This window comes from uncultured Sulfitobacter sp., from assembly GCF_947502895.1.
Lineage (GTDB): Bacteria > Pseudomonadota > Alphaproteobacteria > Rhodobacterales > Rhodobacteraceae > Sulfitobacter.
This window is the reverse complement of the sequence record NZ_CANNBM010000002.1, coordinates 56,050-168,295: the sequence shown is the minus strand read 5'-3', so window position 1 is coordinate 168,295 and position 112,246 is coordinate 56,050. Positions and strand designations below refer to the sequence as shown.

Annotated in this window: 121 protein-coding genes (2 of these 121 running past the window's edge); 65 read left to right on the top strand and 56 right to left on the bottom strand. The window is 57.4% G+C overall.

Annotated elements, in window-relative coordinates; all coding sequences use genetic code 11:
• The 3 genes from Q0903_RS08935 to Q0903_RS08925 form a co-directional block, all read left to right on the top strand.
• A protein-coding gene (locus tag Q0903_RS08935; protein ID WP_299414698.1) for a hypothetical protein crosses the window boundary here: on the top strand, positions 1-127 show its 3' portion. Its footprint begins 176 nt before the window's first position; only the last 127 of its 303 coding nucleotides appear in the window; its start codon lies off the left edge, out of view; the stop codon is at positions 125-127.
• On the top strand, positions 127-2,841 hold the full coding sequence (locus tag Q0903_RS08930; protein WP_299030682.1) for an ATP-binding protein: 2,715 nt from the start codon (positions 127-129) through the stop codon (positions 2,839-2,841). Before Q0903_RS08935 ends, Q0903_RS08930 begins: the two co-directional genes overlap by 1 nt.
• 128 nt (positions 2,842-2,969) lie before the next feature.
• Positions 2,970-4,151 carry a flagellar motor switch protein FliM gene (locus Q0903_RS08925; RefSeq protein WP_299414696.1) on the top strand — a complete coding sequence of 394 codons (1,182 nt, stop codon included), beginning with the start codon at positions 2,970-2,972 and terminating at the stop codon, positions 4,149-4,151.
• 12 nt (positions 4,152-4,163) lie between these two features.
• On the opposite strand, the gene Q0903_RS08920 is transcribed toward Q0903_RS08925, so the two are convergent.
• Together Q0903_RS08920 and Q0903_RS08915 are read right to left on the bottom strand one after the other, a co-directional pair.
• Positions 4,164-4,586: a TIGR01244 family sulfur transferase gene (locus tag Q0903_RS08920; RefSeq protein WP_299030684.1), complete on the bottom strand. Its 423-nt coding sequence runs from the start codon at positions 4,584-4,586 to the stop codon at positions 4,164-4,166.
• A gap of 83 nt (positions 4,587-4,669) precedes the next feature.
• On the bottom strand, positions 4,670-4,909 hold the full coding sequence (locus Q0903_RS08915; protein WP_299030685.1) for a hypothetical protein: 240 nt from the start codon (positions 4,907-4,909) through the stop codon (positions 4,670-4,672).
• Positions 4,910-5,026: 117 nt separating this feature from the next.
• On the opposite strand from Q0903_RS08915, the gene Q0903_RS08910 reads away from it, so the two are divergent.
• Positions 5,027-5,311, top strand: coding sequence for a DUF2312 domain-containing protein (locus tag Q0903_RS08910; protein ID WP_299030686.1), 285 nt, complete (start codon positions 5,027-5,029; stop codon positions 5,309-5,311).
• Positions 5,312-5,431: 120 nt separating this feature from the next.
• The gene (gene tig / locus Q0903_RS08905; RefSeq protein WP_299414693.1) at positions 5,432-6,763 is read left to right on the top strand and encodes a trigger factor; all 1,332 of its coding nucleotides are present in this window, start codon (positions 5,432-5,434) and stop codon (positions 6,761-6,763) included.
• 74 nt (positions 6,764-6,837) lie between these two features.
• Here the strand turns inward: tig and Q0903_RS08900 are convergent, their stop codons facing one another.
• From Q0903_RS08900 to rpsF, 6 genes are all read right to left on the bottom strand, one after another.
• A complete protein-coding gene (locus Q0903_RS08900; protein ID WP_299030688.1) occupies positions 6,838-7,473 on the bottom strand; it encodes an alternative oxidase in 636 nt (211 codons plus the stop codon).
• Between the two features lie 87 nt (positions 7,474-7,560).
• Complete coding sequence (locus tag Q0903_RS08895; protein ID WP_299414691.1) at positions 7,561-8,037, bottom strand: lytic transglycosylase domain-containing protein; 477 nt, start codon at positions 8,035-8,037, stop codon at positions 7,561-7,563.
• A 105-nt stretch (positions 8,038-8,142) separates the two neighbouring features.
• Positions 8,143-8,376, bottom strand: a complete 234-nt coding sequence (locus Q0903_RS08890) for a zf-TFIIB domain-containing protein (RefSeq protein ID WP_299030690.1) — start codon at positions 8,374-8,376, stop codon at positions 8,143-8,145.
• A 190-nt stretch (positions 8,377-8,566) separates the two neighbouring features.
• Entirely contained in the window at positions 8,567-9,196 is a 630-nt protein-coding gene (gene rplI, locus Q0903_RS08885) for a 50S ribosomal protein L9 (RefSeq protein WP_299414690.1), read from the bottom strand.
• Positions 9,197-9,208: 12 nt separating this feature from the next.
• Positions 9,209-9,436, bottom strand: coding sequence for a 30S ribosomal protein S18 (gene rpsR / locus Q0903_RS08880; protein ID WP_005852865.1), 228 nt, complete (start codon positions 9,434-9,436; stop codon positions 9,209-9,211).
• Between the two features lie 28 nt (positions 9,437-9,464).
• On the bottom strand, positions 9,465-9,818 hold the full coding sequence (rpsF, locus tag Q0903_RS08875) for a 30S ribosomal protein S6 (RefSeq protein WP_299030692.1): 354 nt from the start codon (positions 9,816-9,818) through the stop codon (positions 9,465-9,467).
• 266 nt (positions 9,819-10,084) lie between these two features.
• Between rpsF and Q0903_RS08870 the strand changes: the two genes are divergently transcribed.
• A complete protein-coding gene (locus tag Q0903_RS08870; RefSeq protein ID WP_299414688.1) occupies positions 10,085-10,579 on the top strand; it encodes a hypothetical protein in 495 nt (164 codons plus the stop codon).
• Positions 10,580-10,705: 126 nt separating this feature from the next.
• Positions 10,706-11,275, top strand: coding sequence for a YceI family protein (locus Q0903_RS08865; RefSeq protein WP_299030694.1), 570 nt, complete (start codon positions 10,706-10,708; stop codon positions 11,273-11,275).
• 65 nt (positions 11,276-11,340) lie between these two features.
• Here Q0903_RS08865 and Q0903_RS08860 read toward each other — a convergent pair whose 3' ends face one another.
• Positions 11,341-12,546: a cytochrome b/b6 domain-containing protein gene (locus tag Q0903_RS08860; protein WP_299414686.1), complete on the bottom strand. Its 1,206-nt coding sequence runs from the start codon at positions 12,544-12,546 to the stop codon at positions 11,341-11,343.
• A gap of 160 nt (positions 12,547-12,706) precedes the next feature.
• Between Q0903_RS08860 and fabD the strand changes: the two genes are divergently transcribed.
• The 25 genes from fabD to cysE all read left to right on the top strand — a co-directional run bounded on the left by fabD (position 12,707) and on the right by cysE (position 34,063).
• The gene (gene fabD, locus Q0903_RS08855; RefSeq protein WP_299414684.1) at positions 12,707-13,639 is read left to right on the top strand and encodes an ACP S-malonyltransferase; all 933 of its coding nucleotides are present in this window, start codon (positions 12,707-12,709) and stop codon (positions 13,637-13,639) included.
• Positions 13,596-14,180 (top strand): hypothetical protein, encoded by a 585-nt coding sequence (locus Q0903_RS08850; RefSeq protein ID WP_299416091.1) that lies wholly within the window; start codon positions 13,596-13,598, stop codon positions 14,178-14,180. The genes fabD and Q0903_RS08850 overlap by 44 nt, the downstream gene beginning before the upstream one ends.
• Positions 14,181-14,193: 13 nt before the next feature.
• Positions 14,194-14,931: a 3-oxoacyl-[acyl-carrier-protein] reductase gene (gene fabG / locus Q0903_RS08845; protein WP_299414682.1), complete on the top strand. Its 738-nt coding sequence runs from the start codon at positions 14,194-14,196 to the stop codon at positions 14,929-14,931.
• Positions 14,932-15,134: 203 nt separating this feature from the next.
• Positions 15,135-15,368 (top strand): acyl carrier protein, encoded by a 234-nt coding sequence (locus tag Q0903_RS08840; protein WP_005852881.1) that lies wholly within the window; start codon positions 15,135-15,137, stop codon positions 15,366-15,368.
• A 165-nt stretch (positions 15,369-15,533) separates the two neighbouring features.
• A complete protein-coding gene (locus tag Q0903_RS08835; RefSeq protein WP_299030699.1) occupies positions 15,534-16,067 on the top strand; it encodes a GNAT family N-acetyltransferase in 534 nt (177 codons plus the stop codon).
• Positions 16,068-16,204: 137 nt separating this feature from the next.
• Positions 16,205-17,464, top strand: a complete 1,260-nt coding sequence (gene fabF, locus Q0903_RS08830) for a beta-ketoacyl-ACP synthase II (RefSeq protein ID WP_299414680.1) — start codon at positions 16,205-16,207, stop codon at positions 17,462-17,464.
• Entirely contained in the window at positions 17,465-18,652 is a 1,188-nt protein-coding gene (gene mltG / locus Q0903_RS08825; RefSeq protein WP_299414678.1) for an endolytic transglycosylase MltG, read from the top strand. It abuts the gene before it with no gap.
• 558 nt (positions 18,653-19,210) lie between these two features.
• Entirely contained in the window at positions 19,211-20,437 is a 1,227-nt protein-coding gene (locus Q0903_RS08820; RefSeq protein ID WP_299416018.1) for a terminase family protein, read from the top strand.
• A gap of 178 nt (positions 20,438-20,615) precedes the next feature.
• The gene (locus Q0903_RS08815; RefSeq protein WP_299030702.1) at positions 20,616-21,785 is read left to right on the top strand and encodes a phage portal protein; all 1,170 of its coding nucleotides are present in this window, start codon (positions 20,616-20,618) and stop codon (positions 21,783-21,785) included.
• Positions 21,778-22,005, top strand: a complete 228-nt coding sequence (locus tag Q0903_RS08810; protein WP_299030703.1) for a hypothetical protein — start codon at positions 21,778-21,780, stop codon at positions 22,003-22,005. Before Q0903_RS08815 ends, Q0903_RS08810 begins: the two co-directional genes overlap by 8 nt.
• Before the next feature lie 21 nt (positions 22,006-22,026).
• Complete coding sequence (locus Q0903_RS08805; RefSeq protein WP_299414676.1) at positions 22,027-22,656, top strand: HK97 family phage prohead protease; 630 nt, start codon at positions 22,027-22,029, stop codon at positions 22,654-22,656.
• Positions 22,653-23,822, top strand: a complete 1,170-nt coding sequence (locus Q0903_RS08800) for a phage major capsid protein (RefSeq protein WP_299414674.1) — start codon at positions 22,653-22,655, stop codon at positions 23,820-23,822. Before Q0903_RS08805 ends, Q0903_RS08800 begins: the two co-directional genes overlap by 4 nt.
• Positions 23,823-24,001: 179 nt before the next feature.
• Positions 24,002-24,601 (top strand): head-tail connector protein, encoded by a 600-nt coding sequence (locus tag Q0903_RS08795; RefSeq protein WP_299414672.1) that lies wholly within the window; start codon positions 24,002-24,004, stop codon positions 24,599-24,601.
• Positions 24,598-24,936 carry a phage head closure protein gene (locus Q0903_RS08790; RefSeq protein ID WP_299030707.1) on the top strand — a complete coding sequence of 113 codons (339 nt, stop codon included), beginning with the start codon at positions 24,598-24,600 and terminating at the stop codon, positions 24,934-24,936. The genes Q0903_RS08795 and Q0903_RS08790 overlap by 4 nt, the downstream gene beginning before the upstream one ends.
• Positions 24,933-25,373, top strand: a complete 441-nt coding sequence (locus tag Q0903_RS08785) for a DUF3168 domain-containing protein (RefSeq protein WP_299414670.1) — start codon at positions 24,933-24,935, stop codon at positions 25,371-25,373. The genes Q0903_RS08790 and Q0903_RS08785 overlap by 4 nt, the downstream gene beginning before the upstream one ends.
• A 6-nt stretch (positions 25,374-25,379) precedes the next feature.
• A complete protein-coding gene (locus Q0903_RS08780) occupies positions 25,380-25,808 on the top strand; it encodes a phage major tail protein, TP901-1 family (RefSeq protein ID WP_299030709.1) in 429 nt (142 codons plus the stop codon).
• Positions 25,809-25,810: 2 nt separating this feature from the next.
• The gene (locus tag Q0903_RS08775) at positions 25,811-26,125 is read left to right on the top strand and encodes a gene transfer agent family protein (protein WP_299030710.1); all 315 of its coding nucleotides are present in this window, start codon (positions 25,811-25,813) and stop codon (positions 26,123-26,125) included.
• Entirely contained in the window at positions 26,122-26,331 is a 210-nt protein-coding gene (locus tag Q0903_RS08770; RefSeq protein WP_299030711.1) for a rcc01693 family protein, read from the top strand. Before Q0903_RS08775 ends, Q0903_RS08770 begins: the two co-directional genes overlap by 4 nt.
• Positions 26,321-26,986, top strand: a complete 666-nt coding sequence (locus Q0903_RS08765) for a phage tail tape measure protein (RefSeq protein ID WP_299414668.1) — start codon at positions 26,321-26,323, stop codon at positions 26,984-26,986. The genes Q0903_RS08770 and Q0903_RS08765 overlap by 11 nt, the downstream gene beginning before the upstream one ends.
• A 16-nt stretch (positions 26,987-27,002) precedes the next feature.
• Positions 27,003-27,635 carry a DUF2460 domain-containing protein gene (locus Q0903_RS08760; RefSeq protein ID WP_299030713.1) on the top strand — a complete coding sequence of 211 codons (633 nt, stop codon included), beginning with the start codon at positions 27,003-27,005 and terminating at the stop codon, positions 27,633-27,635.
• Positions 27,635-28,522 carry a DUF2163 domain-containing protein gene (locus Q0903_RS08755; RefSeq protein ID WP_299414666.1) on the top strand — a complete coding sequence of 296 codons (888 nt, stop codon included), beginning with the start codon at positions 27,635-27,637 and terminating at the stop codon, positions 28,520-28,522. The genes Q0903_RS08760 and Q0903_RS08755 overlap by 1 nt, the downstream gene beginning before the upstream one ends.
• Positions 28,519-28,959: an NlpC/P60 family protein gene (locus tag Q0903_RS08750; RefSeq protein ID WP_299030715.1), complete on the top strand. Its 441-nt coding sequence runs from the start codon at positions 28,519-28,521 to the stop codon at positions 28,957-28,959. The genes Q0903_RS08755 and Q0903_RS08750 overlap by 4 nt, the downstream gene beginning before the upstream one ends.
• On the top strand, positions 28,959-32,894 hold the full coding sequence (locus Q0903_RS08745; RefSeq protein ID WP_299414664.1) for a glycoside hydrolase/phage tail family protein: 3,936 nt from the start codon (positions 28,959-28,961) through the stop codon (positions 32,892-32,894). The genes Q0903_RS08750 and Q0903_RS08745 overlap by 1 nt, the downstream gene beginning before the upstream one ends.
• Positions 32,891-33,178, top strand: coding sequence for a hypothetical protein (locus Q0903_RS08740; RefSeq protein ID WP_299414663.1), 288 nt, complete (start codon positions 32,891-32,893; stop codon positions 33,176-33,178). The genes Q0903_RS08745 and Q0903_RS08740 overlap by 4 nt, the downstream gene beginning before the upstream one ends.
• 72 nt (positions 33,179-33,250) lie before the next feature.
• Positions 33,251-34,063: a serine O-acetyltransferase gene (gene cysE / locus Q0903_RS08735; protein ID WP_299414661.1), complete on the top strand. Its 813-nt coding sequence runs from the start codon at positions 33,251-33,253 to the stop codon at positions 34,061-34,063.
• Positions 34,064-34,203: 140 nt separating this feature from the next.
• On the opposite strand, the gene Q0903_RS08730 is transcribed toward cysE, so the two are convergent.
• The 6 genes from Q0903_RS08730 to Q0903_RS08705 form a co-directional block, all read right to left on the bottom strand.
• Entirely contained in the window at positions 34,204-35,505 is a 1,302-nt protein-coding gene (locus Q0903_RS08730) for a pyruvate dehydrogenase complex dihydrolipoamide acetyltransferase (RefSeq protein ID WP_299414659.1), read from the bottom strand.
• Between the two features lie 12 nt (positions 35,506-35,517).
• Complete coding sequence (locus tag Q0903_RS08725; protein WP_299414657.1) at positions 35,518-36,897, bottom strand: pyruvate dehydrogenase complex E1 component subunit beta; 1,380 nt, start codon at positions 36,895-36,897, stop codon at positions 35,518-35,520.
• Between the two features lie 3 nt (positions 36,898-36,900).
• Positions 36,901-37,923, bottom strand: a complete 1,023-nt coding sequence (gene pdhA / locus Q0903_RS08720; protein WP_299030721.1) for a pyruvate dehydrogenase (acetyl-transferring) E1 component subunit alpha — start codon at positions 37,921-37,923, stop codon at positions 36,901-36,903.
• A 108-nt stretch (positions 37,924-38,031) separates the two neighbouring features.
• The gene (locus Q0903_RS08715) at positions 38,032-39,714 is read right to left on the bottom strand and encodes a calcium-binding protein (RefSeq protein ID WP_299414655.1); all 1,683 of its coding nucleotides are present in this window, start codon (positions 39,712-39,714) and stop codon (positions 38,032-38,034) included.
• An 87-nt stretch (positions 39,715-39,801) separates the two neighbouring features.
• Positions 39,802-40,092: a septum formation initiator family protein gene (locus Q0903_RS08710; protein WP_299414653.1), complete on the bottom strand. Its 291-nt coding sequence runs from the start codon at positions 40,090-40,092 to the stop codon at positions 39,802-39,804.
• Between the two features lie 157 nt (positions 40,093-40,249).
• Positions 40,250-41,443, bottom strand: a complete 1,194-nt coding sequence (locus tag Q0903_RS08705; protein ID WP_299414651.1) for a phosphoglycerate kinase — start codon at positions 41,441-41,443, stop codon at positions 40,250-40,252.
• Positions 41,444-41,579: 136 nt separating this feature from the next.
• Here Q0903_RS08705 and Q0903_RS08700 point away from each other — a divergent pair, with 136 nt between their 5' ends.
• From Q0903_RS08700 to Q0903_RS08690, 3 genes are all read left to right on the top strand, one after another.
• Positions 41,580-42,086: a peptidylprolyl isomerase gene (locus tag Q0903_RS08700; RefSeq protein ID WP_299030725.1), complete on the top strand. Its 507-nt coding sequence runs from the start codon at positions 41,580-41,582 to the stop codon at positions 42,084-42,086.
• Positions 42,079-42,633 (top strand): peptidylprolyl isomerase, encoded by a 555-nt coding sequence (locus tag Q0903_RS08695; RefSeq protein ID WP_299414649.1) that lies wholly within the window; start codon positions 42,079-42,081, stop codon positions 42,631-42,633. The genes Q0903_RS08700 and Q0903_RS08695 overlap by 8 nt, the downstream gene beginning before the upstream one ends.
• Before the next feature lie 84 nt (positions 42,634-42,717).
• Complete coding sequence (locus Q0903_RS08690) at positions 42,718-43,188, top strand: GNAT family N-acetyltransferase (RefSeq protein ID WP_299414647.1); 471 nt, start codon at positions 42,718-42,720, stop codon at positions 43,186-43,188.
• On the opposite strand, the gene Q0903_RS08685 is transcribed toward Q0903_RS08690, so the two are convergent.
• From Q0903_RS08685 to Q0903_RS08665, 5 genes are all read right to left on the bottom strand, one after another.
• Entirely contained in the window at positions 43,177-43,650 is a 474-nt protein-coding gene (locus Q0903_RS08685) for a hypothetical protein (RefSeq protein WP_299414645.1), read from the bottom strand. The two genes, Q0903_RS08690 and Q0903_RS08685, sit on opposite strands and share 12 nt — an antisense overlap.
• A 172-nt stretch (positions 43,651-43,822) precedes the next feature.
• Positions 43,823-44,329, bottom strand: coding sequence for a polymer-forming cytoskeletal protein (locus tag Q0903_RS08680; protein ID WP_299414643.1), 507 nt, complete (start codon positions 44,327-44,329; stop codon positions 43,823-43,825).
• Positions 44,319-45,635 carry a M23 family metallopeptidase gene (locus Q0903_RS08675; protein WP_299030730.1) on the bottom strand — a complete coding sequence of 439 codons (1,317 nt, stop codon included), beginning with the start codon at positions 45,633-45,635 and terminating at the stop codon, positions 44,319-44,321. Before Q0903_RS08675 ends, Q0903_RS08680 begins: the two co-directional genes overlap by 11 nt.
• Positions 45,636-45,818: 183 nt before the next feature.
• A complete protein-coding gene (locus Q0903_RS08670) occupies positions 45,819-46,628 on the bottom strand; it encodes a ferritin-like domain-containing protein (protein ID WP_299030731.1) in 810 nt (269 codons plus the stop codon).
• On the bottom strand, positions 46,625-47,086 hold the full coding sequence (locus Q0903_RS08665; protein WP_299414641.1) for a peroxiredoxin: 462 nt from the start codon (positions 47,084-47,086) through the stop codon (positions 46,625-46,627). Before Q0903_RS08665 ends, Q0903_RS08670 begins: the two co-directional genes overlap by 4 nt.
• A 130-nt stretch (positions 47,087-47,216) precedes the next feature.
• On the opposite strand from Q0903_RS08665, the gene Q0903_RS08660 reads away from it, so the two are divergent.
• The 9 genes from Q0903_RS08660 to Q0903_RS08620 all read left to right on the top strand — a co-directional run bounded on the left by Q0903_RS08660 (position 47,217) and on the right by Q0903_RS08620 (position 60,501).
• Complete coding sequence (locus tag Q0903_RS08660) at positions 47,217-50,633, top strand: DUF3971 domain-containing protein (protein WP_299414640.1); 3,417 nt, start codon at positions 47,217-47,219, stop codon at positions 50,631-50,633.
• Positions 50,634-50,643: 10 nt separating this feature from the next.
• Positions 50,644-51,708, top strand: a complete 1,065-nt coding sequence (queA, locus tag Q0903_RS08655; RefSeq protein WP_299414638.1) for a tRNA preQ1(34) S-adenosylmethionine ribosyltransferase-isomerase QueA — start codon at positions 50,644-50,646, stop codon at positions 51,706-51,708.
• Between the two features lie 76 nt (positions 51,709-51,784).
• Entirely contained in the window at positions 51,785-53,065 is a 1,281-nt protein-coding gene (locus Q0903_RS08650) for an MFS transporter (RefSeq protein ID WP_299030735.1), read from the top strand.
• A gap of 156 nt (positions 53,066-53,221) precedes the next feature.
• Complete coding sequence (locus Q0903_RS08645; protein ID WP_299414636.1) at positions 53,222-53,806, top strand: DUF924 family protein; 585 nt, start codon at positions 53,222-53,224, stop codon at positions 53,804-53,806.
• 198 nt (positions 53,807-54,004) lie between these two features.
• Entirely contained in the window at positions 54,005-55,399 is a 1,395-nt protein-coding gene (gene lpdA / locus Q0903_RS08640; RefSeq protein WP_299414634.1) for a dihydrolipoyl dehydrogenase, read from the top strand.
• 117 nt (positions 55,400-55,516) lie between these two features.
• Positions 55,517-56,023 carry a class I SAM-dependent methyltransferase gene (locus tag Q0903_RS08635; protein ID WP_366141485.1) on the top strand — a complete coding sequence of 169 codons (507 nt, stop codon included), beginning with the start codon at positions 55,517-55,519 and terminating at the stop codon, positions 56,021-56,023.
• Positions 56,024-56,033: 10 nt separating this feature from the next.
• The gene (locus Q0903_RS08630) at positions 56,034-57,188 is read left to right on the top strand and encodes an MFS transporter (RefSeq protein ID WP_299414632.1); all 1,155 of its coding nucleotides are present in this window, start codon (positions 56,034-56,036) and stop codon (positions 57,186-57,188) included.
• A gap of 81 nt (positions 57,189-57,269) precedes the next feature.
• Positions 57,270-60,152 carry an excinuclease ABC subunit UvrA gene (gene uvrA, locus Q0903_RS08625; RefSeq protein ID WP_299414630.1) on the top strand — a complete coding sequence of 961 codons (2,883 nt, stop codon included), beginning with the start codon at positions 57,270-57,272 and terminating at the stop codon, positions 60,150-60,152.
• A 106-nt stretch (positions 60,153-60,258) separates the two neighbouring features.
• Entirely contained in the window at positions 60,259-60,501 is a 243-nt protein-coding gene (locus Q0903_RS08620) for a hypothetical protein (protein ID WP_299414628.1), read from the top strand.
• A gap of 22 nt (positions 60,502-60,523) precedes the next feature.
• On the opposite strand, the gene Q0903_RS08615 is transcribed toward Q0903_RS08620, so the two are convergent.
• The 5 genes from Q0903_RS08615 to Q0903_RS08595 all read right to left on the bottom strand — a co-directional run bounded on the left by Q0903_RS08615 (position 60,524) and on the right by Q0903_RS08595 (position 66,684).
• Entirely contained in the window at positions 60,524-61,861 is a 1,338-nt protein-coding gene (locus tag Q0903_RS08615) for an MmgE/PrpD family protein (protein ID WP_299414626.1), read from the bottom strand.
• Positions 61,862-61,929: 68 nt separating this feature from the next.
• Positions 61,930-62,805 carry a 3-hydroxyisobutyrate dehydrogenase gene (gene mmsB / locus Q0903_RS08610; protein ID WP_299030850.1) on the bottom strand — a complete coding sequence of 292 codons (876 nt, stop codon included), beginning with the start codon at positions 62,803-62,805 and terminating at the stop codon, positions 61,930-61,932.
• Positions 62,806-62,823: 18 nt separating this feature from the next.
• A complete protein-coding gene (locus Q0903_RS08605; RefSeq protein WP_299414624.1) occupies positions 62,824-63,855 on the bottom strand; it encodes an enoyl-CoA hydratase/isomerase family protein in 1,032 nt (343 codons plus the stop codon).
• Complete coding sequence (locus Q0903_RS08600) at positions 63,852-64,994, bottom strand: acyl-CoA dehydrogenase family protein (protein ID WP_299414623.1); 1,143 nt, start codon at positions 64,992-64,994, stop codon at positions 63,852-63,854. The genes Q0903_RS08605 and Q0903_RS08600 overlap by 4 nt, the downstream gene beginning before the upstream one ends.
• A 190-nt stretch (positions 64,995-65,184) precedes the next feature.
• Positions 65,185-66,684 (bottom strand): CoA-acylating methylmalonate-semialdehyde dehydrogenase, encoded by a 1,500-nt coding sequence (locus tag Q0903_RS08595; RefSeq protein ID WP_299030745.1) that lies wholly within the window; start codon positions 66,682-66,684, stop codon positions 65,185-65,187.
• Positions 66,685-66,834: 150 nt separating this feature from the next.
• Between Q0903_RS08595 and Q0903_RS08590 the strand changes: the two genes are divergently transcribed.
• From Q0903_RS08590 to coaD, 3 genes are all read left to right on the top strand, one after another.
• Positions 66,835-67,746 carry a LysR family transcriptional regulator gene (locus Q0903_RS08590; protein ID WP_299414621.1) on the top strand — a complete coding sequence of 304 codons (912 nt, stop codon included), beginning with the start codon at positions 66,835-66,837 and terminating at the stop codon, positions 67,744-67,746.
• Between the two features lie 63 nt (positions 67,747-67,809).
• Positions 67,810-68,244, top strand: coding sequence for a CBS domain-containing protein (locus Q0903_RS08585; protein ID WP_299030747.1), 435 nt, complete (start codon positions 67,810-67,812; stop codon positions 68,242-68,244).
• Between the two features lie 73 nt (positions 68,245-68,317).
• Positions 68,318-68,809 (top strand): pantetheine-phosphate adenylyltransferase, encoded by a 492-nt coding sequence (coaD, locus tag Q0903_RS08580; RefSeq protein WP_299030748.1) that lies wholly within the window; start codon positions 68,318-68,320, stop codon positions 68,807-68,809.
• A gap of 88 nt (positions 68,810-68,897) precedes the next feature.
• Here coaD and Q0903_RS08575 read toward each other — a convergent pair whose 3' ends face one another.
• Positions 68,898-69,041 (bottom strand): hypothetical protein, encoded by a 144-nt coding sequence (locus Q0903_RS08575; protein WP_299030749.1) that lies wholly within the window; start codon positions 69,039-69,041, stop codon positions 68,898-68,900.
• A gap of 60 nt (positions 69,042-69,101) precedes the next feature.
• Positions 69,102-70,103 carry a type I glyceraldehyde-3-phosphate dehydrogenase gene (gene gap, locus Q0903_RS08570; protein WP_299030750.1) on the bottom strand — a complete coding sequence of 334 codons (1,002 nt, stop codon included), beginning with the start codon at positions 70,101-70,103 and terminating at the stop codon, positions 69,102-69,104.
• 191 nt (positions 70,104-70,294) lie between these two features.
• On the opposite strand from gap, the gene Q0903_RS08565 reads away from it, so the two are divergent.
• Complete coding sequence (locus Q0903_RS08565) at positions 70,295-71,266, top strand: DUF808 domain-containing protein (protein WP_299414618.1); 972 nt, start codon at positions 70,295-70,297, stop codon at positions 71,264-71,266.
• A 66-nt stretch (positions 71,267-71,332) separates the two neighbouring features.
• On the opposite strand, the gene Q0903_RS08560 is transcribed toward Q0903_RS08565, so the two are convergent.
• Together Q0903_RS08560 and tkt are read right to left on the bottom strand one after the other, a co-directional pair.
• Positions 71,333-71,527, bottom strand: a complete 195-nt coding sequence (locus Q0903_RS08560; protein ID WP_299414616.1) for a hypothetical protein — start codon at positions 71,525-71,527, stop codon at positions 71,333-71,335.
• Between the two features lie 262 nt (positions 71,528-71,789).
• Complete coding sequence (tkt, locus tag Q0903_RS08555) at positions 71,790-73,805, bottom strand: transketolase (RefSeq protein WP_299414615.1); 2,016 nt, start codon at positions 73,803-73,805, stop codon at positions 71,790-71,792.
• Positions 73,806-74,045: 240 nt separating this feature from the next.
• On the opposite strand from tkt, the gene Q0903_RS08550 reads away from it, so the two are divergent.
• The 3 genes from Q0903_RS08550 to Q0903_RS08540 all read left to right on the top strand — a co-directional run bounded on the left by Q0903_RS08550 (position 74,046) and on the right by Q0903_RS08540 (position 76,966).
• Positions 74,046-74,537: a hypothetical protein gene (locus Q0903_RS08550; RefSeq protein WP_299414613.1), complete on the top strand. Its 492-nt coding sequence runs from the start codon at positions 74,046-74,048 to the stop codon at positions 74,535-74,537.
• Entirely contained in the window at positions 74,537-74,929 is a 393-nt protein-coding gene (locus tag Q0903_RS08545; protein ID WP_299030755.1) for a cell division protein ZapA, read from the top strand. The genes Q0903_RS08550 and Q0903_RS08545 overlap by 1 nt, the downstream gene beginning before the upstream one ends.
• A gap of 267 nt (positions 74,930-75,196) precedes the next feature.
• Complete coding sequence (locus tag Q0903_RS08540) at positions 75,197-76,966, top strand: Hint domain-containing protein (RefSeq protein WP_299414611.1); 1,770 nt, start codon at positions 75,197-75,199, stop codon at positions 76,964-76,966.
• A 150-nt stretch (positions 76,967-77,116) separates the two neighbouring features.
• Here Q0903_RS08540 and grxD read toward each other — a convergent pair whose 3' ends face one another.
• From grxD to Q0903_RS08525, 3 genes are read right to left on the bottom strand one after another with little or no spacing between them, the layout of a single operon-like run.
• Positions 77,117-77,479 (bottom strand): Grx4 family monothiol glutaredoxin, encoded by a 363-nt coding sequence (gene grxD, locus Q0903_RS08535; protein ID WP_299030757.1) that lies wholly within the window; start codon positions 77,477-77,479, stop codon positions 77,117-77,119.
• Positions 77,480-77,483: 4 nt separating this feature from the next.
• Positions 77,484-77,816 carry a hypothetical protein gene (locus tag Q0903_RS08530; protein WP_299030758.1) on the bottom strand — a complete coding sequence of 111 codons (333 nt, stop codon included), beginning with the start codon at positions 77,814-77,816 and terminating at the stop codon, positions 77,484-77,486.
• A gap of 1 nt (position 77,817) precedes the next feature.
• Entirely contained in the window at positions 77,818-78,054 is a 237-nt protein-coding gene (locus tag Q0903_RS08525) for a BolA/IbaG family iron-sulfur metabolism protein (RefSeq protein ID WP_299414609.1), read from the bottom strand.
• A 138-nt stretch (positions 78,055-78,192) separates the two neighbouring features.
• Here Q0903_RS08525 and Q0903_RS08520 point away from each other — a divergent pair, with 138 nt between their 5' ends.
• The 5 genes from Q0903_RS08520 to Q0903_RS08500 all read left to right on the top strand — a co-directional run bounded on the left by Q0903_RS08520 (position 78,193) and on the right by Q0903_RS08500 (position 84,148).
• Entirely contained in the window at positions 78,193-79,161 is a 969-nt protein-coding gene (locus Q0903_RS08520) for an XdhC family protein (RefSeq protein WP_299414607.1), read from the top strand.
• Positions 79,158-80,147 (top strand): molybdopterin-binding protein, encoded by a 990-nt coding sequence (locus Q0903_RS08515; RefSeq protein ID WP_299414605.1) that lies wholly within the window; start codon positions 79,158-79,160, stop codon positions 80,145-80,147. The genes Q0903_RS08520 and Q0903_RS08515 overlap by 4 nt, the downstream gene beginning before the upstream one ends.
• Before the next feature lie 103 nt (positions 80,148-80,250).
• A complete protein-coding gene (locus tag Q0903_RS08510; RefSeq protein ID WP_299030762.1) occupies positions 80,251-80,736 on the top strand; it encodes a (2Fe-2S)-binding protein in 486 nt (161 codons plus the stop codon).
• Positions 80,737-80,839: 103 nt separating this feature from the next.
• A complete protein-coding gene (locus Q0903_RS08505) occupies positions 80,840-83,203 on the top strand; it encodes a xanthine dehydrogenase family protein molybdopterin-binding subunit (RefSeq protein ID WP_299030763.1) in 2,364 nt (787 codons plus the stop codon).
• 150 nt (positions 83,204-83,353) lie between these two features.
• A complete protein-coding gene (locus tag Q0903_RS08500) occupies positions 83,354-84,148 on the top strand; it encodes a xanthine dehydrogenase family protein subunit M (protein ID WP_299030764.1) in 795 nt (264 codons plus the stop codon).
• Between the two features lie 148 nt (positions 84,149-84,296).
• On the opposite strand, the gene infC is transcribed toward Q0903_RS08500, so the two are convergent.
• A complete protein-coding gene (gene infC, locus Q0903_RS08495) occupies positions 84,297-84,845 on the bottom strand; it encodes a translation initiation factor IF-3 (protein ID WP_299030851.1) in 549 nt (182 codons plus the stop codon).
• Between the two features lie 201 nt (positions 84,846-85,046).
• Here infC and Q0903_RS08490 point away from each other — a divergent pair, with 201 nt between their 5' ends.
• A complete protein-coding gene (locus tag Q0903_RS08490) occupies positions 85,047-86,066 on the top strand; it encodes a translation initiation factor 3 (RefSeq protein WP_299414603.1) in 1,020 nt (339 codons plus the stop codon).
• Between the two features lie 51 nt (positions 86,067-86,117).
• Here Q0903_RS08490 and Q0903_RS08485 read toward each other — a convergent pair whose 3' ends face one another.
• The 7 genes from Q0903_RS08485 to cysG all read right to left on the bottom strand — a co-directional run bounded on the left by Q0903_RS08485 (position 86,118) and on the right by cysG (position 92,317).
• The gene (locus tag Q0903_RS08485) at positions 86,118-86,798 is read right to left on the bottom strand and encodes a M50 family metallopeptidase (protein WP_299414601.1); all 681 of its coding nucleotides are present in this window, start codon (positions 86,796-86,798) and stop codon (positions 86,118-86,120) included.
• 89 nt (positions 86,799-86,887) lie between these two features.
• Positions 86,888-87,736, bottom strand: coding sequence for a ferredoxin--NADP reductase (locus tag Q0903_RS08480; RefSeq protein WP_299030767.1), 849 nt, complete (start codon positions 87,734-87,736; stop codon positions 86,888-86,890).
• 95 nt (positions 87,737-87,831) lie between these two features.
• The gene (locus Q0903_RS08475; RefSeq protein WP_299030768.1) at positions 87,832-88,236 is read right to left on the bottom strand and encodes a DUF934 domain-containing protein; all 405 of its coding nucleotides are present in this window, start codon (positions 88,234-88,236) and stop codon (positions 87,832-87,834) included.
• Entirely contained in the window at positions 88,233-88,952 is a 720-nt protein-coding gene (locus tag Q0903_RS08470; protein ID WP_299414599.1) for a phosphoadenylyl-sulfate reductase, read from the bottom strand. Before Q0903_RS08470 ends, Q0903_RS08475 begins: the two co-directional genes overlap by 4 nt.
• Positions 88,942-90,606 carry a nitrite/sulfite reductase gene (locus tag Q0903_RS08465; RefSeq protein WP_299414597.1) on the bottom strand — a complete coding sequence of 555 codons (1,665 nt, stop codon included), beginning with the start codon at positions 90,604-90,606 and terminating at the stop codon, positions 88,942-88,944. The genes Q0903_RS08470 and Q0903_RS08465 overlap by 11 nt, the downstream gene beginning before the upstream one ends.
• On the bottom strand, positions 90,606-90,920 hold the full coding sequence (locus Q0903_RS08460) for a DUF2849 domain-containing protein (RefSeq protein ID WP_299414596.1): 315 nt from the start codon (positions 90,918-90,920) through the stop codon (positions 90,606-90,608). Before Q0903_RS08460 ends, Q0903_RS08465 begins: the two co-directional genes overlap by 1 nt.
• Complete coding sequence (gene cysG, locus Q0903_RS08455) at positions 90,920-92,317, bottom strand: siroheme synthase CysG (RefSeq protein ID WP_299030772.1); 1,398 nt, start codon at positions 92,315-92,317, stop codon at positions 90,920-90,922. Before cysG ends, Q0903_RS08460 begins: the two co-directional genes overlap by 1 nt.
• 140 nt (positions 92,318-92,457) lie before the next feature.
• On the opposite strand from cysG, the gene Q0903_RS08450 reads away from it, so the two are divergent.
• The 6 genes from Q0903_RS08450 (at position 92,458) to Q0903_RS08425 (ending at position 99,436) form a co-directional block, all read left to right on the top strand.
• The gene (locus tag Q0903_RS08450) at positions 92,458-92,919 is read left to right on the top strand and encodes an Lrp/AsnC family transcriptional regulator (protein ID WP_299030773.1); all 462 of its coding nucleotides are present in this window, start codon (positions 92,458-92,460) and stop codon (positions 92,917-92,919) included.
• 140 nt (positions 92,920-93,059) lie between these two features.
• Positions 93,060-94,805 (top strand): ATP-binding protein, encoded by a 1,746-nt coding sequence (locus Q0903_RS08445; protein WP_299414594.1) that lies wholly within the window; start codon positions 93,060-93,062, stop codon positions 94,803-94,805.
• Positions 94,802-96,031, top strand: a complete 1,230-nt coding sequence (locus Q0903_RS08440; protein WP_299414593.1) for a sigma-54 dependent transcriptional regulator — start codon at positions 94,802-94,804, stop codon at positions 96,029-96,031. Before Q0903_RS08445 ends, Q0903_RS08440 begins: the two co-directional genes overlap by 4 nt.
• Before the next feature lie 245 nt (positions 96,032-96,276).
• Positions 96,277-97,272: a DctP family TRAP transporter solute-binding subunit gene (locus Q0903_RS08435; protein WP_299030776.1), complete on the top strand. Its 996-nt coding sequence runs from the start codon at positions 96,277-96,279 to the stop codon at positions 97,270-97,272.
• 102 nt (positions 97,273-97,374) lie between these two features.
• Positions 97,375-98,055, top strand: coding sequence for a TRAP transporter small permease (locus Q0903_RS08430; protein WP_299030777.1), 681 nt, complete (start codon positions 97,375-97,377; stop codon positions 98,053-98,055).
• Between the two features lie 4 nt (positions 98,056-98,059).
• Positions 98,060-99,436 (top strand): TRAP transporter large permease, encoded by a 1,377-nt coding sequence (locus Q0903_RS08425; RefSeq protein ID WP_299030778.1) that lies wholly within the window; start codon positions 98,060-98,062, stop codon positions 99,434-99,436.
• A 144-nt stretch (positions 99,437-99,580) separates the two neighbouring features.
• Here the strand turns inward: Q0903_RS08425 and tpiA are convergent, their stop codons facing one another.
• Positions 99,581-100,330, bottom strand: coding sequence for a triose-phosphate isomerase (tpiA, locus tag Q0903_RS08420; protein ID WP_299414590.1), 750 nt, complete (start codon positions 100,328-100,330; stop codon positions 99,581-99,583).
• 120 nt (positions 100,331-100,450) lie between these two features.
• Here tpiA and Q0903_RS08415 point away from each other — a divergent pair, with 120 nt between their 5' ends.
• The gene (locus tag Q0903_RS08415) at positions 100,451-101,359 is read left to right on the top strand and encodes a 2-oxoglutarate and iron-dependent oxygenase domain-containing protein (protein WP_299414588.1); all 909 of its coding nucleotides are present in this window, start codon (positions 100,451-100,453) and stop codon (positions 101,357-101,359) included.
• Between the two features lie 7 nt (positions 101,360-101,366).
• On the opposite strand, the gene Q0903_RS08410 is transcribed toward Q0903_RS08415, so the two are convergent.
• The 7 genes from Q0903_RS08410 to Q0903_RS08380 form a co-directional block, all read right to left on the bottom strand.
• Positions 101,367-101,696 carry a TfoX/Sxy family protein gene (locus Q0903_RS08410; RefSeq protein WP_299414587.1) on the bottom strand — a complete coding sequence of 110 codons (330 nt, stop codon included), beginning with the start codon at positions 101,694-101,696 and terminating at the stop codon, positions 101,367-101,369.
• 9 nt (positions 101,697-101,705) lie between these two features.
• On the bottom strand, positions 101,706-102,068 hold the full coding sequence (locus Q0903_RS08405; RefSeq protein ID WP_299030782.1) for an iron-sulfur cluster assembly accessory protein: 363 nt from the start codon (positions 102,066-102,068) through the stop codon (positions 101,706-101,708).
• Between the two features lie 54 nt (positions 102,069-102,122).
• Complete coding sequence (locus Q0903_RS08400; RefSeq protein WP_299414585.1) at positions 102,123-102,845, bottom strand: DUF3307 domain-containing protein; 723 nt, start codon at positions 102,843-102,845, stop codon at positions 102,123-102,125.
• 63 nt (positions 102,846-102,908) lie between these two features.
• Positions 102,909-103,535: a hypothetical protein gene (locus Q0903_RS08395; protein ID WP_299414583.1), complete on the bottom strand. Its 627-nt coding sequence runs from the start codon at positions 103,533-103,535 to the stop codon at positions 102,909-102,911.
• A 153-nt stretch (positions 103,536-103,688) separates the two neighbouring features.
• Positions 103,689-104,051: an SUF system Fe-S cluster assembly protein gene (locus Q0903_RS08390; RefSeq protein ID WP_299030785.1), complete on the bottom strand. Its 363-nt coding sequence runs from the start codon at positions 104,049-104,051 to the stop codon at positions 103,689-103,691.
• A gap of 83 nt (positions 104,052-104,134) precedes the next feature.
• On the bottom strand, positions 104,135-104,407 hold the full coding sequence (locus Q0903_RS08385) for a hypothetical protein (protein ID WP_299030786.1): 273 nt from the start codon (positions 104,405-104,407) through the stop codon (positions 104,135-104,137).
• Positions 104,407-105,300 carry an SPFH domain-containing protein gene (locus Q0903_RS08380; protein ID WP_299030787.1) on the bottom strand — a complete coding sequence of 298 codons (894 nt, stop codon included), beginning with the start codon at positions 105,298-105,300 and terminating at the stop codon, positions 104,407-104,409. Before Q0903_RS08380 ends, Q0903_RS08385 begins: the two co-directional genes overlap by 1 nt.
• Positions 105,301-105,413: 113 nt before the next feature.
• Between Q0903_RS08380 and tgt the strand changes: the two genes are divergently transcribed.
• Positions 105,414-106,541 carry a tRNA guanosine(34) transglycosylase Tgt gene (gene tgt, locus Q0903_RS08375; RefSeq protein WP_299030788.1) on the top strand — a complete coding sequence of 376 codons (1,128 nt, stop codon included), beginning with the start codon at positions 105,414-105,416 and terminating at the stop codon, positions 106,539-106,541.
• Between the two features lie 12 nt (positions 106,542-106,553).
• Here tgt and Q0903_RS08370 read toward each other — a convergent pair whose 3' ends face one another.
• The 8 genes from Q0903_RS08370 to paaA form a co-directional block, all read right to left on the bottom strand.
• On the bottom strand, positions 106,554-106,868 hold the full coding sequence (locus tag Q0903_RS08370) for a hypothetical protein (protein ID WP_299414582.1): 315 nt from the start codon (positions 106,866-106,868) through the stop codon (positions 106,554-106,556).
• A 93-nt stretch (positions 106,869-106,961) separates the two neighbouring features.
• Complete coding sequence (gene paaZ / locus Q0903_RS08365; protein WP_299414580.1) at positions 106,962-108,995, bottom strand: phenylacetic acid degradation bifunctional protein PaaZ; 2,034 nt, start codon at positions 108,993-108,995, stop codon at positions 106,962-106,964.
• Positions 108,996-109,034: 39 nt separating this feature from the next.
• Positions 109,035-110,102, bottom strand: a complete 1,068-nt coding sequence (gene paaE, locus Q0903_RS08360; RefSeq protein ID WP_299414578.1) for a 1,2-phenylacetyl-CoA epoxidase subunit PaaE — start codon at positions 110,100-110,102, stop codon at positions 109,035-109,037.
• Between the two features lie 7 nt (positions 110,103-110,109).
• Entirely contained in the window at positions 110,110-110,571 is a 462-nt protein-coding gene (gene paaD, locus Q0903_RS08355; RefSeq protein ID WP_299030792.1) for a 1,2-phenylacetyl-CoA epoxidase subunit PaaD, read from the bottom strand.
• Positions 110,565-111,335: a 1,2-phenylacetyl-CoA epoxidase subunit PaaC gene (paaC, locus tag Q0903_RS08350; RefSeq protein WP_299414576.1), complete on the bottom strand. Its 771-nt coding sequence runs from the start codon at positions 111,333-111,335 to the stop codon at positions 110,565-110,567. Before paaC ends, paaD begins: the two co-directional genes overlap by 7 nt.
• Positions 111,335-111,634: a 1,2-phenylacetyl-CoA epoxidase subunit PaaB gene (gene paaB, locus Q0903_RS08345; RefSeq protein WP_299030794.1), complete on the bottom strand. Its 300-nt coding sequence runs from the start codon at positions 111,632-111,634 to the stop codon at positions 111,335-111,337. Before paaB ends, paaC begins: the two co-directional genes overlap by 1 nt.
• 4 nt (positions 111,635-111,638) lie before the next feature.
• Positions 111,639-112,115: a DUF3291 domain-containing protein gene (locus Q0903_RS08340; protein WP_299030795.1), complete on the bottom strand. Its 477-nt coding sequence runs from the start codon at positions 112,113-112,115 to the stop codon at positions 111,639-111,641.
• Positions 112,115-112,246: the end of a 1,2-phenylacetyl-CoA epoxidase subunit PaaA gene (paaA, locus tag Q0903_RS08335; protein WP_299030796.1), read on the bottom strand. It continues 861 nt past the right edge of the window; the window shows 132 of its 993 coding nt (coding positions 862-993); its start codon lies beyond the right edge, outside the window; its stop codon occupies positions 112,115-112,117. Before paaA ends, Q0903_RS08340 begins: the two co-directional genes overlap by 1 nt.

Genomic DNA, 112,246 nt, shown 5'->3' with positions numbered 1-112,246 from the left:
TTTTGCGATCTGGATATTGGCAATTACCGCTTGTTTTGCGCTTTGGTTCCGCATCCGCAACCATGACGAGGCCGGGGTACTGCATCAATCCCCCCCCACCAAGCCTGCGCATGGGCCGAACGACTGATGGTGTCTCTCAATCAACTGGTGGCTGTTTGTCTGGTTTATGTGACGGGCTTGTTTTTTGTCGCCTTTGTGGCCGAACGGGCTGCGGCGCGGGGGCGGGGTGGCTGGCTGCTGCGCTCGCCTTTGGTCTATACGCTGTCCTTGTCGATCTACTGCACCGCCTGGACGTTTTATGGGGCCGTGGGCTACGCGGCGCGTTCGGGGCTGGAGTATATCACCATCTATCTCGGCCCTTCGCTGGTGATGCTGGGCTGGTGGTGGGTACTGCGCAGGTTGGTGCGCATCGGGCGGGCCCAGCGGGTTACTTCTGTAGCCGATCTTATTTCGTCACGCTTTGGTAAGTCTAACCTGCTGGCAGTCATGGTGACCATTATGGCCGTGGTGGGAGTGACCCCGTACATCGCGTTGCAGCTACAATCTGTTACTCTCTCCGTTTCGATTTTTGCGACACCTGATATCGACAGCGCGCAGGCGATCCGGATCAATGAAAACGCGGCCTTTTGGGTCGCGGCAGGGCTGGCACTGTTCACTGTGCTTTTTGGCACCCGCAACCTCAACGCAAACGAACGGCACCACGGCGTGGTCATTGCTGTCGCGGTTGAGGCGGTGGTAAAACTGGTGGCGTTGCTTGCTGTGGGGGCCTTTGTGGTTTGGGGAGTTGCAGGCGGCGTGGCCGATACAATTGCGCGCATTGATGCGTCGCCCATCGGGGCATGGCACACCAGCAGCAGCAGATGGAGCGCGCTGATCGTGCTGTCAGCCGCCGCCTTTGTGTGCTTGCCGCGCATGTTTCAGGTGATGGTTGTCGAGAACGAGAACGAGCGGCATTTGCAGATCGCGAGTTGGGCTTTCCCGCTGTATCTGCTGGCCATAAGCCTGTTTGTCGTGCCTATCGCGGTCATCGGGCTGGAACTGATGCCGCAGGGTGCCAACCCTGATTTATACGTTCTTACCGTTCCACTGCACGAAGGGCAAAACGGCCTCGCAATGCTTGCTTTTCTTGGCGGGTTTTCCTCTGCGACTTCAATGGTAATCGTGGCGACGCTGGCGCTTAGTACAATGATGTCCAACCATATCGTCATGCCGCTGTGGCTCAAGCTGAGCAAGGCAGGGCCGCAGCAATCAGGCGATGTGCGCAGCGTTGTGATCCGTGCACGGCGCTTGTCGATCATCGCCGTGATCTCGTTGGGGTACTTTTATTATCGCGGCTCTGGCGGGTCAGGTGCCTTGGCGGCGATTGGTCTGATTTCCTTTGGTGGTGTCGCGCAGTTTTTGCCTGCACTTCTGGGGGGGATATTCTGGCGCGGTGCGACGCGTATGGGGGCTGTCGCGGGCCTGAGCATCGGGTTTGTCGTGTGGATGTACACAATGCTTTTGCCCAGCTATGGCCCGGATGGCGCATTGCCTGCTGCGGTGTTCGAACAGGGCCTTTTTGGCCTCGGCATCCTGCGGCCAGAGGCGTTGTTCGGCATCACCGGCCTTGACCCTACGGTGCATGCGGTCTGGTGGAGCCTTTCGCTCAATGCGCTGCTGTTCTTTGTGGTCTCGATCTTTACTTTCCCTGCACCGCTGGAGCGTTTGCAGGGGGCGCAATTTGTTAATGTGTTCGATCATTCCTCGGGCCATGCACGCGGCTGGTCGGCGACAGAGGGCGGGGCAGAGGACTTGATGATCATGGCCCAGCGGATTTTGGGCGCGCGCGAAGCGCAGATGTTTTTCAGACAACACGCCTTGGAACAAGGTCGCGTCGATGCACCGCCTGCGCCAACGCCGCAATTCGTTCAGGCGTTAGAGCGGGAGCTTGCGGCTTCGGTGGGGGCCGCGACGGCCAATGCGATGATAGGCCAGATCATAGGCGGGCAGGCAATATCGGTACAAGAGTTGCTGGCGGTCGCAGACGAATCTGCTCAAATCCTCGAATATTCCAGCCAGCTTGAGGCGAAATCGCGCCAGTTGACGGAAACTGCGCGGGAACTGAGCCATGCGAATGAAAAGCTGACGCAACTATCACATCAAAAAGACAGTTTTCTCAGCCAGATCAGCCATGAGTTGCGCACTCCCATGACCTCTATCCGCTCGTTCTCGGAGATCTTGCGCGATACGGCGGGGCTCAGCGCGGCAGAGAAAACACGCTATGCCTCGATCATCCATTCAGAAACGATCCGCCTGACACGGTTACTGGATGATCTGCTGGATCTGTCGGTGCTGGAAAACGGGCAGGTGTCTTTGAACGAAAAGAACACAGTGCTGCATGATGTGATCGAGCAAGCTGTGACAACCGCATGCGCCAGTTCGGCGCGTGTGATTGAAATTCGCCGCAAGCAGCGCAACGAAGATGTGACATTGCATACCGATAGTGATCGGTTGGCGCAGGTATTCATTAATCTTGTTACAAATGCGATCAAATATTGTGACGCCTCCGCTCCTGTCTTGACTATTGCTGTCAGGCGTCAGGACGATCAGGTAATTGTTGCTTTTGCCGACAATGGCAGCGGTATCCCCGATGATGCACAGACCCTAATCTTTGAGAAATTCGCCCGTTTGCGCAGTGGCGCACAGGATGGGGCAGGGCTTGGACTTGCCATCTGCCGCGAGATCGTAACACGGCTGGGTGGTGACATCCGGTATGTGCCGCATAGCGTGGGGGGTAGTTTCGAAGTACGCCTTGACTGCGTGCCGATCCGCAGCACAAGCCAACGATTATTGCCGGTATAAATGCGCTGGTAACCATTTCCGCGATACCACGTCATCAGGACGGTTTCGAGTAATGCGCGCCTGCCGTGACAATGCGGTTTGGCAAATGGCGGCTTGGGCGGGGTATCGGGCGAAGGAATGACAGCAACATGAGCGCGGAGCAAACGACATCGCTGATGCAGCGCAAGGCCCGCACAGGGCGTGAGGCTTATGCTGCGCGGGCAATGTCGCTGGGCCGCGCATTGCGTCTGACGGCTGCCAAACAGGCCGAACAGATGATGGCGCTGGCGCTGGGTGTTCTGGGCGTCACCCGCCGCAAATTAACCGCAGAAGAAGTGCCAGCGTGTCTTGAGACACCTTGGCTGACCATGTTGATGGACGGACCCGCAGATCAGGTTGCTGCCGTTATGATCGACCCTGCCTTGGTGACAGGGCTGATCCAGCAGCAGACTATGGGCAAGGTGACACCGGTTCCCGATGCAGGTGAAGTGCGTGCACACACAGCGACCGACGCTGCATTATGTGCCCCCTTTATTGAAGCAGTTTTGGCGCGCGCTGCGCTGCTGCCGGAAGAAGAAGGCGACCGCGCGTTATTGCAAGGCTACCGTTTTGGCGTTTTGGCAAAAGAACCGCGGCATGCGCAACTGGCCCTCGATGCATCGTCTTACGAGATGGTTGAGATGACGCTTGATCTGGCTGCCGGTGTCCGAACGGGCCAATTACGCCTGATCCTGCCTGAGCCGGCGGCGCAGCAAAGCGAAGCAGATGGTTCGCCCGATGATCTGGATGGTCATGTTGAGGGGCAGAACCTGACTGATAACGTCATGGGTTTGAACGCAGAGCTTACAATCGCGTTGACACGGTTGAGTTTGCCTTTGCAACAGGTGAGCGGGTTGAAAGCCGGCGATGTAATTCCGCTTAACCTGTCAACACTTGCCCAGGCCCTGGTTCTGGATGCCAATGGCAAAGCGTTAAGCCGTGGTACGCTGGGCCAGATTGATGGTGTCCGCGCCTTGCAGGTTGAACAGCAGCGCAGTCGTCAACATAGCGAGCCGCGCCGCCGCGCCGCAGACCGTGCCGATCTGGATCTGCCCGATGTTTCAGCAACCTTTGGATTGGAGCCTGCACCATCGGGACTGGATGAAGATGGAATGGACCCCGTACTGCCCACGCTGTCTGACGTTGATATCTTTGGTGATCTGGATGATTTGCCCGAAATGCCCGACATGGATGAAGCGGCGCAGGCCGCCGACGACCATATGGCGCAGTGGGACGCTCCCAAAGAGGGGAGCGAAGAAGACCTTTTGGGTGAAAAGCAAGCAGGCTGGTAGTGGCGTGCGCTGTTAGGGCGCGTGTTGTTCGAGATAGGGGCGCATGTTGTCCAGATCATACCCTGCCGCACGGGCTGCGGCCAAAATGTCGTCGGCAGATTGCAGACCTGCCTGACCCAATGCCCAAGCGATGCATGAACGTGTGCCTGACGCGCAATAGGCGAGGGTTACGCCGTCGCAATCCGCGCCGATGCTGCGGTTATGTGCAATCACTTCTTCGTTCATTGTGGCGTGGGTGAGCGGTTGCAGTGCAAATTCCAGCCCCGCCGTCTCGGCTGCGGCCTGCATCTGTCCCGCGCCGTAGGCTGGCGGCACCTCATCGTCGGGGCGGTTGCACAGAATACGTGTGATTCCCGCCTCTTTAAGCGCCGTCATCTGGTCGGGCGAGATTTGCGGGGCGACGTAATAGCGGGGGGTAAGCTGTCTGATATCCATAGGATCAGTTTATGCGGCTGGCGTGGTGCTGTCCATAAGACGAAACACCGGCATCGTCATTTACAAGCCACACAAGTGGCAGTTCAGGCGAGGAAAATACCAATAATGACCATCATCAGCCCGATGACGGATAGAAATAGTGCACCAAGGTTAAGTGGCACAACTTTTTTCAACTCGGCACGCATGGCCTCGTCATCCAGCTGCGCACGTTTGGCGCGGCTTACACGGATGATGCAATAGATCAGCCCCAGCAAGCCCAAGAGGGATAGTGCGGTCCCGCCCCAGATGATTGCGTCGAAAATCGGTGATGTCGTTTGTTCCATGTCTCGCAGATAGGATAATCGGCACCGTACGGCAAGAGCACCTTGCGGCACATCAATGCGCACGGTAGCAAGGCGCCTCAGAACACACATCCCCCGCACAGCGCACAGGAGCCCGCCATGAGCGAATTCAGCACCAACCCAGCCCCCGCCGAGGACGCAGGCGATGCAAACTACCGCGTCACCGCAAACGAGCTGCGCCAGTTCGTTGAGCGGATCGAGCGTTTGGACTCCGAGAAAAAGGACCTTGCAGAGCAGCAAAAGGAAGTCATGGCAGAGGCGAAATCACGCGGCTATGACACCAAGATTCTGCGCAAGGTGATTGCCCTGCGCAAGCGCGAGCCCGACGACATTGCCGAAGAAGAGGCTGTGTTGGACATGTATAAAGAAGCACTTGGCATGTAGCCTCGGGCTTTTGCTGGAAGGGAGGGTGAAACGGTGCTTGCACACATGCCCGCCCGCCAATAGAAGAACACAAATTTTCTGCCCGCGCGACCATGCGCGGCCAAACGCTATGGAGCACACATGCAGGTCAAAGAGACGCTGAACGAAGGTCTGAAACGCGGCTATCACATCACCCTTACAGCGGCCGAACTGGACGCCAAGGTGAACGAAAAGCTGAAAGAAGCGCAGCCAGACGTTGAAATGAAGGGCTTTCGCAAGGGCAAGGTCCCTATGGCACTGCTGAAAAAGCAGTTTGGCCAGCGCGTGATGGGCGAAGCGATGCAGGAAAGCATCGATGGCGCAATGAACGAACATTTCGAGAAGTCCGGCGACCGCCCTGCAATGCAGCCAGACGTAAAAATGACAAACGAAGACTGGAAAGAAGGCGATGATGTCGAGGTCGAAATGACCTACGAAGCACTGCCCGAAATTCCCGAGCTGGACATGTCTGGCATCAAGCTGGAAAAAATGATTGTCAAAGCCGACGATGCGTCCATTGACGAGGCGTTGGCGTCATTGGCCGAGACGGCTCAGGACTTCAAAGCGCGCAAGAAAGGCTCCAAAGCCAAAGACGGCGATCAGGTTGTCATGGATTTTGTTGGCAAGGTTGATGGCGAAGCGTTTGAAGGTGGCTCTGCCGAGGATTATCCTCTGGTACTGGGCTCCAACTCCTTCATCCCGGGTTTTGAAGAGCAGCTGGTCGGCGTGAAGACCGAGGAAGAAAAGGACGTTACTGTCAACTTCCCCGATGATTATCAGGCCGAACATCTGAAGGGCAAAGAGGCTGTGTTCTCTTGCACAATCAAAGAAGTGAAAGAGCCTGTTGCAGCCGAGATCAACGACGAGATGGCGACAAAATTTGGTGCCGAAGACCTTGCTGCGCTGAAAGTGCAGATTGGTGAGCGTCTGGAAGCCGAATACGTTGGTGCATCGCGCGCGGTGATGAAGCGCGGCCTGCTGGACGCATTGGACGGCATGGTTGATTTCGATCTGCCCCCGTCCTTGTTGGACGCAGAAGCGGGTCAGATTGCACACCAGTTGTGGCATGAGGACAACCCCGAGGTTGAGGGCCACGATCACCCCGAAATCGAAACCACCGACGAGCACCGCAAGCTGGCCACCCGCCGCGTGCGTCTGGGCCTGTTGTTGGCCGAGTTGGGGCAGAAAGCAGAAGTTGAAGTGACTGATGCAGAGATGACCCAAGCGATCATGAATCAGGCGCGTCAGTACCCTGGTCAGGAACGCCAGTTCTTTGAATTCGTTCAGCAGAACCAGCAGATGCAGCAACAGATGCGCGCACCGATTTTTGAAGATAAAGTCGTTGACCATATCGTTGCGCAGGCCGACGTGACCGAAAAGGAAGTGTCGAAAGACGATCTTCAAAAGGCCGTTGAAGCGCTGGAAGAAGAGTAAACTTTACAGCTCTTTCGGAAATATTGAGGGCCACCCGATCGGGTGGCCCTTTTTCCGTGTAACGTAGGTTTCGCTCACATTGCAGCTATTTCATCTGCCAATTCATGGTTGCGGTCACGGTGACCTGCTTCATCGGCGCGCACGGCAATTACGACTTCGCGCAAACGTGCATCGGGTTTCAGCTCCCAGTAGTCAATTGCGATCTGTGGGGCCGGTACGTTCTCGACCTTGCCCGCGTCAATTTCTTGCAAATACTGGGTGTAGCTGATGACAGCCTCTTCCTCCAGATAGGCAACAACGCGGTGTGCGATACGTGGCGCGAAGAGATAGAGGAAGAAATAGAGGTTATAGAAAACCATCTGGCCGAGCATGATGAGTAACCGCTCAAACCGCGAGGGTTCGGCAATTTTGATAAATGTCATCAGGTGCATACGCTCGTTCTCCGCTTCATCCAGCAACTCGCGAATCCAACCTTGATCGTCGCGGATGTGCCGCACGGATTTCAGGTGCTGTAGCAGTCCTCCCACCATTCCGGGAACGGCCGCTACGGTTTCGAGAACGACTGCGCGGTGACCATACCGTTTGGCAAAAAAGCTGTCGGCGAAGATCCGCATTGTTTTAACTGTCCGCAAAGCAATGCGGTCTTTTAGATCTTTTGGCGGCGTGTGCTTTTCCAGATCGCCGTCGTGGCGGTGGGTCAGGTCGAACATCTTTGGCTCCCATTTTAATTCTAACTGATAAATGGGGTTGGGATGCTGCAGTGCAATATCATGCGTCAATTTGCGCAAAGACCCTTATTACGCGGGTTTTAGCCCTGTTTCGACCAGCATGCCGCGCCGCTTTGCCTCGTAATAATAGCCGCGCGAATACCATTTTATTGCCGTCGCTTCATCCCCGTCCGAGAGTAGCCATGCACCGCGCAGGTACTTGCCGCCAAATTCAAGATTGGTGTCCGCATTCAACAGGTCATTGGGACGCCCGCGAAAGCCCATAGTGCGGGCCGTTTGGGGCAGGATCTGGAGCAGCCCGTAGTAAGGCCCATTGCGCGCTGCAGGATTGTGGGTGCTTTCGCGGATGGCGAGGCGGTGCACAAGGCTGCGGGGCAGCTGGTAATGGTCGGCCCAACGATTGATGCTTTGACGAAGTGCGGGGGTTTCATTGGGATAAAGGGGAAGATCATCGGAGCGCGTTGTGCCTCGCCCGTCTGTACGCCCGCAAGCAGAAAGGCCGAGGGCGCACAGGGCGATAAAATGTCTACGGTCAATAAGGCGCATCGCGGCTCCTCCAAACTAGGCTGATCCCGTTGTGCGACTAGACCGGAGATGCTTCAAGCGGGGCTGCTGATTTCAGCCTGTTTCCGCCGAGAAAGGCGTTGCGCGTTAGAAATCGAATATGTCGCTGAGAAAGCTGTCGCGCTTTTTCTTTTTGTACTGGCGCTCGTCGTATCGTGGCTGTGCTTGTGGGGCAGGGGCCGCAGGGACAACACTGCGTTCAATGATTTTGTCCAACTCACCACGGTCCAGCCAGACGCCGCGACACTGCGGACAATAGTCTATCTCGACCCCGCTGCGGTCGGACATTACAAGCTGTGTTCCGTCTAACGGGCATTGCATGGCGGTCATCCTTATTTGGGTTTCTATCCCAGAACAGATGGGGGTGCCGCGTAGCGATACAAGTGAGCTGCGTCAGGAGTTTCCGAGAATTCGAGTTATTCGGAAGCGAGCCGGGCAATAAACGGGGCAGTGCAACAAAAAACGCCGCGCAATCAATGCGCGGCGTCTCAAATCATCCGATCGGGATGAATTATTTGTCGTCTTCGTCGGCCGCTGGTGCATCGTCAGATGAAACAGCATCAGCCAGATCATCATCGTCGGACGCGGCGGAGCCGATATCGTCAAACAGCTCAGAAATCTCGAATTCTGCTGCTGCTTCTTCTTCGGCGGCCAGTTCCTGAATGGATTTGCCAGCTGCCTGAAGCTCGGCCTCTTCGGGCGAACGTGCGACGTTCAGCTCGATTATGGCTTCGACTTCGGGGTGAAGAACGACGGATACGTCATGTACGCCCAGATACTTGATCGGTGCGATCAGAACGACCTGCTTGCGGTCTACTGTGAAACCTTCGGCGGTTGCTGCTTCGGCGGCGTCACGTGTGGTGACGGAGCCGTAAAGCGCGCCTGCGTCGGACGCAGAGCGAATCACAACAAACTGCTGACCGTTCAGACGGGCCGCCATTGCATCGGCTTCTTTCTTGGTCTCGAGGTTTTGGGCCTCAAGCTGGGCTTTCTGGCCCTCGAAAGCTGCGATGTTTGCTTTGGACGCGGACAGCGCCTTTTGCTGTGGCAGCAGATAGTTGCGCGCGTAACCTGGTTTGACGTCTACGACGTCGCCCATCTGGCCCAGTTTTGCGACACGTTGGAGAAGGATAACTTGCATGTATTCTACTCCTTATTTCACAGCATAGGGCAGCAGGGCGAGGAAGCGGGCGCGTTTAATGGCACGGGCCAATTCACGCTGCTTTTTCGCGGAGACTGCGGTGATACGGGAAGGCACGATCTTGCCACGCTCGGAGATGTAGCGCTGAAGCAGGCGTGTGTCTTTATAGTCGATTGCCGGTGCGTTGTCGCCCGAGAAGGGGCAGACTTTGCGGCGGCGGAAAAATGGTTTTGCGGCCATGGTTTAGAGTCCTTTCAACAACCTAAAATCAGCGACGTTCACGGCGCTCTGGGCGCTCGTCACGTTTTTGCATCTGAACGGAAGGCAGCTCTTTGTGCTCGTCCATCTTGATGGTCAGAACGCGCATGACATCGTCATGCAGGCGCATCAGGCGTTCCATCTCATGCACGGCAGTTGCCGGTGCATCAGAGCGCAGGAAGGCATAGTGGCCCTTGCGGTTCTTGTTGATTTTATAGGCCATCGTTTTGACGCCCCAATACTCGCTGTCCACGAGTTTCCCGCCGTTGTCGGACAGGACGGTACCGAAATGTTCGATCAGGCCTTCGGCTTGTGTGTTGGACAAGTCTTGGCGTGCGATCATTACATGCTCATATAGCGGCATGTGTGCTCCACTTATTTCAAGGCGCATTTCATAGGCAGGGCGATGATCCTTTGCTGCCCCACCACGAGAGTCTGCGCGGTTAAATCGTATCTGCAAAGGAGTGGCCTACATACACCCTTTGGGGCGCGGCGCAAGCACACATCTGCCTGTCTACAAGGCCTGCTTCGGGAATTTCCACATATTGCCGTGACCGCGCCCAAGCCTTGCCGTTTTATCGCCTTTTTCACGGTGCAGAGCTTTTTAGACAAGTTGAAAAGGACAAGGCCATGACCATTGCCGCCGAGCAAACATTTGCACATGTTCCCGCTTACGGGGTCGCCCATAAACTGAATGGAAGCCGGTTGGTGATGCGCATAGCGCAGCGAATGGCGTCTGTGTCGATGGCACTGGTTGCATTGTTTGTCTGGGTCGCACCCGGCGCAGGTTGGGAGAGCGAAGTGATGCTCTTCAAGCTGATGGTCTCGCTGGCTTCTGGTCTGGCCGCGGTGTGGTTCTGGCAGGCAAGTCTGCCACCTGTGCCGCCGACGGTAGAAGTAGACGTGGCACAAGCCGAGGTGCGTCTGGTCCGTGATGGCGCGCTGCCAGAGGATCGTGTGATTGAGCGATGCGCCTTTCGCGATTTGCACGTTGTTGAACTGTCTGGCCGTAACATCACCTTTTGGGGCCGTGGTAACCGCCTGTTGGCCGAGATCACGCTAAGCAATGCCCGCGCCCATGCCACACTGCTGGGCGCTCTGCGCGCAGAGGGTAAGCTGGCCTAAACCTGACACAGATGCACAGCATAAAGGCCGAGTGTTCGTATACGCGCACAATGTGTTGAACGGCGCGGGATTGCGTTTTCGGCGCACAGCACCATCTTTGCTCCATGTTCAACAAGGAGTATAATCATGAAATCTCTCGTTCTCGCAGCATTGCTGTCCGCAACCGCGTCAATGGCTGTTGCCGCTGAAAAATACGTGCTGGACGCCAGCCACAGCCAGGTTGTCTTTTCTTACAACCACCTTGGCTTTTCCACGACCTACGGAATGTTCTCGGGTTTTGAGGGCGAGATCATGTTTGATCAGGAAAACCCTGCAAACTCTTCTGTGTCAGTTTCCATGCCTACAAAATCCATGTTCACCGGCTGGGAGCAGCGGGATGGCCACTTTATGTCCGATGACTTTTTCGGCGCGACAGATGACGACGTTATCTCGTTCACGTCCACCGGTATTGAAGTGACGGGTGATGATACAGCATTGATCACAGGCGATCTGACCATGAATGATGTGACCAAATCGGTTGTGTTGGATGCCAAACTGAATCTGGTGGGAACGAACCCGCTGGCGGGCAAGCCATGGGCGGGTTTTGACGCAACCACCACATTGCTGCGCTCTGACTTCAACGTGGGCAAGTTCGCGCCAAACGTGAGTGACGAAGTCGCCGTGACAATCTCGCTTGAGGCGGCAAAAGCCGAGTAAGCGGTTTTTTTGATGTGATTAAGGCCGCACAAGCACTGGTTTGCGCGGCCTTTTTTGTATCTGTTCTAGTCTGCTGTGCTGCGCGTTGCGGTCAACGCCACTGACACATCCACCGAAAACCCGAGCGAGCTTTCGTCGCTCATGTTGTTGCCCACGTCAAAGTCGCGGCGGTCCAGCGTGAGATTGGCCTGCATGTTTGCCTCATCCCCATTGACCGACAAGCGGAAGGGCATTGTCAGCGGGACGGTCTGATCCCTGATCGTCAGCGTGCCGACCGCCTCGTACCCGTCAACACCCGCAACCAGATCAGCCTGATAGGTGGCAGTAGGAAAGGTGCCTGCGTCAAAGAAGTCAGGGCCCATCGCCTGATCTGTCACAGATCCGATGGTGAGCGAACCGATGGCGATTACGACTTCTACACTGCCCGCAATCCCGCCCGGTTTTGCCGGATCAAATGCGATGTCAGCCGTCCAGTCACCAAAGCTACCTTCGACTGTTGAGCCGAACTGCATCACCGCGATGGAAATAGTACCATCCTGCACCTGCCAGTCGGATGCGACCTCTTCCAGGGCGGCGGCATCGACGCTGGCGGTATGAGGCGCATAGAGACCGAACGCAGCCCCGGCCCCCAGCGTGACAGCCCAAATCGCGAGGGCACCGGCCAGCGGCATCATGCTATGGCGTACAGCCGCTGCGTTCAGAGGAGCAGTGGCACCGCGCCACATACGTGCTAATGTGGCGTCGCGGTCGATGATCTGGTGTTTTACCGCGCCTGCGATATGCAAAAGGATACTTGCCGCCATGACTTTGCCAAAGACCCAGTGCGCCCCGCCAAACAGCGCGGCCGCACTGTCTGATTTCGGCACCATTGGCAGGTCTTGGCCGAAAGGCCACCAGATCGGCGCAAAGCCAGCTGTCGCAGCGTGGTGCAGCCAACCCGACAAGGGCGCCAATACCAAGGAGCCATAAAGCAGCCAGTGCGCTGTTTCGGCCATAAATGTCTCTGTCTTGCGCTCGGGGTGGAGGGGAACAGGCTTGGGCTGGCTAATTGCGCATATGATCCGGACAAGCGCCACAAAAAACACCGATACGCCGAGCGTTTTATGCAACGAGAAAAGCCAAGCCTTGCGGGCCAGTTGTTCGCTGGTGTCATAGGGCAGCTGGTTTGCGATCACGGCAACAGGGATCAGGGTGACGACGAGAAGGGCTGTCAGCCAATGCAGCATACGGGTAATGCTGCCATAGGAAGATAGGGTGTTGGTTAGGGCCATCAGTCACGCTCCGAGGGGGGTAAATTCCGATTTGATTTATAGACACATCTAAAGTGTATCCAGCGCGGGGCAATCGCTGTTTGCGCAGGTCTGTTGTGCGCTCTTGTGAGGCGGCGGCGGCGGCGCTACACCTGCGGGCACAATTGTGAGGAGAGTTTTAATGAGCACCGCATTCGTATTTCCCGGACAGGGGGCGCAGACCATCGGTATGGGGCAGGATCTGGCACAGGCCTATCCCGCCGCGCGAGCGGTGTTTGAAGAGGTGGATGACGCGTTGGGTGAGAAGCTGAGCGCGCTGATCTGGGACGGCGATATCGCCGAGTTGACGCTGACCCAAAATGCGCAGCCTGCGCTGATGGCGACTTCGATTGCTGCCATGCGCGCACTTGAGGCCGAAGGGATAGACGTGACCCGCGCCGCCTTTGTTGCGGGGCATAGTCTGGGCGAGTATTCCGCATTGTGCGCGGCGGGGGTCTTTACGCTGGCGGATACAGCGCGACTGCTGCGCACGCGCGGTCAGGCAATGCAGACGGCTGTGCCTGTGGGGCAGGGTGCGATGGCGGCAATTTTGGGTTTGGGAGCCGAAGATGTAACTGCTCTGGCTGCCGAGGCTGCGGGTGATGATATCTGCGAACTGGCAAACGAAAACGATCCGACACAGAATGTAATTTCAGGCAGCAAGGCCGCGGTCGAGCGGGCAATCGACATGGCAAAGGCAAAAGGAGCCAAGCGCGCTTTACCCTTGCCAGTGTCCGCACCCTTCCATTGCGCATTGATGCAGCCCGCTGCCGATGCGATGGCCCGCGCCCTGGCTGATGTTCAGATTAATGCGCCCGCCGTTCCACTGGTCGCCAATGTCACAGCCGAGGCGGTCAGCGCTGCTGATCCGATTGCGCAATTGCTGGTCGATCAGGTGACGGGCCGCGTGCGCTGGCGCTCGTCTGTTGAGTGGATGGTGGGACAGGGCGTGACCGAGTTTTGGGAAATCGGTGCTGGTAAGGCACTGTCAGGTATGATCCGCCGTATCCACAAAGAGTCTGTGTTGCGCAATGTTGGCGTGGAAGCAGACGTCAAAGCCGCTGTTGAGGGCTAAGCCAACACGTCGTGCGCTGATATGTGGCGCGATTGCCGCGCTATCAGGGTGTGGCGGCGGCTTGCACGGAATGCGCCGCAGGGTCGGGTTTGCAGTGGTGAACACGCGGTTGTTGATGCATGGCCGCATTGCCACGCGCACGCCTGCAGAGTTCGCCGATGTGATGGTTGAAAACCCGCAGATCAAGACGCTTGTGTTGCAAGACATGCCAGACGTGCGCGATGCGGAAGCTGCGATGGTGCTGGGGCGGATGGTGCGGGCGCGCGGTCTGGCGACAGCGTTGCAGAGCGACAGTGATATTTCAGGCGGAGCTGTTGCCTTGTTCTTGGCTGGGCAACAGCGGAGCATGGTGGATGGCGCGCGTATTACAGTTGGCAATTGGGACGGCATCACAGCGGCTTATGTACGCGAGATGCTGGGCGCGCCGGTGTTTTATCAGTTTGCCTTGCGGGTCGGCGCGGCAAATCCGATACATACCATAACTGCACAAGAGATATCAGATTACGGGCTGCTGACAGAGCCGGTGAAGGTTTGGAATTGAGAAGGAGCGAGACATGTTTGATCTAACAGGTAAAAATGCATTGGTAACAGGTGCTTCGGGCGGCATTGGTGCAGATATTGCACGCGCATTGCATGCGCAGGGGGCCACTGTCGGGCTGTCTGGCACGCGGGTTGAACCGCTGGAGGCCTTGGCGTCGGAGCTGGGCGAACGCGCCCATGTGTTGCCGTGTAATCTGAGCGATATAGAAGCGGTCGCGGCGTTGCCGAAACAGGCGGCGGATGCGATGGGGTCGGTGGACATTCTGGTCAATAACGCAGGCATCACGCGCGACAACCTGTTTATGCGCATGTCGGATGATGAATGGCAGTCGGTGCTTGACGTGAACCTGACCGCGACTTTCAAACTGTGTAAAGGGGTGATGCGTGGCATGATGAAGGCCCGTTGGGGCCGAATTGTAAATATCTCCAGCATAGTGGGGGCCACAGGAAATCCGGGGCAAGCGAATTATGCGGCCTCCAAGGCGGGGATGATCGGCATGTCCAAAAGTCTTGCTTATGAGGTGGCAAGCCGTGGGATCACTGTGAATGCGGTGGCACCCGGTTTTATCGCCACTGCCATGACAGACAAGCTGACCGATGACCAAAAGACAGGTATCATGGGGCAAATCCCTGCAGGCCGCATGGGCACGCCAGACGAGATTGCCAGCGCAGTGGTCTATCTGGCAAGCGCCGAGGCTGCCTATATTACAGGGGCGACCTTGCATGTGAATGGCGGGATGGCCATGTTGTAGGGGCGCTTGGATAAGCGTTTGCGTACCCCGCATCATATGCTAAAGGGGGCGCAGAAATAACCAGACGGGCGCTTGCAAGTGACCCGCGCCTTGTGCAAGCAAGGAAAACGAGCCGCCCCCAAGGGGGCACCTTCTGACCTCTTCACACCCGAGGTGGCAGATACCAAAAGGGGCCCTTTGGCCCGATGAGTGAGGACTATAGTATGAGCGACGTCGCAGACCGCGTTAAAAAGATCGTTGTTGAGCACCTTGGTGTTGAAGAAGATAAAGTTGTTGAAAATGCATCCTTTATCGACGATCTGGGTGCAGACAGCCTCGACACCGTCGAGCTGGTGATGGCATTTGAAGAAGAGTTCGGCATCGAAATCCCCGATGACGCCGCCGAAAACATCCAGACCTTCGGTGACGCGGTCAAGTTCATCAAAGAAGCCTCCTGATCAGGCTTTGCGTCGGGTCCGCTCGGCGATAAAATTCTCAAACGGCGTCTCTCTTTGCGGATTGGCGCCGTTTTTGATTCTTGCGCAGTTTTGGGCTTGTCGTGCGCGGCGCTGCACGGCACATCTGACGGTCTGATTTCCCCAAAATCATAAGGCCACAGCAGAATGTCCCGCACAGTTCCAACGATCAATACCCCCCGCGTTACGCTACGCGGTATGCGCACCGAAGATTTCGCGCGGTTCGCGGATATCTGGGCCAAGCCTGAAGTAGTGAGCCACATTGGTGGTAAGCCATGGCCGAAGGCGCGCAGCTGGGACGCATTTTTGCGCAACGCAGGGCACTGGCAGATTGTCGGATTCGGCCAGTGGGCCGTACAAGTACATGGCACAGCCGAAATGGCGGGGCAGACAGGTTTCTTTTACGGCTCGCGCGGTCTGGGGGAGGATTTTGACCCTTTTCCCGAAGCGGGTTGGGTCATGGACCCTGCATTTCAAGGTCAAGGTTTTGGTATTGATGCGGTGACAGCTGCGCATGATTGGTTTGATCGCGTGGTCGCGGGGCGCAGTGTTTGCATGATTACACCAGACAACGAAGGCTCATTGCGGATTGCAACGACCCTTGGGTACGTGCCCCTGCGCGATGCGCAGATAGAGGGCGATCCCGTTTTGCTGATGACGCGCAAAGGGCCACCTGTTTAGGGGCTTTCGGTGGTTTTGGCGGTCTCTTGCGCATCTTGGCGCAGTATTGGTGGCCAGCCCGCACCCAGAGACTTGAACAATGTTATGCCTGCAAGGTATAGCCGACCCAAGCAATATTACACCAAAGGGCAGAGCATATGCGCAGAGTGGTCGTTACTGGATTGGGTTTGGTTACGCCGTTGGCAGACGGGGTCGAGGAAAGCTGGAAGCGGATTTTGGATTGTCAGTCTGGCGCTGGTCCAATCACAACTTTTGATGCGAGCCGCTGTGTGACGCAATATGCCTGCGAGGTGCCATTGGGTGACGGCACGGGCGGGACCTTCAACGCAGACAAATACATGGCGCCCAAAGAACAGCGCAAAGTCGATACTTTCATCATGTTCGGTCTGGCCGCAGCACAGCAAGCCGTGGAAGACGCGGGATGGATGCCTGAGGACCGCGAGAGCCTTGAGCGGACGGGTGTTCTAATCGGCTCTGGTATCGGGGGTCTGAACTCAATCGCGAATACTGCCGTGATGATGGCAGAGAAGGGCCCCAAGCGGGTCAGCCCGTTTTTTGTGCCAGGGGCGCTGATCAATCTGATCTCGGGTCAGGTTTCGATCAAATATGGTTTCAAAGGGCCGAACCATTCCGTTGTAACGGCGTGTTCTACGGGTGCCCATGCTATCGGGGATGCAAGCCGTCTGATTATGTTTGGTGACGCTGATGTTATGGTTGCAGGCGGTGCGGAAGCGGCGATTTGCGAGATCGGCATTGCGGGTTTCAACGCCTGTAAGGCGCTGAGCACCAAGCGCAGTGAAGAGCCGCACAAAGCAAGCCGACCTTACGACACGGACCGTGACGGTTTTGTCATGGGTGAGGGAGCGGGCATCGTGGTGCTGGAAGAATACGAGCACGCCAAGGCGCGTGGCGCGAAGATTTATGCCGAAGTCATCGGCTATGGTCTGTCCGGCGATGCCTATCATATCACGGCCCCGTCCGAGGACGGTGAAGGCGGAGAGCGATCCATGCGGGCGGCGCTGCGACACGCGGGGCTAGAGCCTAAAGATATCGACTATATCAACGCGCATGGTACATCGACCATGGCCGACACGATCGAGTTGGGCGCGGTTGAGCGGATGATGGGGGAGCATGCGGGCAAAGTGACTATGTCCTCGACCAAATCCGCAACGGGGCACCTGCTGGGCGCTGCGGGCGCTATTGAGGGTATTTTCTCGATCCTTGCGATCCGCGACCAAGTGGCACCGCCAACAATTAATTTGGACAACCCCGCCGTTGAGACAAAGATTGATCTGGCTGCAAACGCGCCAGTCAAGCGGGAGATCAAGGTTGCGCTTAGCAATTCGTTCGGTTTTGGCGGCACAAACGCGAGCGTATTGTTCGGAAAGGTTGAATAAATGTGGCGCCATGTTGCGGCCAACGCGATTACGTTCCTAATGGTCGGGCTGTTCCTGTTGGGCGGCCTGATCATGTGGGGCAAATCGGAATACGATGCACCTGGCCCGCTGACCGAAGCGGTCTGTGTGCAGGTCAAAAGCGGCAGCAACATGCGACGGGTAAGCCAGAACCTTGCTGAGCAGGGGGCTGTAAGCTCTGCCGCGATTTTCCGCATTGGTGCGGATTATGAGGAAAAGACAACACAGCTGAAAGCGGGCAGTTTCCTTGTGGAGCCTGAGTCTTCGATGCAGGAGATCGTGGATGTGATCACACGTGGCGGGGCAAGCACCTGCGGCACCGAGATCGTTTACCGCATCGGTGTGAACCGTGTAAGCGTGCAGGTGCGTGAGCTTGACCCGTCTACAAACCGTTTCGCGACACTGGCACAATTCACACCGGGGACTGATGAGGTTCCAGTGGAATATGCCCAGACACGCGATCAGGGCGATGTACGCTTTCGCGTAGCGATGGCCGAAGGGGTCACAAGCTGGCAGGTAGTCAACGCGATATCCAGCATGGATATCATGGAAGGCACTGTGGCTGAGACGCCGCCTGAAGGGTCGCTGGCACCCGACAGCTATGAGGTGCGGCGCGGCGATGACCGCGGGGCGTTGATTTCGCGGATGCAAAGCGCGCAAGAGACCATTCTGGCGGCGGCATGGGAGTCACGTGCAGAGGACTTGCCGATCGAGAGCCCCGAAGACTTGTTAATCCTTGCGTCGATCATCGAAAAGGAAACGGGCGTTTCGGACGAGCGGCGACAGGTATCGAGTGTATTTGTGAACCGCATCAATCAAGGCATGCGTTTGCAGACGGACCCCACGGTGATTTACGGCATTACGCGGGGTGAAGGTGTGTTGGGCCGTGGTTTGCGCCGCAGCGAGTTGCGCCGCGAGACGCCATGGAACACCTACGTAATCCCTGGTCTTCCGCCGACACCCATTGCAAACCCCGGACGTGCAAGCCTGATGGCGGCAGCCCAGCCAGACGAGACGCCTTACATTTTCTTTGTGGCTGATGGTACGGGCGGGCACGCCTTTGCCGTTACGCTGGAAGAGCACAACCGTAATGTTGCCGTCTGGCGCCAGATCGAGGCAGAGCGTGGCGCGGCGGCGGCTGGCAACGCCTCGACAGGGGGCAGTGACTAGCTGTTGCGCCATGCGTGCGGTGGTCCAAGCACCAGTTAACCCAGTTTGAATATACCAGTCTCATGCTAGGAGATTTGGGGAGCGGCCCTGAGATATCGGGGCCGCTTTTTCATGTCTTTCGATTGGAGAAATCCGAGCGAAAGGACCGATTACTGATGACTATCCAACCGGTGCCCCAGCTTGACGAGCTTGCGGAAGCGGAGGCCATGTTTGCCTCCGTACAGCGTACGCTTGCCGAGCTAAGAGAAGCGTTAGAGAGCCTGAAAGAACAGGCCATATCCGGAGAGGAAATCGATGCAACTTCAACGTCCAAGACGTTCGTTCAGTTAACGGACGCGGTAGGGCGTTGTCAAAAAGCGGGAATGATCTTGAATGACTGCCGAAATAAACAAGCCGGAATTGCGCGTGGAGGATACGCCCTCGACATGGAAAAAGCGCGGGCTGACATCGGGTGCAAGCTGGATCGGCTCCGCTGTTCCGTCGATTCAGGACGGGTTCCTGAATGAGTTGGATGAGGGAGAGCTTCGCGCTCTCCCTTACTTATTTGAGTTTTGGGCGATGCCGCATCAGTTGCCGCCAGAGGGGGCGTGGCGGTCATGGGTCGTGATGGGGGGACGCGGTGCGGGCAAGACACGTGCGGGTGCAGAATGGGTGCGCAGCGTCGTCGAAGGTGCGCGTCCGTTGGATGCAGGGCGGTGCCGTCGTGTGGCGCTGGTGGGCGAGACCATCGAGCAGGTGCGCGAAGTCATGATCTTTGGCGACAGCGGAATATTGGCTTGTTCGCCTGCGGACCGCCGCCCCGATTGGGAGGCCACGCGCAAGCGGCTGGTCTGGCCTAACGGTGCTGTAGCGACTGTCCATTCCGCGCATGATCCTGAAGGGCTGCGCGGGCCGCAGTTTGATGCGGCTTGGGTAGATGAAATTGCCAAATGGAAAAAAGCACGCGAAACATGGGATATGCTGCAATTCGCCTTGCGTCTTGGTGAGCAGCCGCAGGTTTGTGTGACGACGACACCGCGCAATGTAGGTGTGCTCAAGGATTTGTTGGCGTCACCGTCGACGGTTTTGACGCACGCGCCAACCGAGGCGAACCGCGCGCATTTGGCGGCGTCGTTTCTGGAAGAGGTGCGCGCGCGCTACCGCGGGACGCGATTGGGGCGTCAGGAGCTGGATGGTGTTTTGCTGACCGATGCGGAGGGGGCGCTGTGGACTGGTGCGATGCTGGAAGGCTGCACGGTGCGTGATGTGCCTGCGTTGGACCGTATCGTTGTTGCGGTGGATCCTGCCACCACGTCCGGAGAGCGGGCAGATGAATGCGGGATTGTTGTAGCGGGTGTTGTGTGCAGCGGACCACCGCAGGATTGGCGGGCCTACGTCCTTGCGGATTGTACGGTGACGGGGCAAAGCCCGAGCGGTTGGGCACAGGCTGCGATCCGCGCGATGGAGCAATTCGGTGCTGACCGTCTGGTGGCGGAGGTCAATCAGGGAGGTCAGATGGTACAAGAGGTGATCCGGCAGGTCGATCCGCTGGTGCCCTATAAGGGCGTTCATGCCAGCCGTGGCAAGAGCGCACGGGCCGAGCCTGTGGCGGCCCTGTACGAACAGGGACGCGTACATCATGTAAGCGGGATGGCTGCGCTGGAGGATCAGATGTGCCGCATGACACAGCGGGGCTACGAAGGCGGGGGATCGCCCGACCGCGTGGATGCGCTGGTGTGGGCGCTGCATGAGTTGATGATCGAGCCTGCGGCCAAATGGCGACAACCGGGTGTGCGATCTTTGTAAGTGCAAATTTGAACATTGGGGAAAGGGGGGCATTGGGCCTCCCTTTTTTGTTTGTGTCTGTGTGTTGCGTGCGTTGCGCACGCTCTGGTCCGGCAGGATTAACACTTTGATGAGAGATTGTTTTTCAGAGACGACACGGCAGCAGGTCTGCCACGGGACATCGGATAGGAGAGCTTGAGTGTTTGATTTTCTAAAGCGTGAAGCGGCACGGCCCACTGAGGCAAAAGCATCGGCAACGGGCCGTGTGGTGGCCATGCAAAGCGCAGGCCGCGTCGCGTGGAGCCCGCGGGATACGGTATCGCTGACGCGCACGGGTTTTGCGGGCAACCCTGTCGGGTTTCGCTCGGTCAAGCTGATCGCAGAGGCGGCGGCAGCCTTGCCGCTGGTCTGTCAGGATGCCGAGCAGCGGTATGACACCCACCCTGTACTAGACCTGATTGCGCGGCCCAATGGCGCGCAGGGACGGGCGGAGCTGTTGGAAGCGCTTTATGCGCAGCTATTGCTGTCGGGCGACGGGTATCTGGAGGCTGTGGGCGGTGATCTGGGATTGCCTTTGGAAGTGCATGTGCTGCGCTCTGACCGGATGAGTGTTGTGCCGGGTGCAGACGGGTGGCCTGTCGCGTATGAATACGCGGTATCGGGGCGCAAGCACCGGTTTGATGCGACGCAAGGCACACCGATTTGCCATGTGCGCAATTTTCACCCGCAAGACGATCACTACGGATTTAGCCCGATGCAGGCAGCTGCCACGGCGGTGGATGTGCACAATTCTGCCTCGCGTTGGAGCAAAGCGCTGTTGGACAATGCAGCGCGTCCTTCGGGCGCTATCATCTACAAGGGTGCGGACGGTCAGGGCGCGATGACCAATGATCAATACGAGCGTCTGGTGAGCGAGATGGAGAGCCACCACCAAGGCGCGCGCAATGCTGGGCGTCCCATGTTGCTGGAGGGTGGTCTGGACTGGAAGCCTATGGGGTTTTCGCCCTCGGACATGGAGTTCCAGAAAACCAAGGAAGCGGCTGCGCGCGAGATAGCATTGGCCTTTGGTGTGCCGCCCATGTTGATCGGTATTCAGGGCGACGCAACCTACGCCAACTACCAAGAAGCGCACCGTGCATTCTATCGTTTGACCGTATTGCCTTTGGCGACACGGGTAACGGCGATCTTGGCGCATTGGCTGTCGGGGTTTGCCGGCGATGTGGTCGCTTTGCGTCCTGATCTGGATCAGGTCCCTGCGCTGAGTGCAGAGCGTGATGCGCAATGGGCGCGTGTTGCTGGTGCGGATTTTCTGACTCAGGCCGAGAAACGCAGCCTCTTGGGGCTGCCTGCGGTGGCTGCCGATGAATGAGCATCCGATAGAGCGGTTTCAGTGCGCGCCTGGCATGCGGCTGCAGGCCCATGAGCGGGTGAGTGCGATCCATTTCGATAATCTTGCCAAGCGGTTGGACCGGATCGAGTTGATGATGGAGCGGTTGGAAAAGCGCCTTTGGCTCACGGTTTATGGGGTCGCAGCGGTGATCATCGCACAAGCGGTGCAATCGTTTCTGGTGGTGGCGCCCTCGGGCTGAACGACAACACAGGAGAATACCATGGATATGAGTGGAAATGGCTTCGCACTGAGTGCGGAGAATGGCGAAGGCATGCCTGCGCTTGAACGCAAGTTTATGCAGTTGGACGAGGTGGCAAAGGTTGAGGGCGGTGTCGAAATCAAGGGCTACGCCAGCTTTTTCGGGGATGTCGATCAGGGCAATGACGTGGTTCAGAAGGGCGCATATGCGGCCAGCCTCAAAGCGCTAAAGGCAGCCAAGCGTGGTGTCAAAATGCTGTGGCAGCATGATCCGGCACAGCCCATCGGGGTGTGGGACGAGGTGCGTGAGGATGCGCGCGGTCTGTTCGTCAAGGGGCGCATTTTGCAGTCGGTCGAAAAGGGGCGTGAGGCGATTGCGCTGATCGATGCAGGTGCGATTGACGGGCTGAGCATCGGCTACCGTACGGTGAAAGCCAGCAAGAATACCAAGGGCCAGCGGCTCTTGCAGGAACTGGAGCTTTGGGAGGTGTCACTGGTGACCTTCCCGATGCTTCCCAGTGCGCGGGTGGGGGCGAAGGCGGACAGTTTTGTACGTATCGGAGACGTCCTGCGTGAGATGGCGGGGGTGTTTGATGCAGCGACTATGCAGATCGCGCCCCGTTCAAGCAACCAAAAGGGGAACGCGAGATGAGCGATACCAACAACGATGCCGCGGGTCTTTCCCCGGCTGAGGATGTGCGGCGGGCTGTTACCGGCTTTGTCACACAGTTCAAAGGCTTCCAAGCCGACATTGAGACTAAACTTCAACAAACAGAAGAGCGAATGACCATGCTGGATCGTAAAACACTGACTGCTGCCCGTACTCCTTTGGCGGGGGCCACCGACGCGGGTGCGCCGCATAAGAAAGCCTTTAACGCCTATGTGCGTTCCGGCGATGATGACGGGCTGCGCGGGCTTGAGCTGGAGGGCAAGGCGCTGTCCACGGCTGTAAACTCTGACGGTGGCTATCTGGTTGATCCGCAGACCTCCGATATCGTGAAATCCGTGCTGAACACCACGGCGTCGATCCGCGCGATTGCTAGTGTCGTGAACGTGGAGGCCACATCTTATGACGTGCTGGTAGACCATTCGGATGTGGGTGCTGGTTGGGCCACTGAGGCGTCGACGATCGGTGAGAGCGATACACCGCAGATCGACCGTATCACCGTGCAGCTGCACGAGTTGAGCGCGCTGCCCAAAGCGTCCCAGCGTCTGCTGGATGATGCAGCGTTTGACATCGAGGGTTGGCTGGCGGGCCGCATTGCGGACAAATTCGCCCGTGCCGAAGCGGGTGCGTTCATTAACGGGGATGGTGTCGACAAGCCCAAGGGTATTCTGGCCCACGCGACTGTCGACAATGATGTCTGGACCTGGGGCAATCTGGGATATGTGCCATCGGGCATTTCCGGTGAAGTGACGCCAGATGCGATTGTGGATGTCGTCTATGCGCTAGGCGCGCAGTACCGTGCCAATGCGTCCTTTGTGATGAACTCCAAGACAGCAGGCATTGTGCGCAAGCTGAAAGACATGGATGGCCGTTTCTTGTGGTCTGACGGTCTGGCAGCGGGAGAGCCTGCGCGCCTGATGGGGTATCCTGTGTTGATCGCCGAGGACATGCCTGATGCAGGTGCCGACGAGATGGCTATGGCGTTTGGCGATTTCGCCGCTGGTTACACCATCGCCGAGCGACCAGATCTGCGCATCCTGCGTGATCCGTTCAGCGCCAAGCCACATGTCCTGTTCTATGCGACCAAGCGTGTTGGTGGTGACGTGAGCGACTTTGCCGCGATCAAGCTTCTGAAATTCGGCGCTTCGTAAACCGGAGTGCTGAAGCCCGAGCGGGTTACCCGCTCGGGTCCGGGCGCGCGCCCTGAATATTCCTCCGCATTGTCTAGCTGCTCCCCTCCAACCGAGCAATGCGGGGGTGGGGGCGCGTCCGGGAGGGGAAGTTGCCTGTCGGTGCGGGCATGTAAGGCAAGTTTAAGAGAGGCTTTGGGATGTTGATCGAAGAGACGAATATACCGGATGCGGCCCTGCCGGTGGCAGCGTTCAAGGCGCATGTGCGTATGGGAACGGGATTTAGCGAAGACGCGTTGCAGGACGCTGTCATCATGGGCTTTTTACGCGCGGCCATTGCAGCGGTCGAAGCCCGCACTGGCAAGGTATTGATTGAGCGTGAGTTTAGCCAGATAGCGGCGGTGCTTTCCAAATCCGACGTTGTGGCGCTGACGGTGGCACCGGTGACGGTAGTTGTAGACATGCAGCTGGTGTCGCGAAGCGGCGATGCGCAGATTGTCAACTCGGCCGTGTATTGGTTGGAGCGTGACGCACAAACACCACGCGTGCGTGCAGCGGCGGCCTGTTTGCCCAGCCCCGAAGCGGGTGGGGAGCTGCGGGTGCGTTTCCTTGCAGGCTATGGTCCTGAATGGGACGATGTACCCCCAGACTTGCAGCAGGCGGTTCTGATGCTGGCCGCGCATTACTATGAGTACCGCGATGACACGGCACTGAGCGACGGCTGTATGCCATTCGGTGTCACTTCGTTGATCGAGCGTTACCGCATGCTGCGTCTTGGCCGCTCGGGGGCGCGGGCATGAGTGCGCCGCACCTGAATCGCCGGCTGGTGCTGGAGGCACCTGATATGGTGAGCGATGGCGCTGGTGGATTTGCCAAAGGCTGGGTGCCCCTAGGGATCCTGTGGGGCAGTGTCGCTCAGCGCAGTGGCCGCGAAACTGCGCTGAGTGGTGCGCCCGTCACGCGCATGCGGTTTCGCATCACCGTTCGTGCGGCCCCGATGGGCAGCGACCAGCGGCCCGCTGCACAGCAACGGTTTCGCGAAGGCGGCCGGATTTTCACCATTGAAGCGGTGGCGGAGGCGGATGCGACGGGCCGTTACCTGACTTGCTTTGCCCAAGAGGAGCAGGTGGTATGAGCTATGCAGTTTCAGGCGCGCTTCAGGCTGCGATCTATGAGGCCTTGCTGGCAGATGCCGCTTTGGTCGCGCTGGTCGGGAACAGCATTTATGATGCAGTTCCTGCAGGCAATGTGCCAGAGCTATACGTCCGCCTTGGCACGGAAACGGTACGCGGGGCGTCCGACATCAGTGGCGCGGGTGCAGCGCATTTTCTGACGGTCTCTGTAATCACAACAAACCCCGGATTTGCCTCGGCGAAAGCCGCAGCAACGGCTGTCAGCGACGCGCTGCATGATGCGCCGCTGGAGCTTGCGCGTGGCAGGCTTGTCTCGCTGAGGTTCGAGCGTGCAGCGGCCAAGCGGGTGGATGCAGGCAGCGGGCGGCAGATTGATCTGCGGTTCCGTGCGCGGGTGCAGGACGACCTTTCAACACAAAACGGTTCACTAGAGGAGTAATCGACGATGGCTGTTCAAGCAGGCAAGGACCTTTTGGTCAAAGTAGATATGAGCACTGATGGTAATTTCGAGACCATCGCAGGCTTGCGCGCAACGCGCATCAGTTTCAATGCAGAAGCCGTTGATGTGACGGCGCTGGACAGCGAGGGTGGCTGGCGCGAATTGCTTGCGGGTGCGGGTGTGCGCTCGGCTGCGATCAGCGGCTCGGGGGTGTTTCGTGACGCCGCCACAGACGAGCGTGCGCGCCAGCTGTTGTTTGATGGTCTGACCCCGAACTTTCAGGTGGTGATCCCTGAATTCGGTATTGTGGAGGGCCCCTTTCAGGTGACTTCGCTGGAATATGCGGGGCAACTGAATGGGGAGGCTACGTACGAGCTGTCGCTGGCATCGGCGGGTCAGTTGGAGTTCATCCCCTATGTAGATCCGGTTGAATAGCGATGGAAAACCGGTGGAGGGGAGAGGTGGTGCTGATCGTCGAGGGGCAGCACCACCGAATGAAGCTAACGCTGGGCGCATTGGCTGAGTTGGAAGAGGAGCTGGACGAGCCATCGTTGATGGCGCTCGTCCAGCGGTTTGAGCAAGGCGGGTTTAGCAGCCGCGATGTCCTGGCGTTGCTAAGTGCAGGGATGCGAGGTGGTGGGATCGCAATGGACCCAGACACACTGGCGCAGGCCGAAATCGAAGGGGGCCCGATGCGCGCGGCCCAAGCTGCTGCAGAGCTGCTTGCACGGGCGTTTGTGGTGACCTCGTGAGTGAGGGTTTTGACTGGCCGTCGTTGATGCGTGCGGGCCTGCATGGACTGGCCCTGACACCAGATGCCTTCTGGGCGCTGACGCCTGCGGAATTACAGCTGATGCTGGGTAGCGATGCGAGCAAGGCACCGATGCTGAGCGCGGGGCTGGCAGCCCTGATGGCTGCTTACCCCGACAAGACAAAGGATCAAGTTGATGAGAGATGATGAGGGTTTTGACGATCTGGCGACAGACGCTTCGGAGCTGAACCAGACCCTGGGCCAGACGGCTATTCTGGTTTCAGGATTCGATAGCGAGTTGCGGCGGATGAGTACCTCGCTGGCGGCGACAGGCAAGGATGTGGCGACCCTTGAGAAAGGTCTAAGCCGCGGATTGCGCAAGGCATTCGACGGCGTTGTGTTTGATGGCATGAAGCTGTCGGATGCGCTGAGTACTGTTGCGCAGTCCTTGTCCAATAGCGCCTATAACGCTGCGATCAAACCTGTGACAGATCACTTTGGTGGGCTGCTGACCCAAGGGGTCACAGGATTGGTGCAGGGCATTTTGCCCTTTGCCAATGGCGCGCCGTTCAGTTCGGGGCGGGTGATGCCTTTTGCGGACGGTGGTGTTGTCTCTCAGGCGATGCATTTTGGCATGCGCGGTGGCATGGGCGTTATGGGTGAAGCTGGACCAGAGGCAATTATGCCGCTGGCGCGCGGGCCTGACGGGAAGCTGGGTGTGCGGGCAGGCAATGGGGGCGGCGGCGCACCGACCGTCGTGATGAACATCTCGACCCCCGATGTCGCGGGTTTTCAACGCTCACGCGGGCAGATTGCCGCACAGATGAGCCGCGCGCTGAGCGCGGGTCAGAAAAACCGATAATCAAAGGGGAACCGCGATGAATTTTCACGAGGTACAATTTCCGGCTGACCTTAGCTTTGGCGCGCTAGGCGGGCCGCAACGACGGGTCGATGTGGTGACGCTTGCCAATGGGTATGAGGAGCGCAACACGCCTTGGGCTCATTCGCGTAGGGTTTATGATGCAGGACTGGGCCTGCGCTCGCTGGATGATGTAGAAGCGGTGATTGCGTTTTATGAAGCGCGTTATGGCCAGATGTTCGGTTTTCGCTGGAAAGACTGGTCGGATTACAAATCCTCCATTCCCTCGCAGGATATTACGCGCGGTGATCAGCAGATCGCGTTGGGAGATGGTGTCACAACTGCTTTCCAGATCATCAAGACTTACAGATCAGGTGGGCATACCTATGCGCGCCCTATTACAAAGCCTGTGAAAGGGACTGTGATTGTCGCGGTTGAGCAAGACGACAAAAAGGAGAGCATTGATTATTCGGTTGATGATACCACCGGCATGATCAATTTTGTTCACCCACCTGATCCTGATACGCGCGTATTTGCGGGCTATCAGTTTGATGTGCCTGTGCGGTTTGACAGCGACAGCCTTCTTACCAACATTGCCAGCTTTCACGCAGGACAGGTACCGGACATTCCAGTGCGCGAGGTGCGTGTGTGATGGCTGATTTCAACGAAGGGCTTGAGCTGCACTTGCGTACAGGACTGACTACAGTCTGCCATGCTTGGGCCATTACCCGCAAAGACGGAATAGTTTTTGCCTTTACCGATCACGACATGCCGCTGCGGTTTGCCGGCTATGAATTTCGCGCAGACACTGGCCTGAGTGCATTGGCGCTGGCGCAGTCTACCGGCCTTTCGGTAGACAACAGTGAGGCACTGGGCGCACTGTCGGATGCTTCCTTGCGTGAGGACGAGATCGAGCAGGGTCGGTTTGACGGAGCAGAAGTGCGTGCTTGGTTGGTGAACTGGGCAGACACCGATCAGCATTGGCTGAATTTTCGCGGGCATCTCGGCGAGCTTACCCGTGCAGATGGTGGATTTCGGGCAGAATTGCGTGGCCTGACGGAAGGTCTAAACCGGCCTTTGGGGAGGGTGTATCAAAAGCCATGTTCGGCAGTGCTGGGCGATGGAAACTGCCGGTTTAACCTCGCGCAGGAAAGCTATTCCCAGCAGATTGATGTGCAGAAGGTCGAAGGCGCGCGGCGGTTTGTCTGGGATGACTTTTTGGCGTTTGACACTGATTGGTTCACGCGTGGCAGGCTGGAAATTATTGATGGCCCCGCGGCAGGGCTGTGGGGAACGATAAAATCCGACCGGAGCGACGGTGGGCAACGAATAGTTGAGCTGTGGGAGCCGATCCGCGGGACTGTTACTGCCGGAACACAAGTGCGGCTTGTTGCGGGCTGTGACAAGCGGGTCGAGACGTGCCGTTTGAAGTTCAACAACTTTGACAATTATCAGGGGTTTCCCGATTTGCCTGGTGAGGATTGGGTTGTTTCCGTGCCGAGCAGCAATAACGCCAACAGCGGCGGTTCGCTGCGATGAGCCGCGCACAGATTGTCATGGCTGCAAAGGGCTGGATCGGGACCCCCTATGTGCATCAGTCAGCTACGCGTGGTGCAGGCAGTGATTGTCTGGGCCTGATCCGGGGCGTCTGGCGCGAGCTATATGGCCAGGAGCCCGAGGCGATCCCTGCTTATTCTATGGACTGGTCCGAACCTCAGGGGGAAGAGAGACTGTGGGCGGCAGCATTACGCCATTTGCAGCCCAAGCCGGTAGCGCGAGCGCTGGGTGGTGATGTGTTGTTGTTTCGAATGCGGCACGGCGCAGTGGCCAAGCATTTGGGTATCCTGTCCCAGACAGGCCCTACGGCGCGTTTCGTTCATGCATACACCCGTCACGGTGTGGTGGAGAGCGGGCTGACGGCGCCGTGGCGGCGCCGCGTGGTCGCGTGTTTTGAATTTCCCAAGGAGGTCACCTGATGGCGACGATATTATTTTCAGCAGCCGGAGCCGCCGTTGGGGGCTCTATCGGAGGCACACTAGCGGGGCTTTCATCCGTGGCTGTAGGGCGTGCCGTTGGCGCGACGTTGGGCCGTGTGGTGGATCAAAAGATTCTAGGATCAGGCGCACAGGCCGTGGAGACAGGCAAGGTGGACCGGTTTCGTCTGACAAGTGCGGGCGAGGGTGATCCAGTCGCGCAGTTGTACGGGCGCTTGCGTTTGGGCGGTCAGGTGATCTGGGCCTCGGATTTCGAGGAAGTCAGCAGCACGACAGGTGGTGGCAAAGGGGGCGGGTCACAGGCCCAATCCACAGAATACAGCTATTCGGTCAATGTGGCGATCGCGCTTTGTGAGGGTGAGATCACCCGCGTTGGCCGTGTTTGGGCTGACGGTGAGGAAATTTCGCCTGATGATCTGAATATGACAGTCTATTCAGGGGCTCCCGACCAGCAGCCCGATCCGCTGATGGAAGCGATTGAAGGTGTCGGCAAAGTACCTGCATATCGTGGTACAGCCTATGTCGTAATGGAGGCACTTGCGCTGCAGCGTTTTGGCAACCGTGTGCCGCAGTTCAGCTTTGAGGTCATTCGCCCCGAACAGCGCGGTGCGCCTGCTGCAAGCCATGCGTTGAGCTATGGTGTGGAAGGGGTCGCGCTGATCCCAGGAACGGGGGAATACTCGCTTGCTACGACGCCAGTGAATTACGGCGGGGAAAACGAAGCAAAGTGGAGTGCGAATATTAACTCTCCCACAGGCAAAACGGATTTTGCGAACTCATTGGAAACGCTCGACGCGGAGTTGCCTGAGCTGAAAGCAGCCTCGTTGGTTGTGTCGTGGTTCGGTTCGGATTTGCGTGTCGGGGAGTGCCTTGTTCAGCCAAAGGTAGAAGACCCCGATGTCGAGGGCGAAGAGATGCCTTGGCAGGTAGCGGGAGTGAACCGCAATAGCGCCGAAGTGATTGCGCGCGGTGCCGACGGGCGTCCGATTTATGGTGGGACGCCTGCGGATGCAGCCGTGATTGAGGCCATTCAGGCAATGAATGCTGCGGGCAAAGCGGTGATGTTCTATCCGTTCATCCTAATGGACCAACAAGAGGGCAACACATTGCCCGATCCCTATAGTGGCGAGACGGGCCAAGCTGCGTTGCCATGGCGGGGACGGATCACATTGGGCAATGCACCGGGTCGTCCTGGTTCAACGGACCAGACTGCTGCCGCCTCGGAGGAAGTTGCAGCGATCTTTGGAACAGCACAAGCATCGGATTTCACGATCGAAGACGGAGCTGTGGTCTATTCCGGTCCGCAGGAATGGACGCTGTCGCGTTTCATTTTGCATTATGCGGCGCTGTCTGTTGCGGCGGGCGGGGTGGATGCGTTCTGCATCGGCTCCGAGATGCGTGGCCTGACACAAATTCGATCAGCGCGGAACGTGTTCCCGGCGGTTCAGGCATTCAAAGTGCTGGCTGCACAGGTGCGCAGTATTGTTGGACCAGATACAAAAATAAGCTATGCAGCTGATTGGAGCGAATATTTTGGCTATCAGCCACAGGATGGCACAGGCGACCGCTTGTTTCACCTTGATCCGCTCTGGGCTGACCCGAATATCGATTTTATCGGTATCGACAATTATATGCCGCTGTCTGACTGGCGCGACGGAGTGGATCATCTGGATGCCCAGGAATGGGATGACATCTATAATCTGCGCTATCTTCAATCAAATATCGAAGGGGGTGAGGGGTACGATTGGTACTACGGCTCGCCGGAAGAGCGAGAAGCGCAGATTCGCACGCCGATCACGGACGGTGGATATGACGAGCCTTGGATATATCGCAACAAGGACATCCGGAACTGGTGGGGCAACCTGCACCACAACCGTATCGACGGTGAGCGGGCAAATGATCCTACCGAATGGCTGCCAGGCCAAAAACCTGTCTGGTTCACTGAGTATGGATGCGCTGCCATCGACAAGGCGACGAACCAGCCAAACAAGTTTCTGGATCTCAAATCGTCCGAAAGCAGCTTGCCACGCCACTCTGACGGAGGCCGCGATGATCTGATTCAGATGCAATATCTGCGTGCGATGATCGACTATTGGGCACAGCCCGAGAACAATCCCGATGGCATCGAATATGATGGCCCGATGATTAATATGCAGCGTGCGTTTGTCTGGGCTTGGGACGTGCGTCCTTATCCGTATTTTCCCAACAACCGAGAGCTGTGGAGCGACGGGGTGAGTTATGCGCGGGGGCATTGGCTTAACGGGCGTACGTCGTCGCGCAGCTTGGCTTCTGTTGTAGGAGAGATTTGCCTTCGTTCAGGTGTGACGGCCTATGACACAGACGGGCTTTATGGCTTGGTGCGTGGATATGGTGTGTCGGATGTAGCGGATGCGCGCGCGTCCTTGCAGCCTCTCATGATCCGTTATGGCTTTGACGCGATTGAACGGGACGGGGTACTAAAGTTCCGCATGAGGGACGGCTTGCGCGCTGCGGAACTGGATGATGCCTACTTTGCGGTCAGCCCTGATCTTGACGGTACAAAAGTGCAAGTTCGCGAGGCCGAGGTAGCATTGTCAGGTCGTGTCCGGCTGCGCTTTGTTCAAGCGGACGCAAGTTATGATGTAATCTCGGAAGAAGCGGTTTTACCTGATGAGCAAACTCATGCAGTTGCAACAACAGAGTTTTCCATGCTTCTTACCCGCGCCGAAGGCCGTCAGGTAGCCGAGCGATGGCTGAATGAAGCGCGCATTGCCCGTGAAACAGTGCAATTTGCGTTGCCACCTTCGAAAACGGCAGTTCGGGCGGGGGATGTTGTGACAATTCCGGCAGATCAGGGGGAAGGTGCATCATTGTACCGGATTGACCGTGTGGATCAGGCAGAGTTTCAGCAAGTGGAAGCAGTGCGGATCGACCCTGAGGTTTATCAGCCCGCGCCATTGGCAGACGAGCTGGTGAGTTTGCGCCGTTTTGTAGCGCCTGTTCCAGTCTATCCGCTCTTCCTTGATCTGCCGCTTTTGACAGGTGACGAAGTGCCATATGCGCCCTACGTGGCGGCCAGCGCCAATCCCTGGCCAGGCAGCGTCGCATTGTACTCGAGCCTGACGGATCAGAACTATGCCTTGAATTCCGTCTTGCCGATACGCGCCACTATTGGTGTGACGCGCTCTTTGATGGGGCGGGCCTGTGCAGGGGTGATCGACCGCGGCAACGCACTGGAGGTAAAACTGATCAGTGGCCGCCTCGAAAGTGTGGATACCGATGCGCTTTTGAGCGGGGCCAATATGGCCGCGATCGGGGATGGCAGCAGCGATGGCTGGGAAGTGTTCCAGTTTGCCAATGCTGAATTGATCGCGCCGCAAACCTATCTGCTCAGCCACAGATTGCGCGGGCAGGCTGGGTCTGACGGGGTGATGCCTGATGTCTGGCCTGCAGGATCGCAGTTCGTATTGTTAAACTCTGTGCCGCAGCAAATTGATCTGGGCAGAAACATGCGGACCGTATCGCAGCATTTCCGTATCGGCCCTGCGCTGCGACCTGTGGATGATCCGTCTTATCGCCAGTTTGAGAGGTCTTTCCAAGGCAATGGGTTACGCCCGTTTTCACCAGCGCATCTGCGCGCGGTAGCGGGTGCAGACGGTGGGCTATCGCTCTCTTGGGTGCGTCGTACCCGTATTGATGGCGATGCCTGGGAGAACGTGGAAGTGCCACTGGGCGAAGAGACAGAGAGCTATGTCGTTCGGATTGTCAAAGAAGGGACGGTTCTGCGTGAAGATACCGCAGCGACACCCATATATGATTATTCAGCAGCCCGGCAGCAAGCCGACGGTGTGACACGACCATTCGAGGTTGCAGTTGCCCAAACCTCTGCAACTTTCGGGGCGGGGCCGTTCAAGCAGATAACAGTATCCGCGCCGTGAGGCAGATCGGGCTTTGTGATTTGCACCATGCCGCGCGTGTGGTGCAAGCCGCAGCGCCGTCTGCACGCGCGCAGCTGTGCCATGATCTGATCTGGCGGGCACATTTTGCGGACAAATATGTAAAAAGACTGCGCAAAATCCACCCGCTCTGGGGCGATGGCAGCTTGCGTCATGCAGCTATTTCTTATGAAGAAAGCCAATGCATTGTGGAAGATACCAACGAGTATCTCTTGGCAATCGCGCGGGTTGCGGATGTATTGGCGCAGCGACGTCGCGAATTGTGATAGGCTGCGGGTTTGCACAACGCGCCATAAAGGTTAGATGTATCGGGTAGCTGTACAAAAGGAACCGGTGTTATGGCCAACCCGCAAAGCCGAATCGCATCTGTTGATCCTGTCTGGGACCAGATTAATCGCGACGCGCAAAAAGCTGTGTCTGACGAGCCTTTGATCGGCGGATTTGTGCATGCCACTATTTTGCACCACTCCTCTATCGAAAAAGCGTTGTCTTATCGCATCGCAGCCAAACTGGCGTCTAACGAGATGTCCATGATGGTGGTGCGTGAAGTCGTCGAGCAAGCCTATGCCGATGATTCTAATCTTGTGGATGCGGCACGCGCTGATCTGGTCGCGATTTTTGAGCGGGACCCCGCGTGCCATAGACTGTTGCAGCCGATCCTCTATTTTAAGGGGTATCAGGCGGTGCAGGCCTACCGTGTAGGTCATTACCTCTGGACGCATGGGCAGCATGATTTGGCTTATTTCTTCCAGATGCGGATTTCCGAGATTTTTGGTGTGGATATTCATCCCGGTGCGCGCATTGGCAAAGGCATCATGATTGATCATGCCCATTCCATCGTTATTGGTGAAACTGCTGTTGTGGGCGACAATGTATCAATGCTGCATTCCGTCACGCTGGGCGGGACAGGCAAAGAGGAAGAGGACCGTCATCCCAAAATTGGTGACGGAGTTCTTATCGGAGCAGGGGCCAAAGTACTGGGTAATATCCGTGTAGGTCATTGCAGCCGAATTGCTGCGGGTTCTGTTGTGCTGGAAGAGGTCCCACCGTGCAAAACTGTCGCCGGTATCCCCGCGCGTATTGTAGGCGAGGCAGGGTGTGATCAACCTGCAGTCTCTATGAACCATATGCTGGGACCTTGGGAAGACTAACCCTTTCAGTAGAATAAATGAAAAAAAGCCGGAGCATTTCTCCGGCTTTTTATTTGTGTTTTGTCGCCTCCCTGATTGCAGCGATGAGAGGCTACGCCACTCAAACTTTCCACTAGATATCAGGCCAAGCAGGGTTTGCGTCAGGCGAGCATAGTCATAGGAGCTTCCAGATTGTCTTTGATCGCGCCGAGCAAAGCAGCGCCCAAGGCACCGTCGATAACACGGTGATCGACGGATAGTGTGACAGACATAACGGTCGCAATGCCAAGCTCACCATCTGCGCCGACGACCGGTTTCTTCGTACCTGCACCGACCGCGAGGATGGCACCATGGGGCGGGTTAATCACGGCGTCAAAATTGTCGATCCCGAACATGCCCAGATTGGAAATCGCAAAGCTGCCGCCCTGATATTCATGCGGTGCAAGTTTGCGGTCGCGAGCGCGGGTGGCGAGGTCTTTCATCTCGGCACTTAGTGCAGAGAGTGATTTCATCTCCGCGTCTTGCAGAACCGGTGTGAAGAGACCACCTTCGATTGCCACAGCGACGGCGACGTCGGATGGTTTGAGTTTGAATACACGGTCGCCAGCCCAGACCGCGTTCGCATCGGGCACCTGTTGTAGCGCCAGCGCGCACGCCTTGATGATAAAGTCGTTGACTGACAGCTTGATCCCGCGCGGCTCAAGCTGCTTGTTCAGTTGTGCGCGGAACGCCATCAGCGCATCCAAATGAATGTCGCGGCGCAGATAGAAATGCGGGACGGTTTGCTTGGCTTCTGTCAGGCGGGCAGCAATCGTTTTGCGCATGCCGTTGAGGGTGATCTCTTCGTATTCGCGTCCCTCATACACTTTGGCAATCGCATCACTAGAGGGGCCCGTCGCCATAACAGCTGAAGGTGTCGCGGGCTTGGATGGTGCGCTGGCGGCAACAGAGCTTTCGGGCGCTGCGCTTTGTTCATCCATATTTTCCACATCGGACTTTACGATTCTGCCATGTGGGCCTGACCCTTTGATCTGCGCAAGATCGAGGCCCTTTTGCCCTGCAATGCGGCGTGCAAGAGGGGAGGCAAAAATGCGGGTACCGTCAGGTTTTGCACCAACGGAGGGTGCCGTTGCCGCGGGTTCAGCGGCTGCGGGCTGTGATGGCGTGGGCGCTTGGGGAGGTGCGGCTGCCGGCGCAGCACTCATGTCGTCCGCGCTTTCACCATCCTCTAGTAGAACGGCAATAGCGGCGTTCACTTTCACGCCTTCGGTGCCTTCGGCAATAAGGATTTTGCCGATCACCCCTTCGTCCACAGCTTCGAACTCCATCGTGGCCTTGTCGGTCTCGATCTCGCACATCACATCGCCAGAGGCGACACTGTCACCTTCTTTGACCAGCCATTTGGCTAATGTGCCTTCTTCCATCGTTGGGCTTAGGGCGGGCATTAGGATTTCTATGGGCATTTTGACCGCTCCTTATTTGTAGGTGACACGTTTTACGGCATCGATGACTTCGGCAGTTGTCACCAGTGCGTGTTTTTCGAGGTTGGCAGCATATGGCATTGGCACATCCTTGCCAGTGCAATTGATCACGGGCGCATCAAGATAATCAAACGCTTCCTGCATCACAACGCTGGAGATATAGCTGCCAACGCTGCCTTGTGGCCAGCCTTCTTCAACAGTCACAAGCCGGTTTGTTTTCATGACCGATGTGATTATTGCCGGTGTATCCATCGGACGCAATGTACGCAGGTCGATCACTTCGGCACTGATGCCTTCTTCTGCAAGTTTGTCGGCGGCCTCCAATGCGTAGGTCATCCCGATGCCAAAGCTGACGATTGTGACATCCTCGCCTGTCCGCCAGATACGCGCCTTACCAAACGGGACCGTATAGTCGTCGATCTCGGGCACATCAAAAGAGCGACCATAGAGTATCTCGTTTTCAAGGAAGATTACGGGGTTTGGATCGCGGATCGCCGTCTTCATCAAACCCTTATAGTCCGACGCAGAGTAGGGCATTGCAACCTTGAGACCAGGCACCTGCATGTACCATGCAGCATAGTCTTGCGAGTGTTGCGCCCCCACGCGTGCAGCGGCACCATTGGGGCCACGGAACACAATCGGCGCGCCCATCTGACCACCCGACATATATAGCGTCTTGGCGGCCGAGTTGATGATGTGGTCAATCGCTTGCATGGCAAAGTTGAACGTCATGAACTCAAGGATAGGTTTTAGCCCACCAAAGGACGCGCCTACAGCGATACCCGCAAACCCGTGTTCGGTGATCGGCGTATCGATCACCCGCTTGGAGCCGAACTCGTCCAGCATTCCTTGGGTGATCTTGTAAGCGCCCTGATATTCGGCGACTTCCTCGCCCATGATAAAGACATCACCGTCTTTACGCATTTCTTCGGCCATGCCATCGCGCAATGCTTCGCGCACTGTCTGCTGTTTCAGGCTCGTGCCTTCGGGCCAATCGGGCGAAGTGTCAGCTTGAGGGGCAGGGTGTGTCTTGCTGTCTGCGGGGGCGGTTTCGGAGGATTGCGCCTTATCCGCGGGAACGGGCGCCGTTGCGGGCTGCGCCTTGGCATCATCCATAGCCGAAGCATCTTCGCCTTCCTCTAGTAAAATCGCGATCGCCTCGTTTACTTTTACACCCTCTGTGCCTTCAGCGACCAGAATTTTGCCTATAACGCCTTCGTCAACGGCTTCGAACTCCATCGTGGCCTTGTCGGTCTCGATCTCGGCCATGATGTCACCGGAGGAGACGGTATCGCCCTCCTTGACCAGCCATTTAGCCAGCGTGCCTTCTTCCATTGTCGGGCTCAGGGCGGGCATGAGTATTTCAGTGGCCATGGTTTATGCCTCCTGCGGGATTGTATCGGCGTAAATATCGGTCCAGAGCTCGTCCAGATGCGGCTCGGGGCTTTCTTTTGCGAATTCGGCACTGTCGTTGACGACGCCTTTGATCTCTTTGTCGATGGCTTTCAGGTCATCCTCGGTCGCGTGTTTACCTGTCAGCAACAAAGTGCGGACCGCCTCGATGGGATCGCGCTCGTCGCGCATTTTCTGCACTTCCTCACGGGTGCGGTATTTGGCCGGGTCAGACATGGAGTGGCCGCGATAGCGGTATGTCTTGATCTCCAGAATATAGGGGCCTTTGCCGGAACGGCAGTGCTTTACAGCAGTCTCGCCTGCGGATTTCACAGCCAGTACGTCCATGCCATCTACGGCCTCTCCAGGAATGCCAAAGGCATTGCCGCGCTCGTAAATCTCGGCGGAGGAGGTGGAGCGTTGCTGCGATGTACCCATCGCGTATTGGTTGTTCTCAATTACAAAGATACAAGGCAGCTTCCATAGGGCGGCCATATTGAATGCCTCGTAGACCTGACCCTGGTTCGCGGCACCATCCCCGAAATAGGTAAACGTGACGCGCCCATTCTCTTTGTACTTGTCCGCAAATGCCAGACCTGCACCCAATGGTACCTGCGCTGCAACGATGCCGTGGCCACCATAGAAATGCTTCTCCTTCGAGAACATGTGCATGGAGCCGCCTTTGCCTTTGGAATAGCCGCCTTCGCGGCCCGTCAGCTCGGCCATGACGCCGTTGGGATCCATCCCGCAGGCCAGCATATGACCGTGATCGCGGTAAGAGGTGATGCGCTTGTCGCCTTCCTCGGCTGCGGCTTCCAGTCCGACAACAACGGCCTCTTGCCCGATATACAGGTGGCAGAAACCGCCGATCAGACCCATGCCATAAAGCTGGCCTGCCTTTTCCTCGAACCTGCGGATAAGCAACATATCGCGGTAATACGCCTTTAACTCCTCTGCGGAGACGTTGCTGCCCTTGTCGGGACCTTTGGTTGCTTTCTTTGCGGCCATGCGGTCGACCTCCCTATTCTGAATGGGTATTCAAATGTAGTTTAACGTTAAACTACATCATATAGCATTCATTCGGGAAATCGAGCGCCTTTTTAGTTCGACCTGTAATCAGAGTATGAAATCGGTCTCTGACAGGCTGGTGACATCTTGAACCAGCAAGGTTCGGTCGGTTGTTCTGTCGCCATCGAGGTCAAATCTGAGCACCAAGCCATCTGGCCGCTCGAATATCCGGATTTCACCTGCTGTACCGGTGTAGGTATCAGTGCCGCGGAAAGTGAACGCATCGTCAATACCACCGGCAACGGCATCTATTGCCGATAAATCAATAATATCGCTGCCACTTACAAAGGATTCGATTGTTTCCATTGCACCAGTAGGGCCCGTGAGGTGGCTAACATAAGTGAATTCGAAAACATCATTTCCTGCACCGCCATTCAACGTATCAGCCCCAAGCCCGCCGTTCAGCGTGTCATTACCGTTTGCACCCCTTAGCTTGTCCGCGCCATTTCCGCCGATCATCTGATCATGACCGAAGCCACCGTACAGCATGTCGTCACCATTGTGCCCGTACAAGCTGTCTGAACCCTCGTTCCCGTAAATGCTATCATTCCCCGCATTTCCGCTAAGACTGTCTGAGCCGGTTTCACCAACGATCAGGTCATCGCCTTCACCGCCAATGATGGTGTCGCGTCCGGTGCCGCCGTTTATTGTATCGTCGCCATTGTTGGCGCGGATACTGTCATAACCAGAGCGGCCGAATATAACGTCATCCCCGTCGCCACCCGAGATAGTGTCATCACCTGAAAGACCATCAATCGTGTCGTTTCCGCTGCCACCGAAGAAATCATCATCTTGTCGCGCACCGGTCAGCACATCGTCGCCCGTGCCAGCAAAAACTGACCCAGCATAGGTCGCATCCCCGATCGCGTGGAAGATATCGTTGTCGTTGCCCAGCGTGATATCGCCAACAACGTGACCTCCCTCCAGACGAACTTCGGACTGATGATCGCGAATTTCCGTACGGCTGTAGCGCAGTTCAATGTCACCCAGAATTTGTCCACGGTTGATCAGCAAAAACGGATCAGCGTCGGATGCGCCAAGGCTAAACGCCGGAGAAGTTCCGGTACCAATGAACGCATTTTCGTGATTGATAAATGTACCTTCGGAGCGACGGACTACTGCTTCGACAGTGGTGTGGTTTTCAAAGAACGATTGATCTGACAGGTAGATGCTGCTTGTTATCACTGTGCCAAGGTTGTTGAAGTAGCTGTCGTTATAAAAGAACAGTCCACTCGTTGCTTCTACGATACCGTTGTTCTGGAACTCGATGTTGTTGCTGAGTGCGAATTGTCTGACGTCGGTTGTGCCGGTGAATTGTACTGTCGAGGCGGTCCCATTGCCAACAGCGCCACGAAAGCCCAAGGCATTGTTGGTTGAATTCATCGCAGTAAAGCTGTTTTCAACAAAGAAGGTGATAGCCGGTCCATCTCTGTCGCCAATCTGGAAATAGACCACGTCATATGAGCTGTCATTATCCAGCTCAATCGCCCCACCCATAAAGCGGTAACCGTCTGTCTGGATGTATAGGTTTCTTTCCGGCGTCCACCCGTCACCAATCATAACATCTCCGGACAGGCCGGTGAAATAGAGGGTGTCATCCTCGACAGGGGTCAGGGCCGCATCACCCAATGTGTTGGTCCAATATGTCTCGGCATTAGATGCAAAGCCGCTGCCACCAGAGATGATGCCATCTACACGCGTTCCCGATGGATCCCAGTAAAGATTAGCCATAAAAATTATCCCGCCTTTATATACATTTGGCCTCTGAGGCTAAACGCACTAGGTGTGCAGTCAAGCACAAAAGGCAGTTGCGATTTATCAGCGGATTACAATTTCATCCGCGCGCACCATGCCAAGGACAGAGCGCGCTTGTTCGTCCAGCAAATCCAGATCGAGATAGTCGTCAGACAGCCTGCGGGTAAGGTTTTCCATTTGCGCCACTTCCGCGCGGACCTGTGTCAGCTGGTCACGCAAATCATTCGCCTCTGCCATAATTTCGGCGCGACGAAACAGGCCAAAATCACCCTGAATAGCAGCAAACATAAAATACAGGCTCAGCGCAAAAGCGATTGCAAAGAACAAAATGGGGCCGAATGCGGGTTTGCTCATGATAGGGGCCTGCGGGGTTTGATGCGTCGAAAACTGCTGTTATGCCGCCTCTTTTTGGGCGATGTAGCGACTATGCCATAGACGATTCGCAAAGGGAATCCCCCACGAATCGCAAAGTTGGTTTTCGACGTGACTGTGTGCGCACAAAAGCGCAGGTTTACCCGCCGAGGGCGGCAACACCGGGCAATGTCTTGCCTTCCATCCATTCCAGAAACGCGCCACCCGCCGTAGAGATGTAGGTGAAATCGTCGGCAGCGCGGGCTTGGTTCAGCGCAGCAACCGTATCACCACCACCCGCAACCGAAATCAGCGCACCGTCGCGTGTGCGCGCGGCGGCCACGCGGGCAGCAGCAACAGTAGCAGTGTCAAAGGGAGCAATCTCGAACGCGCCCAACGGTCCGTTCCAGATCAGCGTCTTTAGGCCCCCAAATGCAATCTCGACTTGTTTCACCGTCTCTGGCCCTGCATCCAGCACCATCTGATCGGCCTCCAGTACAGTACTTGGGTCCAGCAGGCTAATGGTATGATCTGCCCCCGCCTTGAATTCCCGTGCAACCAGCCCGTCGACGGGCAGCATGACACGACAGCCCGATTGCGCTGCCTGGGTCATGATATCGCGGGCCGTATCCAGATAATCAGGCTCGTGCAGCGATGCCCCCAGCTGAGCGCCCTGCGCCACAAGAAACGTATTCGCCATACCGCCGCCGATCACCAACAGGTCCAGACGGTTCACAAGGTTTTCCAACAGCGCGATTTTGGTCGATACCTTCGCTCCGCCCACAACGGCGCCCACAGGGCGTTCCGGCTTGGACAGTGCCGCCTCTAGTGCTGACAATTCGGCCTGCATGAGGCGACCCGCGCAAGAGGGCAACAAATGTGCCAGCCTTTCCGTAGAGGCATGTGCGCGGTGGGCCGCAGAAAAGGCATCATTGCAATAAACATCGCCTAATGTGGCCAAGCGGGCAGCAAAGGCAGGATCATTCGCCTCTTCTCCGGGGTGGAAGCGGATATTTTCAATGAGCACTACATCCGCCGCCGCCGCCTCTGCGGTCATCTTCTCGGCGGCTTCCAGCGTTTCGACCAGTGCGACACTGCGCATCAAGGCGCGGCGCAGGGCAGGGAGGACCTGCCGCAGGCTCATTTCCAGATTGACCTTGCCTTTGGGACGGCCGAAATGGGCCAATAGTATCGGCGTACCGCCTTTGGACAGAATGTCATGCACGGTTGGTACAATCCGTTCGATCCGTGTGGCATCCGTGACCACACCACCATCTACCGGTACATTGATGTCCACACGCACCAAAACACGTTTGCCGTGCAGATCCATCTCGTCGAGTGATTTCCAGCCCATGGGATGCAGTCCTTCAGAATTGTGATCAATCTATACCGTGCTGTTTTGCCGTTATCTGGCCGAGGGTCAATGCACCGCCTTGGCAATTGTGGTGCAGCGCCTTAGGTACTGATGCAGATTTATAAAGGAGAACGGCATGGCCGAGATCAAAGACCCCGAAAACACGATCCTGATGGAACTCAAAGACGGAACCGTCACAATCCAGCTGTTGCCCGATGTGGCGCCCCAGCATGTCGAGCGTATGAAAACGCTGGCCCGTGCAGGTGCCTATGACAACGTGGCCTTCCACCGCGTGATCGACGGCTTCATGGCCCAGACAGGCGACGTGCAGCATGCCAACATGGAAAAAGACTATAACCCCCGCGCCGCTGGCACAGGCGGGTCCGAGCATCCCGATGTTCCTGCCGAATTCTCCAAAGTGCCCCATGCGCGCGGCAGCTTGGGTGCTGCGCGTTCAGCTAACCCCAACTCGGCCAACAGCCAGTTCTTCATCAACTTCAAAGATAACGATTTTCTGAACGGCCAATACACTGTCTACGGTCAGGTCATTTCGGGGATGGAGCATGTGGATGCAATCGCCAAAGGCGAGCCACCCGCCAATCCCGACCGTATGATCAGCGTGAAAGTGGCCGCCGATGCGTAATTTTCTGACAGGCGCGCTGTTTGCGTCGCTGATTGCGGGGTCTGCGGCGGCGACTGGTTTGCAGATCGAAGTGGCGGGTGAGGCCAATGGCACCGTCACCATCGACTTGCTTGAGGATATCGCCCCACAACACGTTGAGCGGATCACCACACTGGCCGCCAACGGTGCCTATGATGGCGTGGTATTCCACCGCGTGATTGACGGCTTCATGGCCCAGACGGGCGATGTTGAGCACGGCAAAAAAGGCAGTGATATGCGCCGTGCGGGCACAGGCGGCTCCGATATGCCCAACCTGCCAGCTGAATTCTCGGATGTAGCTTACGAGAAAGGTGTCGTTGGCATGGCCCGCGCGCAGAGCCCGGACTCGGCTAACAGCCAATTCTTTATCATGTTCGATGAAGCACCATTTCTGAATGGTCAGTACACGGTCGTTGGCCGTGTTACAGACGGGCAAGACGTGGTCGATGCGATCAAGCGCGGCACAGGTGGCAACGGTGCCGTTGTGGGCGAGCCTGATATGATGAAAACCGTCACCGTCATTGAGTGATAAATTGGTCGAAAACATTTTGAGGGGCGCTTCGAAACAGGCGCCCCTTTTGCAATCTTCGACACCAAATGGACCGCAGTGCTGATGGCGTCACGCATTCACTATGCGATGTATCTGCGCAGGGCGGTGCCGGATGACATGCACGAAATTGCCAGCATCCACAGAACGGCGCGAGCAGTTGCAGTGCCATGGCTTCCGGTTGTTCATACAGCGCAAGACGGTTTGTGGTTCTTCACCAAGCGTGTTCTTCCCGTGCAGCAAGTGTATGTAGTTCGCATTGCAGAGAAAATCGTCGGCTTTGCTGCGCATCACGAGGGTTGGTTGAACCATCTATATATTGATGCAGGGTACTGGCGGCAGGGTTTGGGTGGTCTTTTGCTCGTCAAAGCGCAGTCGGTCAACGACACCCTACAGCTCTGGACGTTTGCACGAAACCTCGCAGCGCAAGCGTTTTACGCGCGGGCGGGTTTTCAAATCGTTGAGCACACGGATGGACGTGATAACGAAGAGAGAACGCCAGATGTCCGGATGCGTTGGGCCAAATCAGACCATTGATTTGGCCGCTCTGCGCCGCATAACAGCCTGCCAGATTGTATAGATCAGACCAAGGAACAAACCGATTAACCCACCCAGATAGCTAAAGTTGTGCATGGTTCCTGCGCGTGCGAAAGCTACGGGATCGCTTACTTGTCGTCCTCTCATCCAAGGAGGAAGGGTATCTGGCCCCACTGTCACAAAACTTACCACGAGCGCTGCGATACCAACCAGCAGTGTCGTCGCGACGACGAGAAGAGCCGCTCCCACAAAGCTTTTGACGAAGGGCTTTGTGCCTTTGACAAAGAGTGCCGCAATGTAGATTGGCACGCCAATTACTAGCCCCATCCACCAACTTGCCATGAAACCTACAAGGCTGGCACCGATCCTGTTGTGCAGACCCGTATCAATACCAAATTGGCGAAATTTGAATTCGTGAAAATATGCGGGCGACACCGTGTAAGATATCTGGTTATGGGCCATGCCATATACTCCTGCCAAAAGACAGGCAAAGGCGAGCATGACTGGAAGCAAGGCTAGTTTCACCATTGGAGACCTTCAGAGTGTAGCTTTGGAACAAAACTGCAAGAGGGGGGCAAAAAAAACGCCGCAAGCAGTGCTCGCGGCGTTTGGTATGCTCGGCATTGCAATCCGTTTAGGACGCAGGGTTCGCTTTCGCAGCAGGTGCGGATTTGGCACCCGGGTTCAGTGGATCGTCCTGACGCTGGACGGAACCCTCGAAATGCGCACCACTTTCGATTGCGATGGTCTTGTGGATGATATCGCCCTCGACGCGCGCTGTGGAGGTCAGGCGGACCTTGAGACCACGAACGCGGCCCACGATGCGGCCGTTGATCACAACATCGTCGGCGATCACTTCGCCTTTGATTGTCGCTGTCTCACCGATGGTCAGCAGATGCGCGCGGATGTCGCCCTCTACCGTGCCTTCAACCTGAATATCACCGGTTGTCTTCATGTTGCCTGTGACGTGCAGGTCAGCAGAGAGCACCGAGGCGGGCGGCTTTGCCTTGGGCGCACTTGCCTTGAACTCACTCGGCTTGGATGCCGGAGCCGCAGAGGAGGGCGGTGCAGATGATGGAACTGCGGACTTGTTTGCATCGCCACCAGGGGCTGGATCGTTGATTTTGCTCTTAGAAAACATCGTTTGCTGCCTTGATATAGATCATTGGATTGACGGCCTTGCCACCGACACGCACTTCGTAATGCAGGTGCACGCCGGTTACCCGTCCTGAAGCACCCATATCACCAATACGGTCGCCGCGCGACACTCTTTGACCGACCTTGACGCGCATTTTTGACATATGTGCATAGCGCGTTTCGATGCCAAATTCGTGTTGGATTTTCACCAAACGTCCATATCCTGAGCCCCAACCCGCATGAGTCACAACACCGTCCGCTGTCGCATAGAGTGGTGTGCCAAGACCGGCGGCAAAATCAACACCGCTGTGCATGCGACGGCCGCCAGTTTTGGGGTCACGGCGGAAGCCGAACTTGGATGTAAAGCGGAACGAATCTTTCACAGGATTCGCAAAGGGTGCTTTGGACGCAGCCAAACGGTACAGGTTGAGGCGGTCCATCTGGTTAAGCAGGCGGTTCGCGCGCAGCGTATCTGTCGTCGGCTGCTCGCCACGGGTGGTAAAGCTGAGGGGGGTCAACGGGCCGCCCTGGCCAGAGTACCCACGGCGCACTGTTTCAAGCATCTGGTTGGTAGGCATGCCAGCGGCGCGGAACATACGGTCCAGCGGGGCCACGGAAACGGTCATCGCTTCTTCTAACTGGCGGAAAATTGCGTCGTTCTGCTCTTGCATCAGCGCGATCTTTTGGTTCAGCTCGTCTGCCACCAACAGCGCATCTTGGGAGTCCAGAATGACCTGATCACGCTCTTTGGCAGTGCGCGCCAGCGCATCGGCCAGAAAATCCATCGGCGCGGTGTTCGCAGCGATCTGCACAGCACCACCGTCTTCCGATTGAAGCTGGGCTACTTGGCTGCGGGCAATTTCACGGTCTTTCATTGTGTCCCGCAGCGTAGACTGGATCACTTCAATCCCAGTTTCCAATTCGCGGCGGTGTGTTTCCGAGTTGAGCAACTCTGACTGCATTACCGAAATCTGGGCGAGGGCGGCATTGAAGCGCTCTTGGGCGGCCAGTGCTTCCTCGGCGCGGGTGTCGCGCTGGTAGCTCAGATCGTTAAGACGTGCTTGATACGTGCGCTGGTCCCGTTTGGCTTGCTCGCGGAAGTTGCCTGACCCGATGCTGTCCATCAATATCACGGCTGTTGCGATGATCGCCCACGCCACCAGCAGCGATGACCCTGCGAGGGCAACCACTTGGGTTCCCGGACGCAGACGGATGAACCGTGTGTCATTGTCTGACTTCAAAAATACACGACGCTCCGGAAAATAGTTTTCCAGAAACGCATTGGTTTTAATCGCGAGCTGTGTACGCACGTCTATATTATCCCTTAGGTCCCGTTACCGGATCGGCGTGTCCCTCACAGATCCGTTAACAGTATCGCAATATCTCTCAGGCACACTTCGGGCAACCCTTCTGGCTGATCGCGCCCGATGCCCGCCGTTTTCTGTGGCAAATTGGCAAAAATCCGCCTATTTCAGCTTGTTGAGATGCGGCGTTTATCTGGTTTGCGCAAGCGGCCAGTAAAAATCAGGTGGAATACCCGCCTCTGCGCGCTTTTCCTCGTTGAACGGTGGTTTAAGTTGTCCGTGGAAATACTGGCGCACAAGGGCATGAAATTTTTGCGTTGGGTCCAGTTCATGACGCCCGCACAGAAAATGGAACCACTTGGACCCATAGGCCACGTGGTGAACTTCTTCGGCATAGATCGTCTCAAGCGCTTCAACCGCACCAAGCGCTTTGGCTTGCTTGAAAATCTTGATCATGCCCGGCGTTACATCCAGCCCGCGCGCTTCCAGCACCATGGGCACGACAGCAAGGCGGCCCATAAAATCATCGGCTGTATCTTCGGCCGCGCGCCACATGCCCGCATGGGCGGGCAAGGCACCATAGTGGCTGCCTTCGGCCTCAAGACAATCACACATCAGATTGAAATGCTTTGATTCTTCATCAGCTGCTTTCACCCAGTCATCATAATAGCCAATCGGCATCTTGATGTGAGAAAACCGTGCAATAATGTCCCAGTGCAGATCAACTGCGTTTAACTCGATATGGGCAACAGCATGCATCATGGCGATCCGCCCCTCTGGTGTGCCGGGTTTGCGGTTCGGCACGTCGCGCGGGCTCAGCAATTCTGGATGGGTGGGGCGCGCAGGGTGCAAAGGTGGCTGGGCAGTTCCGATTTCAGGCTCTGTCCCATCCGCACGCGCTGCGCGCCATTGCGCGGCATATTTATGCGAAAGGGCCGTCTTTTCGCGCCCGTCTGCCGTGCGCAGTACCGCCTCGGCCATCTGTGCCAATGGCATCATAGCGTGAGCACCGCATCCAGCACCTCTTCGACATGCCCTGGCACTTTCACCTTGCGCCAGATTTGGGCAATGTTTCCTGCCGCATCAATGAGGTATGTCGCACGTTCGATCCCCATGGACTTTTTACCGTACATATTCTTTTCGACCCAGACGCCGTAGTCTTCAGTGACTTTGCCTTCTTCGTCACTCAGCAAGGGCACCGTCAGATTGTGTTTCGCGGCGAATTTGTCGTGCTTGGCCATGGTGTCACGCGAGATGCCGTAGACAGCTGCACCCGCTGCTTTGAACGCATCCAGATGCTCGGAAAAACCGATGCTTTCTTTGGTACACCCCGGTGTGTCGTCACGCGGATAGAAAAACAGCACGACAGGGGTGCCTTGCAATGCCGACAGGGTCACAGTCTGACCGCCTGTGACGGGCAGGGTGAAATCGGGTGCGGGCGCGGAAATCTCTGGCATATCAAATCTCTCATGTATCTGGGGCGCGGCCTTGGACGGCGCGCGGACCTCTGTCATAGTAGGGCTGCGGTAGAAAAATCAAACCCTTGCCGTGTGTGATGTAACATCTCTTGCGTATGACCGGAACCTGATGGCCGAGACCAGTTCGCCTGAACCACAACCGCGCCCGCCGCGCCGCCGAAAACGCGGGTGGTTTCTGCTGCTGTTGGGGCTGTTCAATGCCCTGTGGTCGCTGCTGGTGCTTGTGGCTGTCATTGCCGTGGGCGCTGTTTATTTTTTCTATGATCGCCCCGTTGTTATGCCCAATTGGGTCGAGGCACGGATCGAACAGCGGCTTGAGGTTGAATTTCCCAATGCGCGGATAACCTTTGGCGAACTGCGTTTGCTGATGGAGGAGGGTTGGCGGCCAAGGGTCCGGTTAAGGGATGTGGCAGTTGCCGATCTGGAAGGTCGCGAGCTGATCCGCTTTTCCGAAGCGCGTGTCCGTCTTTCAATGGCGGCACTGCGTGGAGGGCAGGTGCAGCCTTCGCAAATCGCGCTGCGCGGGGTGTTTGCAACGATTATACGCGCACAGGATGGCACCATTGCGCTGCAAACGGGAATGGGGACGGCCAATGCAGCCGGAACCGGACGCATGACGAACCTTGGTACATTGGTGTCGCGGATTGATGATACCTTGCAGCAGCCGGGCCTTGCAGCATTGCAAAGCGCCGAGCTGCGCGGCCTTACGCTGCAATTTATCGACAGAAGGGCAAAGCGCGCTTTTACCCTCGATGGGGGGCGCCTGATCGCTCAGCGCAAGGACGGTGCCTTGGTCGTCAATGCTGATCTTGCGCTTTTGGCGGATGGCGCGGGGGTGACAACCCTGTCTGCCAATTACAATAGTGTTATCGGTACGCCCGAGGCGCAATTCGGTGTGCGGCTTGTCGATGCTTCTGCCACCGATATCGCCACGCAAAGCCCCGCTTTCGCGTGGTTGGGGTCCTTGCGTGCGCCGATCTCTGGCGCGGTGCGTTCCGGCGTGCGCGCGGACGGCACACTTGCCCCGCTGAGTGCGACATTGCAGATCGGCGCAGGGGTGCTGCAACCCAACGCAGGCACGCGGCCTATCCCGTTTCAATCTGCGCGCAGCTATTTCTCGTATGACGCTGCAGAGGGTTTGTTGCAATTTGACGAATTGTCGGTCGCCAGCAAGTGGGTGACTGCCAGTGCCACAGGTACAGCTACGTTGACGGGCCTGCGTACTGGCACGCTGGAGGCGCTGGTCGGTCAGTTCGCTGTCACACAATTGCGCGCAAATCCCTTGGCGCTGTATCCGGCACCGATCGAACTTGAGCGCGCCGAGTTGGATTTCCGCCTGCAAACAGCGCCTTTCAAGCTGGAAATCGGGCGGCTTGATGTGTTTGATCAGGGCAAGGCACGCCATGCTTTCGGTACCTTGACAGCCGAGCCCGAAGGGTGGCGGCTGGCGCTGGATGCACGCGCAGATACGTTGACGCCAAAACGGATACTGGAGCTTTGGCCCGAAGGGGTGAAAACCCGCACCCGCAACTGGCTGGAGCAAAACCTGATTGCTGCCGACATCAGCAATGGTGACTTTGCACTGCGCATCTCGCCAGGTGAGGCCCCGCGCACCTTTGTGGCCTTCGACTACCGCGCGGCGGAGGTCAAGTTCCTGCGCGGTCTTCCTCCTATCAGCCAGGGGCGCGGCCATGCCAGCCTTGATGGCAAACGCTTTGTTGTCTCGCTGGATGACGGGGTGCTGAAGGCGGAACAGGGCGGTGAACTCAGGGTTGAGAGGTCTGCCTTCATATTGCCGGATCTTGGGGTCAAAGGCGGAACTCCTGCGATTGTACGACTGAATGCCAGCGGGCCGTTAACGGCTGCCTTGTGGACACTGGACCAGCCACCTATCGGCGTGATGCGCCGTGCGGGCCTTCCCGTGGCGTTGGGTGACGGGCAGGTGGACGCGTCGGGCACACTGGCTTTTCCGCTCAGGCGTGGGGGCAGCCCTGCGGATGTTGTGTTCGACGTCACGGGGGACGTTAGTGCGCTGACCAGCACCACATTGCTAAAGGGGCGCACATTGCGCTCGGACAGAATGGGGCTGGTGGCCAGCAACACTGGAGTTCAAATCTCTGGCAAGGGCACATTGGACGGGGTTGCATTTGAGGGGCGCTGGCAGCAACCGATTGGCGCAGGCAGTAATACCAGCACCCTGCGCGGCACTGCACAGATCACGCCACAGGCCTTAAGTGCGTTTAGCGTGGCCTTACCAAAGGGCATGCTGCAAGGGGCTGCACGCGCTGACATCGGTATTGATTTTGCGCGTGGACAGTCCCCGCGCATGACAATCCGTTCCGATCTGCGGGGGGCTACCTTGCAGGTCCCACAAATCGGTTGGCGCAAACCCGGCAGCACCCGCGCAGCCCTCGATATGCAACTACGGCTTGGGGCTCAGCCAGAAGTGACACGAATAACGCTCAACGGGGCAGGGCTCGATGCGCGCGGCTCGATCACTCTGGCACAGGGCGGTGGCTTGGGCGTGATGGAGATGGAACGCTTGCGGCTGAACGATTGGCTGGACGTGCGCGCCGCACTTGAAGGGAAGGGCAGTAACCGCGCGCCGCAAGTCGTCGTGCGCGGTGGCAGGCTTGATCTGCGCACTGCGACCTTTGGCAGTAGTGGAAGCGAAAGCAGCGCTGATGGTGCAAATCGAGGGCCACCGCCGGCGCCTATGCGCATCAGGCTGGACCGTTTGCAGATTACGGACACGATCTGGTTGCAGGGGTTCGCTGGAACATTCCAAACGAACGGCGGGCTGGATGGCCCGTTTGAAGCGCGGGTGAACGGCGGCACGGGGGTGTCGGGGCGTGTTGTGCCGCAGCGCGGGCGCACGGCAGTGCGCGTCACCTCGGCCGATGCGGGGGGCATCCTGCGCTCGGCGGGGGTGTTACTACAGGCGGTTGGTGGCACCATGGAGCTGGCTTTGTTGCCCGTCGGTTCGGGAGGCGCTTTTGACGGCCAGCTTAAAGTGGAGGGAGTATCGATCAAGGATGCGCCTTCGATGGCAGCGCTGGTCAATTCGCTGTCGGTTGTAGGGCTGGTAAACGAGATGAACGGTGACGGCATCTATTTTGACGAAGTAGAGGCAGAGTTTCGCCTGACGCCAGGGCGCATGACCCTGCGCCGTGGCAGTGCGGTGGGCGCGTCACTTGGCCTGTCGATGGACGGCGTTTTTGCGACAGATACAGGCCAGATCGCGATGCAAGGGGTGATCACACCTGTCTATCTTCTCAACGGAATCGGATCGCTGCTGACCCGCAAGGGCGAGGGACTGTTGGGCTTTAACTATCGCCTCAGCGGTGCGGCAAAATCACCCAAGGTATCCATCAACCCGTTATCTGTTCTGGCACCAGGTGGCTTGCGCAATGTGCTGCGTGGCCCGCAGACCGAACTGCCCCCAGTCGAAGGGGAGGTGGCACCTTTGCCCCAAACCGACGCACCGGCAAAAAGGCCCGTTGAACCTGCTTACGAAGGCCGTTAGGGGCTGCGCCATGAAGCTAAGTGATTTTGATTTTGACCTGCCTGATGAACTGATTGCGGTGCGCCCTGCGCAGCCGCGATCCTCGGCGCGTTTGCTGGTAGCGGACGGGGACTGCATCCATGATGCGCGCGTGACTGACCTGCTCGGTTGGTTGCGGGCGGGCGACAGGCTGGTTCTCAATGACACCCGCGTGATCCCTGCGCGCTTGTCAGGGTTGCGCCACCGCAACAGCACCCAAGGCCCCGTTGCGGCCAAGATCGAAGCGACCCTGCTGGAACCGCAAGCGGATGCGGGCCTTTGGTCAGCGCTGGTCAAACCGCTCAAAAAGCTGCGCGTGGGCGAGCAGGTTGTTTTTTCGGATGAATTGACTGCAACCCTCGAAGGGATCGAGCAAGGCCTTGCCTATCTGCGGTTCAATCTGACTGGTGATAGTTTCGATGCAGCACTGAACGCCGCAGGGGCCATGCCACTGCCACCCTATATTGCGGCCAAACGTGCGGCAGATGCGCAAGACAACACCGACTACCAGACGGTATGGGCAAAGAACACTGGTGCTGTGGCAGCACCGACAGCCTCGTTGCACTTTGATGCGCCGTTATTGGAAGCGCTGCGCGGGATGGGCGTAACCTTTAGCTATGTCACCCTGCATGTGGGGGCAGGTACGTTTTTGCCCGTTAAAGTGGATGATATTTCTGATCATAAGATGCATGCCGAATGGGGGCAGGTCAGCGCGCAAGCAGCCGCCGAGATTAACGCCACCAAAGCGGCAGGCGGCCGCATCATCCCTGTAGGCACTACCGCGCTGCGCCTGATCGAGACCGCAGGGCAGGGCGGTGCGATTGAAGCGTGGGAAGGCGACACGGATATTTTCATCACACCGGGTTTTAACTTTAACGTGGCCGATGCGCTGATGACGAATTTTCATTTGCCGCGCTCAACCCTGATGATGCTGGTTTCGGCCCTGATGGGCGTGCAGCCCATTCGCGACATTTACGCCCATGCCGTAACAGAAAAATATCGCTTTTTCTCGTATGGTGATGCATCGCTTTTGATCCCGCCGCGCAAAAGCGACTGATAGGCGTCGCATGTAGGCCCGACACCCCCAATCTCGAGGGCATAGGGGTAGCCTTAACAAGACAAGGAGATGCACGATGCTACAGGTTCTTGGCAGCGCATGGGCGCTGTTGTTCGGTATGTTCCTGCTGATGCTTGGCAACGGCATGCAAGGCACTTTGCTGGGCATTCGTGGCGAGATTGAAGGGTTTGATACCTTCATGATGTCGATCGTGATGTCAGCGTATTTCGTGGGATTCCTTGGCGGCTCGCGGCTTGCACCCGGTATGATCAAACGCGTCGGCCATGTGCGGGTATTCGCAGCCCTTGCCTCGCTCATCTCTGCAGTGATGATCTTGTACCCGACTTTTCCTTATATCTGGGTCTGGGCGCTGGGCCGCGTTCTGATCGGGTTCTGCTTTTCTGCTGTATATGTGACTGCCGAAAGCTGGCTGAACAATGCGGCAGACAACTCCAACCGTGGTCAGGCGCTTTCCTTGTATATGATCGTGCAGACGCTGGGTATCGTGGCGGCGCAGGCGCTGCTGCTGACTGCGGACCCGGGTGGTTTTATCCTGTTTGTGATCCCCTCCGTACTGGTAAGTATCGCAATCACGCCGATTCTGCTCTCCATCAGCCCGACGCCGGCCTTCGACACCACCAAACCGATGAGCCTGAAAGAACTGATGAGCTTTTCTCCACTGGGTTGTGTGGGCATGTTCATTCTCGGGGGCATCTTCTCGGCGCAATTCGGCATGTCCTCGGTCTATGGCGCCGAAGCGGGTCTCAGCGTGGCGCAAATTTCGACGTTTGTCGCGACCTTCTTTATCGGCGCTGTGGTGCTGCAATATCCCATTGGCTGGATATCTGACCGGATGGACCGTCGTTACCTGATTATTATCGTCTCTGTGATCGGGGGGGCGGGCTCTGTCATGGGGATGTTGCTCGGCGATGTTTTCTTTCTGCTGCTTGTGTCGGCCTTTGTGATCGGGGGCATGGCCAATCCGCTCTATTCACTGCTGATCGCGCACACCAATGACTTTCTTGAGCATGACGATATGGCCGCGGCCTCTGGCGGGCTGATCTTTATCAACGGTTTGGGGGCCATTCTGGGGCCGATGATTACCGGTTGGATGATGGGAACATCCCTCGGCCCGGCTGGGTTTTATTTGTTCACGACAGTTCTGTTTGGCGCGATGATCCTCTATGCTGGCTACCGCTCCACCGTGCGTGCGACCCTGCCAACAGACGAGACCGGATCGTTTGTTCCTATGGCGCCAACAGCGACCTCCGTTGCGATGGAGATTGCACAGGAATACGTCATCGAAAACGAGATCGAGGAAGAAGAGCAGGCCGAGCAGTCGCAGACCGTGTCGTGAATGGGCGGTATTTTGCTCCCTAAAGGAAACTTATTGCATCAAGAAGGATATGGTTGCGCTATCTGTGACGCTTTTGTTGCAAATCGTGTGTATCAAATTCGCTCAAACTGTCCTTAAGTCAATGTATTGGCGCACAGGCGCGTGGAGGAGTTGGCGATGGTAAGTTCCAAGGAAGTGCTGGATTTCTGGCTGGACCGTGTAGGTCCGTCTGGATGGTACGCTGCTGATGATGCGGTGGACGCCGAAATAACCGAACGGTTTATGCCCGCATGGCAAGCTGCCCGCGATGGCGGTCTGAGCATGTGGTTGACCTATCCTTCGGGCGCACTTGCCTACCTCATCGTTACCGACCAGTTTTCGCGCAACATGTTCCGCGCCAGCGGTAAAGCGTTTACGCTTGATCCTATTGCGCTGGCGGTGGCCAAACGCGCTATTTGCAAGGGTTGGGATCTCAAGATCGACGCGCCCGCACGCCAGTTTTTCTATTTGCCGCTTATGCATTCTGAAAATCTCTGCGACCAAGACCGCTGTATACGCCTGATGGTTGAACGGATGCCAAATGGTGCCAAAGACAATCTGATCCATGCACAAGCCCACCGCGAAGTGATCCGCCAGTTCGGTCGCTTTCCCTACCGGAATACGGCGCTGGGTCGCACAGATACACGCGGCGAGCAGGCCTATGCAGCTGCAGGCGGGTATGGGTTTACGCTGCGCCAGCTGCAGGTCGATCTGGCGGCTTGAAATTAATGGCGGGTAGGGGGCAAACCCGCCCGCCTTTCTGAACTTGGTGCTGCATCCGCCAACCGGTTTGCTGGCTGGTTTCCTGAACAAAAGCGGTCGCGTTCAAGCATAGCTGCTCTGCGCCTCTCGCCATTGCCGCTGATGGTGGTATAGTTTAACGGTAAACTATATTTATTGTTGACCAATGCGAGGTGCACCATGGCCGAGACATCCTATGATCTGATTGTAATTGGCGCGGGGCCCGGTGGCTATGTGGCCGCGATACGTGGCGCGCAACTGGGCATGAAGGTCTGCATTATCGAACGGGAAAACCTTGGTGGTATCTGTCTGAACTGGGGCTGTATTCCCACCAAAGCCATGCTGCGCTCCTCCGAGGTGTTCCACCTGATGCACCGCGCAAAAGAATTTGGCCTTAAGGCCGAGGGGATAGACTATGATCTGGATGCTGTCGTAAAGCGCAGCCGCAAAGTTGCAGGACAGCTTTCTGGCGGCATTGGCCATTTGATGAAGAAAAACAAGATTGCCGTGGTGATGGGGGATGCGATAATCCCTGCACAGGGCAAGGTGAGCGTGAAGACTGCCAAGGGAACCGAAAACCTGACAGCACCTAACATTGTCCTGGCGACAGGGGCGCGCGCGCGTGAGTTGCCCGGTCTCGAGGCGGATGGCAAGCTGGTCTGGACCTACCGCCACGCGTTGCAGCCCGTTCATATGCCCAAAAAGCTGCTGGTGATCGGATCGGGCGCGATTGGCATCGAATTTGCCAGTTTCTACAACACGCTCGGTGCTGACACGACTGTCGTTGAGGTTATGGACCGTGTGCTGCCGGTAGAAGACGAAGAAATCTCGGCATTCGCCAAGAAATCGTTCGAGAAGCAGGGCATGAAGATCATGCAAAAAGCGATGGTCAAAAAGCTGGATCGTGCCGGCGACAAAGTGACTGCCCATATCGAAGTGGGCGGCGCTGTGGAAAAGCATGAATTTGACACAGTCATCAGTGCTGTAGGCATCGTAGGTAATGTGGAGAACCTCGGCCTTGAAGAACTGGGCGTCAAGATTGACCGCACCCACGTTGTGACGGATGAGTACTGCCGCACGGGGGTAGAGGGGCTGTACGCGATTGGTGACATCGCGGGTGCACCGTGGCTTGCCCACAAGGCCAGCCATGAAGGCGTTATGGTGGCAGAGCTGATCGCAGGCAAACATGCACATCCCGTCAAACCAGAAAGCATCGCAGGCTGCACCTATTGCCACCCGCAGGTAGCCTCGGTCGGTTATACGGAAGCCAAGGCAAAAGAGCTGGGCTATGATATCAAAGTCGGGCGTTTTCCCTTTATCGGCAATGGCAAAGCCATCGCATTGGGTGAGGAAAACGGCATGATCAAAACGATCTTTGACGCCAAAACGGGCGAACTGCTGGGCGCACATATGATTGGCGCCGAAGTGACAGAGCTGATTCAGGGGTATGTGGTAGGTCGCCAGCTTGAGACCACCGAAGAAGACCTGATGAACACCGTATTCCCGCACCCGACCCTGTCTGAGATGATGCACGAATCTGTGCTGGATGCTTACGACAAAGTCATTCACATGTAAGCGTAACTGCGCCCGCAGACGCTGCTTTACGGCGGGGGCGGGCGCTGACATACTCAACCCATGGTAAGCCTCAATCGCGTTGTGATGGGTCCCGCTTCGCGCCGGATGATCCAGGAATTGAAACCGCACCGCCTCAAGGTGGCGGAGATATCGGGCCATTACGGGCAACAGTTCGATTTCAAAAGCTATGACCAGTTTCGTTATCCGGAATATGATATTTGCGCAGGCCCCTATATCGACCCCGAGACAGGCAAGCCGCGCAAATTCGATCTGATCCTTGCCAATCAGGTGTGGGAGCATCTGGACCGCCCCTACATTGCCACTAAACATGTGCGCCAGATGTTGAAGAAGGGTGGCAAGTTCTGGGTCGCCGTGCCGTTCTATGTGCCGTTTCACGCTGCCCCGATGGATAATTCACGCTGGTCTGCGCGCGGGCTCAAGAATTTTCTGATCGAATGCGGGTTTGAGGAGCATTTGATACAGTCGTTCCAATGGGGCAACCGCCATGTAGCACAGCGCAACCTCGAAGAGGTCTGGCCCCCCGAGTATGTAGAGGGCGAAGACGACATCGAAGACGATCCCATGATGCCCATCTGCGCATGGGCCATGGCTGAACGCAGTTGAACGCTACCCGATGACCGGTTCATGGAGATTGATCCTTGCACTTTGGGGTGCGGGGCTCGGCGCTGCGATGCAATATGCCAAAATCTCGGTGATTTATGATCTGTTGGGGGGCGTTTATCCTGACGGTGGCGTGGCACTGGGGTGGCTGGTCTCGGTTGTAGGCGGGGTTGGTATTGTTCTGGGCGTGATTGCGGGGTTGCTTGTGGCGCGCATCCGATACCGCCGCGCGCTTTTGGGCGCGCTGTGGTTGGGGGCTGCGGTCTCTGTGGGGCAGGCGCTGTTGCCGCCTTTGCCCGCCATGCTGGCCCTGCGCGTGATCGAAGGTGTGTCCCATCTGGCCATCGTGGTGGCCGCCCCTACGCTGATCGCCCAAATCGCGACAGATCAGCAGCGCGGCGTGGCACTTACCCTGTGGGGGACGTTTTTTGGCGTGGCTTTCGCAGTGATGGCCTGGGTCGGGCGGCCCTTTGCGATCTGGGCGGGGTTGCCCGCGCTATTTGCTTTGCATGGCGCATATATGGCTGGCTTTGCATTGTTTCTCAGCGCGCGGCTGCGCAGCCTGCCGCAAGAGGGAGAGGCGCCTGTGCTGCGATGGCGCGCAGTACTGGCAAGTCATGCTAGCATCTACCGCTCGCCCCACATTGCGGCGCCTGCCTTTGGCTGGCTGTTCTATACGTTTTGCTTTGTCTCTATCCTGACGGTCTTGCCACCGTTTCTTGACCCCTCGGTGCGGACGTTGGTGATGGGGGCGATGCCCCTGACCAGCATTATTGTCTCGATGACGCTGGGGGTGGTGATGCTGCGCTATACCTCGGCTGTAAATGTGGTGGTCTGGGGCTTTGTGCTGTCGGTTTTGTGTATGATCTGGCTGTGGATCATGCCCGCAGGCGCGCTGGCCTGTCTGGCGCTTGCAGGGGCAATGGGGCTGATACAGGGGGCCAGCTTTGCCGCAGTGCCGCAACTGAACTCCTCTGCCTCAACACAGGCGCAGGCCAACGGTGCTATGGCGCAGATGGGCAATCTGGGCAACACGCTCGGCACGCCGGTTATGGCGCTGGCTCTGGCAGGATGGGGCTATGTCAGCTTGCCGCTGCTGGCGGGGCTGGCCTTTGCCTGTGGCCTGTTCTTGCATCTCTTCCTTGCCCGTCGGCGCGGAAAGATGTGATGTTTACTCTTTGTTCGTCTTTTCGCATTGGAGAATCCCGCGGCCCCGCCTATATCGCAAGGTAGACCTAGGGGTGTTTTGATGGCTGAGTTAAAGAATATCGAAGTGCGCGGCGCGCGCGAACACAATCTCAAGAGTATTGACGTGGATATCCCGCGCGACCAGTTGGTCGTCATTACGGGGTTGTCCGGATCGGGCAAATCCAGCCTCGCGTTCGATACGATCTATGCCGAAGGCCAGCGCCGCTATGTTGAAAGCCTCAGCGCCTATGCACGCCAATTCCTTGATATGATGCAAAAACCCGATGTGGATCACATATCGGGCCTGTCGCCTGCCATCTCGATAGAGCAAAAGACCACATCAAAAAACCCGCGCTCTACCGTGGGCACCGTGACCGAGATTTACGACTACATGCGCCTGTTGTTTGCGCGCGTCGGCACCCCTTATTCACCCGCCACGGGCAAGCCTATCGAGGCCCAGCAGGTGCAGGATATGGTCGACCGTATCATGACGATGGAGGAGGGTATGCGCGCCTATCTGCTGGCGCCCATCATCCGTGATCGCAAGGGTGAGTACCGCAAAGAGTTTCTGGAGCTGCGCAAAAGCGGTTTTCAGCGGGTGAAAGTGAATGGCGAGTTCTACGAGCTGGATGAGCCGCCCACTTTAGATAAGAAATTCCGCCATGATATTGATGTGGTTGTGGACAGGATCGTTGTGCGTGAAGGGCTGGAGACCAGACTGGCCGATAGCATCCGCACCGCACTGGATCTGGCAGACGGCATTGCGATCCTCGAGACAGCACCAAACGAAGGGGAGCCAGAGCGGTTTACCTTCTCCGAGAAATTTGCCTGCCCCGAAAGCGGCTTCACCATCCCCGAGATCGAACCGCGCCTGTTCTCGTTCAACGCACCGTTCGGCGCGTGCCCGTCTTGTGACGGCTTGGGCAAGGAACTGTTCTTTGACGAGCGCCTAGTGGTGCCCGACCAGAACCTGAAAATCTATGACGGGGCGCTGGCCCCGTGGCGTAAGGGAAAAAGCCCCTATTTCAAACAAACCATTGAGGCGATTGCCAAGCATTACGGCTTTAGCCAATCGGCCAAATGGAAAGACATAGACCCGAAAATCCAGCAGGTATTTCTGTATGGCTCGGGCAAGGAAGAGATCAAGTTTCGCTATGACGAGGGCGGGCGTGTCTATGAGGTAAGCCGTGTGTTCGAGGGGGTAATCCCCAATATGGAGCGGCGCTACCGCGAGACGGATAGCAACTGGATTCGTGAAGAGTTCGAGCGGTATCAAAACAACCGTTCTTGCGGTACCTGTGAAGGCTACCGCCTGCGGCCCGAAGCATTGGCCGTCAAAATTGGTCCGGCGGATGGTAAACCCGAAGAACGGCTGCACGCAGGGCAGGTCGTGCAGATGTCTATCCGTGAGGCGTTTGAATGGTGCAACAAGGTTCCAGACCAGCTGACGGTGCAGAAAAACGAGATTGCAAAGGCCATTCTCAAAGAGATTCGAGAGCGCCTTGGATTCCTGAATAATGTTGGTTTAGAGTATCTTACACTTGCGCGTTCAAGTGGTACATTAAGTGGAGGCGAAAGCCAGCGCATTCGCTTGGCCTCCCAGATTGGCTCTGGCCTTACGGGGGTTCTGTATGTGCTCGACGAGCCATCTATCGGCCTTCACCAGCGCGATAACGACCGCCTTCTGCTAACGCTCAAAAACCTGCGGGATCAGGGGAATACCGTAATCGTGGTAGAGCACGACGAGGAGGCCATTCGCGAGGCTGACTATGTCTTTGACATTGGCCCGGGGGCAGGTGTGCACGGCGGCCGTGTGGTGAGCCATGGCACCCCCGAACAAGTTGCCGCCGACCCCAATTCGGTTACGGGGCAATACCTTACTGGTGTGCGCGAAATCTCTGTGCCAGCCAAGCGGCGCAAAGGGAACAAAAAGAAAATCCAGGTTGTAAAAGCCACCGGCAACAACTTGCAAAACGTGACCGTTGATTTCCCGCTCGCCAAATTCGTGTGTGTGACGGGTGTGTCGGGTGGCGGGAAATCGACGCTGACGATCGAGACGCTTTTCAAAACAGCCTCCATGAATCTTAACGGGGCGCGTCAGACGCCCGCACCCTGCGAGACGATCAAAGGTCTAGAGCATTTGGACAAAGTCATCGACATTGACCAGCGCCCCATCGGCCGCACGCCGCGCTCGAACCCTGCGACGTATACGGGTGCGTTTACTCCGATCCGCGACTGGTTTGCGGGGCTGCCAGAGGCCAAGGCGCGCGGCTACAAACCGGGCCGGTTCAGCTTTAACGTCAAGGGCGGGCGGTGCGAGGCCTGTCAGGGCGATGGCGTGATCAAGATCGAAATGCACTTTTTGCCTGATGTCTATGTCGAGTGTGAGACCTGCAAAGGCGCGCGCTATAACCGTGAGACACTGGAGATCAAGTTCAAAGGCAAAAGCATCGCCGACGTACTGGATATGACCGTAGAGGATGCGCAAACGTTCTTTACTGCTGTACCGTCTATCCGCGAAAAGATGGACGCACTGATGCGCGTAGGCCTTGGCTATATCAAGGTGGGCCAGCAGGCGACGACCTTGTCAGGGGGCGAGGCGCAGCGCGTAAAGCTCTCCAAAGAGCTCAGCAAGCGTTCTACGGGCCGCACGCTCTATATTCTGGACGAGCCGACAACAGGTCTGCATTTCGAGGACGTGCGCAAGCTATTGGAAGTGCTGCATGAGCTGGTAGATCAGGGCAACTCTGTCGTCGTGATCGAACATAATCTGGATGTGGTAAAAACCGCCGATTACATCATCGATATCGGCCCCGAAGGTGGCGATGGCGGCGGTCAAGTGGTTGCAAAAGGCACGCCCGAGCAGGTGGCAGAGGTGGAGGGCAGCTATACAGGCAAGTACCTCAAACCTATGCTCAGCCCGCGCAAGGTAGCGGCAGAGTAGGACGCAGCGTCAATTACCTTAAATCTGACGCTTTTGGTCAGAATGTCACATCCCGCTTTTGGTCAAAGCGATTATTTCTTCCGTAACAAACGGGAGAGATATCGTAATGTCAGCTGATACTACAAATATATTGCCGCAGCCCAAAATCACGCGGCTCGAGAAATTGAAGGAACGTGTCAAGGTCCAGACCGGCACGATCGAATTTCGCGTTATGACGGTTGTCTTGACGGCACTTATGCTTTGGGGGGCTGCTATTGCTACTTTTGGCTACCCTGCGTTGATCATCGTCGCACTGACACTCGTCCCTGTGATCTTTTTCCTGTTGATGATGATCACGGTCGGAAAATAGCCGTTTGGCAGAGCTCAAACCTTCACGGTGCTGTGTGACACAGGTCAAGCAGGTGGTGAAACTCGTTTGCATCGAGTTGATCGAAGCGTCCTGAGAGATCTTCAAGCTCCGCCGCACGCGAAACCCCCAAAACGGGATCCGCAAAGGTATGAAATTTTTGCGATATCTCGGCATCGCTCATCGGGTCGTCGCGGTCACCGCGCGGGCTGCGCGGGGTGGACGTAAAGCTGCGCCCGTCGCGGCACCGCAGCGTGACCTCTGCCCAGCGTTTGCCGACAGATATTTTGGTGTAATGAGGATCGTCAATAAGCTGGGTTGATGTGCTGATGCGCAATATTTCTGGATCACTCAGGGTTTCTGGCTGCAACTCGGCCATGCCGATCTGGCCACGGACGATCATGCAGGCGACTGGAAAGGCGATGGAATAGCTAAATTCATCCAATGTCTGTGGCTGATGCCCCGCCAACCGTGTTGCAAGATGGAAGGTTCTGATCTCGACCCCTGCGATGTCACCCGAGGTCAGCTTATGCGCCGACATCAGGTCAGCGGCGGCGTCGATGGAGGGATGCGCCCATCGGCAGCACGGATAGGGCTTGTAACTGGTATCTTCTAATGTGCGCCACGCTGTGCCGAGGTCTGTCCAGAATTCTGGCGCGTCTTCGCATGTCAGGGCAGGCGCACCGGTAAATCCCTCGGAAGCGAGATAGGCGGCAGTCAGCCCAGATGGCGCGCCCCAACCGACACCATCGCGCAGCATGGTGGGATGGTCGATGCAGCGCATCATCTGGCTGCGTGGTCCGTGAAACTCACCTATCCCAGCCGCATGGCGTATTTGCGTGCGGTCCAACCTCATTGCCCGCGCAACGGCGACAGCTACGCCCGTGGCTGTCCACGAACCAGATGTATGATAATCAGGGCAGGTCGCATGCTGGGCAAGCCCCGCCCGATAACTCACTTCGTACCCAATCGCCAGCCAAACCGCAAATTCGGCGCCTGTGATCTGGCGCTTTTGGGCGTCGGCATAAGCCAGAAGCGCAGGAAAAACAGCAGACCCTGCATGCCCTTTGGCAGGCGAGGTTGAATCGTGTGCATCCACGGCATCAATCGTAAACGCACCCGCCATTGCAGCGCCTGCTGGGCTAACCTGCTGTCCATTCAGCAAGATGCGCGACGCGCCAACGCTCCCAGCGCCAAACAGCGCCAGAGCACCCCTGCGCGCGACATCGGCCATATGGGTGGTCGACGCGACGGCGGCTGTACCCATTATATCCGTAAATGAACGCCTGAGCGTCGCAAGGACATCATCTGGCAAATCACTGTATTCCAGAGTTGCTGCAAATTCGTCAAAAGCGCGCGGCATAGCGTATTCCTTCGGCTGTTTTCTCTAGCCTAAGGTCCGCATCCTTGTGAAAATGCCCAATTGCGACACTAACTGTCCCGTCCGCGCGCCTCAAAACGGGGCAACATTGCAGAAAAATCCTTGCCACGGCCATCTTCGTTTTCAACAAACTGCGCATAAAGCGCACGGGCCAGTGCCCCCATCGGGGTATCAGCATCCACGGCTTCGGCCGCTTGCTGGCTCAGACCAAGATCTTTGAGCATCAGCTCGGCCGCGAAACCGGGCGCGTAACCGTTGTCGGAAGGTGAGGTTGGGCCAACGCCGGGGGCAGGGCAATAGGCGTTCATCGACCAACTGTAACCCGATGACGTACTGACCACATCAAACATCTTTTGCCGCTCAAGCCCTAATTTGTCGGCCAAAGCGAATGCTTCGCAGGTGGCCACCATTGTAGCGCCAAGGATCATGTTATTACAGATTTTCGCAGCCTGACCGGCGCCAGCTTCGCCGCAATGCACTGCCTTTTGTCCCATGATCTCAAAGAGAGGTGCGGCAGCGGTAAACGCGCTTTCGGTGCCGCCCGCCATGAAGGTCAGCGTGCCACCAGCAGCACCACCCACACCACCCGATACGGGCGCGTCCACAAATCCAACGCCTGTTTCAGCGGCCTTCGCGGCCACATCCCGCGCGCTTTGTACATCAACGGTCGAGCAATCAATCAACACTGCGCCTGACTTCATAGCCGGCAAGATTTGCTCTGCGACGCTTTGCAAGATCGCGCCATTGGGCAGCATGGTAATCACAAAATCAGCCTGCTCGCATGCCGCTTGGGCCGTGTTTGCGGCCGCGACGCCTTCTGCCGAAGTACCAGCAGTGTCAAAACCTGTGACATGGTGGCCGGCCTTTGCCAGATTATGCGCCATGGGTGCGCCCATGTTTCCGAGGCCGATAAACCCGATCTTCATGCTCATTGTCGTCTCCATTCAGAATGTGAGGGCGTTTTTACCCAGCGGCATCAACATTTTGGAGACAGCAACGGCTGGCACGTCTCCCTGTGCGTACTGCCATTTCGGCTGGCGGTCCTTATCAATGATAGCTGCGCGGATACCTTCCAGAAAATCGCCGTGCTCCATCGCGCGCGCGGTAAAGCGGTACTCGAGGTCCAGTGCCTTTTCCATTGTGATGGTTGGGCCCCGCAAACGGTGGATGGTTTCAACTGCACAGGCCATAGACAAAGGCGCATTGCGTCCGATCAGCTTGAGGGCCTGCTCTGCAAATGGACATGCCTCAACAGCCAGTGTTCGCATGATATCCCCCAGAGATTCCCCGCCGAACAGCCGATCAATCTTATCCTGGTTGGCACGTAAGATTCCTTCGGGGGCTGACGCGGCGTGTGTATCCAAGCAGCTTACATCGCCCGAAGTCTCAAGCTGAGCAATCAAATCTATCCACATTGACTGTGGGATATAACTATCTGCAAAACCGGCATATATTGCGTCATCAGCATTCATGCGAGCAGCAGTTATCCCCAGATATTCCCCAAGCCGACCAGGCGCGAGAGCCAGCATCAGCGATCCACCTACATCAGGCACTAATCCGATGCCGACTTCTGGCATGGCGATCTGGCTGCTCTCTCCGACTATACGGTGGGAGCCATGGCACCCAATACCCACACCGCCACCCATTGTGAAACCCTGCAAGAAGGATACGACAGGCTTGGGATAGCCGAATATCTTGTTGTTTAGTCGGTATTCATCGGCCCAGAACTTTTGGCCATAGGCGTAATCGCCCTTCATACCTGTTGCATAAAGCTCCGCGATATCCCCGCCCGAGCAAAAGGCGCGTTCGCCCTGCGCGTCAAAGACAACAAGATCAACAAGAGCATCTTCACGCCATGTGTCCAGTGCAGCTTCTATTGCGAGACACATCTCATACGTCATTGCATTCAATGCGTTAGGGCGTGTCAGCGTAATGCGTCCAGCACGTCCAACAATGCGAATATCGATATCACTCATCGGTTTTTCAGCATGTCACGGGAAACGATAACGCGCATGATCTCGTTCGTGCCCTCAAGAATTTGATGCACACGCAAATCCCGCACAAGCTTTTCGATGCCGTAATCGGCCAGATAGCCATAACCGCCGTGCAATTGCAGGCATTGGTCTACAACGCGGCTGCCTGTTTCGGTGACCAGCTTTTTTGCCATTGCACAGAATTTGGTCGCGTCGGGCGCACCTGTGTCCAGTTTCCATGCGGCGTGCCGAAGGAACGTCCGTGCAGCCTGAAGCTCAATCTCCATATCTGCGATGCGAAATTGCAGGCCCTGAAACTGGTCAATCGGTTTCCCAAAGGCCTTGCGCTCGCCCATATAGTCCAGCGTTTTGGTCAAAGCGATCTGTGCAGCTCCCAGTGAACAGGCGGCGATGTTTAAACGGCCGCCATCCAGCCCGGACATTGCATATTTGAAACCTTTTCCTTCTTCTCCGACCAGATTTTTCGCAGAAATGTTGCAATCGTCAAACTGAACCTGCGCTGTTGGTTGGCTGCGCCAGCCCATTTTGTCTTCCAGTCCGCCAAAGCTCAGGCCATCTGTGCCCGCTTCGACATAGACAGTAGAAATGCCAGCAGCCCCGTCATCGGCGGTGCGTACCATGCAGACATAGGCATCGGAATAGCCACCGCCCGAGATGAACGCTTTTGTCCCATTCAGCGTATACCCCTCGTTGGTGCGCTCGGCGCGTGTCTTGAGGGCTGCCGCGTCGGAGCCTGACCCCGGTTCGGTCAGGCAATAGCTCAACACAGTCTTCATGCTCAGCACGTCTTCCATAACCCGCGCTTTCATCTCGTCCGACGCGAATGTGTCCAGCATTTTGGCGCACATATTGTGGATCGACAAAAACGCCGCCACAGAAGGACAGGCCATGGACAGGGCCTCGAATACAAGCGTTGCATCAAGGCGCGACAATCCCGATCCGCCACCCTCTTCCGAAACATAGAGCCCGCCAAATCCAAGCTCGGCGATCTGCGGCCATAACTCCTTTGGGATCGTTTCCGCCTTCTCCCAGGCTTGCGCATGGGGGGCGATATGTTCTTGCCCGAACGCGTAAGCCATGTCGAAAATGGCGGTTTGTTCCTCACTCAGTGCGAAATCCATCGTATCCTCCCTCGGTGTCCCACGTGGCGTAATGCCCAATTCTTACAAGAGTTTGTCAAACCCTGTCCGGACATCCAGCCAATGCGGGGGGCGATCCAATTCCGCGCCGCCCCACCGCTTCTTTATTTTTCGTTTAAACTCAATCCTGTCCGCGCCACCAGCGCTGACGTAACCTGGTTTGTGGGAAGCATCATTCCATTACCGGAATAGAGAACTCGCCACCCTCCTTGATGCCCGAAGGCCAGCGTGCTGTCACAGTCTTGGTGCGTGTGTAGAACTTGAACGCATCAGGCCCATGCTGGTTTAGATCGCCAAAGACGGATTTCTTCCAGCCGCCAAACGTGTGGTAGGCCAGCGGCACGGGGATTGGCACGTTGATGCCTACCATGCCGACATTGATCCGGTTGGCAAAGTCACGCGCAGCATCGCCGTCGCGGGTAAAGATCGCGGTGCCGTTGCCGTATTCATGGTCCATAGCCAGCCCGATTGCTTCCTCATAAGACTGTGCGCGTACGCAGGTCAGGACGGGGCCAAAGATCTCTTGTGTATAGATGTCCATGTCTTTGGTGGCGTGGTCAAAGAGGTGTGGCCCGATGAAAAAGCCGTCTTCATACCCCTGCAATTTGAAATCACGCCCGTCGACGACCAGTTTGGCACCCTGGTCGATACCCGTTTGGACCAGACGCTCGATGTTGGCTTTGGCAGCAGCGGTCACAACAGGGCCGTAATCCACGTCATTCCCCGCAGTATAGGGACCTACCTTGAGCTTTTCGATGCGCGGGACCAGTTCAGCGATGAGCTTGTCTGCTGTCTCGTCGCCCACAGGGACAGCGACAGAGATCGCCATGCACCGCTCGCCCGCTGCGCCGTAGCCTGCACCGATAAGGGCATCGGCGGCTTGCGCCATGTCTGCATCGGGCATGATGATCATATGGTTCTTCGCACCACCAAAACACTGAACGCGTTTGCCCTGTGCGCAGCCTGTGCCGTAGATATATTCGGCGATTGGTGTGGATCCGACGAAACCGACCGATTGGATCACATCGTTGTAGAGGATCGCATCCACAGCTTCTTTGTCGCCGTTCACAACCTGCAAGATGCCTTTGGGCAGACCGGCCTCTTCAGCCAGTTCCGCCAGCATCAGGGGTACGGAGGGGTCACGCTCGGACGGTTTGAGAATAAACGCATTGCCGCAGGCGATGGCGGGGGCGAACATCCACATGGGGATCATCGCAGGAAAGTTGAAAGGTGTAATGCCTGCTGTGACGCCCAAAGCCTGGCGCATGGAGTACATGTCGATCCCGGGGCCTGCGCTGTCCGTAAACTCCCCTTTGAGCAGTTGTGGCGCACCGATGCAGTATTCGACCACTTCAAGCCCACGCTGTACGTCGCCTGCGGCGTCTGGCAGGGTTTTGCCATGCTCTCGGCTGAGTGCCTCGGCCAGTTTGTCCATGTCGCGGTTTAGCAGATCAACCAGCTTCATAAGCACCCGGGCACGGCGCTGCGGGTTGGTCGCAGCCCATTTGGGCTGGGCGGCTGCGGCAAAGGCCACGGCCTGTTCCAGCTCTTCTTTGCTGGCAAGGGGGCATTTGGCCTGCACTTCGCCTGTTGCGGGGTTCATTACATCTGCAAAACGGCCGGACGTGCCTTTGACATGTGCACCGTTAATGTAGTGGGTAAGCTCTTGCATGGGGATCTCCTGTTGGGTTTGCGGTAGTTTAGTCTTGCAAAAAGGCGGGGGGTAGGGGCATTTTCTCAAAACTGCCCTGCTTTTTTGTCTGTATGAGCGCGTGGTGGGGGCGGGATTGAGTTTAAAGGGAAAAATAAAGAAGGGACGGGCGTGCGCAATTGGGATGATCTGCGGCTGTTTCTGGCCGTTGCGCGTGAGCAGAGCCTTTCTGGCGCGGGCAAAGTGCTGCGGCTTGATCCGGCAACGGTAGGGCGGCGCATTGCGCGGCTTGAAAAAGAAATGCAGGCCGCCTTGTTTGCGAAATCCCCGCAGGGTTATGCGTTGACCCCTGCAGGCGCGGAGATGCTGGAGCGTGCGACTTTGGTAGAGCAGGCAATGCGGCGTGTAGAGGTAGGGGATAGTACGCAAAATAAGGGGCTGAGCGGACAAATCAGGCTTGGAGCGCCGGATGGCTGTGCGAATTTTCTCCTGCCACAGGTTTGTGCCGCAATCGGGCGCGAAAATCCTGCGTTGGATATACAAATCGTCGCGTTGCCGCGCGTATTTAATCTGACGCGGCGGGAAGCGGACATGGCCATCGGGGTCAGTGCACCGACTGCGGGACGGCTGATGGTACGCCAAGTGACCGAGTACCGTTTGCATGTAGCAGCTTCCAGCAAGTATCTGTCCCAACAAGGCCCGGTTGACAGCGTGCAAGCGCTGCGCGCGCACCCGCTGGTTGGTTATATCCCCGACATGATCTTTGACCGCGAGTTGGATTATCTGGCGGACTTGGGGGCAGGGCGTGTGGCTTTGGCGTCCAACTCCGTGTCTGTTCAATTGAACATGTTGCGTCAGGGTGCCGGAGTGGGGGTGGTGCATGACTTTAGCCTTCCTTTTGCACCCGGCGTAGAGCGTATCCTGACCGATGAGATCAGTCTGACCCGCGCTTTTTATCTGATCCGCCATGTGGATGATGTGAAAAACCAGCGACTTGCGCGCTTTGCTGACGCGCTGGCTGCGGGGGTGAAGGCCGAGGTTGCGCGACTGGAGGCGATGTGTGCGCAGGGCCTGCACACTTGACACGAGCAGCCCTGACAGGCGACCATTCGAGGACCTCAGCACCTGAGCATAGGAGGATGATCAATGTTGGTGTCTCAAATCCTGAAGTCCAAGGCGGACGATACGGTGGTCACGGTGCTGCCGTCGACGACGATCTTGGAGGCGGCAAAGATGCTGTCCGAGAGGCGGATCGGTACGTTGATCATCGCGCGTGACGCGCATGTGCCTGACGGCATCGTGTCCGAGCGTGATATTGTGGGCCAGCTGGGCCGCGCGGGGGCGGGATGCCTGTCCGAAGCGGTCAGCAGCATCATGACGACCAAACTTGTCAGTTGCACCCGCGAAATGCGCGCAGACATAGTGCTGGAGAAAATGACCGAAGGGCGGTTTCGCCACATGCCCGTGATTGAGGACGGCGTATTGGTTGGCCTTATCTCGCTGGGCGACGTGGTAAAAGCGCGGCTGACAGAGCTGGCGATGGAAAAGGACGCATTGGAAGGAATGATCCGCGGTCACTAGCAGGTGCTTGCATCCAGCGGCTGCGCGTGTTTGCTTGGTCGCGAAGGACCAATCAACCCAAGGAGCGCTTGCTATGCGCGTAGGCCTGTATCCCGGCACGTTCGATCCCATCACATTGGGGCATATAGATATTATCCGCCGCGCGGCCTCGCTGGTGGATAAGCTGGTGATCGGGGTTGCTATCAACCGTGACAAGGGGCCGCTGTTTACGCTTGAAGAGCGTGTTGCGATGATTGAAGAGGAATGTGCGACCCTTGCCCGCGATACGGGTATCGAGATTGTTGCGCACCCATTCGAGAATCTGTTGATTAACTGCGCCCGTGATGTGGGGGCAGGTCTGATTGTGCGTGGCCTGCGCGCAGTTGCCGATTTCGAATATGAGTACCAGATGGTCGGCATGAACCGCCAACTCGACAACGAGATTGAGACGGTCTTTTTAATGGCGGAAGCGCAGCATCAGGCCATAGCAAGCAAGCTGGTCAAAGAGATCGCGCGGCTGGATGGAGATGTCAGCAAATTTGTGACGCCCCGCGTGAATGCCGAGTTGAAGGCACGCTTTTCATAGATCATGCTGGGATCGGCCTTGCACGGCGGGCTTGGCCGCAACGCAGGGGGAGCGATGCGTAATAGCAGCAGCACTCCAGCTAAAGGCGTCACCGCCAGAAGGCCAACCACTCAATAAGATCGGTCATCTTCTTGGCAAGAAAGATGATGTGTTCGATGCCGAAGTAAAAGTAATCGACGGCAATGGCGCCGATCAACAGAAAGGCCAGCACGAGTGCGATGCGGTTTGTCATGATGCGCCCTTATTGGATTGCCTGCCCCTGTTTAGGGCAGGCAACACTCTGCAACAAGGGCTAGACCAACTCACCCATAGCGACGGCCACATCGGCCATACGCACCGAGAAGGCCCATTCGTTATCGTACCACGCCAGTACGCGTACGGTGCGGCCCGCAACGACGATTGTCTGGTCAGGCGCAAAGATCGAGCTGTGCTCGGTGTGGTTGAAGTCGATGGAGACTTTCTGATCGGGATCATAGGCCATAACGCGGGCCATTGGCCCTGCGGCGGCTGTTTTCGCGGCCAGATTGATCTCTTCCACCGTCACTTCGCGGCTGGCGGTAAAGGTCAGATCAACGGCGCTGACATTCGGGGTGGGCACACGCATGGCGGTACCGTCTAGGCGCCCCTTGAGCGCGGGCAGAACCTCGCCCAGTGCTTTGGCGGCACCTGTAGACGTTGGAATGATCGCCATTGCGGCCGCACGTGCGCGGTAGAGGTCTTTGTGGCGGCGGTCCAGTGTCGGCTGGTCACCTGTATAGCTGTGGATGGTCGTCATCAGGCCGCTTTCGATGCCGACTGCCTCATGCATGACCTTGGCAAGCGGGGCGAGGCAGTTGGTGGTGCAAGATCCGTTCGAGATCATCGTGTCGCTTGCCAGCATTTCGTGATCGTTCACACCAAACACAATGGTGCGGTCGACGTTTTTGCCAGGGGCAGAAAGCAGCACTTTCTTCGCGCCTTGTTCAATGTGGGTGCGTGCCTTGTTGCCGTCGTTGAATTGGCCCGTACATTCCAGCACCACATCACAACCGGACCAGTCCAGCTCTTCCATGTTATAGGTCGACATGACCTCAATGTCGTTTTGGCCGAGGTTCAGGTAGCCGTCGTCGATTGTGATATCGCCCGGAAAGCGGCCATGCACAGAATCGTACCGCAGCATGTGGGCGGCTGTTTCGATTGGGCCAGTCGCGTTGAGCTTGATGACCTCGATGTCTTCGCGCGCTGTTTGGGCAATATGCGACAAGGTGCATCTGCCGATGCGGCCAAATCCGTTGATCCCGACTTTGATGGTCATGTGAGGCTCCTTTGAAGGGTCTGTTTGGGCTTGCTATAGACCTGTGCAGCGGTGGGGGGCCAGAGCCAAAGGCGCATATCGCAACCATGTTAGCGTTAAAATAAAGGGTTAGCGGTAACGCCCGCTGCATTGGCATTTGCGCAAAGGGCCGCTAGCTGTAGGAGGGAAGACCAAACGAGTGGAGCGGACAGATGAGTGGATTGATTGCCCTTTTTGATGATGTTGCAGCGATTGCAAAAGTCGCAGCATCGTCAGTTGATGATGTGATCGGGCAAGCCAGCAAAGCATCGGCCAAGGCGGCTGGAGCTGTAATCGACGATGCTGCCGTGACGCCCAAATATGTATCGGGTTTCAAAGCCGATCGGGAATTGCCAATCATCTGGCGGATTACAAAAGGGTCATTGCGCAACAAGCTGTTGTTTTTGCTGCCTGCTGGGCTGGCCTTATCGGCTTTTGCGCCTTGGGCCATAGCCCCGCTATTGATGCTTGGCGGCGCATATCTGTGTTTTGAGGGGGCCGAAAAGGTCGCTCATGTCATGGGATGGAGCGAGGGTCACGAGGATCACCCCGGCAAGGACCAGATAGTTTCGGACCCTGCTGCGCTGGAAGAGGAGAAGGCACAAGGCGCCATCAAGACCGATTTCATTCTATCAGCCGAGATCATGACCATATCGCTCGCCGCGATCCCCGAGAGTAACTTCTGGATGGAGGCTGCTACGTTGGCCACTGTGGCGGTTATGATTACCGTTGCGGTTTATGGATCGGTTGCCTTGATCGTAAAGATGGATGACGTGGGTCTTGCGATGGCCAACGAGGGCCGACTGTCTCCCACACGAGCGTTCGGGCGCGGGCTGGTGCGCAGTATGCCGGAGTTTTTGCGACTGCTGACTGTTGTTGGCACTGCCGCAATGCTCTGGGTTGGCGGTTCTATCATTGTGCACGGTCTCAAGGAGGTGGGGTTTGCCGCGCCAGAGAACATGATTCATTCTGTGGCCTACGCAGCGGGGCACGCGGTGCCCGATGCTTGGAGTGGTTTCATCGAATGGCTGACAAAGGCGGGCATTGACGGCGTGCTAGGACTGCTTTTGGGCCTGATGCTTATTCCGCTGGGTGAGAAAGTAGTTACGCCGATCTGGCGCAGCATATTTGCCGGAAAAGCCTAAGGTCCTCGGGGGAGGTACCTATGCGGGGCTGACGCGTTGTCTTGATGCGTGGGCGGCGTTTGTTGGTTAGCCCGCGCTTGGCTCGCCCTTGGAGCGGCGGTCAAGAAGAGACGCTGTAACAATTGCAAGTGCTAGCGTCGCCATGCCCATGTGGCCAAAGACGACATAGTTCCAGAAGATGTCACCCAGTGTGCCGCCATTGAACGCAGAAAGAAGCGCGGACACGCCGCCGGTCATAATTGCAGTCATCAAATAGGCCACTGATCATCTCCCTTGGTTTTAAGCTAGCGCCAGCCAGATCGCGGGGTCGCTGCGTGCAGTCTGGGCCTCATACGTTAAACAGGTGTGAACAACCTACAAGACACCCTCTGTTTAAAGGCCAGATGTGGCTGAACATCGCCCGAAATGTGGCGGAACTGGCACAATTTGGCCGATGATTGGCACCAGACTGTACCAATTTATGAAACAAAAAAAGGCGGCACCCCGCAAAGGGTACCGCCTGAATTGTTCTAGATGAGCCTGATTACAAAAGGGCTTTGGCCTTTTCGGCCACGTTCTGCGCTGTGATACCGAATTTCACGAACAACTCGTCAGCGGGGGCGGAGGCGCCAAACCGGTCCATCCCGACGAAATCGGCTTTGCCCCATTTGCCACGCTCGCCCAGCAGCCACTGGTCCCAACCCTGACGCACACCTGCCTCGACGCCCACACGCACGGCCCCACCGGGCAATACGCGCTTGCGATAGCTTTCGTCCTGCTGCGCGAACAGCTCCATGCAGGGCATGGAGACAACGCGTGTGCCGATGCCTTCTGCATGCAGCATCTCGCGCGCTTCCATGGCGATTGCCACCTCGGACCCTGTTGCGATCAGGATCACCTGCCTTTTGCCCTCGGCGTCGGCCAGCGTGTATGCACCCTGCGCCGTGAGGTTCTTTGTCTTATGTTCGGTCCGCACGGTGGGCAGACCCTGACGCGTCAGGGACAGGACAGAAGGGCGGTCAGCTTCTGTCAGCGCGATTTCCCATGCTTCAGCCGTCTCGATGGTGTCCGCAGGGCGGAAAACCAGCGTATTGGGCGTAGAGCGCGAGATCGCCAGATGCTCGACCGGCTGGTGTGTCGGGCCGTCTTCACCCAGACCGATGCTGTCGTGGGTCATTACGTATACAACAGGCACCTGCATCAGCGCGCTCAGGCGCATGGCGGGGCGGGCATAGTCGGTAAAGCACATGAAGGTGCCAGAGTAGGGGCGCACACCACCGTGCAGCGCCATGCCGTTCATGGCCGAGGCCATGCCATGCTCCCGAATGCCCCAATAGACATAGCGTCCACCACGGCTGTCCAGATCGAACACACCCAGATCAGGCGTCTTGGTGTTGTTGGACCCTGTCAGATCAGCAGAGCCGCCTACGGTTTCCGGCATGATCGGATTGATGACTTCGAGCACTTTTTCCGACGACGCGCGGGTGGCGAGTTTGGGCGCGCTCTCTGACATCTGCTTTTTGAACGCTTTGATTGTGGCGCTCAGTTTCTTGGGGGCATCTCCTGCCAGCGCACGATTGAATGTGTCGCGCTTGTTGCCGGGCAATTTCGCAAAACGCTCTTCCCATGCGGTCCGTGCTTCGGCACCCTTGCTGCCAATGGCTTCCCATGCGGATTTAATGTCGGCCGGAATGTCGAATGGCGCGGCCTGCCAGCCCCACGCTTCTTTGGCTGCAACAGCCTGCGCCGGATCGGTCAGTGCGCCGTGGCCTTTGGAGGTGTCTTGCGCCGCGTGGCCCAGTGCGATGTGGGTTTTGCATGCGATCATGCTGGGTGTGTCGGTTTTCTTCGCTGCTGTCAGGGCGGCATCAATCTCGTCCGGGTTGTGACCGTCGATTTCTTGTACGTCCCAACCTGCTGCGCGAAAGCGTGCTACTTGATCTGTTGTGTCCGACAGGGTGACAGGCCCGTCGATTGTGATGTTGTTGTTGTCCCACATCACGATCAGCTTGCTCAGCTTGTGACGGCCCGCGATGGTAATGGCCTCTTGGCTTACGCCTTCCATCAGACAGCCATCGCCCGCGATGACATATGTATTGTGGTCCACGACCTTGGCACCGTAGGTGGCGCGCTGGATTTCCTCGGCCATGGCAAAACCTACGGAATTGGCGATGCCCTGACCCAGCGGGCCGGTTGTTGTCTCGATCGCGTCGGCGAGGAAGTTCTCGGGGTGGCCTGCAGTGCGCGCACCCATCTGGCGGAAGTTCTTGATCTCTTCGATGGGGAACTGGGCATCCCCAACGAGATGCAGCAACGCATAAATCAACATGGAGCCGTGGCCCGCCGAGAGAATGAAGCGGTCGCGATCAGGCCAGAGTGGGTTGGCCGCGTCGAACTTCATGTGGTTCTGGAACAGAACCGTGGCCACATCGGCCATCCCGATGGGCATGCCGGTATGCCCAGAGTTAGCTTGCGCCACTGCATCAAGTGCAAGGGCGCGAATAGCAGTCGCTTTGGACCAGTGATCGGGATTGGCGGATTGGAGAGCTTTGAGATCCACGAAGGGGGACTCCTTTGCTGAGAGGGGCGTTTGGCGCTGCATATCAGGGTAGTCCAAAAGATCAAGCATATGGAGAGAGCCGCGCGTTCACGCTAGGCATCAACTGCGCTCCTCAAGCTGCTGATCTCAAAGGGGGGCAGTATTTTATTCCCTCTTTGTTTAGGATCGGTACAAATTTGGCGCAAACCGATTCGCCCCCAGGCAGGGTCGGAGCGTCCACAGTATGAGTGAGAGAGGCATATGAGCGATATCGTAGAATTGCAGCGGCGGATCACCGCAGCGATGGATCAGGTTGCGTTCGGACTGGACAAACTGGGTGCGGCGTCATCCGGACCCGATGAGGACACCCTGCGCCAGCTCGAAGAGGAGCGTACGGCCAATGCACAGCTGCAAGAGCGCGTGCGTGCGTTGCGCACGAAGTCCGAGGGCGAGATGGCAAGCTTGCGCACCAAGGTCGAAGAAGGCGAGGCGCGCATGGCGCAGCTGGACATCGAGCTTCAGCGCGTGCGCCGTGCCAATGCCCAGCTTACAGATGCTTGTGCGGCCCTGCGCGAGGCCAATACCGATGGGGTGGGCGAGCCGCATCTGATCAACAAGGCCATGCTGGCCGAGCTGGAAGGTCTGCGTGCAGCGCGTGCTGCGGACGTGGCCGAAGCATCCGTAATCCTTGCCAGTTTGCAGCCCTTGGTGGATGCAGCACCAGCACCACAATCCCCGCAGGAGGACGCATAATGCCAGAAGTGAAAATCTCGATCGGCGGGCGCCATTTTGATGTGGCATGTCAGGAGGGTGAGGAGAGCTATCTGCACTCAGCCGCCAAGATGCTGGATGACGAAGCGCAGGTTCTGGCTGATGCGGTAGGCCGTATGCCCGAAGCGCGGATGCTGCTGATGGCGGGCCTGATGCTGGCTGACAAAACCGCCAGCGTCGAGGACAAGATACAAGAGGTCCGTGCCGAGCTGGCCGAGCGTGAGGCAGAGCTTGAAGGGCTGCGCAACGTGGTGGTCGAGCCCGAGCGCATCGAAGTGCCGGTTGTGCCGCAATCGGTCACGGACACTCTGCAAGAGATCGCCGCCCGTGCAGAGGCACTTGCCGCGTCTGTGGATGAAAAAATCGGCGGTTAACTATCTTTTACAGCGGAAAAATTACAGGGAGGACGGGGATAACCTGTCCTCCTTTTTTTGCGAGTACCTCTGTTTCACGCAAGGTGCTCGCGGGGCTGCTGCTTGACTAAAATGCAGCGCGACTGTTCGCGTAGTATTCGACCTAAATCGGATCGATATAAGCCCATTTCTTTCGTCTAACGCACAGCAGTGCTTAACTTATTTTCCCTAAACCTCCGCCAGAGAACTCGATCAATTATGTGTCGAACCTTGGAGCGGGGTACAGTTATGCCAACCTATACATTTACCGGTTTTTCTCCGTCTGATTTGTCTTTGCCGTCTGCCTCGGAAATACGGCTTACTTCGACATACGATTCAACAGCCGCCTATACCTTCGAGATTACGGATGACGATGCCACGTGGTCGGGCGATTCTGCCAGTAACGGCACAGCAGATGATACAAGCCAGCAGACAACGGTTGTCCGTGATGGAAACGGGGCAATCGTAGAGAGCGGTCAGAGCTATCTGGAGTATACCAAGACCGCTGTGGACGGCTACGGAAACTCGATTGATATCTTCAGGGTGATGATCGGCACCACAACTGTAGGCTATGTTGCCAATGGTCAGGTTGTCCCCGGCAACACCTATGATTTTGTAACGACAGATATCACGCCCTCGAACGAGCCTGCCTACACCTCGATCGTGGATCAAACATTTGACCCTGATGCTGAAAACAACATGCAAGGGACGGTGAATGACGACTACCAGCGCGGATATGACGGGGACGACTCGCTTTATGGTCGTGACGGGGATGACACCCTTGAGGGGTGGGACGGGGATGACTACGTCTCTGGCGGCGCAGGCAATGACACCCTGTATGGCTGGACGGGCAATGACACCGTCGAAGGCGGCGATGGCGATGACAGCATATTGGGCCACGGTGGCAACGACAGCCTGTCAGGCGACGCGGGCAATGATACGCTGATCGGGGGCGCTGGGGCTGATACAATCGCAGGCGGTACGGGCGACGACAGCATTCATGGCGATAACGATAACGACGACATCGACGGCGGCGATGGCAACGACAGCATTGATGGCGGCTTTGGCAATGATACCATCAGGGGGGGAGCAGGGAATGATACGATCACTGGTGGGGGCGGTCAGGACCTGATCATCGGTGGCCGTGGCGATGATGTCATGTCAGCGGGCAACAGCTCTACCACCGATACCTTCTTGATACGTGACGGGCACGGATCTGATACAATTCTCGACTTTGATCCTGCCGAACCTGACGTGCTGGCCTTTGGCATGACCGAAATCCAGACCTATCAGGATTTTCGGGACAGGCTAAGCCAGGATGGTCCCGATACACTCGTTACCTATGACAACGGCCAGACCACGCGGCTGGTCAATGTCGATATGGCCGATATTGGCCAGCAGAATTTCTCCACCAACACAGGAGCGGTGTGTCTTCACGCGGGTACGCTTGTGCATACACCGGAAGGTTGGAGGCAGGTGCAAGATCTCAGGCCCGGTGATCTGGTCTTCACAGAGGGGAACAGGGCAGAGCCGATTGTAGCCATCTGTGCGCAACGCATGACTTTTCCTGATCGTCTTGATCGGGGGAAACCTGTGCTCATCAAAAAGGACAGCTTTGGCCCGATGCGCCCCATGCGCGACTGCATTGTCTCGCCACAGCACCGCATAGCACTTCGGGCTGTGTCGGGGGCAACTGTTCTTATTGCGGCAGCGAAATTATGTGGCAGGCACGGGGTGCGCCGCATGTACGGGCGCAGAAAGGCGCAGTACCACAATATCCTCCTTGGCCGACATGCTGTGATTTCGGCAGAGGGACTGCCCGTTGAAAGCGCACTGCTGACGGCGTTTACCCGCAAAGCCTTTGGCCGCCAAGCGGAGCATATTTTGGAAATGGGGCCAGCTTATCCAATTGTGGCGACGGACGACCGCCTTAGGTTGGCGTTAAGCAGAAATGACCAGCCCAAGCACAACAGGAAGACGCCCTGCGAAACGGGTGCGCTTTATCTCTTGGCAGATTAGGCCGCGGCTATGCCCGGAGACATGCGGGAAACGAGGCCATGCAATTGCTTATGGACACAAGGCCATAGATGGGCGGCATAGCCAGATGATGCGCAAAAGGCGCGCCCCGGTCAGGAGGCACGCCTTTGTGATTGACGATCAAGCAGGGGTTTAGGCGTTGGCCTCGCGGATTTTGTCAGCCGCCTCTTTGTCGAAGGTCACGCCATTGTCGGCAAGGAAGGTGTCCAGTTCGCCCGACAGGGTCATCTCGGTGATGATGTCGCAACCGCCCACGAATTCGCCTTTTACGTAAAGCTGGGGGATGGTGGGCCAGTCGGAATAATCCTTGATGCCCTGACGGATGTCTTCATCGGCCAGTACATTCACATCGGCAAACTCTACGCCCATATAGTTCAGCACACCTGCCACTTTGGAAGAGAAGCCGCACTGCGGCATTTCTTTGGTGCCCTTCATGAACAGCACAACATCGTTGCCGGTCACGGTTTCTTGAATTCTGGTATTTGCATCGCTCATGGGTCTATTCCTTGTTTTTCATAAATGCGGCGTGGAACCGCTGTGCATAGGTTTCATCATCGGGCATGGCATCGACATTCGTATCGATGCGCGTGAACGTGCCGGCCTGTCGTGCCCAGATGTTGTTGGTACGTTCAAGGCTCTCGTTGCTGCGCTGGGTGCGGCGAATTTCCGCCATGTCGATGGCTTCCATTCCCAATTCGGGTGTTTGAGGCACGTTGCGCTGTGGCTGGCGGCTGGCAAGGGGGCGGAACTGTGCGCGGGCTGCACGGTATTGCCAAACCGCAATACCCACCACGCCGAGTGCCACGCCACCAAGGATCAGCGACCAATCCATTCTATTCGGGTGCTTTTGTCGTCAGGGCGAGGGCATGAAGCTCCCCGCTGGGGCCATCCATCTTGCCCTTCAGCGCCGCGTATACGGCGCGCTGTTGCTGCACACGGTTTTTGCCACGAAAACTCTCGTCAATGACCATGGCGGACATATGTACACCGTCACTGCCCTCAACCACGATCTGCGCGTCGGGGAATGTGATCCGAAGCAGTTCTTCGATCTCATTTGCTTGCATGGGCATGGGCGGCCTCCCTAAATTCATTTGAAAAGTAGATGTAATAGTGCCGCCGCTTGCGCGCAAGAGAACAAGATGACGCCTTGCGCAGTTGCCCTGATTATCAGACGGTAGTGCTCCAGTCTCCGAAAGAGGATAGACCAGATGCAACCGATATCAGGTGCGCCCGAACAGGCGCTTGCGTGGATACATAGCGGCAAGCGTGCAGCTCTTGCCACTGTGGTCGAGACATGGGGCTCTGCGCCGCGCCGTGTGGGTGCGCAGATGGTTGTCTCGTCCGAGGGCGAGATGGAAGGATCGGTTTCGGGTGGCTGTGTGGAAGGTGCCGTTGTGCTAGAGGCGCTCGAGGCGCTGGAAGACAACGAGACCAAGCTGTTAGAATACGGCGTAAGTGATGGTGATGCCTTTGCTGTGGGGCTGGCCTGTGGCGGCACCATCCGTGTGATGGTTGAACCCGTAGGCGAGGGCGGCATGCCCCAGCAGATGTTGGAAGATCTCGTCGCCGCCCGCGCAGCGCGCACGCCCGTGGCTTATGCCGTCGCGTTGAACGGCAGCCAGCGTCACCTCAGCGAACATGGGTATGAGGACCGCTTTCGCAAAGACCGCTCCGGCGTAGAAGAAGATGGCGAAACTTTTGTCGCTATCCACAACCCGCCTTTGCGTTTGGTCGTAGTGGGTGCTGTTCACATCGCGCAGGCATTGGTGCCTATGGCGCAGATCGCAGGGTTTGACGCAATTGTGATTGATCCGCGCGAGGCATTTGGCGCGCCGGCGCGCTTTCCGAATGCACGCGTTATCAATGATTGGCCCGATGCCGCGCTGGGCGATATCGGTGTTGATGCGCGCACTGCACTTGTCCTGCTGACCCATGATCCTAAGCTTGATGATCCCGCGCTGCATGTCGGGTTGAAATCGGGAGCTTTCTATATTGGCGCGCTCGGATCCAAACGCACCCATAGTGCGCGGGTAGAGCGGTTGTCTCAGGCAGGGTTCGACCCGCATACCATCGCGCGTATCAACGGCCCTGTCGGCCTGAACATCGGCGCATCAGGGCCAGCAGAAATCGCGGTATCCATTCTGGCGCAGATTATTGACGCGTTGCGGATGCCATGAAATTCGGCGCAGTCCCCACTGATGATGCACAGGGGTGTGTTTTGGCGCATTCCATTGCCTTGCCAGAAGGGCGTCTGCGCAAGGGGCAGGTTTTAGGGCCTGCGGATATCGCGGCACTGACCCGCGCAGGTATCGGTAACGTGGTCGTTGCACGGCTGGAACAGGATGATATCCCCGAGAACGACGCAGCCGATGCTTTGGCGCAGGGCTTGGTTGCGGGCAGCACGGGCCTGCGGATGAGCCACGCATTTACAGGCCGCGTGAACCTGATTGCACGGACAGCGGGCGTGGCCGTGCTGGATGTGCCTGCACTGCACCGCGTCAACAGCGTTGATCCTATGATTACTGTTGCAACCGTGCCAGCGCATCATCAGCTGCGTGCAGGCGATATGGTCGCCACAATCAAGATCATCTCCTACGCTGTGCCACAGGCCGCGCTGTCGTGTGCGGTAGCGCAGGCTACAGGCGCCGTCAGCCTGGCGGGCGCGGCCCATGAAACCGGCACACTTATCATTACCGAAATCAAGGGCGGCGCTGGCGAAAAAGGGCGCACCGCGATCGAGGACCGGCTGACTGCGCTGGGCGTGAGGCTGGTGGATGTTGTCACAGTGCCCCATGACGAAGAGGCGTTGCAGGCGGCGATCAAGGCCGCTGCTACGCCGCTGGTGCTGATCCTTACAGGGTCGGCCACCTCTGACATATCGGATGTCGCACCCAGTGCAGTTGTGCGGGCAGGTGGGCGGATCACCCGCTTCGGGATGCCTGTTGATCCTGGCAATCTGCTGTTTTTGGCCAATATTGATGCACAGATAATTATCGGCTTGCCGGGCTGTGCGCGCGCGCCTGCGCTGAACGGTGCCGATTGGGTATTGTCTCGGGTTGTATGCGGTATCCCCGTCACTTCAGCGGATATTGCAGCTATGGGGGTGGGGGGATTGCTCAAGGAAATCCCCACGCGCCCGCAACCCCGCCGCCCGCGCCACTAGGGCATAACTTGGCGCGTCAAGAAAACTTTTTGGTTCTCAACTTGGCAGCGCCATGCTTAACTCTCGTTCAATGATACAAATCAAGACGTCTGGGAGGACACGAATGACACAGGTTAAGATGACCGTGAACGGCAAACCCGCATCCGGCGAAGTCGAAGGGCGCACATTGCTGGTCCAGTTCTTGCGCGAAAGCCTTGATCTGACGGGGACGCACGTGGGCTGTGACACCAGCCAGTGTGGCGCATGTGTGGTGCATGTGAACGGTGTGGCGGTTAAATCCTGCTCTATGCTGGCCGTTGAGGCCGAGGGCGCCGAAGTGGCTACCATCGAGGGTCAGGCGGCGCCAGACGGGACGCTTAACACCATCCAGCAGGCCTTTCAGGACCATCACGGCCTGCAATGCGGGTTTTGCACACCGGGCATGGTGATGTCTGCGGCGGCCCTGCTAAAGGACAACCCCAAGCCAACCGAAGCCGATGTGCGCCACTATCTGGACGGCAATATCTGCCGCTGCACCGGCTATCACAACATCGTCAAAGCGATCATGGCTGCATCCGGTCAGGATGTCGGCGCTATCGCTGCTGAATAATGGCCCGCTGCCCGCGGGGAGGCGGGCGGCAGGCGTGGCGGTATTGTCCGCACATTAGCTAGGGAAGCGCCAAAGCGCGCTCCACACTCAGGGAGAAATTAAAATGCCAAAGGATCATGGTATCGGCGCCAGCAGCAAGCGGCGCGAGGACGTCCGGTTTTTGACCGGTGAAGGCAATTACACAGACGACATCAACGTAAACGGGCAGGCTTATGTCTATTTCCTGCGCTCGGATGTTGCACACGGCACGCTCAACAGCGTGGACACATCGGCGGCAGACGGCATGCCCGGTGTGGTCAAGGTTTTCACAGGGGCCGATTTTGAAGCGGTAGGTTCGGTTCCTTGCGGCTGGCAGGTCACTGACAAACATGGCGATCCAATGCAAGAGCCGCGCCATCCCGTTCTGGCACACGGCAAAGTTCGCCATGTGGGAGAGCCGATTGCAGCTGTTGTCGCCGACACGCTGGAACAGGCACGCGATGCGGCCGAGGCCATTGTGCTGGATATCTCCGAGCTGCCTGCCGTCGTGAACATGAAGGATGCCGTGAAAGCGGATGCGCCCAAAGTGCACGACGATCTGACCTCGAATCTCTGCTATGACTGGGGTTTTGTTGAGGAAAATAAGGGTGCCGTGGACGAGGCATTCGAAAAGGCCCACCATGTCACCACGCTGGAGTTGGTCAACAACCGCCTTGTCGCCAACCCGATGGAGCCGCGCGTGGCCGTGGGTGATTATTCGCGTGGGACGGGCGATCACACGCTGTTCACTACCAGCCAAAACCCGCATGTTATCCGCCTGCTGATGGGCGCATTCGTGCTGGGCATCCCCGAGCACAAGCTACGCGTTGTCGCCCCCGATGTAGGCGGTGGCTTTGGCACTAAAATCTTCCACTATCAGGAAGAGGCGTTCGTTACTTTTGCCGCCAAAGCCTGTAACCGTGCGGTCAAATGGACTTCGTCACGCTCGGAAGCGTTCATGTCGGATGCACATGGCCGTGATCACGTGACAAAAATCCAGCTGGCGCTGGACGAGCAGAACAATTTTACCGCGCTGCGCACTGATACCTACGCCAACATGGGTGCGTACCTCAGCACTTTTGCGCCGTCCGTTCCTACGTGGCTGCATGGCACGCTGATGGCGGGCAACTATAAAACGCCGCTCATTTATGTGAACGTAAAAGCCGTGTTCACCAACACAGTACCGGTTGACGCTTACCGGGGTGCAGGCCGCCCCGAGGCGACCTATCAGCTAGAGCGTTTGGTGGACAAAGCGGCGCATGAATTGGGTGTCGATCCGATCAAGCTGCGCCGCCAGAACTTTGTCACCGAGTTTCCCTATGCCACGCCAGTTGCGGTGGAGTACGACACGGGCGATTATATTGCCACGATGGACAAGCTCGAAGAGATGGCCGACATCCCCGGTTTTGCGGCGCGTCGTGCTGCATCCGAGGCGAAGGGACGTCTGCGCGGGTTTGGCATGAACTGCTATATCGAGGCTTGCGGCATCGCGCCGTCAAATCTGGTGGGTCAGTTGGGCGCGCGTGCGGGCCTGTTCGAGAGTTGCACTGTGCGCGTCAACGCCACAGGCGGCTTGGTTGTGATGACAGGTAGCCACAGCCACGGGCAGGGGCATGAGACATCCTTTGCGCAAGTTGTGGCCGAAATGATCGGCATCCCCGAGGATATGGTCGAAATCGTGCATGGCGATACGGCAAATACACCGATGGGTATGGGCACTTATGGCTCGCGCTCTCTCGCTGTGGGCGGCTCTGCCATGGTGCGCGCGACAGAAAAAATCATCGCGAAAGCGACCAAGATCGCCAGCCACCTGCTGGAAGCGTCCGAGGCTGATGTGGAGCTGAAAGACGGGGCGTTTACCGTTGCAGGCACGGATAAATCAGTCGCCTGGGGTGATGTGACGCTGGCTGCATATGTGCCGCACAACTATCCGCTTGAGGAAATCGAGCCCGGTCTGGAAGAGACTGCATTCTATGACCCGTCGAACTTCACCTATCCTTCGGGTGCTTATGCCTGTGAGGTAGAGCTGGATCCCGAAACGGGTCAGGTCACGGTTGAGCGGTTCTCGGCTGCGGATGATTTTGGTAATATCGTTAATCCGATGATCGTGACCGGACAGGTACATGGTGGTCTGGCTCAAGGCATCGGGCAGGCGTTGCTCGAGAATTGCGCCTATGACAGTGACGGCCAGCTTTTGAGCGCGTCCTACATGGATTATGCTATGCCGCGTGCCTCTGATCTGCCTTTCTATGACGTGGATCATTCCTGCCAGACACCCTGCACGCACAATCCGTTGGGCGTAAAAGGCTGCGGCGAAGCAGGCGCCATCGGATCGCCGCCTGCGGTGGTAAATGCAGTGCTGGATGCCATGCGTTCGGGGGGCAGCAAAGTCGAGCATATCGACATGCCTGTATCGCCGCACCGCGTATGGGAAGCGATGAACAGCTAAGGTTCGGGGCTGGGGGGCTTTGCGCCCTCCATCTCGCCCTGTGCCGGTGGATATGTTGCAGGGCGCTGTGCGCCCGTGAGTTTATAGGAAAAATGAAGCGGGGGGTCGTGCGTGTGAGTGAGACCGGTCCTGCTTTGAAAGGGAGATAAGATGTATAATTTTGATGTGGAAATGCCCAGCACCGTGGCAGATGCCGTGCAGGCGCTGAAGCGTGAAGAGGCACAACCAATGAGCGGCGGGCAAACATTGATCCCGACACTGAAGGCGCGGCTGGCGGCACCTTCAGTGCTGGTATCGCTGCATGGTGTTTCCGAGATGAAGGGTGTTTGCAAGAACGAGGCTGGCCATATTTGCATCGGTGGGGCGACAACTCATGCGGATGTGGCGGCAGAAGTTGCCACCGACTATCCGGCGCTCGCATCGCTGGCCGCACGCATCGGCGACCCCGCAGTACGTAACCGTGGCACCATCGGGGGCTCTGTCGCCAACAATGACCCATCTGCGTGTTACCCAGCCGGTGTTCTTGCCTCGGGGGCAACGGTTGTGACCAACGCGCGCGAAATCGCGGCAGATGACTATTTCCTCGGTATGTTCGAAACTGCATTGGAAGAGGGTGAGATTGTAACCGAAGTGCGCTTTCCCGTGCCAGAAGCGGCGCATTATGAAAAGCACTTGCAGCCTGCTTCACGGTTCCCGCTGGTTGCTGTCTTTGTGGCCAAGTTTAGCGACGGTGTTCGTGTTGCTGTCACGGGCGCGTCCGAAAATGGTGTGTTTCGCTGGACAGACGCCGAAACGGCGCTGAACGGAAATTTTAGCGCGGATGCTGTCGCCGACCTGAAAGCAGACGGATCACAGATGATCAGCGATCTGCATGGTTCTGGCGCATATCGTGCGCATCTGGTTGGTGTCATGACCAAACGCGCAGTAGCGGCGATAACCGGCTAGAGCCAATACCAACCGGATTGAAGAAGTGAGCCGCGCAGGATTGCGCGGCTCTTTTTGCAGGTAAGCTCCAATTCCCATAGCCGCAGAAATGAAAACGCCCCGACCCTTTGGGGCCGAGGCGTAAATCCTGTAGCGGAATGCAGCAAGCTTATTTGGTCGGAAGCGGACCGATCAGCATGACCATCTGGCGGCCTTCCATCTTTGGAAAGTTCTCGACCTTGCCGTGTTCTTTGACGTCTTCGGCCACACGCTCCAACAGCTCGCGGCCAAGGTTCTGGTGGGCCATTTCGCGGCCACGAAAGCGCAGGGTAATCTTTACCTTGTCGCCATTGCCCAGAAACTTAAAGACATTACGCATCTTGATCTCATAGTCGCCACTGTCCGTGTTCGGACGAAACTTGACTTCCTTGATCTCGATAATTTTTTGCTTTTTGCGCGCTTCAGCTTCGCGCTTTTGCGTCTCGTATTTGAACTTGCCAAAATCCATGATCTTGCACACGGGCGGGTTGGCGTTCGGCGAAATTTCTACCAGATCAAGACCAGCCTCATCCGCCATGTCCATGGCGCGGGCGGGTGTCACAACACCGACGTTTTCACCGTCAGCGCCGATCAGGCGGATTTCATTTGAGCGAATGTTCTCATTGACGCGTGGGCCGGTGTCACGTTGCGGCGGGGCGTTATGCGGTCTGCGAGCGATGATGGTCGTCCTTTGATGGTTTAATTACCGATTTCGCAAATTAGACCTTAGCTGCCGGTCGTTCAAGGCGAAAATCATGCAACCTTGTCGCGGAGTTGTGCGTTTTCCCCTTGAACCTAGGCTTGTGCGAGCGCATTTGGGCGCTAATGGACGACCCTGATGCAACTTTACCATTCGGGTCGTAAAAAAAGGGAAAGATATATGAAAAATCTGGTTTGGATCGTTGTTGCTGCAATCATTGGGGTTGGCGGTTATGTGCTGTACTCTGGCCGCAGTGTTCAGGAAATCGCAAGTGATGTCACCGAGACAGCGACGACAGCAGTAGAGACAACGACTGCTGCCGCCTCTGACGCTGCGGATGCTGTTGCCGAAACGGCCACTGATGCTGTGGATACCGCGGCAGAGGCCGCGTCAGACGCGGTGACTGCCGTTACAGAGACTGCCACCGAAGCAGCTGATGCTGTTGCAGAAGCTGCTGAAGGTGCAGTTGATGCAGCGACCGAGACAGCAAATGAAGCTGCGACCGCTGTGACCGAAACGGTAGAAGCTGCGACAGATGCCGTTGCCGAGACTGTTGGTGATGCTGCACAAGCCGCAACTGAAACCGCTGAAGCTGCAACAGATGCAGTGGCAGATACGGCAAACGCCGCGGCCGAGACTGCAGGAGATGCGGTTGACGCTGTGACCGAGGCAGCCTCTGATGCAGCGGATGCAGTGACTGATACAGCCACTGAGGCAACTGAAGCCGCGACAGACGCTGCCGACGCCACCACAGATGCTGCATCGGACACCGCAGAAGCGGCTTCAGAGACTGCAAGCGAAGCAGTTGAGACCGCGACCGAAACCGCAACTGATGCTGCAGCAGCAACCGAAGAAGCTGTGACAGAAGCAACAACCGATGCCGCAGCTGCGACAGAAGAAGCAGCAGCAGAGGCAACTGAAGCCGTAACCGAAACGGCGACAACCGAAACAGCGGCAGAAGCTGCAGTTGACGAAGCTGCAGAAGTTGCAGCCGAGGGTACAGAGACAGCGACAGGCAGCTTGACAGATCTGCTGACTGTTGATGGCTTTGATCTGGAAAAAGTGTCGAAAATGCTGGAAGAATCCGAGCTGGGTGCAGTGCAGAAAACATTGCTGAGCAACGGTTTGAAAGCGGCGCAAGACAATCCCGAGCTGTTGAAAACAGCGCTGGAAAAAATCCGCGAAGCACTCGGCATGTAAGCCGACTGACCATAGTCCGTGAGAAAGCCGCTCCTTCGGGGGCGGCTTTTTTCATGCGCGGTGGGGGAAAGGCAGGTTGCTGGACTTACCCAGAATACTGCGCAGGCACCAGAAAATGATCGCACCACTCAGCACCAGCCACAGACCTCCCCACAGCATCGCAGTTCCTCCGAATTCCTCCGCCAGCATGTAAGCGTCAGAGCGCAGCGAAGAACGTGCGATTGTGTCGTCGAAGATATCGTAAGGCACATAGACCAAACTGCTGAGGCCGATTACCCGCAGCGTCATATCATTTGCCCCGTGGCCCAGAAAACGTGCCATGGCAAGCAACAGCACCCCTGCTCCCGCACAGAAGGCCGCCGCAAACGCATCACGTATATAGAATGCGGTCACCAGCAGCATCACAGCGCCCAGCAGTGCGGTTACTGCACGGTCTGCCTGACTGCGCAGCGCGATCATGAGCAAACCCATACCCATCAGCAGCGAGCCGAGATAGCCCGCAGACAGGATTGCAAAACGACTGCCGCCGCGGGTCACTGCAAACCCGCCTTGGTCGGACGAGATTGAGATCTGCTCGACACTGCCGCCCGTCAGCCATGCGGCTGTGGCATGGGAAAGCTCGTGCAGAAAAACGATGAGAATTTTCAATGGCACAACAACGGGCGTCTGCCACAGCGCAAAGACAAGGGTAAGCAGCGCGAGAACCTGCCAGTGGGACTTAAGATATATCATATCCCGATCACGCATAGGGCCGCGGTGAATGTCAATTCACACGCGGCCCTGTTTTGGTCTGCATCGGGGTTTGGCCCTGCGCATCGGTGTCAGCCGACAAACGCTTTTTCAACAACATAGTGTTTGGGATCAGAATTCGCACCTTCCTCAAGGCCGAACCCTTCCAGCACCTCTTTAATGTCGGTGTTCAATCCGATTGAACCGCAGACCATGGCGCGGTCATTCTCGACGGTGATTCCGTCAATCCCCAGATCGCGGAACACAGTGCCATCTTGCAGCAGTGTTGTGATCCGCCCCATCTTGGGGCTCTGTTCGCGGGTGGTTGTCGGATAGTAGCGGATTTTGGCCAGATTCTCGACGCCGATAAGTTCTTGCATAAGCTCGTCTGCCTGCAAGTCTTCGATCAGCTGGCGGGAGTATTCCAGCTCTGCCACATCGCGGCAGGTGTGCGTGATAATTACCTCGTCAAACTTTTCATAGGTCTCTGGCTCGCGCAGCAGCGAGGCAAAGGGGGCAAAGCCCGTACCCGTCGCGAAAAACCAGATGCGTTTGCCCGGCAGGAGTGCATCATGGACCAGCGTGCCGACAGGTTTGGGACGCAGGATAATCTCGTCGCCCACCTGAATGTGTTGCAACCGTGAGGTCAGCGGGCCGTCTTGAACCTTGATCGAATAGAACTCCAGCTCGTCATCCCACGCGGGCGACGCGATGGAATAGGCGCGCAGCAGCGGCTTTTGCTTGCCGGTCTCGGGATGCGGCTCGCCCATCAGACCGATCATCACAAATTCACCAGAGCGAAAGCGCATGGAGGCAGGGCGCGTCACGCGGAATGAAAACAGGCGGTCTGTCCAGTGCTTTACGGCCGTGACTGTTTGCGCATCAGGCAGGGTGGGGACGGGTTTTGCAGTATCAGTGGTCACAGGTCTATGCTCGGTCATAATTTCTCCGCAGAGCAGTGCTCCACGGTCCTTTTCTAGACAGGGGGAAGGGCGCATACAATGCGCTGGATCAAATTGTGGGGCCGATGCGCGGCTTAGCCGCGCAAACGCGCCTGGTAGTTGTGTTCGGTCCAGTTTGCGCGGAATTGCCATTGATCGGCAGGTTGACGGGCGGCGAGGGCCTCGTCGATCTCGACCTCGTCAAAACCGCTGCGTCGTGCCATGGCGTATTGATCGGCCAGCACATGACCACGCGCGCGCAGACGTCCTGTGTAGCCGCGCAGCCGCAAGGCACGCGCAATGGTAAATCCGCGCCCGTCTGCCGAAGATGGGAAATCGATACGGATCATCTGCAAGGCAGGTGCATCAATGTCTACAGTTTCCGGGTCCGCATCAGAGGGTAGATCAAGTGCCGCGCAGTCGTTCGCAGCGCCCGCGCCGCAAAACCCTTGCGTCCAGTCCTCGGCGGCAAATCCGCTATCTGTTACAATTACAGTCATTGTGTCGCTCCTGTTCGGACCATTTTGCCGTTCACAAAATGGATGCCGCATTCGTCTTTTTGTGTTCCGCGCCAGCGCCCTGCGCGCGGATCTTCACCCTTTGCAACAGGGGTTGTGCAGGGGGCGCAGCCGATGGATGGATACCCACGCGCCACCAACGGATGGCGCGGCAGGTTATTCTCGGTGATGTAGTCTTGCACATCGGTACTGGTCCAATGGGCCAACGGATTGACTTTGATGCGGCCGGTATCCTGTTCCACCTCAAAAGCTTGCAGATCGGCGCGCTGGCCGGATTGAAAGCGTTTGCGCCCCGTGATCCAACCATCATAGCTGGCAAGTGCGGCAGCAAGGACAGCCGTTTTGCGCAGGTCACAGCAGGCATCGGGATCGCGCTGGTTCAGCGTGTTGTCGGGATCGCTACTGGTATCGGCGCGGATCACCTGCACACGCCGCAGGCCGAGGCCGCGCGCGACCTCGCGCTGATAGGTCAGCGTTTCGGGAAACAGCAGCATGGTATCGATAAATATTACCTGCACATCGGGTTTCACACGCGCCGCCAGATGCAACAACGCCACGCTTTCCGCACCAAAGCTGGAGACAAGCGCCAGATTTGGCGCTGCCTCGAACGCGCGGCGCAGAATATCTTTGGTCGCGTGGTGTTTTAGCGCGGTGTTGAGCGCGCCAACACGGCTGTCCAATGGATCATCAAGCGGCATCTGCTTTTGCCTCGGGGTAGAGGGCCGCCTTGAACGGGGCCAAGCCGAGGCGCCGGTAGGCATCCAGAAATGTCTCGGCGGGCGCATGGCGCAGCTCAAGATAGGCCAACACGATACGCTCGATTGCGGGGATGATTTCATCGGCTGAAAATCCGGGGCCTGCACGTTCGCCGATGGCAGCGTCTTCTGTGCCGTCACCGCCCAGCGTGATCTGGTAGCTTTCCACGCCCGCACGGTCGAGCCCAAGGATGCCGATATGGCCTACATGGTGATGCCCGCAGGCATTGATGCAGCCCGATATCTTGATCTTGAGCGGTCCCACTTCATGTTCCAGCTTCAATTCATCAAAGCGGATCGCGATTTCCTGTGCGATCGGGATGGAGCGGGCCGTCGCCAGCGCGCAATAGTCCATACCTGGGCAAGCGATAATATCAGAGATCAGACCGATATTAGAGGTGCCAAGGCCTGCGTCTTTCAGGCGCGCGTGAACGGCAGGCAGATCGGCGCGGTGTACATGCGGCAAGATCACGTTCTGCTCATGGCTGATACGCAATTCATCATGGCCGTATTCCGCAGCCAGTTGCGCCATCACACGCATCTGGTCCGATGTCGCATCCCCCGGTGTGGCACCGTGTGCCTTCAGTGATATGGACACAATCGCATAGCCCGCTGCGCGGTGATCGGCGAGGTTGGTATCGGCCCAGGCACGGAAGACCGGATCGTTGGTATAGGCCGCTTCATAAGCGCCTACAGATTTGGCGGCAAAGCGGGGCGCGGCAAAATCAGCTTCGATACGGGCCAGCATCTGTTGGTCAACGCCTGTGAACTGCGGGCGGATCAGGGCATAGCGGGCACCAACGCGGGCGCGAATATCGTCGATGCCGTGTTCATGTACGGTGATCTTGATCCGCGCCTTGTATTTATTATCTCGGCGGCCCAGCAGGTTATAGACTGACACAATCGCTTCCAGCGTGGGCAGCAGATCGTCGGAGGCAACAAAATCATACAGCACCTTGCCGATCATCGGCGTGCGGCCAAGGCCACCGCCCACGATCACCTCATAACCACGCGTGCCGTCCCGCTCTACAATGCGCAGGCCGATGTCATGGGCTTTCAGCACAGCGCGATCATGGGCAGCACCTGATACGGCGACCTTGAATTTGCGCGGCAGGAACTGGAACTCGGGGTGGTCTGTAGACCATTGGCGGATCAGCTCGGCTACGGGGCGCGGATCAGCGATTTCGTCTGCTGCTGCGCCTGCAAAATGGTCGGCAGTCACATTTCGGATGGTATTGCCCGAAGTCTGGATGGCGTGCATATCGACCTCGGCCAGCGCATCCAGCATGTCGGGCACATCGCGCAATTCGGGCCAGTTATACTGGATGTTTTGACGGGTAGTGAAATGACCATAGCCCTTGTCCCACTTGTCAGCGATATCGGCCAGCTTGTGCATCTGACGGCTGTTGAGTGTGCCGTAGGGAATGGCGACGCGCAGCATGTAAGCGTGCAATTGCAGGTATAGGCCATTCATCAGGCGCAGGGGCTTGAACTCATCCTCGGTTAAGGAGCCATCAATGCGGCGTTCAACCTGCGCGCGGAACTGTGCGTTACGCTCGGCCAGAAAATTCGCGTCAAAATCGGTATAGGCGTACATTATGCTGTCTCTCTCTTGGGCTGGGCTTGCTTGCCATGCGAGGCATAGTTGGACGGGCCAGTGGCGCGGAACGTCTCGCGGAAATGTGTGGTTCTGATCTCACCTTGTGCCGTATTGACGGGGCTTAGGTAGACGCCGACCACCTCGGAGACGCGCGCGCTGGCCTCGAGTAGACGGATCTGCGCGTCTGCTTCATCGTGGAACACCTCGGCATCCTCCAATTGGCGGACCCATGCGTCGCCACTCAAATAGACAACATCGCCCTCAAGCAAAGCATTAGCGGTGATGACGGATGGCTGAAATGATTTGGGCATTATGCAAGCTCCTCAAGGCGGGGAATGGCAGGGGCGGCAGCCAGAGCCGCGCGCGGTGCAAGACCCAGAAAGGTCAGGGCAGGGCCGCTGAGTTGTGCGGCCTGCAGCGCGGCGGGCAGCGCATCTAGCGTGGTTTCGATTACACGCTGGTCGGGGCGCGATGCGTTTTCGATCAGGGTAACCGGTGTGTGACGGTCAGCCCCGTGCATCAGCAGACGCCCCTGAATAAAGCGGGCCGATTTCTTGCCCATATAGATCGCCGCAACCTCGCCCTGACGGGCCAGCGTCGTCCAGTCGTGGTCGGCAAAGCCGCGCGTGTCGTGGCCTGTCAAAAACCGTACAGAGGCATTGCGCCCGCGCTTGGTAAAGCTCTGGCCGAGGGCTGCCACAGCGGCAGAGGCGGAGGTAATGCCAGGCACGATGTGCCAGCCGATGTTATGGGCATCCACAGCGTCAATTTCTTCATCCAGACGGCCAAAGATCGTGGCATCGCCGGATTTAAGCCGTACAACCTGCGCGCCTGCCTGCGCATGCTCGACCAACAAGGCATTGATGTATTCCTGCGGGGTCGAATGGCCAAAGCCTTCCTTGCCTACGTCGATCAGTGTTGCTTCGCGTCGTGCCAGCTCCAGAATTTCGGGCGTTATGAGGCGGTCGTAGATGACCACATCCGCTTCATCCAGCGCGCGGCGCGCTTTGAGGGTCAGCAACTCCGGATCACCCGGGCCGCCACCGACAAACGCCACATGGCCCGCGCGCGCGGGTTTGGTCAGATGGGTGTCGAGCAAGCTGTGCAGCGCGGGCAGGACGTTTGCCTCGCCCTCTGCAAAGGCCTGTGGGCCAGTGTTGAAATAATACTCGCGCCAGAAATCGCGGCGCGGGCGGCCAAAAGGCAAGGCATAAGACGCTTTGCGGAACGTCTTGCCGATGCGGGCCAGCACGCCGAGCGATTGCGGCAACCGCTCTTCCAGATCAGCCTTGATCGCACGGGCCAGAACGGGGGCGGCGCCCTCGGTTCCGATGGCGATGGTCACGGGGTCTCGGTCAACAATTGCGGGCGTGATAAACTGGCTGTCTTCCAGATTATCGACGATATTGACCAGCGCCCCACAGGTTAGCGCCAGATGCGCGGTGCGTGCATCCTCGGCTGCATCCTCGTTCGCGCCATAGAACAATTTGGCACAGAGCGCGTCGCCATAATCCATCGCGCGGGTAACCAGAGTGAGACGGCCAGCATGATGCCATTGCTCGATCTCGGTCGCGGGGTCGGCGGCGAAAACAGTGATCTTGGCAGAGGATTTCATCAAGATGCGCAGCTTGGCCATGGCCGCATCGCCGCCACCCGATACAATAATGCGGGCGGTCTGGGTGCTTAGGAAGATGGGAAAGTGGTCCATGTGGGCAATATCCTCTGCTGTGTAGCCTTCAATATAGGATAAAGTTCTGATTGTGCGCCATATGGCTGGCCAAGTAAGAACGCATGTTCTATCTGTGGCGGAGATCGGAACAGGCGGTCTGGAAATCGGGAGTGCGTAGAATGAGTGTCCGAATTGATGACATAGACAGGAAAATTCTGGCGGCGCTGCAACGCGACGCAAGCCGCTCGCTGGATGATATTGCGCGCGAGGTAGGCTCTAGCAAGACGCCGGTGTGGAACCGGATTCGGAAACTGCGTGAGGCGGGTGTGATCGGGCAGCAGACGGTGGTTCTGGATGCCGAGGCGTTAGGGTTCGAAGCATGTTTTTTCGTGCTGATCCGCACATCGGAGCATGAAGCCGACTGGCAGGCAAAATTCCTCAAAGCCTTGCAAGACCGCCCCGAAGTGCAAGAAGCGCACCGACTGGCGGGGGACATCGACTATATCCTGAAGGTCCGTGTGGAAAATGCGCGCGCCTATGACCGTTTCTACCAAGCCCTGATTTCTGAGGTCCGCGTGCACAATGTCACAGCTCTTTTGTCGATGGAGCAGATCAAATCAACGACAATGCTGCCGCTTTAGCTTGCACAGGTGTGATCCCGAAGGGCGCTGCGCGCATTCCGTTCTACGGGCGCCCGAGGTTAATGTGAGCCATCTGCTGCGCTGGGATGTTCTTGTAGTTGTGCTGGCCAAGGCCGCATCAGCGGCATAATCTGCACAACATGAGATTGAAGTTCGGCCCGCGTGGCCTTGGCATTGTGGTATTTTTGATTGGCGTGGCGGTGCTGTCCTCGGTGGTATGGCGCTATGCGGTGCAGCATGGCATGGCGCAGCTGTCTGCACGGGGCAGCGCGGATCTGGCGCTGGCCAGTGACCGTTTGGTGGGGCAGCTGCAACGCTACCGCGATCTGGCAGTTGTGATGGCTGATCATCCGCAAGTTGTACAGGTTCTACAGCAGGGTGCCGTTCCGGATGACCGTGCGCTGTTGCGCGCTGTTGCGGATCGGGCGGCGGCGCTTGATGTGATGGTTGTTGATCGTACGGGTCGTGTACGGGCGGCGGCCGAGGATGGCGCAGGCAATGCCGGGGCTGGTGCTTTTGTGCGCCGTGCGCTGAATGGTGCTCTCGGGCGCGGGTACGGACCCCATGATGCAGGTGTCGGACGCAGCTACTTCTACGCCGCTCCTGTTTTTGGCCCACAGGGAGGCGTGCTGGGCGCGCTGGTGGTCTCGACCGATCTGGCCTCTGTCGATTATGCTTGGCGCGGTGACACACCGCCAGTATTTTTTACCGACGGACGGGGGCAGGTACAGGTATCTAACCGGTCCGAATTGATCTTCTGGCGCAAACCAAGGGACGCAGCGGGTTTGCGCCCGCCGACAGGTGAAGTGCCAGCGCTAACGGTACATAGGTCGGGTCGCCACGAGATATGGCAGATGGGCTGGGGTCCATACCTGCCGCAAGAAGCATTGCATCTGACGCAACAACTGCCCGTGATTGGAATGACGGGGGAGGTGCTGATGGATATTGCGCCCGTGCGCCGTTTGGCTGCGTCCCAGGCTGCTGCCGTGGCAGCGCTGTGTCTGGCCTTCGGCGCATTGTTGTTTCTGGCGACAGAGCGGCGGCGCACGCTTACTCTGGCAAATGCGCAGCTGGAGGAGCGGGTTCGCACGCGCACAAAAGCCCTGCGTGACAGCAATGATGCCTTGCGCGTCGAAGCCGCCGAGCGAACAGAGGCACAGTTGGCGCTTGCAAGGGCGCAGGATGATCTGGTTCAGGCCAGCAAGCTGAGCGCACTGGGTCAGCTGAGCGCAGGGATCAGCCATGAACTAAACCAGCCGCTTATGGCCGTTCAGTCCTTTGCCGAAAATGGTGTGCAGTTTCTGGAACGTGGAAAGCCCCAGCGCGCCGCAGAGAATCTTGCGCGGATATCGGATATGGCGGAGCGTATGGCGCGGATCATCAAGAACCTGCGCGCGTTCTCCAGACAAGAAACTGTCCAGCAAGTGCAGGTTGATTTGGGAGAGGTGATGGCTTCGGTGCTGGATTTGACGCAGACGCGGCGCGCGTCGATGGGCGTCACGCTGGATTACACTGTCCCGCAGGCTCCCGTCTGGGTGCGCGGTGGTGAGGTTCGGTTGGGGCAGGTTTTTATCAATCTCATCAGCAATGCGCTGGACGCGATGGAAGAGGCATCAGAGCGCCGTCTCGGCATCGAGATCGTTCAAGGCGCACGTATTCTGGTGAAGCTTTCGGATACCGGTCACGGGATCAAAGCGCCCGAACAGGTTTTTGACCCGTTTTATTCCACCAAAGACATCGGAGCAGCCAAAGGGGTCGGGCTTGGCCTGTCTATCAGCTATGCGATTGTGCATAGCATTGGGGGCGAGATAAGGGCACAGAACACAGAACAAGGCGCGTGTTTCACCGTGAGCCTGTTGCCCATCGAACAGGCGGAGGCCGCATGAGCAGTACGGTTCTTTTGGTCGACGATGATGCCGCGGTGCGCGAAGCCCTGAGCCAAACGCTTGAGCTGGCCGATCTGGCATGTATCGCTGCAGGGTCTTTTGTGGTGGCGGCCGATCATATCAGCGCGGATTTCGACGGTGTTATCGTGTCGGACATCCGGATGCCGGGGCGCGATGGTTTCCACCTGCTGGCACATGTCCGCGGGATCGATAGCGATCTACCAGTGATACTGCTGACAGGAGAGGGCGATATCCCCATGGCAGTAAAGGCGATGGGTGAGGGGGCGTTTGATTTTCTGGAAAAGCCCTGCGCTGCCAAAGATCTGTTGGCCGTGGTTGAGCGTGCGCTACGAACGCGGGCACTGGTGCTGGAAAACCGCGCTTTGCGCCAGCTTGTCGAGAGTGGTGATCCGGCAGCGCGGATGATTTTTGGCACTTCGGATCTGGCGCAAGGGCTGCGTGCGCAGGTGCGCCGTGTGGCGCAGGCCAGCGGCGAGGTATTGGTTACAGGAGCGCAGGGCACAGGTATTTCCAAAGTTGCAGAGGTTATCCACCTGAGCTCTGCGCGCTCCAAGCGGCCCTTTCTAAAGCGTGCGGCAAGCGATCTGGACGCCGCCGCCCTTGCCACAGCGTTTGGCGAAGGGGAGGGGGGAAGCCTGTTCATCGACGAGATTACAATGCTGCCCGCGCAAAGCCAGCTGGCCTTGGCCGAGGTATTGGATGGAATGCCGTCAACACGCCTGATCGCGGGCACAACACGCGATCTCGCGACCGAGCTTGAGGCAGGGCGGTTCAACACTGATCTTTATTATCGCCTGACGGTCATGCCGCTGCGCATTCCTGCGCTGGCCGAGCGACCAGAGGATATTCCCGTGCTGTTTCGCAGGTATGTTACACAAGCCGCCGAGCAAAGCGGCCAGCACGCGCCGCCCGTCACCCCGCAGATCGAAGCAGAGCTGATGGCCCGCGACTGGCCGGGCAACGCGCGTGCATTGATGACAGAAGCGATGCGGTTTGTGATGGGGATGCGCGAGGCCCCGCAAGTGGACGAGACAATAGGGCTGGTTGCCCATATGGCTCAGATCGAACAATCACTGATCGAGGGGGCATTGCGCCGCGCCCAAGGTCAGGCAACCGAAGCGGCGCGCGCATTGCAGTTGCCGCGCAAAACCTTTTACGACAAATGCGCGCGCTACGGGCTGAAACCCGAAGATTTTCGAGGCTGAGTCGTGCTGTGTGGCTGTGCGGATTTCCGCACAGCTTTGGGCGCAGGGGTGCGAGATTTCGCACGGGCGAAATTTATCGTTTGCGCTATCATATGCTGTGCCGAGTTTAGATTATTGAAAGTAATGGAAAATATTTTTTTCCGTGTGACGTAAATTGTGGCGGTTGCGATAGGCTCATTCCCGCATAAAGTATGTTCACAGCGGCGCAAAGCCGCCTTGCGTTCAATTCTCTGGGAGGAGACACCATGAAGTTTGTAACCGCGGCCGTTCTGGCCATCACCCTGTCTGCCGGCGCTGTTGCCGCTGCCTGTGATGACGGCGAAATCGTCATCAAGCTGAGCCACGTCACCAATACTGACAAGCACCCTAAAGGCATCGCCGCCTCCCTGTTGGAGCAGCGCATCAATGACGAGATGAACGGCAAAGCCTGCATGGAAGTGTTCCCGCAGTCCACGCTGTACAACGATGATCAGGTTTTGGAAGCACTCCTGCAAGGTGACGTGCAAATGGCTGCGCCTTCGCTGTCCAAATTCGAGCAGTTCACCAAGCAGTTCCGCATCTTTGACCTTCCGTTCATGTTCAAAAACATCAATGCTGTAGACGAGTTCCAGAACTCCGAAACCGGTCAGGCGATGAAAGAATCCATGACACGTCGCGGTCTGCTGGGCCTTGCGTTCTGGCACAATGGCATGAAGCAGATGTCGGCCAACACACCGCTGAACCTGCCCTCCGATGCTGATGGCCTCAAGTTCCGCGTACAGAACTCTGACGTTCTGAAAGCACAGATGGCAGCGATGGGCGGCTCGCCCCAGCCGATGGCCTTCTCCGAAGTATATGGCGCGCTGCAAACCGGTGTTGTGGACGGACAGGAAAACACCTGGTCCAACATCTATGGCCAGAAGTTCTTTGAAGTGCAGGACGGCATCACCGAGACCAACCACGGCATCATTGATTATATGCTGGTGACATCGACAGATTGGTTCGAAGGCCTGCCAGATGATGTGCGGACGCAGCTGACAACAATCGTCAACGAAGTGACCGAAGCCCGCAACGCGGAATCCACCAACGTGAACGCTGCCGCAAAAGCCGCGATCATCGAGGCGGGCGGCGTTGTACGCGAACTGGACGCGGAAGCACGTGACGCTTGGGTGTCAGCGATGAAACCCGTTTGGGAGCAGTTCCGCGAAGATGTTGGTCAAGAGAACATCGACGCAGCGCAGGCGATCAACGCCAAGCACTAAGCGTCTTTGACATCAAACCACCTCGCCTGATCTGTCGGGCGGGGTGGTCCGACGCGCAACTGCGCGCGCCCCCCTCTCTCTCTTTTGCAGGAGTGTTCCCCCATGGCACATGCCTATGTGGCAAAGACGGCTCTTGGCCGCATCGTCAACGAGATCGAAGAGACGGCGATCGCTGTTTTGCTGGGTCTGATGACGATCATTACCTTCATCAACGTCGTGTTGCGCTACGGCTTTAATACTGGCCTCATCTGGGGGCTGGAAGCGGTGACATTTTTATTTGCATGGCTGGTCCTGTTCGGGGTCAGCTATACGGTCAAAGTAACTGCACAGCTGGGGGTCGACGCGCTGATCAACCTCTTTTCACCCCCGACACGCAAGGTTCTGGCGCTTGTCGCAGGCGCAGTTTGCATCGCATATGCAGCGCTGGTTCTAAAAGGTGCGTGGGACTATTGGGCCCCTTTCGCAGGTCTTGATGCCACAACGGGCCGCTGGTTTCCCACAGGTTTTGCCAATAGCCGCGATCAGGCATGGTACGAAGTGATTGATATTCCGTTCCCCGAATGGCTGCGCTGGATCGAGCCGATCATGAATGAGGGGGAGACCTATGAAAAACTGCCGCGCTTCATCCCCTACGCCATGCTGCCCTTTGGTATGGCGCTGCTGCTGTTTCGATTTATTCAGGCGTTTTTCCGCGTTTGGCGTGGCGAAGCAACCAGCCTGATCGTGAGCCACGAGGCCGAAGATGACGTCAAAGACGTCGCACATATGAACGCGGGGAATTAAGAACATGGAAGTTGTTGTTCTATTTACAATGGTGATCGGCCTGATGCTGATCGGTGTCCCGATTGCGGTATCCTTGGGGACCTCGTCGATCCTGTTCTTGCTGGTGCTCAGCGATACCTCGCTTGCATCAATCGCGCAGACACTGTTTCAGGCGATGGCAGGGCACTATACACTATTGGCGATCCCGTTCTTTATTCTCGCTTCGTCGTTTATGTCGACGGGGGGCGTGGCACGGCGGATCATCCGTTTCTCTATTGCGCTGGTCGGGCATTTGCCTGGCGGTCTGGCGATTGCGGGTGTGTTTGCCTGTATGCTTTTCGCGGCCCTTTCAGGGTCCAGCCCTGCCACGGTGGTTGCCATCGGCTCTATCGTGATCGTCGGGATGCGGGAGGTGGGTTATACCAAGGACTTTGCCGCGGGCGTGATTGCGGTTGCTGGCACACTTGGTATTCTGATCCCCCCCAGTATCGTCATGGTGGTCTATGCCTCTGCCACCGATGTATCGGTGGGGCGGATGTTCCTCGCGGGGGTCATTCCGGGTTTGTTGGCCGGCACCATGCTTATGGTGACGATTTATATCATCGCCCGTGTGCGCAATTTGCCCAAGGGTGAGTGGAAAGGCTGGGGCGAAGTACGCTCATCCGGCTTTGAGGCAGGCTGGGGTCTGTTCTTGATCGTGATCATTCTGGGCGGCATCTATGGAGGCATCTTCACCCCCACAGAAGCAGCAGCTGTTGCCGCGGTCTATGCCTTCTTCATCTCGACCATGGTTTACCGCGATATGGGGCCTTTGCATGTAAAAGGGGATGGCAACAATCTGGCGTTGTGGGAAAAGCCCAAAGCACTGCTCACAGTGTTTTTCCACCGCGATGTGCGCGACACATTGTTTGAGGCAGGTAAGCTGACAGTGACGCTGATGTTCATCATCGCCAACGCGCTGATCCTCAAGCATGTATTGACCGACGAGCAGATTCCCCAGCAGATTTCGGCGGCGATGCTCAATGCGGGTTTTGGTCCGGTGATGTTCCTCGTGATCGTCAATATCATCCTGCTGATCGGCGGCCAGTTTATGGAGCCATCGGGCCTGTTGGTTATCGTAGCGCCGTTGGTGTTCCCCATCGCAATCGAGCTCGGGATTGACCCAATCCATCTGGGTATCATCATGGTTGTGAACATGGAAATCGGCATGATCACCCCGCCTGTAGGTCTCAACCTTTTTGTGACCTCTGGCGTGGCGAATATGCCGATGATGAACGTGGTGCGTGCGGCCTTGCCGTTCCTTGCCGTGTTGTTCGTCTTCCTGATTATGGTGACCTATATCCCGATCCTTTCCACATGGTTGCCGACAATGATGATGGGACCCGAGATTATCACCCGCTAGGTGATCCAGCGGAGCAGGCTGCGCCTGCGCGATATTATGGTGTACGCAGAGAGGGCGCAGGACAAATCAAGGTCCTGCGCCCTTTGCACATGTGGGATCGAGTTTAAGGGAAAAATAAAGAAGCTGGGTGGCTGGCGGGGCGCGTCAGCTTTGTGCGAGCGCCATGATGATGGGGGCGAAATCGGCTGATTTGAGTGAAGCGCCGCCGACAAGCGCACCGTCCACGTTTTCGGCCTGAAAAATGGTGGCGGCATTGTCTGGCTTGACCGAGCCGCCATAAAGCAGTGGGATCATATCTGCGATTTCCGCGCCGTAGCGGATGGTGAGTTTGGTGCGGATGAAATCATGTACTTCGACGATCTGCTCCAGCGTCGGGACCTTGCCTGTCCCAATGGCCCAGATCGGCTCATATGCGATCACGGAATTCGTAGCGGTCATGCCATCGGGCAGGGAGCCTGCAAGCTGGCCTGCGATGATGTCGAGGGTGTTGTCTGCCTCACGGTCCTCCAGTGCCTCGCCGATGCAGATGATCGCGGTGAGCTTGGCGGCCCAAGCGGCCTTGGCTTTGCTGCGTATATCGCGATCGCGTTCTTCATGGGCGGCGCGGCGTTCTGAATGGCCGACGATCACATGGGTTGCACCTGTATCGGCGATCATCTGCGCAGAGATATCGCCGGTAAAGGCACCGCTGTCTTGCATGTGGCAGTCCTGTGCGCCGATGTGGATGGCGCTGCCGCGCACCGTTTCGCTTGCGCGGAACAGCAGGGGTGCGGGGGGGCAGATTATCACTTCCGGCGCATGGGGGGGCAGGGCACTTGCGAGCTGTTCCAGCTCGGACAAGCTGGCGGCGAGGCCGTTCATCTTCCAGTTGCCTGCGGCTATTTTGCGGCGCATGTTCTGCCCTCCTCTTTTGTTGGCCGTACCTAGCATCCATCGCGGGTGCAGTTCAACGACCCGCTTGGCGTGGGCGGTACTTAGGGTTAGGAGGGCATAATGGAAAACGAGGAGAGAGCGATGATCCCGTCAATAGATCTGGCTGCATTGAGTGCGGGAGAACCTGCGGCGCTGCGTGCCATGGAAGTGGCAGCAACGGATATCGGTTTCGCCACGGTCTATAACACGGCGCTGAGTGCGGCGCATGTAGCCCACGTGATTGCAACCTATCGGGCATTTTTCAAGCTGCCCGAAGACGTCAAAAAACCCTATGATATGGCTGCTACTGGGTCAAACCGCGGCTGGGGGGCGAGCGGGTCCGAGCAAGTGGATCCCGATGCCAATCCGGACTACAAACAGTTTTTTGACAGTGGTGTGCAGTTGTCTGCCGATGATCCACGGCGTGCCATGTCGGTTTATGCGCCGAATGTATGGCCTTTGGTGCCGGCAAATTTCAAGACGGTTGTGTCTGGCTATTATGATGCTGCGCGTCTGGTAGCGATGGATGTGTTGCGCGGTGTTGCGCAGTCTATCGAGGCTCCGACAGATGTGTTTGACGCGGGGTTCGAGACGCCGATGGCCTTGCTGCGTGGCAATTATTACCCGTCGCGCCCTGCATGGGCGGGGGCGAGGGATTTCGGGATTGCCACCCACACTGATTATGGTTGTCTGACGTTGCTGGCCACCGATGGCGCACCGGGTTTGGAGGTGCGCAGACGTGGCGGTGGCTGGATTCCCGTCAGCGCGCAGCCAGGTGTTTTTGTTATCAATTTTGGCGAGATGATGGAGGTCTGGACAGACGGGCGCGTGCGTGCGACGCCGCACCGTGTGGTAGGTGGCGCGGCGGAGCGGATTTCCGTGCCGCTGTTCTTTAATCCGTCCCATGACACGAATGTGGCGCCCTTGGGATCAGGTAAGACTGTGTTGGCCGGAGAGCATTTGGCAGCGCGTTATGAGCAGACCTATGTGCATTTGCAAAAGAGCGAGTGAGGCTCGCCTAGCGGAGGGCGGCGAGTGCCTCGAATGCCAAGGCGCTGGCCTGTTCCGGATCGTCTAGGTATGCATCCGGCAGGGTCCAGTAGGGCATGGCCGACGGTGTGCCGTCTTTGCGCATTGTCGTCCATTCCTCACCGCCCAAATCTGACATGCGGTCTGCAAAGGGGCCTTTGACTGCTTTTAGCATGATACGTCCGTCAGACAGCTGCACGCCAAAGATTGTGCCGCCTGAATACAGTCCCATACCGCCGAACATGCGGCGGGTTGTCAGATCGGGGATGTTACCAAACAGTTCGCGGGCGAATGCCATGTCTGCCTGCGACAGGCTCACCGAGCAGACCTACTTGGCAAAGAGGGTTTCGTCGAATTTGATGGATTCGCCGCAGCCGCATGCCTCCGAGACATTGGGATTGTTGAATTTGAAACCGCTCTCCAGCAGGGAGGTTTCATAGTCGATTTGCGTGCCAAAAAGGAACATCTGCGCCATTGGAGCAATCATCACGCGCGCGCCGTCCTGCTCGACGACTTCATCGTTCGGATCGGCGATATCCACATATTCCATGGTATATTCCATGCCTGCACAGCCGCCTTTTTTTACACCGATCCGCAGGCCAGCATGGCCTTTGGCTGTCATCAGTTTGATGATTTGCGTTGCCGCCTTCGGTGTGATCGTCACCGCTTGCTTGCCTGGAATTGCGAACATGGACGTGCTCCTTTGATCTCATAGATAAGGGCGCGGGCGGGCGATCTCAAGGGTTTAGTAGCCCATTGCGCTTAAGGTTGCCATCGTAGCGAAACTGGCGGCCAGCGCCCAGCCGAACGAGGCAAGTGTGCCGATAATCACATATTCGCTCATCTTCTGGTCACGTGACACGGTGTCAAAGCGCAAAATGGACTTGGCCGCGATCAGAAACCCGATGCCTGAGGGTTCTCCTATCATGACCATGAGAAAGATCAGACCACGCTCCATCAGACCAATGATGCGACCTGCATATTCCAGCCCCTCTGGCCTTGCGTCGGATTTGTAGCGCGCCATGAGGTGGCCCACCGCAGGCCCGCCAGCCATTGTGGCGGTAATCAACCCGCTTACGACCAACGCAATCTGGATCATATCGGTATTCAGGGGTGGCCACCAATGGGCAAGGATTGCATCGGGCAGCCACATCACCGCCAGCAACAAGACAGTGAGATGGGCCGCTTGGTCCAGCAGATAGCTGCGCAAATTATCCGGCGCGAGATGCACTTTGACCATATCAATCGCCACATGGCTAAGGGCAATGCCAAGGCTGAGTTGCATCGCTCCACCAGAAAACAGGGCCGTAAGGGCAAAGACATGCAAGCCATGCATGAGCATAATCGCGGGGCGCTGTTTGTTCAGAACCATATGAGTGGTCTGGAAAACGAAGTCCGCCAATAGATGTGCCGTGACCAGTGCGATCAGCAATTCTATCGTCAACAGGGGCATGACCGGTAAACTCATAGCGAATGGTTTGCTTTCATATTGAGCAACCATATTGGGTTGCTTTTTGGCGTTGCAACTAAATTAGGATTGTTGTGTTGAGGCGCAGGATTGCTCAATTATCTCAAAGCTTTCAAGCAAGGCAGAAAGACCTGCAGACTCGGCCTGCTTTTGAACCAGTTGACGTGTCTGGCCTAGTCTGGCTGCTAATGTATCGTGTGTCGGCGCATCAGGGCTAAGCAAGACCGCGGCAATTTGCGCCTGCTTGGCGGTCCAGCCCTGCACGATACGGTCTATTGGGGGAAGGGCAATGCGCAGCAGGTCATCTGCTGCAGGTGCCGTCATGAGAGGGCTGCGTTTCATTCTGTCCAGGGCATGACCGGACTGAACAAAAACAGGACCATCGGCCGCCGCCAGATCATTGCCTTTAACGGTGCCCAGCCCCACACCAATGCCAATGCGCGTATCGTGGCCCTTGCCCGTGGCGCGTGCCGTGGCGCGCATAACAGCAGCGGCGCGCAAGGCATAGCGGGCGGGCAGGGACATCTGCCACCCATCGCCGCGGAACCGCTGAAAGATGCTGCTGCTTTCGGGCCAGTGGCCGATCATGTCCGATTGCACCTCAAGGGCGGCAAACATCCGTTGCAGCTCATCTGTGCCCATATCGGTGGAACGTACAATATCGCCCGTAAAGACGGCCATATGCTGCATCTGTCGCTCCTCTCCGATATTCCGTTTGCGTGTAACGCTGAATGTATTGGCTAGTTTGACAGCACCCCCGCAGAGGGGCAACAACGCAAACGGGCCACTTGTGATCCAAGTGGCCCGTTTGTGCTGGTACTTCAGGTGTTCAGAACGTCGCCGTTACATAAAGCCAAGCTCTAGCCGCGCTTCGTCAGACATCATGTCCATGCCCCAAGGCGGCTCCCAAACCAGATCGACATCAACCTGCTTTACACCTGCAATAGGCTCTACCGCATCTGCGACCCAACCGGGCATTTCACCAGCAACAGGGCATCCGGGTGCTGTGAGCGACATTTTGATAGACACTGCATTTTCAGCATCGATATCAATGGTGTAAATCAAACCCAGCTCGTAAATATTTACCGGAATTTCAGGGTCATAGACAGAGCGGCACGCCTCTACTACCTGATCATACAGCGGATGGTCCGTACTGGACGGCGCAATCAGCGGCGTACCTTCGAGAGGGGGTGTTGAATTGGTCATCTGCGCCTCGTGCTTATACTTGACTATTTATATATGGATTGCGGCGGCCTTCGTAAAGGGAGGTGACGCGCGCGGATCAAAAATCACTCGTTAATATCGCGGGTTACGATGCGTGCGCCGCTGGACTGGTTCTTGAATACCAGCTTGAGCACGATCCATGCCACCAACGAGAGTGCCGCAAACACCGCCAGCAAGGCAGATGTATTGGCAACGCTGGTAAAGGCAACCACGGCTGTCATGGCCAGCGCACCCAAAGCGAATCCCAAAAACACAGAGGCGGGGGCAATGAGTTCAATCAATGCGAGACCAAGGGCGGCGCAAAGCCAGACCCACCAGATGTTAAGAAGACCCTCCATCAGCCGCGCCCGCGCAGCAGTTTGAACGCATCGCCAAAGGCGGCAAGGGCCTCGGACGGCACGATAACCGTATTGCTGCCCTGACCATTGCTCATCGTGCCAAAGGCCTCGACCTGTTTAAGCGCGATTTGGTACTGCGCGGCCTCAAGTCCGTTCTCGTTGATTGCGGTAGCAACAACCTGGGTCGCATAGGCTTCGGCATCGGCCAGTACGCGACGCGCTTTTGCGGTTTGCTCTGAGGCGTAAAGCTCGGCATCGGCGGCAAGCTCGACCGCGCGCTTGGAGCCTTCGGCCTCGGTCACTTGGGCGCGGCGTGCACGCTCGGCGTTTAGCTGCTGCATCATGGCGGCGCGGGTGGCGGCATCAAGGTTCACGTCCAGAATCTCGGCACGGGTCACTTCAATACCCCAGTTCTCTACCGACTCTTCAACATTCCGCTTGATCGTTGTGATCAGCGCAGATCGGTTCGCCTGAACCTCGTCCAGATCCATCATACCGATTTCGGCGCGTACAATACCGGCTACCGTGGTCGCAATGGCATTGTCGATATCGCGGATACGGTAGACAGTTTTTTCCGGCTCGATGATGCGGTAGAAAACGGATGTATCCACCTGCACCAATACGTTATCGCGGGTGATTGCATCTTGCGACGCGGTGGGCAGCTGGCGTTCCAGAATAGAGATTTGGTGAGCGACCTTGTCGAAGAACGGCACGATCAGGTTGATCCCTGGCCCAAGAACCGAACGCAGGCGGCCAAACCGCTCGACCACGTGTTGCTCTGACTGGGGGACGATTTTAACGCCTTTGAGAACGACCAGTATCAATACAACTGCCAACAGCAACCAGCCAAGGTTATTTTGCAGCAAGTCCAGCAGGATTTCTTCAATGTTCAACGTCGTCGTCCCCAATATAAAGTTACGCCCTTAATGTGGTGTCACAGGGGCCTGATTGCAAGACGCAGCAACCTGCGATAGGCCAGCGCAAACCTATATCGGAGGAGCCTGCGATGGCCGGATTTTCGTATCAGATCGATGCCCGTGACGGGCGCGCGCGCACAGGCCGGATCAATACGCCGCGCGGTGAAATCCGCACGCCTGCGTTTATGCCTGTAGGCACTGCTGCAACTGTGAAAGCCATGATGCCCTCATCGGTGCGCGAGACAGGCGCGGATATTCTTCTGGGCAACACCTATCACCTGATGCTGCGCCCCACAGCTGAGCGGATAGACCGCCTCGGCGGGCTGCACAAGTTCATGAACTGGGACCGGCCCATCCTGACGGATTCGGGCGGGTTTCAGGTGATGTCGCTGGCCAACCTGCGCAAGCTGACAGAACGGGGCGTGACCTTCAAAAGCCATATCGACGGCAGCAAGCACGAAATTACGCCAGAACGCTCTATGGAAATTCAAAAGCTGTTGGGCAGTGATATCGTTATGTGTTTTGACGAATGTCCCGCCTTGCCCGCAGACCGGACACGCATCGCCGAAAGCATGGAGCTGTCGATGCGGTGGGCCAAACGCTCGCGCGAGGCATTTGGTGACAGGCCGGGTCATGCGTTGTTTGGCATCCAGCAAGGCGGATTGGAGCAAGACCTGCGCCAGCAAAGCGCCGAGGCGCTACGCGAGATCGGGTTTGACGGCTATGCGGTAGGAGGTCTGGCTGTGGGTGAGGGGCAGGAGGCGATGTTTGGCTGTTTGGACTACGCGCCCGAGCAACTACCCGAAGACAAACCGCGTTATCTAATGGGTGTGGGCAAGCCCGACGATATTGTCGGTGCCGTCGCACGGGGCATTGATATGATGGACTGCGTGCTGCCTTCACGCTCGGGGCGGACGGGGCAGGTATTTACCCGCAAAGGCGTGCTGAATATCAAAAACGCCCGCCACGCCGATGATCCGCGCCCGCTGGACGAAGACTGCGGCTGCCCCGCGTGTCAGCACTATTCACGCGCCTACCTGCACCATGTGTTCCGCAGCCAAGAGATGATATCATCCATGCTGCTGACATGGCATAACCTGCGGTATTATCAGGACATCATGGCAGGCATGCGCGGCGCGATCGCCGCAGGGTCTTTTGACTCATGGCAGAGCGATTTTCACGCGGGCCGCGCGCAGGGTGACATTGATCCGCTCTAGCGTTCCAGTCCCTCAGAATCGCTGGTCAGAGCGGTGTGTTTTTACCGTTGCGGGGACGCGTACGGGAACGCCCAACCCGCCGCGCGGGCCGTCATCATCATCGTCTTGATCGGCCATGAGCATTACAGCGACACCAAATTGCACGCCCGCAAATACGATCCCGTTGAGCACCCAAAACACGATAATCGCCATAATCCCGATGTCTGACCCGCTGATCAGGTGCCACAGGTTCGCTACGTTGAACCACATGATCGCAAAAGTGAACACGGCAGATACGGTGAAACCGATGATGCAATTAACGATGTAAAAGCGAATGAGTTTTGGCATGACGCGCTCCTTGTACACCTCATAGACTAGCCCAACCAAAAGCGGCTTCAAGCGTTCACGACATATCAGCGGGAACTGGCCTGTGTCGCAGCCCTAAGTCGCCTCATAGGCGTTCATCGTAAGCAACTCATACTCCGCTACCAGTTCATCGTCTTGATTGGTCACGGTTACATGCCAGCGTACTTGCCCATAAGTGTCGGTACGCGGGGTCTTTTTCTTGACAGTGAGGCGAACTTTGATCTCTTCATCAGGCGAAACAGGTTTCATGAAGTTCAGGTTGGCGAGGCCTGTATTGGCCAGCACCGGTCCCGGATCCGGCTGTACAAACAACCCCGCCGCAAAGCTGAGAAGCAGATAGCCATGCGCCACGCGCCCCGGAAAGAAAGGATTGGCGCGGGCTGCTTCTTCGTCCATGTGGCCGTAAAAGGTATCTCCAGTGAAATGCGCAAATGTTTCAATGTCTTGCAACGTAACTTTGCGCGCCGGAGTATGGAGTGTCTCGCCCAGCTGCAACTGGTGGAAGGTGCGCGTAAATGGATGCGCACCGCCGGTGATCTCGGTCGCGCCGGGCACCCATTGCTGGCCAATCGCGGTGAGGATATCGGGGCTGCCTTGGACGGCGGTGCGTTGCATATAATGCAGCACGCCGCGCACGCCGCCTTGCTCTTCTCCGCCGCCTGCACGGCCCGGTCCGCCGTGGATCATGTGGGGCATGGGCGCACCATGGCCTGTCGATTCCTTCATTGAATCTGCGTTGTTGAAATAGAGCCGCCCGTGCCACGCGGCCGATCCCATCACCATTTGCCGCGCCAGATCGCCATCGCGGGTGATGACAGAGGCCACCAGTGATCCCTTTCCACGGTTCAGCAGCGCGATGGCGTGATCTGCATCGCGGTAGGGCATAACTGTGCTGACAGGGCCAAAGGCCTCGGTGTCATGTACATGGGTTGCTGCATCGGGATCGTCGCAGTGAAACAGCATCGGCGGCAGAAACGCGCCTTTGTCACGGTCTGCACCCTGCACGGCGAAATCATCGGGGTTGCCACAAACACGCTCGGCCTGCGTGGCGATAAGAGCCGCTTTTTCAAGCACATCATCACGTTGGCTGCGGCTGACCAGCGCACCCATGCCTGTTTTCGCATCGCGCGGATCACCGATCACCGTATGCGATAGCTTGGCGGACAGCGCCTCAATCACCGCGTCCACATGGGCGGCAGGGGCCATGATGCGGCGGATGGCTGTGCATTTTTGCCCTGCTTTCGTAGTCATCTCGCGGTGCGCTTCACGGATGAACAGGTCAAATTCGGGCGTGTCGGGGGTTACATCCGCACCAAGGACGCTGGCATTCAGGCTGTCTTGTTCGGCTACAAAGCGCACGGCGTTTTCCAGCAGATGCGGCGTTGCTCGCAGGCCAAGGGCGGTCTGCGCCGAGCCTGTGAAGCTGACGACATCTTGTGCGTCTGTATGCAGGAGCAGATCGCCCACACCGCCCGAAACGAGCTGTAGTGACCCTTCGGGTAGAATACCGCTGTCCAGCATCAGTTGGACACACAGGTGCGTGACATAGCAGGTCGCCGTGGCAGGCTTTACGATGCTTGGCACTCCGGCAAGGAAGGTCGGTGCGAATTTTTCCAGCATGCCCCAGACGGGAAAATTATAGGCGTTGATATGAATGCCAACGCCCTGCAACGGAACACAAACGTGCTGGCCAAGGAAGGTGCCTTTTCGGCCCAACTGCTCGATCTCGCCATCGAGATATATCTGCGCATCGGGCATTTCGCGGCGTCCCTTGGAGGCGAATACAAACATCGTGCCGATGCCACCATCGATATCGAAAGCATGATCTGCCTGTGTTGCCCCTGTCTGAAAGGACAAATCATAGAGTGCCTGCTTGTGTTCGGTCAGGTGCAACGCCAGCGCCTTGAGCATGCGGGCGCGGTCATGAAATGTCAGCGCGCGCAGAGCAGGGCCACCCACATCGCGGGCATAGGCATGCATTGCCCCCATATCCATGCTGCTGTTGCCCGCCTGCGCGATGACCTCGCCTGTGATAGCACAGGCAATGGAACGTGCGCCGCTGTCAGGGGCGACCCACTGGCCCGCGGCAAAAGAGGGAATCATCATCATGGGCTGGCCTTTGTCTTGTCTGTTTCTAGGGTCGCGGTATTACTGGTCGTAATCGAATTTGACTGTATCGCTGAGCGGATAACACTGGCAGGTCAGCACAAATCCTGCGGCAACTTCGTAATCTTCAAGCGCGTGGTTGGTCAGCATCTCGACCTCGCCTTCGGTGACGCGCGCGCGACAGGTGGAGCAGACACCAGCCTTGCAGGCAAAGGGCGCGTCCATCGCGTTTTCCAGTGCTGCGTCCAACAAAGCGGTATCGCGTGGCATGGTAAAGCTGCGGGTGGCACCGTCCATTGTGACCGTGGCCTGGGTCACAGCGCCCGAGGCGGTTGCGTCTGCGCTGATCTGCTTTTGCTTGGCACGGCCTGGCTGACCAGCGCCGAACAGTTCGAACTTGATCTGGTCATCCTCCAGCCCATGTGCCCGCAGCGCCGCAGCGATGCCCAGCATCATCGGCTCCGGACCGCAGATGAACGCGGTATCAACCGAGTTTATGTCAATCCAAGATGCAAACAAGCGCGCGCATTTTTCCTCGTCTATACGGCCTGTGAACAGGTCAATGTCCTGTGCGTCGGCCTCCAGTACATGGATCACGTTTACACGGCCCATATAGGTGTTTTTCAGGTCTTCAAGCTCGGCGCGGAACATGATCGTGCTGACGGCGCGGTTGGCGTAGACCAGCGTAAACCGTGACTGTGGCTCGCGCGTCAGCACCGTGCGCAGGATCGACAAAACAGGGGTGATGCCAGACCCGCCTGCAAAGCCCAGATAATGCCGCTGCGCGCCTGCATCCAGCTCCGTGTGAAAGCGCCCCATGGGCGGCATCGCTTCAACTGTGTCGCCAATTTGCAAATCTTCATTGGCCCAAGTGGAAAAGGCCCCGCCAGCGACTTTCTTGATGCCGACTTGTAAAATGCCATCATCCAGACCTGCACAGATCGAATAGCTGCGGCGCAATTCCTCGCCGTCGAAATCTCGACGGAAAGTCAGGTATTGGCCTTGGACATAGTCAAAGCTGGCCCCCTCAGGGGCGGCAAGGCTGACAACCACCGCATCGCGGATTGTCTTGTGGATGTCGGTGACAGTCAGCGGATGAAAACGCGCCATAGGATCCTCAGATACATTTGAAATAGTCGAAAGGCTCAAGACAGCTCAGGCAGCGCCAATGGGCCTTGCAGGGGGTTGAGCCAAACTGGCTTACCTTCTCAACCGCCGCAGATTTACACCGCGGGCATTGCGATGGGCCACCAGCGGGCGAGGGTGGGGCGATCCCGTAGTCCTCTAGCTTGGCCGCCCCTTTTTCGCTTAACCAATCGGTTGTCCACGCAGGGGAGAGCTGTTGTTTGAGGCGTATCTGCTCAAGTCCGCGGTCGCGCAGGGCGGTCTCTACGTCCAGATTGATGATGCTGGTGGCAGGGCAACCGGAATAGGTGGGCGTAATGGCCACTTCTAACACATCACCGTCCCATTCAACGCCACGGATGATCCCCAGATCAACCACCGAGATCACGGGAATTTCGGGGTCGGGCACCTCGTCCAGCCAGCCCCAGATGGTTTGCACATCGGGCTTTACCATGTGGCGTCTGGGTAGGCGCGTTGCAGCCATTGCATCTGCGTCAGCATATGGCCCAGATGTTCGGTGTGCTGGCTGCCTGTGCGCCCGCCTTTGTGTGCGAAAGTGCTGTCTGGCACGGTCAACGTGGCTTCGGCCAGCGTTGCGCGCACGCTGCTGTGCCACGCCTCAGCGAGTGAAGCAGGATCGGGCGCGATGCCTTCGGCGGCCATCCGGGCGTCCATCTCGTCGCTTGCAAACATCTCGCCCACATAGGGCCAGAGCAGATCCAGTGCATCCTGCATTTTGGTGTGGCTCACCTCGGTGCCGTCGCCCAAGGCAATGACAGTCTCGGCAGAGCGTTCCAGATGATAGGTTGCTTCCTTGACTGCTTTTGCCGCGATCTCCGCGATCCGCGGATCGGAAGAGGTGGCGAGCGCCGCAAGCTGGGCGCGGTGATGGGTGTCAAACAGAAACTGGCGCATTATAGTGTGCCCAAAGTCCAGATTTGGCCGCTCCACCATCAGGATATTGCGAAAATCCCAGACATCGCGCAGAAAGGCCAGGTCATCGGCGCTGCGGCCTTGGCCTTCGACTTCTCCGGCGTATCCAAGCCACATCTGTGTCTGGCCGATCAGGTCAAGCGCCGTGTTGGCCAGCGCGATGTCCTCCTCCAGCACGGGGGCCTTCCCGCACCATTCGGACACGCGATGGCCGAGGACCAGTGTGTTGTCGCCCAGCCGTAGCAAGGTCTGGAACAGCGCCGATTGAAGGTTTTCCTGACTCATCACATGTGGCCCACTTCGTCGGGAACATCAAAGAAGGTCGGGTGGCGGTAGACCTTGTCGTTGGCAGGATCATAAAGCGCCTCTTTATCGCCCGGCGCGCTTGCGTGAATAGCCTCGGCCTCGACGACCCAGATGCTCACACCTTCGTTTCGGCGGGTGTATACATCGCGTGCGTTTTTGATCGCCATTGCGGCGTCAGGCGCGTGAAGCGAGCCTACGTGACGGTGGCTCAGCCCGTGCTGACCGCGAATGAAGACCTCGAAAAGGGGCCATTCGCCTGTGCGTTTTGGTTGTGTCATTGTATTACTCCGCAGCAAGAGGGGCACAGCGGGCGCTGCGCCATTGAGTAGCATCTTTCAGGTGGTCCCATCCGAACGCATGATCCGAGGGGCCGTTGGCGTTCAAATGGGCCAACCGCTGGGTTGCTTCTGTGATGGTGGGGCGGTGATCTTTCTCGATCCACCACATAGCAAAGGACATGCTGCCCATTGCGTTGAACCATTCATCACGGCGCGCATAGAACTGTTTGTGCACCGTACCCCAGACGAAATCCTCGAGAGCGCGGGCATCGCGCCAGACCGAGATGTTGACGATCACGCGCGGATCGGCATCGATCTGGGTGTCTGTCGCATTGCCGCTTTCGTCTACGTAGCGCCAGATGAAACCATCCATCCGCTCGGCAACTGCGTTCACCCGTTCAAGATTGTCGGCAAAACCCGCAACAGCAGGATGGTCGATCGGGTGGGTTAGACGCGCGACGTTGATCTCGGCGAGGTACATTACTCAGCTGCCAACTTGGCCGCACGGCGTTTGGTGGCGTGGGCCAGCATCCCGTCGCGCACCCATGCGCCGTCTTCCCACGCTTGTTTGCGGGTGTTCAGACGGTCATGATTGCACGGGCCATTGCCTGC

Coding starts and splice junctions, on each gene's coding strand:
- Q0903_RS08930 (WP_299030682.1), top strand. CDS start 127: ATGGTGTCTCTCAATCAACTGGTGGCTGTTTGTCTGGTTTATGTGACG.
- Q0903_RS08925 (WP_299414696.1), top strand. CDS start 2,970: ATGAGCGCGGAGCAAACGACATCGCTGATGCAGCGCAAGGCCCGCACA.
- Q0903_RS08920 (WP_299030684.1), bottom strand. CDS start 4,586: ATGGATATCAGACAGCTTACCCCCCGCTATTACGTCGCCCCGCAAATC.
- Q0903_RS08915 (WP_299030685.1), bottom strand. CDS start 4,909: ATGGAACAAACGACATCACCGATTTTCGACGCAATCATCTGGGGCGGG.
- Q0903_RS08910 (WP_299030686.1), top strand. CDS start 5,027: ATGAGCGAATTCAGCACCAACCCAGCCCCCGCCGAGGACGCAGGCGAT.
- tig (WP_299414693.1), top strand. CDS start 5,432: ATGCAGGTCAAAGAGACGCTGAACGAAGGTCTGAAACGCGGCTATCAC.
- Q0903_RS08900 (WP_299030688.1), bottom strand. CDS start 7,473: ATGTTCGACCTGACCCACCGCCACGACGGCGATCTGGAAAAGCACACG.
- Q0903_RS08895 (WP_299414691.1), bottom strand. CDS start 8,037: ATGCGCCTTATTGACCGTAGACATTTTATCGCCCTGTGCGCCCTCGGC.
- Q0903_RS08890 (WP_299030690.1), bottom strand. CDS start 8,376: ATGCAATGCCCGTTAGACGGAACACAGCTTGTAATGTCCGACCGCAGC.
- rplI (WP_299414690.1), bottom strand. CDS start 9,196: ATGCAAGTTATCCTTCTCCAACGTGTCGCAAAACTGGGCCAGATGGGC.
- rpsR (WP_005852865.1), bottom strand. CDS start 9,436: ATGGCCGCAAAACCATTTTTCCGCCGCCGCAAAGTCTGCCCCTTCTCG.
- rpsF (WP_299030692.1), bottom strand. CDS start 9,818: ATGCCGCTATATGAGCATGTAATGATCGCACGCCAAGACTTGTCCAAC.
- Q0903_RS08870 (WP_299414688.1), top strand. CDS start 10,085: ATGACCATTGCCGCCGAGCAAACATTTGCACATGTTCCCGCTTACGGG.
- Q0903_RS08865 (WP_299030694.1), top strand. CDS start 10,706: ATGAAATCTCTCGTTCTCGCAGCATTGCTGTCCGCAACCGCGTCAATG.
- Q0903_RS08860 (WP_299414686.1), bottom strand. CDS start 12,546: ATGGCCCTAACCAACACCCTATCTTCCTATGGCAGCATTACCCGTATG.
- fabD (WP_299414684.1), top strand. CDS start 12,707: ATGAGCACCGCATTCGTATTTCCCGGACAGGGGGCGCAGACCATCGGT.
- Q0903_RS08850 (WP_299416091.1), top strand. CDS start 13,596: ATGTTGGCGTGGAAGCAGACGTCAAAGCCGCTGTTGAGGGCTAAGCCA.
- fabG (WP_299414682.1), top strand. CDS start 14,194: ATGTTTGATCTAACAGGTAAAAATGCATTGGTAACAGGTGCTTCGGGC.
- Q0903_RS08840 (WP_005852881.1), top strand. CDS start 15,135: ATGAGCGACGTCGCAGACCGCGTTAAAAAGATCGTTGTTGAGCACCTT.
- Q0903_RS08835 (WP_299030699.1), top strand. CDS start 15,534: ATGTCCCGCACAGTTCCAACGATCAATACCCCCCGCGTTACGCTACGC.
- fabF (WP_299414680.1), top strand. CDS start 16,205: ATGCGCAGAGTGGTCGTTACTGGATTGGGTTTGGTTACGCCGTTGGCA.
- mltG (WP_299414678.1), top strand. CDS start 17,465: ATGTGGCGCCATGTTGCGGCCAACGCGATTACGTTCCTAATGGTCGGG.
- Q0903_RS08820 (WP_299416018.1), top strand. CDS start 19,211: ATGCCGCATCAGTTGCCGCCAGAGGGGGCGTGGCGGTCATGGGTCGTG.
- Q0903_RS08810 (WP_299030703.1), top strand. CDS start 21,778: ATGAATGAGCATCCGATAGAGCGGTTTCAGTGCGCGCCTGGCATGCGG.
- Q0903_RS08805 (WP_299414676.1), top strand. CDS start 22,027: ATGGATATGAGTGGAAATGGCTTCGCACTGAGTGCGGAGAATGGCGAA.
- Q0903_RS08800 (WP_299414674.1), top strand. CDS start 22,653: ATGAGCGATACCAACAACGATGCCGCGGGTCTTTCCCCGGCTGAGGAT.
- Q0903_RS08795 (WP_299414672.1), top strand. CDS start 24,002: ATGTTGATCGAAGAGACGAATATACCGGATGCGGCCCTGCCGGTGGCA.
- Q0903_RS08790 (WP_299030707.1), top strand. CDS start 24,598: ATGAGTGCGCCGCACCTGAATCGCCGGCTGGTGCTGGAGGCACCTGAT.
- Q0903_RS08785 (WP_299414670.1), top strand. CDS start 24,933: ATGAGCTATGCAGTTTCAGGCGCGCTTCAGGCTGCGATCTATGAGGCC.
- Q0903_RS08780 (WP_299030709.1), top strand. CDS start 25,380: ATGGCTGTTCAAGCAGGCAAGGACCTTTTGGTCAAAGTAGATATGAGC.
- Q0903_RS08775 (WP_299030710.1), top strand. CDS start 25,811: ATGGAAAACCGGTGGAGGGGAGAGGTGGTGCTGATCGTCGAGGGGCAG.
- Q0903_RS08765 (WP_299414668.1), top strand. CDS start 26,321: ATGAGAGATGATGAGGGTTTTGACGATCTGGCGACAGACGCTTCGGAG.
- Q0903_RS08760 (WP_299030713.1), top strand. CDS start 27,003: ATGAATTTTCACGAGGTACAATTTCCGGCTGACCTTAGCTTTGGCGCG.
- Q0903_RS08755 (WP_299414666.1), top strand. CDS start 27,635: ATGGCTGATTTCAACGAAGGGCTTGAGCTGCACTTGCGTACAGGACTG.
- Q0903_RS08750 (WP_299030715.1), top strand. CDS start 28,519: ATGAGCCGCGCACAGATTGTCATGGCTGCAAAGGGCTGGATCGGGACC.
- Q0903_RS08745 (WP_299414664.1), top strand. CDS start 28,959: ATGGCGACGATATTATTTTCAGCAGCCGGAGCCGCCGTTGGGGGCTCT.
- cysE (WP_299414661.1), top strand. CDS start 33,251: ATGGCCAACCCGCAAAGCCGAATCGCATCTGTTGATCCTGTCTGGGAC.
- Q0903_RS08730 (WP_299414659.1), bottom strand. CDS start 35,505: ATGCCCATAGAAATCCTAATGCCCGCCCTAAGCCCAACGATGGAAGAA.
- Q0903_RS08725 (WP_299414657.1), bottom strand. CDS start 36,897: ATGGCCACTGAAATACTCATGCCCGCCCTGAGCCCGACAATGGAAGAA.
- pdhA (WP_299030721.1), bottom strand. CDS start 37,923: ATGGCCGCAAAGAAAGCAACCAAAGGTCCCGACAAGGGCAGCAACGTC.
- Q0903_RS08715 (WP_299414655.1), bottom strand. CDS start 39,714: ATGGCTAATCTTTACTGGGATCCATCGGGAACGCGTGTAGATGGCATC.
- Q0903_RS08710 (WP_299414653.1), bottom strand. CDS start 40,092: ATGAGCAAACCCGCATTCGGCCCCATTTTGTTCTTTGCAATCGCTTTT.
- Q0903_RS08705 (WP_299414651.1), bottom strand. CDS start 41,443: ATGGGCTGGAAATCACTCGACGAGATGGATCTGCACGGCAAACGTGTT.
- Q0903_RS08700 (WP_299030725.1), top strand. CDS start 41,580: ATGGCCGAGATCAAAGACCCCGAAAACACGATCCTGATGGAACTCAAA.
- Q0903_RS08695 (WP_299414649.1), top strand. CDS start 42,079: ATGCGTAATTTTCTGACAGGCGCGCTGTTTGCGTCGCTGATTGCGGGG.
- Q0903_RS08690 (WP_299414647.1), top strand. CDS start 42,718: ATGGCGTCACGCATTCACTATGCGATGTATCTGCGCAGGGCGGTGCCG.
- Q0903_RS08685 (WP_299414645.1), bottom strand. CDS start 43,650: ATGGCCCATAACCAGATATCTTACACGGTGTCGCCCGCATATTTTCAC.
- Q0903_RS08680 (WP_299414643.1), bottom strand. CDS start 44,329: ATGTTTTCTAAGAGCAAAATCAACGATCCAGCCCCTGGTGGCGATGCA.
- Q0903_RS08670 (WP_299030731.1), bottom strand. CDS start 46,628: ATGATGCCATTGGCACAGATGGCCGAGGCGGTACTGCGCACGGCAGAC.
- Q0903_RS08665 (WP_299414641.1), bottom strand. CDS start 47,086: ATGCCAGAGATTTCCGCGCCCGCACCCGATTTCACCCTGCCCGTCACA.
- Q0903_RS08660 (WP_299414640.1), top strand. CDS start 47,217: ATGGCCGAGACCAGTTCGCCTGAACCACAACCGCGCCCGCCGCGCCGC.
- queA (WP_299414638.1), top strand. CDS start 50,644: ATGAAGCTAAGTGATTTTGATTTTGACCTGCCTGATGAACTGATTGCG.
- Q0903_RS08650 (WP_299030735.1), top strand. CDS start 51,785: ATGCTACAGGTTCTTGGCAGCGCATGGGCGCTGTTGTTCGGTATGTTC.
- Q0903_RS08645 (WP_299414636.1), top strand. CDS start 53,222: ATGGTAAGTTCCAAGGAAGTGCTGGATTTCTGGCTGGACCGTGTAGGT.
- lpdA (WP_299414634.1), top strand. CDS start 54,005: ATGGCCGAGACATCCTATGATCTGATTGTAATTGGCGCGGGGCCCGGT.
- Q0903_RS08630 (WP_299414632.1), top strand. CDS start 56,034: ATGACCGGTTCATGGAGATTGATCCTTGCACTTTGGGGTGCGGGGCTC.
- uvrA (WP_299414630.1), top strand. CDS start 57,270: ATGGCTGAGTTAAAGAATATCGAAGTGCGCGGCGCGCGCGAACACAAT.
- Q0903_RS08620 (WP_299414628.1), top strand. CDS start 60,259: ATGTCAGCTGATACTACAAATATATTGCCGCAGCCCAAAATCACGCGG.
- Q0903_RS08615 (WP_299414626.1), bottom strand. CDS start 61,861: ATGCCGCGCGCTTTTGACGAATTTGCAGCAACTCTGGAATACAGTGAT.
- mmsB (WP_299030850.1), bottom strand. CDS start 62,805: ATGAAGATCGGGTTTATCGGCCTCGGAAACATGGGCGCACCCATGGCG.
- Q0903_RS08605 (WP_299414624.1), bottom strand. CDS start 63,855: ATGAGTGATATCGATATTCGCATTGTTGGACGTGCTGGACGCATTACG.
- Q0903_RS08600 (WP_299414623.1), bottom strand. CDS start 64,994: ATGGATTTCGCACTGAGTGAGGAACAAACCGCCATTTTCGACATGGCT.
- Q0903_RS08595 (WP_299030745.1), bottom strand. CDS start 66,684: ATGCAAGAGCTTACCCACTACATTAACGGTGCACATGTCAAAGGCACG.
- Q0903_RS08585 (WP_299030747.1), top strand. CDS start 67,810: ATGTTGGTGTCTCAAATCCTGAAGTCCAAGGCGGACGATACGGTGGTC.
- coaD (WP_299030748.1), top strand. CDS start 68,318: ATGCGCGTAGGCCTGTATCCCGGCACGTTCGATCCCATCACATTGGGG.
- Q0903_RS08575 (WP_299030749.1), bottom strand. CDS start 69,041: ATGACAAACCGCATCGCACTCGTGCTGGCCTTTCTGTTGATCGGCGCC.
- gap (WP_299030750.1), bottom strand. CDS start 70,103: ATGACCATCAAAGTCGGGATCAACGGATTTGGCCGCATCGGCAGATGC.
- Q0903_RS08565 (WP_299414618.1), top strand. CDS start 70,295: ATGAGTGGATTGATTGCCCTTTTTGATGATGTTGCAGCGATTGCAAAA.
- Q0903_RS08550 (WP_299414613.1), top strand. CDS start 74,046: ATGAGCGATATCGTAGAATTGCAGCGGCGGATCACCGCAGCGATGGAT.
- Q0903_RS08545 (WP_299030755.1), top strand. CDS start 74,537: ATGCCAGAAGTGAAAATCTCGATCGGCGGGCGCCATTTTGATGTGGCA.
- Q0903_RS08540 (WP_299414611.1), top strand. CDS start 75,197: ATGCCAACCTATACATTTACCGGTTTTTCTCCGTCTGATTTGTCTTTG.
- grxD (WP_299030757.1), bottom strand. CDS start 77,479: ATGAGCGATGCAAATACCAGAATTCAAGAAACCGTGACCGGCAACGAT.
- Q0903_RS08530 (WP_299030758.1), bottom strand. CDS start 77,816: ATGGATTGGTCGCTGATCCTTGGTGGCGTGGCACTCGGCGTGGTGGGT.
- Q0903_RS08525 (WP_299414609.1), bottom strand. CDS start 78,054: ATGCCCATGCAAGCAAATGAGATCGAAGAACTGCTTCGGATCACATTC.
- Q0903_RS08520 (WP_299414607.1), top strand. CDS start 78,193: ATGCAACCGATATCAGGTGCGCCCGAACAGGCGCTTGCGTGGATACAT.
- Q0903_RS08515 (WP_299414605.1), top strand. CDS start 79,158: ATGAAATTCGGCGCAGTCCCCACTGATGATGCACAGGGGTGTGTTTTG.
- Q0903_RS08510 (WP_299030762.1), top strand. CDS start 80,251: ATGACACAGGTTAAGATGACCGTGAACGGCAAACCCGCATCCGGCGAA.
- Q0903_RS08505 (WP_299030763.1), top strand. CDS start 80,840: ATGCCAAAGGATCATGGTATCGGCGCCAGCAGCAAGCGGCGCGAGGAC.
- Q0903_RS08500 (WP_299030764.1), top strand. CDS start 83,354: ATGTATAATTTTGATGTGGAAATGCCCAGCACCGTGGCAGATGCCGTG.
- Q0903_RS08490 (WP_299414603.1), top strand. CDS start 85,047: ATGAAAAATCTGGTTTGGATCGTTGTTGCTGCAATCATTGGGGTTGGC.
- Q0903_RS08485 (WP_299414601.1), bottom strand. CDS start 86,798: ATGATATATCTTAAGTCCCACTGGCAGGTTCTCGCGCTGCTTACCCTT.
- Q0903_RS08480 (WP_299030767.1), bottom strand. CDS start 87,736: ATGACCGAGCATAGACCTGTGACCACTGATACTGCAAAACCCGTCCCC.
- Q0903_RS08475 (WP_299030768.1), bottom strand. CDS start 88,236: ATGACTGTAATTGTAACAGATAGCGGATTTGCCGCCGAGGACTGGACG.
- Q0903_RS08470 (WP_299414599.1), bottom strand. CDS start 88,952: ATGCCGCTTGATGATCCATTGGACAGCCGTGTTGGCGCGCTCAACACC.
- Q0903_RS08465 (WP_299414597.1), bottom strand. CDS start 90,606: ATGTACGCCTATACCGATTTTGACGCGAATTTTCTGGCCGAGCGTAAC.
- Q0903_RS08460 (WP_299414596.1), bottom strand. CDS start 90,920: ATGCCCAAATCATTTCAGCCATCCGTCATCACCGCTAATGCTTTGCTT.
- cysG (WP_299030772.1), bottom strand. CDS start 92,317: ATGGACCACTTTCCCATCTTCCTAAGCACCCAGACCGCCCGCATTATT.
- Q0903_RS08450 (WP_299030773.1), top strand. CDS start 92,458: ATGAGTGTCCGAATTGATGACATAGACAGGAAAATTCTGGCGGCGCTG.
- Q0903_RS08445 (WP_299414594.1), top strand. CDS start 93,060: ATGAGATTGAAGTTCGGCCCGCGTGGCCTTGGCATTGTGGTATTTTTG.
- Q0903_RS08440 (WP_299414593.1), top strand. CDS start 94,802: ATGAGCAGTACGGTTCTTTTGGTCGACGATGATGCCGCGGTGCGCGAA.
- Q0903_RS08435 (WP_299030776.1), top strand. CDS start 96,277: ATGAAGTTTGTAACCGCGGCCGTTCTGGCCATCACCCTGTCTGCCGGC.
- Q0903_RS08430 (WP_299030777.1), top strand. CDS start 97,375: ATGGCACATGCCTATGTGGCAAAGACGGCTCTTGGCCGCATCGTCAAC.
- Q0903_RS08425 (WP_299030778.1), top strand. CDS start 98,060: ATGGAAGTTGTTGTTCTATTTACAATGGTGATCGGCCTGATGCTGATC.
- tpiA (WP_299414590.1), bottom strand. CDS start 100,330: ATGCGCCGCAAAATAGCCGCAGGCAACTGGAAGATGAACGGCCTCGCC.
- Q0903_RS08415 (WP_299414588.1), top strand. CDS start 100,451: ATGATCCCGTCAATAGATCTGGCTGCATTGAGTGCGGGAGAACCTGCG.
- Q0903_RS08405 (WP_299030782.1), bottom strand. CDS start 102,068: ATGTTCGCAATTCCAGGCAAGCAAGCGGTGACGATCACACCGAAGGCG.
- Q0903_RS08400 (WP_299414585.1), bottom strand. CDS start 102,845: ATGAGTTTACCGGTCATGCCCCTGTTGACGATAGAATTGCTGATCGCA.
- Q0903_RS08395 (WP_299414583.1), bottom strand. CDS start 103,535: ATGCAGCATATGGCCGTCTTTACGGGCGATATTGTACGTTCCACCGAT.
- Q0903_RS08390 (WP_299030785.1), bottom strand. CDS start 104,051: ATGACCAATTCAACACCCCCTCTCGAAGGTACGCCGCTGATTGCGCCG.
- Q0903_RS08385 (WP_299030786.1), bottom strand. CDS start 104,407: ATGGAGGGTCTTCTTAACATCTGGTGGGTCTGGCTTTGCGCCGCCCTT.
- tgt (WP_299030788.1), top strand. CDS start 105,414: ATGGCCGGATTTTCGTATCAGATCGATGCCCGTGACGGGCGCGCGCGC.
- Q0903_RS08370 (WP_299414582.1), bottom strand. CDS start 106,868: ATGCCAAAACTCATTCGCTTTTACATCGTTAATTGCATCATCGGTTTC.
- paaZ (WP_299414580.1), bottom strand. CDS start 108,995: ATGATGATGATTCCCTCTTTTGCCGCGGGCCAGTGGGTCGCCCCTGAC.
- paaE (WP_299414578.1), bottom strand. CDS start 110,102: ATGGCGCGTTTTCATCCGCTGACTGTCACCGACATCCACAAGACAATC.
- paaD (WP_299030792.1), bottom strand. CDS start 110,571: ATGGTAAAGCCCGATGTGCAAACCATCTGGGGCTGGCTGGACGAGGTG.
- paaC (WP_299414576.1), bottom strand. CDS start 111,335: ATGAGTCAGGAAAACCTTCAATCGGCGCTGTTCCAGACCTTGCTACGG.
- paaB (WP_299030794.1), bottom strand. CDS start 111,634: ATGACACAACCAAAACGCACAGGCGAATGGCCCCTTTTCGAGGTCTTC.
- Q0903_RS08340 (WP_299030795.1), bottom strand. CDS start 112,115: ATGTACCTCGCCGAGATCAACGTCGCGCGTCTAACCCACCCGATCGAC.